The sequence below is a fragment of the Bradyrhizobium sp. UFLA05-109 genome (genome assembly GCF_054185165.1).
Genome location: NZ_JBBIAR010000021.1, coordinates 1 through 110,964 on the forward strand (window position 1 = coordinate 1; position 110,964 = coordinate 110,964).

The window sequence follows — 110,964 nt, forward strand, 5'->3', positions numbered from 1 at the left end:
TGGATCTGCGCATCGACTACCAGAAGCCGGCCACGCCCGGCCTCGACATCAGAGCGCATTCGATCTGCTATCGCACCACGCGCTCGATCGCCTTCGTGCGCTCGACGGCCTACCAGGAGTCGGAGGACGACCCGGTCGCAACCGCCACCGCCTGCTTCATGATTGGCGCCAACCACACCAACATGCTGGCCGATCGCGCGACGGACCAGCGCAGCATCCCGACGCTGGATGCGCCGGAGGATCCGGCTGGTCCCTTCGCCAACAGCCCGTTTGCGCGCTGCCTCGGCATCCGCATCCAGGATGACGACACGCTGATGATGCCGTTCTCGCCAAAGATCATCGGCAACCCGATCCTGCCCGCGATCCATGGCGGCATGACCGGCGCGTTCCTGGAGACCACCGCCATCGTCGGCGTGACACGCGAGCTCGGCATTGCCGCGCCGCCAAAGCCGATCGGGCTGACGATCAACTATTTGCGCTCCGGCCGCGCACGCGACAGCTTTGCCAACGTCTCGATCGTCAAGCAGGGCCGGCGCATCGTCGCGTTCGAGGCAAAAGCCTGGCAGGACGACCCGGACAAGCCGATCGCATCCGCCTTCGGCCATTTCATGCTGCGGCCGACGCCTCGAAACGAAGAAGAATAGGCGCATTGGGGCTTGACGGCCGGCATAAGCGCCACAACGATAACGCGGATTCCACCAGAGGAACCGCAGTGCGGCACCCGATCGACATCATCGCCATGTTCGCCGCCATATGGCTGTTGGCGTCGATGGTGCTGGACGCGCTGACGCCGAAAGAGCTGACCGCGGTCATGATCGGCGTCGCGATCGGGCCAGCGGTGATCATCACCGCGATCTTCTACTACCTGCGCTTTCCGCGCACCGACTTTGCCGTGCTATTCGCCGCGCTGTGGCTGATCTCGGACATCGCCATCGAGTTCATTTCGCCGCTGCCGCTACCGAACTTCCTGATCATACTCGGCTTCGTGCCTGCGCTCCTGGTCGGTGCGGTGCTGCACTGGCAGCGCTTTGCGCGCCGGCATGAACGGCTGGTGTGGCCCTCGGCAAGACGAAGCTGACCCTCCGCCCTCATGCGCTTTGAATCGCGAGATCGTAGGCCGCAATCGTCGCCCTGGCGCGCGCAGCGACATCGGCCGCGGTCATGCCCGGCTTGTAGAGGCTGCTGCCGAGGCCAAAGGCGCGAACGCCGCTTTTGACGTACTCGGCAAAATTCTGCTCGGAGACCCCGCCGACGGCAGCGATCATTGCGTTTGCCGGCAACACGGCGCGGATCGCGGCAATGCCCGCGGCGCCCAGCACGCTGGCCGGAAAGAATTTCAGGCTCGATGCGCCGGCGCGTGCCGCAAGCAACGCTTCCGTCGGCGAGAACACGCCGGGCATGGTCACCATGCCGTGCTCATGCGCGCGCGCAATCACCTGCGTGTCGACATTTGGGGCGACCAGCAGCTTGCCGCCGGCCTCATTCAGCCGGTCGACATCGGCGCTCGTGAGCACCGTACCGGCGCCGACGAGAACGCCCGCGGGTGCACGCTTGACCGCAATCTCGATCGAGCGGAACGGATCGGGCGAGTTCAGGGGAATCTCGACCGCGGTCATGCCGGCCTCGACCAGCACGCTGACGATAGCGTCGGTCTCGTCGGGCTTCACGCCGCGCAGGATGGCGACCAGCGGACGCTTCATCGTCGGGAATGGCACGGTCATGCAAAAAATCCTTCTATCTCGTCCAGATGGTTCGCGCCGCCATCGCAAGGCCGCGGCGTACCGCCTCGTCGGCGTCGATCGGCTCGACCGCCAGCGCGAGTGTTTCAAACGCCAGCCGATACAGCATCTGAAGCCGCCCCGATGCAACCAGTCTGATGGGGCTCTGCGGCCGGCCATGCGCAAGCCCCGCCGCGAGTTCGATCCCGATCAGAGTGCCCGAGATGGTTTCGCGCGCGGCGGCCGGCGTGCCGCCGAACAGGAGCTGCCGCGACCGCACCTGGAACAGGAGGTTGGCTGCGGATGCCGGGGTCCTGAACCCAGCCGCAACCGCTGCCCTGAACGCCTCACGGTCTTCCGCGTCATCGGCTCCCGTGACCGCGTGCGAGAGGATCGTCTCGCGCGAGACGACACTGAAGAGCTCACCCGTCATGAAGGTGGCAAAACGCGCGACTGTTCCACCGCTGACACTGACCCATTTCGAATGCGTGCCGGGCATGCAGACCAGCGCCTCGCCGGCTGCGTCGAGACCCAGCACGCCGAGCAGCTGGGTCTCCTCGCCCCGCATCACATCCGGCGCACCGGCGTCACGCTGCGCAATTCCGGGGAGAATGCGGATGTCGCGCGACTGCCCGGCGACCGGTACCGCGCGCGCGAGGATCGCAGCGAGCGGCGCCGGGGTATCGACATAGCCGGCTTCGACCCAGCCCTGACGGGCGCCGGCCATGCCACAGATCAGCACTGGAAGCTCGCTTCCCGCACCGACCGCATCCAGATGCGATTGCAGCACGGCGGCAAAACCGGTCTTGGCCGCCGCCGTCATGCCTTCGCTGCTGCGGCGCTCAGCCAGAACCTGGCCGTCGCGGTCGATCAGCCAAAGCCGGAAGCTCGTCGTGCCCCAATCCACCGCGACATAGGCAGCTTCCGTCATGACAAAACACGTCCTCTGATTCGATCGTCCGATCCTGACATGACCGTCGCTGAGGCGGGGATGTCAATCGGGAACCGGCACGCTGCCGTTGCTACGCCCGCTCACCATGCGTCGATGCAGGGGCGCTTCTTGGTCGTGCGCTCGGCCGGCTTCGGCACGGAGCGCAGGCCCGCCATGATCCAGCGCCGCGTCTCGGCGGGATCGATGACGTTGTCGATCTCGAACACCGAAGCGATCGAAACCGCCTTGCCGTTGGTGTAGAGCTCGGCGACCTTGTTGCGATAATAGGTCTCGCGCTCGACCGGGTCGGCGATCGCCTCCATCTCCTTGCGGAAGCCGAGCCGCACATAGCCTTCGAGGCCCATGCCGCCGAATTCGCCGGTCGGCCAGGCCGCGGTGAAGAAGGAGGCATGGAAGCCGCCGCCGATCATCGACTGTGCGCCGAGGCCATATCCCTTGCGCAGCACGATACCGAACAGCGGCACGGTGAGACTCGCGCCGGTGACGAACATGCGCGACACGTGGCGCACGATCGCGGTTTTCTCGGCCTCCGGACCGACCATGAAACCGGGCGTGTCGCAGAGCGACACGACGGGTAAGTCGAAGGCGTCGCAGAGCTGGAGGAAGCGCGCCGCCTTGTCGCCGGCATCCGCATCGATTGCGCCGCCGAGATGGCGGGGATTGTTGGCGATCAGGCCGAACGGCTTGCCTTCGATACGGATGAAGGCGGTGATCATGCCGACGCCGTAGTCGCGGCGGAGCTCGAGAACGGAGCCCGTGTCTGCGATGAGATCGATCACGCTGCGGATGTCGTAGACGCGCAACCGGTTCTCGGGGATCGCGCGGCGCAGGAGGCGCTGATCGGCCGCCTGCCACTCGCTCACTGCACCCTGGAAATAGGACAGATATTTCTGCGCAACCCGCGTCGCCTCCTCCTCGTCTTCGACGAGGATATCGATGACGCCGTTCGGGGACTGGAACGAGACCGGACCAACCTCGGCGGGATGATAGACGCCAAGACCGCCGCCTTCGATCATGGCCGGACCGCCCATGCCGATCGAAGCATTCTTGGTCGCGATGATGACGTCGCAGCAGCCGAGCATCGCCGCATTGCCGGCAAAGCAATAGCCCGAGACGATACCGACCACCGGCACGAGGCCGGAGAGCTTTGCGAATTGCAGGAACGACGGGCCGTCGAGACCGGTCATGCCGAGACGATCAGTGTCGCCGGGCCGGCCGCCGCCGCCTTCGGCATAAAACACCAACGGCATGCGCCATTGCTCGGCGAGCGTCAGCATGCGGTCGATCTTCTTGTGGTTCATATGGCCCTGCGTGCCCGCAAGCACGGTGTAGTCATAGGCGACCACCATGCAGCGCGCGCCGTCCGATCCGAACTTGTCCGCATTCACAGTGCCGACACCGGTGATGAGACCATCCGCCGGCGTGTTCTTGATGAGATCGTCGAGCTTGCGGCGGCGGCGCTGCGCGGCGATCGCGAGGCTGCCATATTCCATGAAGGAGCCGTCGTCGACGAGCTGCGCAACGTTCTCGCGCGCCGTGCGCTGGTTGGTGTTGCGGCGGCGCTCGACGGACGCCGGGCGATTTTCGTCGCGCGTGTTGGCCTGGCGCGAAAACATCTCGGCGAGATCGGGACGGACGTGATCGAGATCGATCTCGGCTTCCTTGGCCGCGCTGTCGGTCGCGACATCGAGCGGCTCGAGATAAAGGATCGGCTCGCCATGCAGCAGCGTGACGCCGTCACCGGCGACGAGTTTTGTCACCCGGCCGCCCTGCTCGGCCATCACCAGGTGCTCCATCTTCATGGATTCGATCACGGCGAGCTGTTGGCCGGGCCGCACGATCTCGCCCTCCCCGACCTGGATCGCGACCACGGTGCCCTGTAGAGGTGCCGCGACCATCACCGTTCCCTCCGGCACCTCCTGCGCCACGTGGTTTTGCGCCGCGTGATCGCCCGACTTGTCAGTCGCGGCGAAGAACAGCGGCCGCGCCGCGCCGTCGGCGGCCTCCACGAGCTTGGCGATGTTGCGATCGATGAAGTCGGTCGCGATGCGATTGGTTTTGAAGTCGGGATGGGCGAGCACCGCCTGCAGGAAGGGGATGTTGGTGACGACGCCATCGATGCGGAACTCGCGCAAGGCGCGCGAGGCCTTGGCGACCACGTCGTGCCAGGCCTCGCCCGGCGTATGGACTATAACCTTGGCAAGCAGCGAGTCGAAAGCGGCGCTGGTCTTGTAGCCGGCATAGCCAAAGCTGTCGACGCGCACGCCGGGACCAGATGGCGGCTCGAACACGGCGAGCACGCCGCCGGTCGGGTGCGTCGCGCCAGTCTCGTCCAGCGTCTCCATGTTGACGCGGAGCTGCATGGCATGACCGCGCGGCTTCGGGATCGAAGCCTGGTCGAGCCCCAGCGAAGCGAGCGAGGCGCCCGAGGCGACCGCGAGCTGGGCGCGGACGAGATCGACGCCGAGCACCTGCTCCGTCACGGTGTGCTCGACCTGAAGCCGCGGATTGGCCTCGATGAAGGCGAAGCTGTCTTCAGTGGCGCCATCGACCAGGAACTCGAAGGTGCCGAGATTGTCGTAGGCCGCATGCGTGGCGAGCTGCTTCGCCGCCTCGATGATGCGGCCGCGCAAGCCGTCGCTGAGCGAGGGGCTGGGCGCCACCTCGATCAACTTCTGGTGCCGGCGCTGGACGGTGCATTCGCGCTCCCAGAGATGGCTGATCGCGCCATGATGGTCGCCGATGATCTGCACCTCGATGTGGCGCGCCTTGCGGATCAGGCGCTCGGCATAGACGCCGTCAAGGCCGAAGGCCGCTTTCGCCTCCGACTGGCAGCGCGCATAGGCTTCCGCCAGATCCGCCGCCTTCTCCACGACACGCATGCCGCGGCCACCGCCGCCGGCCACCGCCTTGATCACGATCGCGGCGGACTTGCCGAGCGAGTCGAAGAACGCCTGGATCTCGCCGAGCGAGGATGGCCCGCTGGTGCCGGCGATGATCGGCACGCCGCAGCGCTTGGCCAACTGGCGCGCCGCAACCTTGTCGCCGAACAGCTCGAGCGCGGTCACCTTCGGCCCGACGAAGGCGATGCCATCAGTCGCGCAGGCCTTGGCGAAGTCCGCGTTCTCGCTGAGGAAGCCATAGCCGGGATGCACCGCGTCGCAGCCTGCCGCCTTCGCCGTCTTCACCACGCTTTCGATGTCGAGATAGGCCCGCGCGCCGCGGCCGGGAATTTCGATCGCCTCGTCGGCGACACGGCCATGCAGCGACAGCGCATCATCGGCAGGAAAGATCGCCACCGTCGCCATGCCGGCATCCGCAGCGGCCCGCGCGATGCGGATGGCGATCTCGCCGCGATTGGCGATCAGGAGCTTTCGGAACGACATTGAGCGGGTCTCCGTGCACCGCCTGTTTGCAGCGGGCATCGGGGGACGTCAACGACAAGCGGGGGTGGAGTCAAGGGTGGGGCGGCGCCGGTGCCGCGACGCGGAATAAATCGCTCTCTCCTCACCTCTACGTGCATCTCACACCGTCATCCTGGCGACTTGTGAGGTTTTTCTTGTCATTCCGGGGCGCGACGAAGTCGCGAGCTATGATGCGCAATTGCGCATCTGAGAATCCATCGGGCCGCAGAGACGGCCGCGCAATGGATTCCGGGCTCGCGCTGACGCGCGCCCCGGAATGACGAAGGGAGAGAGCCCGCTTAAGCCCTTATCCTGAGAGCTTGTGAAGCTTTCGGGTGACGGTGAGGGGTGGAGTCCTACGCCGCCCTTACGCCGGCGACGAAGGCCGTCACCTCGTGCTGCAGCGCCTGCAGCTTCTGCGTCAGCCGGCCGCTCGATTGCAGCACCTGGCCTGCGGCATGACCGGTCTCGGAGGTTGCCTCCGTCACGCCGGAGATGTTTTGCGAGACCTGGTTGGTGCCGGAGGCTGCGTCCTGCACGCTGCGGGCGATGGCTTGCGTCGCGGCGCCCTGCTCTTCCACGGCCGCCGCGATCGAGGAGGAGATCTCGTTGACCTCCATGATGGTGGCGCGGATGCTCTGGATGTTACCGACCACCTGATCGGTCTCGGCCTGGATCGCCGAAATCTGCGCACCGATCTCGTCAGTTGCCTTCGCGGTCTGGCTTGCCAGCGACTTCACCTCGCTTGCGACCACTGCAAAGCCCCTGCCGGCTTCGCCGGCGCGCGCCGCCTCGATGGTGGCGTTGAGCGCGAGCAGGTTCGTCTGCGAGGCGATCTGGTGGATGAGGTCGATGACCTCGCCGATCTTGTGGGCTGCCTGAGCCAGCCCCTGCACGGTCTCGTTGGTGCGCTGGCCGTCGGTCGCAGCCTTGTCGGCGACCTGTGCCGCTTGTGCGACACGCTGGCTGATCTCCGTGATCGACGCCGACAGTTCGCCGGCGGCGGAGGCCACCGTCTGCACGTTGCTCGAAGCCTGCTGGCAGGCGTCGGCGACGACGCTCGCGCGCGCGCTCGCCTTGTCGGCGGTTTCCGACATGCCTTGCGCGGCCTGCTGCATCTGTTGCGCCTCGGTGAAGACGTCGCGGACCACGGCCTGGACACTGGCCTCGAACTTGCCGGCAAGGTCGACCATCACTTTCCGCTTCTCGGCGTCCGTCTTCTGCTTCAGCTCCTGCTGCTCGGCATGCAGCTGGTGCACCGCCGCGGCATTGTCCTTGAACACGGCAAGCGCCTTGGCCAATCCACCGACCTCACCACGGCGGCTCGTATAGGGCACGTCGAACGCGCTGTCGCCGGAGGCGAGCCGCTCCGTGAGCGCGGTGATGTTCGCGAGCGGCCTGGTGACGCTGCGACCGATCAGGAAGGAGGCGAGGAGAACCAGGGCGAAGACGGCAAGACACACCCATGCGAACGTCATCGCGGTCTGGCGGAACACAGCGTCGACGTCGTCGAGATAGATTCCGGTGCCGATGATCCAGCCCCATGGCGCAAAGCCCTTCACATAGGAGATTTTCGCCACCGGCTGCTCGAAGCCGGGTTTGGGCCAGAGATAGCTGTAGAAGCCCGCGCCCTGCCCCTTCACGACGTTGACGAAACCCATGAACAGCGCATTGCCCGCAGGATCCTTCATGCCGGAGAGATCCTTGCCGTCGAGCTCGGGCTTGATCGGATGCATGACCATCTTCGGGGTCATGTCGTTGATCCAGAAATACTCGACCTTGTCGTAGCGCAGGCTCTTGATCTCGGCCTGAGCGGCGGCCTGGGCTTGCTCGCGCGTCAGCTTCCCTTCGCTCTCGAGCTTCTGGTAGTGCGACAGAATGCCATAGCCGACATCGACCATCTGCTGTGTCTTGGCCTGGCGGTCGGCGACCATCTGCGCACGCATGGTGTTGAGCGCGATCGGCGCCAGCACGATCATGCCGAGGAGGCTGATGGCGACGATCAGGACAAGCTTGAAACTGATGCGGGAAAACATCTTGGTGCTCGCAAAAATTGGCAGAATGCTCGAATGCCAAACTATCCCGAACCGCTTAGCAAAGATTTAAGCATTCGGGTTCCATCGCACCCGCGTCACCAAAGCGCGCGTCGCGCTTCAAGCCGTTGTCTGAGCATGATCTCCGCACAAACGCGCTCCGCCTTTGGCGCGAGGGAGAACCGCTGCACACTTCACCGGATTTGCTCTACGTCGCCGGTACCCCGTGCAGCAGGCGGTTGCGATATTCGCCGGGTGAAGCCTTGAACCAGCGCCGACAGGCCCGGAAAAAGCTGCTCTGGTCGGCAAAGCCGAGCAGATAGGCAGCCTGCCCGAGCGACAGATGCAGCCGGCCAAGATACTGGTCCGCCAGTTCACGCCGCGTATCGTCCAGAAGCTGCACGAACGAGGTCGCTTCCTCTTCCAGCCGCCGCTGGAGGGTGCGCTCGCTCATGCAGAGCTCGACGGCGACCTCGTCCCGCCTCGGCTCGCCGTCGGGAAGCCGTCGCACGATCGCCTCGCGCACCCGAAAGCTCGTCAGCGCGTGATCGAAGTGACGCAGATATTCGCCGGCATAACGCTCGTGCAGCTCGCCGAGTTGCGGATTGAAGGTCGGCAGCGCCAGGTCCATGTCGCTGCGCGCGAACATCACGCTGTTGCGCTCGGCGTTGAACGTGACCGGGCAGCGAAAGGCGGCGTGATAGGGCGAGACATCCGCGGGCGAGGGATAGGTGAGCGCGATGGCGCGCGGATTGACGTCACTGCGCGCGATCCAGCGGCAGAAGCCGATCACCGTGACGAAGATGAACTCGATGCGCTGACGCGGGATTGGCCGGTTGCCGCCGAACAGCACGAAATCGATGCGATAGCAATCATCCTCCTCAGTCATGCTCATGGTCAACGCGTCGCTGAGGATGAGGAGGTACCGGTTCAACCGCTCGAAGGCACCGCGCAGATCTGCGCACGACATCATGGTGTAACCGACCACATCGAACGCCGCCGGCCGCGCCATCTGATATTGCGCGAGCGACAAAGCGGGATTTTTCGAACGCTCGACCGCGAGCTCCCCTCGACCGCGAGCTCCCAGAGATGGCTGATCTTCTCGTTGGCGAGCCGCGCGCTCGGGCCTTCCAGCTCCTGCGGATCGATGCCGGCGGCCGCAAACAGGCTCGCGACATCCAGCCCCTCGGCGGCAAGCAATTCAGCGATGCTCCGCACCCAGACCGCGGCCGTCGTCCGCTTCGACATCCCCCAACGCTCCTCCAGCGCTTGTTGATTGATTGGCCCTGCAACTGCCGACGCGCACCTGCCGCTGGAATATGACACGAAACGGCTGGCCGTGCCACCAAGGCAACGTTTCGCGCGATCGAACCAGACGCGAGCAGCACGCTGTTATCGCTCGGTCTCGACATTGTCATCCCGGTGGGCTCTTATCGCCGCAAGACGCCATCTTGATGTGAGCATGGAGCCCGCCGTCGGCGGCCGTATCGGAGATCGTCATGGCGGATCCGGAAAGCAGCGAGGGCTTGCCCTGGCCGCTCGGCTGCGCCCGCAACGAGGCGGACCAAAGCTGCAACTTCGCGCTCTATTCCAAGCATGCGACTGCGGTCACACTCCTGCTCTATCGTGATGGTGTGTTCGCGACACCTCTTCGCGCCCTCCCCTTCTCGTTTCCTGCCAACAAGACCGGCCGCGTCTGGCACATGCGGGTGTCATCTGATGTGATCGCGGACGCAAAATATTACGCATATCGGGTCGACGGGCCTTTCGACCCTGGCAACGGGCAGCGCTTCGACCGCGACAAGGTGCTGCTCGATCCCTATGCGAAAGGCGTGCTCTTCCCGCCCGCTTTCAGCCGCGATGCGGCGATGGCGGCCGGATCGAATGAGGGCAAGGCGCCGCTCGGCCTGCTCGCTGATGGCGCGACAAGCCCGCCCCCGGATCGGCCGTCGGCGCCGCGCCATGACCACGAGCTGATCATCTACGAGATGCATGTGCGCGGCTTCACGCGGCGGGCCAATTCGAATGTCGCTGAGGAGCAGCGCGGCACCTTTGCCGGCGTCGTCGCAAAAATCCCGCATCTGAGGGAGCTCGGCATCACCGCCGTCGAGCTGATGCCCGTGCACCAGTTCGAGCCTGGGACGAACAATTACTGGGGCTACATGACGCTCAACTTCTTCTCGCCGCACGCGCCTTACAGCGTGGCTGGCACGCCGGAGGGTGCGCTTCGTGAATTCCGCCTGATGGTCGACGAGCTGCACAGGGCCGGCATCGAGGTGCTGCTCGACGTCGTCTACAATCACACCGCGGAGATGGGCGACGGCGGCCCGACCTATTGCTTCCGCGGCATCGACAACACCACCTACTACGCGCTGTCGCCAACCGACTTCTCCAGCTACGTCAATTTCAGCGGATGCGGCAACGACCTGCGCACGGCGCATCCCGCGCCGCGGCTGATGGTCGTCGACAGCCTCAGATACTGGGCGACGTCGATCGGCGTCGACGGCTTCCGCTTCGACCTCGCCTCGATCTTCGCCCGCAACGAAGACGGCTCGCTCAATTCCGACGATCCGCCGATCGTCGTGGAAATCTCCGGCGATCATGATCTCGCGGATGTCAGGCTGATCGCGGAACCGTGGGACGCGGGCGGCGGCTATCAGATGGGCCGTGCGTTTCCGGGCAGGTCCTGGTGCCAATGGAACGATCATTTCCGCAGCACCGTTCGCGGCTTCGTCAAGGGCGATGGCGGCCTGGTCGCCGATCTCATGACCCGCCTCTACGGCAGCACGGACCTGTTTCCGGACACGCTGACTGACGCCGACCGGCGCACGCAGAGCATCAACTTCGTCGATTGCCATGACGGGCTCAATCTCTGCGATCTCGTGAGCTACACCAACGACGACCAGCGCAGCTGGGGCTGCGGTCACGAAGGCAACAATAACGTGCCCGCCGAGGTCGTGGCGCTGAGGAAGCGGCAGGTCAAGAACTTCTGCTGCCTGCTGATGCTGTCGAACGGCGTGCCGATGTTCGTTGCGGGTGACGAGTTCATGCACAGCCAGAACGGCAATCCAAACGTCTACGACCAGGACAACGAAACCACATGGCTCGACTGGGACCTCGCTGAAACCAACGCCGACGTGTTGCGCTTCTTCCGCACGATGATCGGCTTCCGCAAGGCCCATCCGGTGATCGCAAGGAGCACCGGGTGGGGCACCGACTGCACGTGGCACGGCACCGACGGCGATCCCGATCTCGGCGGCGGCTCGCACTCGCTGGCGTTCCACCTAAGGGGCGCGTCGACGAGCGGAGTCGACATTTTCGTGATGTTCAATGCATATTGGGACGCGCTAAGCTTCAATCTCCCGGCGTCATCGCCCTGGAAGCGCGTGGTGGACACGTCGCTGGACACTCCGAACGATATCGCCGAGGAGGCGGACGCACCGCCGTACGTCTCCAACTCGTACAGCGTTGGCCCGCGATCGGTCGCGGTCCTCATTTCTTCGCCACCGCGGACATGACGACCTCCCGCCATCATCGGTGCTGGCCCTCGGGAACGCCGAGCTTCGTTTCGAAGTGAGACCGGCTTAATCGCTGGCGAAGCAGGCACGCATTCGCCGGCTCCAGAAGTAGCCGGATGGACAGGGTCGCCGGGGGTGCGCCCCGGCGGGGCATTCGTTCCAGACGCGCGCGCCGCTTCCCCATCCATCGACGACGCACGCCCCGGAGATGGTGGCGTGGCAACCGGGGCCACATCCGTCAGCGGCACGGGCAAGTCCAACGCCGGCAACGATCGCGGTGACCAAAGCAGTGACGAAGAGCGCTTTCATGATTTCCCCCTTCTGGTTGTCGCCGGCTCCTGCCACCGGCAGGAGCCACGGGAACCCGTCAATGACGCGCGGACAGCGGGTTTGGTTCCCGGCGATCAGCGATCACTCCCGTGGCCGCGATGGTAGGTATTCGGCAACGGCCACTTCCAGGTGCCCAGTGTCGTCCGGTCCGGCTCGAAAATCTCGATCTTGAGTGGATGGCAGGCCGCGACGTCGCTGGAATGCGTCGCGCTGCAATCGCCGCCCGGGCAGGCCGACAGCGCGCCGAGCAGATCGATCTCCGCGAAGAGCTCGATGAAGTCACCGGGACGGACCGGACTGGCCTTCATGAAATACTGGTGCGTATCCCCGGTGAAGCCGGTGCACATGAAAACATTGAGCACGTCGTGGACGTGATGCTCGACGGCACGGGCGTCCGTCTTCAATTCGGCGGCCAGCGCGCGCGACAGGTTGGAGTGGCAGCAGAAATCGTAGGACGTGCCGCCCAGCAGCAGGTTCGTGTAGGGATCGCAGCGCGTGCCGATGACGTCGTGGATGCCGGCGCCATCCGTGTCGAAACCGTACCAGCCGAGCGTGTCATGGCTGATGGTCGCCATCGGCCTCAGATGCGGCATGGTGCTCCACAGCCGGTCGCCGGCGCCGACATGCGTCGCATGCAGCGCGCGCGTCTTGCCGCTGAAGAAGCGCTCGGAGAGGTCGTGGGCGTTCCAGAGATTGAGGTCGCCGACTTGCGGGCCCTCGATGCTGACGATGCGGAAGAACTGGCCACGCGAGACGCGAAACGCGCGGGCGTCGCGCGGCGGCACCACGATCTCCTGTGTCTTGACCATCGTCCGCCGCGCGGATTCCAGGGCGGCCATATCCGGCCTTGGCATTGAACCGGCGGGATAGACGACAGTCGGCTTGGCCGCCCGGCGTGAGGCTGCGTCGGCAGGCGCAGGTGGGATTCTGGAAGACATGATTGACCTCGAGGTGAGCGCAGAGTGCGATCGCACTTGCAGATCATGCCGCAAGCGCTTGCGCCGTAAAAGATCAGGACTGCCGCAACGCGCGGTAGATCCCGTGCTCGAACTGGCGATAGGCGTTCAGCGCTTCGCGGTCCGCGAAGGGCAGTATCTGCATCATGATGACGCCCGCGAGGCGCTTCGCCGGGTCGATCCAGTAGTAGGTGTTGAACAGGCCGGCCCAGGTCAAGCTGCCGGCGCTCCGGCCATCCGGGACGGGATCGAGGTTGATCATATTGCCCAGCCCCCATCGCAGATGGGCGCCTGGAAAGAAGTCCACGTCGTTCGAGAGCGCCGGATTGGTCGTCTTGAGGATGCCGGCCTCGAGATTGCCGATCTGGTTTTCGGACATCAACGCAACCGTCGCAGGCTGCAGGATGCGGTTGCCGCGCAGGCTTCCTCCGCCCAGCAGGGCCTGGAGCAAGACCAGGTAGTCGGACGCGGTGGAATAGATGCCGCCTCCGCCCAGAAACGCCTTGCTGCCATCCGGCTTTTCCAGCGGCTGCACCAGAAGCTTGCCCCGGGCATCCCGCACGAACAGGCTGGCCTCTCTCGCGCGCTGCTTGTCATCGAGCGCGACGACGGTGTCGTTCATGCCGAGCGGACCCGTGATGCGGTCGCGGAAATAGCGCTCGAGCGGCTCGCCACTAGCGATCTCCACCATGCGGCCGACGCGGTCGAGACTGCCGCCATAGGCCCATCTTGCGCCAGGCTCGAACATCAGCGGCATGCGCGGCAGCTTCGGCTTGCCGCGCGCGACCTTGAGATAGCGGGCGACCTTCGGATCCCAGAGCAAATAGCTGAAGCCGGAGGTGTGCGACAACAGATGGCGCAACGTCAGCGGCCTCTCCGGAGGATGCAGTTGCGGGGCACCCTTCGCATCGAAACCGGCGAGCACCTGAACCGCAGCCAGCGCCGGATCGATATTCGCGGCCGGCTCGTCCAGATGCAGCCTGCCCTGCTCCACGAGTTGCAGCGCCGCGACCGATGTCAGCAACTTGACCATCGAGGCGATGCGGAAGATCGTATCAGTCGACATGCGGGAGGCCGCATCGCCGTTGCGCAGGCCGAAGGCGCCCTCATAGAGCACCGACTGTTCGTTCGCGGCCATCGCCACCACGCCGGGTATCTTTTGCGCGCTGACGCTGGCCGACAATGCACCGTCGACCTCCCGGCAGCGCGGCGGCGCCAGCGACGATGCCGCCCGGCCGGACATGGGAATGGTGGTGGCCATGCTCGCGGCCGCAAGCCCCACGGTTTGCAGGAGCGCATCACGCCGGCTGAGCGGACCCCACATGCGGTTTCCTGGAAGCTGATCCGGAATCTGATCTAGTATAGCCCAGACAACCCCGGGTCGCATGCCCCGAGGTGATATCACGGGCCTGATCAGCGCATCAGCCAGGGGGAACCAGGATGCAAGTCGCCGGCCTCGTCCTTCCCGTATTTGCCATCATCGTCACCGGCTGGCTCGCCGGTTGGCTCGGCTACATCTCGCGGTCGCTGGCCGACGGTCTCGTGCATTTCGCCTACAACGTGGCGATGCCGGCGCTCCTGGTCGTCACCATCGCGCAGGAGCCGGCGAGCAATCTCCTGGAATGGCGCTTCCTGTTCGCCTTCGGCGGCGGATCGATGCTGTGCTTCGCGCTGGTCTTTCTCGTCGTACGCATGGCCTTCGGCCGCGACCTCGCCTCCAGCACGATGCAGGGCATGACCGCAGCGATGACCAATACCGGTTTCGTGGCGCTGCCGGTGCTGCATTCGATCTACGGACAGCCGGCCGTGCTGCCCGCGGCCATCGCGACCGTGTTCGTCGCGGCGGTGATGTTCCCGGTGACCGTCATCCTCCTGGAGAGCAGCGGCCGCGGCGCGCCGGGCGCGGCAGCCCCCTCTACGCTCGTGAAGCAGATCCTGCTCAACCCGATGGTGCTCTCGACGGTTATCGGTCTTGCCTGGGCGATCACGGGCCTGCCGATTCCTGCTCCGCTCAAAGCCTACCTGAACATTTTTGCGGCCGCGCTCACGCCATGTGCCCTTTTCGCCATCGGGCTCGGCCTCTCGATCGAAGGCGTGCGCGCGAACCTCAAGGCCTCGCTCGTGCTCGCGGCTGTCAAGCTCGTGCTCATGCCGCTGCTGGTGTACGGGCTGTGCGTGGCCTCTAACCTCAATCCGTTCTACACGATCGCCGCCGTCATCTGCGCCGCCGTGCCGACGGCGAAAACGGCGTATATCCTGGCCGGCGCCTACAAGGTGGACCATTCGCTGGTCGCATCCACGGTCTCGATCACCACACTGCTGTCGGTCGCAACCCTGCTGGGCTGGCTCTATGCACTGCAAGGATTGGCGGCCAAAGCCGGCTAGGATGAGAATGAGGAGACCATAATGGCCGCGTTTAGGGGAAGCTGCCTCTGCGGCGAAGTGGCCTTCGAGATCGAGGGCCCGTTCGATCGCTTCCTGAACTGCCACTGCTCGCGCTGCCGCAAGGCAACCGGGTCAGCGCATTCCAGCGAAGTCATCGTAAAGGCCTCCAGCCTGCGATGGCTGCGCGGCGAAGCATCCGTCGCGCGTTACGACCTGCCGACGGCGCGAAGCTTTGCGACCGCCTTCTGCAAGATCTGCGGCAGCCCCATGCCGCATCTCACCCGCAGCGGACGCGAAGCGATCATCCACGCCGGCGCATTCGACGAGCCACTCGGCACAACGCCGGACCGGCATGTGCAGTGGGCGTCACGGGCCGAGTGGTACGTGCATGGGGAGGGGCTGGAGGTGGACGAGTAGTTCGTTGGCGCCCTTCGGTAATCGCGCTGGAGTTGCATCTGGGCACAGAACAAGGTACAGGGACGCACCGCAACTTCATTGCAGGAGGCGACCATGTTTACGATTGTGCGCTTCCCGGGTTCGCTGCGCGATAATTAGCGCAAGCTCCGGGATTTTAGTCCCGGTGAGATCTCAAAACACCCAACTCGTCGAATCTGCCTGCTGACGCCTTGCGTCTGCGCTCGCGGAAACCATCGTCATGACCTCGTCCCTTATCCTGGTCCCACGCCGGGGGGCCGGGCGTTCGAACATGCTCGAACGTCGACTCCGGAGATACCATCCCCGCTTTCAGGAAGCGGTGCGCGCCATGGCCACGCGCCATCCGCGCATTGCGGACCTCGCAGCGAGCTTTCCTGCGCTGCTCTTTGCGCTGACCGTCCCGCGCGCCGGGCTCGATCCTGCGCACGCGCTCGCGCGCGCGATCGATGGCATCGCCTTGGCGGACGTTGCGGCGGCGGCCGGCGTGCCGATGTGGCTGCGAAGGCTGCCACCGGAGGCGTTCGTGCATCCAATCAAAGGGCTCCCCGACGGTGAGCTGTTTCGCCGGCAAATCGCGAACCACATTCCGCGTTCACCCAAGCTCGCGCCGATGTGGCTCCAGGCCGTCACGGACGTCGCCGAGCTCGCGCATGAGGCGGCGGCGGTGTGGATTGCGCGCGAATGCATCCGCGAGCCGCGGCGCATCAAGCCCGCGCGGTTGCGGCTCGTCAGTCTGTGGTCGTGGTTTTCCGTCGAGCCGGCAACGTTCGGACACGCGCTGATCGATCGGCCGTGGATGCCGAACATGCACATTGGTCCGGCGCTTGCTGCCGCAAATGACTGGCGGACGAAAATCGCGTTGCATGCGAACCTCGGTCCCCAGCCGATCGGCGACATGTGGCTCGAGTCGGGTCACGTGGCGGGATACGATTTCGTTCCCTTGAACTCGATCTCCTCGATCTCCGACGAGGCTGTCGCCATGAGGAACTGCCTTCGCACCTATGGCCACAACCTCGCCCACAATCGCTCGCGGCTCTGGAGCGTCAGGCGGAATGGCGAGCGTGTCGCGACGTTGCAGGTCGCCTGCCGTTATCGCGATCCGCTTCCCAACATCGTCGAGCTCAAGGGCGTTGGTAACAAAGATGTGTCACGCGAGCTGTGGTGGGCGGCGCGCCGGTGGCTGCACACGCATGACCTGTCGAAGATCGACATGGCGCAACGCAAATGGGGCACGGCGCCGCTCGATCGCGACACCTGGCTGTCGCTCTGGCGGCCGTATTGGCTCGCCAAGCGCCGTATCCCGACCTGGCTGCCGGTTTTGCCGTCGCGCGATGCTCTGGAGGCGTTGTGAGTACGGCTCGTTTCCGCGGCCGGTCGATCGTGTACGATAAAAGATCGGCGTTCGCTGCTCGCTCAGCCGACCACAACGGTTGTTCGGATACCTCGAGCTCCGTCAGCGCCTTCGGCGCGGCTTAGATCTTGACTTGGGCCACCGGGCTTGCAGTTATTCCAAGCATTTTTTGAAATCAACTCGGGAGCAACCGATGAAAGAGAACAACCTCTTGATTTCCCTCCTTTCTCTGCAGTCGCTCTTGCAGTCGCACGTTTGAAGCGATGCGACGGGCCCGGCGGATCGCAGCGAACGAGAAGACATCACACCTAGCGTGTGACCACGAGCTCGATCGCCGCACGCCGCTGACGCTCCTCCTGATATCCCTGAGCGCCATCGCCGCGGTGTGGTGGTGGCTGGGCATACCAGTCAGCTTGCCCCGCGCGCCGATCGATCCGAACGACAAGGTGCAATGCATATCATATTCCCCGTTCCGCAGCAGTCAGACCTCACTTTCGTCGGCGACGCAGGTGTCGCGGGAACAGATCGCGGAAGATCTCGCCCAGCTTGCGAAGATATCCGACTGCATCCGTACCTATGCGACCGATCTTGGTCTCGATCAAATTCCCGAACTTGCGGCCAAGGCCGGCCTGAAGGTCATTCAGGGCATTTTTCTTGATCGGGACCGGCAGAAGAATTTGACGCAGATAGCAACGGCGATACGTCTCGCCAAGGAATATCCAGGGACCATCATCGCGATCGTGGTCGGTAACGAGACTTTGTTGCGTCATGACATAACGGTTTCCGACCTCGTCGCCACGATCCGCTCGGTCAAGGCACAGGTTAGCGTCCCCGTCACCTATGCCGACGTCTGGGAGTTCTGGCTGAGCAATCGCGAACTTTACGATGCAGTCGATTTCGTCACGGTTCATATCCTGCCATACTGGGAAAATGTTCCGATCCGAGCTGAATTTGCTGCCGCTCACGTCGATACGATCCGCCGTCAGATAGCGTCGGCTTTTCCGGGCAAGGAAATCCTCATCGGAGAAATAGGTTGGCCGAGCGAGGGGCGGATGCGTGAATCGGCGCTGCCGTCGCGCGTCAATCAGGCCCGTGTGGTCTCCGAGATTCTCGACCTTGCCCGGCGCGAAAATTTCCGCGTCAATCTGTTCGAGGCCTACGATGAATCGTGGAAGCAGGAGATCGAGGGGACGGTCGGCGGATCCTGGGGCCTGTTCGATTCCGTGCAGCGCACGCCGAAATATCCGCCCGGCATCCCGATCAGCAATTATCCGCTCTGGAAGCTGCAAATGTCCAGCGGAATGGCGCTGGCGACCCTGATATTCGGCGCGGCATGGCTGACCTTGCGTCGCAAGCCCAGGGAGCGCGGGCTCGTCTCATGGCTTGCGGTTGGAATTTCGGCGACCACTGCCGGAATCCTGTTTGGGGTGGCCGCGCAAAGAATGTTCTATGAAAGTTACGGAGCGGGTGGCTGGCTTTTGTGGGGCTCGCTTCTGGTGGCGGCAACTGCGTCGCCGGTGTGTGGCGCCAACGTCCTTATGTCGGGTCGCGCATCGCCCAGTTTTCTGGAATTGCTGGGTCCGAGGAGCTACCGGACTGAAATGCCGCCGATCATGTACGGATTGGCCCTGATCGTAACGATCGTGATCGGCACCATGACCGCACTCGGCCTTGTACTTGACCCGCGCTTCATTGATTTTCCTTTTGCGCCTCTCACCATGGCGGCGGTGCCTTTTGCGGCTGTTGCACTGCTCAATCCCCCCAAGAAAGGCATTCGCCCTGTGGCGGAATCGATATTTTCCTGCATTTTCCTGGCAGCGGCGATCTACGTAGGCTTCAACGAAGGGCCGGCAAACTGGCAGTCACTGTGGACTTGCGCTGCCTACATATTGCTCGCGGTTACACTGGGAAGGGTGCGCGTGCCTGACGACGGCGAAGCGGGCATGGTATCCTTCGACTAGCAGTATCAGCGGAACGGCGATGCACTAGCGGGATCGTGCATTGCCAAGCGCCTGGAACAGCGTCTGCTGCCACCACTCGCTTTCGATTTGATCAAGCACGGCCAGATCGAGCATCGGCCGCAACGCGCTGCCTTTCGGCAGCACGGTCGCATAGCTTTCGCTGTTGAAGCTGGTGTCGACGACCCGGACGGATGCTGGGAAGTCCTTTCGAACCATCCAGGCGATCAGCGGCTTGTCATGCACGAAGGCGTCGATCGATCCGCTACTCAATGCGGACAGGCCGGCTTGGACGTCTGGAAATGCCCGGAAGGAAAGCTGCTGGCGAGTGAGGTAGTCGCTTGTCGCAGAGTCTGCGACGGCGCCGACGCGCACGGATCGCAAGTCGTTGAAGCTGTGGACCGCGCCTTGGAGCTCTCTGCGCGTGAGAGTGGAGGTGATACCGGCGGTGAACACCGCTATGGCGATGACGGACGCGATCATCCAGCCGATCGCGACGATTCGCCCCGGGAGGGTTGCCGGAGCGTTGTGAGCGGCTCCCGCCTGTGTCATTGCGATAGCCGACCACCAGAAGCTCGAGCCAAGCCCCTTGGCGCCTCGTTGTTGACGGAGCGCCGAACTTTGTGTGCTCGTCTGAACGGGGCTCGGAAGCGGACGTACCGCACGGTCGTCGCATCAGAAGGCTCGATGCTGATCCTTGTCGCGTCCGTCGTTTAGAAGATTTCAACGGCGCCGGGGACCGCGGCTCTCATTCACCGGTGGACTTCGGGAGCGTCAACGAGATCCGGGTCATCCGGAGGTTGGCCAATCACATTGACGACCGGCAGGTTAAGCGCAAACCCGACGTCGCGTGCGAATTGCTCAGCTGGCTTCGGCTCGGAAAAAGACCCCAATTCGATGGGGCGCACATTCTTGGAGCCACACAGGGCTATGTCATAGGTGTAAACATAGCTTTTGTCGTAAACCTTGTTTTGGTACTCGATGTAATTCTCGGCAACACTGATCTTGTCGAACCTCGCGAGCGGCTGGCCTCTGCGAAAGGCCAGGGGGCCGATCTGTCGCACGATCGTTACTTGCCGTTGCGTTTCGTCGATGCTGACCCAATATCTGAAGAGAGCCACGACGAGTCCGAGACCGCCGATCACCAGCCCGACCCCCGCGAATACCAGCATGGCCGTCAAATCATCGTGCCAATCTCGACGACCGATCATAGCTTCTCTGATTGCAAAGCCGACGTAGTAAAAGAGGTAACCGCTGCCCGCGAGCAACGGCAGCGCCGCCAGAAGCCGGACCGCGCGAGAATTGGGCCAGTCGATGCGGAGCCTGTCGCCATCTCGGCTGATTGTGTTCGGCATGATCCGGATTCCATGTGCTGTGGTACTACGCAGGTTGTAAGCGCGCGCTACAGAGCGATGAGCTTCGACCAAGCTTCGCGCGATTCACCTGCGCATGCCTAAAGCGCGATGAGATTTGGATGAATCGTCCTCGCGCTTAGGTCATTGTTCGCGCATGATCTTTTCGGAAAACCGCTTCGCACTTTTCCGGATCGTGCTTTAGAATTCATAATTGAGCCAGGCACTCACTATTTGAAGAGTCAGGTTTCCGGCCCTTGTGAAGGGCGCAGTTGTTACGATCATTCTCTGCAATCTCGAGGAGACCTTGAGAATTTTCGTTTGAAGGCCTGGTTGAAGTAAGAGATGTCGTTGAAGCCACACGCATAAGCGATGTCGCTGATCCGCCTGTGCCGCAATGAGCGATCCTCCAGCATTCGTTTCGCCTTTTCGAGTCGAAGGCGCAGAATGAGCTGTCCTGATGTCTCGCTTCTTTCCTCCAATAGTTTGGAAACATAACGGGTGCTGATCCCGTGATGCTCGGCCACCATTTGGGCATTCAGATTCGGATTGGAGATGTTGGATTCGACATATTGAAGAATTTCCATGAGCCGACCGGCGCGAAATCCGCGCGCATCTGCGACTTCAGCCGCCTCCCTGGAGGGACCGGAGAGCAAGGCGATCAGGTCGATCAGATGGTCGCCGATTGATTTTATCGTCGCGAAATCGCCGATGATATCCTGATCGCGGACAAGCTTCTCGGTGTACCACACCAGGTATTTGAACGCAGGATGCTCCCAATTCAGCTGCTTGCCAATATTCTGCTCAGCCTTCGGCGCCGCGGACAACAGCATGTTTCGGGGTATCAGGTAGTTGTAGGATTCGACCTGCGTGTCGCCGAAATGGGCCAAGCGTTCAAGCGGCCGGCCGAAATCCATCATCGTGATTCGAGGGGCCGTCTCGGTGGAAGATGAGCCGCATTGGGATAGATCAATTGCGCCCCGGCGGTTGACCACGAAGGCGAAGTGATCGTTGCTGTCGGCAATATGTTTGCGGCTCCGAGAAAAGCATCTTGGCGTTCCCGCACATCGCAACAAGGAAACGTTGTCAAAGTGCAGCATAGCGTCGGTCGAGCGAAAGGTGCCTTTTTTCAGGGTTGTCGAGGCGGACAACGTCGGCCATCGAGCCCACGAAATCCTCGCGCCAGCGGTCGAAGCGCTCGGCGTCAGGATAATCTTCGGCGTTAAACCGAATCATCGGCATGCACCCAAGCTCCGAAGTGTGGCCGCCGCGACGCGGCCGCATCATTCCGTTACGGCACGGATTTGGTCGGTTCCCACCGAGAGTGGTTCAAGCCGTCCGCAAATAATGATCGGCCGCGGCGACCCCACGAGATGAGCTCGTTGGTCTTCGCCGTGGCGATGCAAGTTCGACAAGCGCCCCCGACGCCGGCTCTCGCTACCAGCTCGCGCGCAGCGCCCCCATGCCGGCATAGCTCTGGCCGGCGCCGGAGAATTCGCCGGTGAACTGCCCGGACAATTCCCACGTGCGGTTCAGCGTAAGGCGCGATCCGAGCTCCAGGCGCCCGGCGTCGGCAGCCGCGCGCGCACCTTCGACCGTGAAGGCCGGCAGGGCGAAGGTGGTCAGCGACGCCGTGACCGCGCGCGTCGGCTCGAACTCGTGCACCCAGGCGGCCTGCGCAAACGGTGTCCACACCATGCCGTTGCCGAAATAGAACCGACTGTCGAATTTGGCGCCGAGGAACGTCGGCAGGGACGAGATGTCGCGCGAAGCATAGCTCAAGGCGAGCACGCCGGGCGCGCCGCCTGCGGTGCTGGTTTCGGTATAGGCCGCCTGCCACAACCGCGCGGCCTGCACCGCCGCGAACGGCGTCACCGTAAACGAATTGAGGGCGTAGGAGTGGCCGATCTCGAACCGCGCGCCCAACTGATTGCTGCCGAACGCGCCCTTGGCGGTCTCGTCCGGACCGACGCCACTAATCGTGCGCGTCGTCGTGTTGTCGAAATGGCTGTAGGCGATTTGCCCCGACACATAGCTCGCGCCGAATTTCTGCATCGCATAGCCACCGACATGCGCGCCGTCGAGACGGCCCGACGTGGCGCGGTCACTGGCTGAGAACGTCGCGCTCGAACCGCCGGCGGCGACACCGACGAGGAGGTCCGGGTTGAACAGACGATCGACGCCGATCGCGCCGCCCGCGACCCGATCGCTGAAGCCGGCACTGCCGGTCGTCGCATCACCCGACAAGGATTGTCCCGCACCAAATCCCGCACCCCAGGCATGCCATTCCGGCTGCGCCATCACAGGCGCCTTCACCGCGTTGAAGGCCGACATCGGTCCATTCGGCCGTTGCTCGGCGTAACCGAGCGCCATGCCGACGGTCGCGTCGCCGCGATTGCCGGCGCGCCAAGCCGCCATCTGGCCGTCCATGGTCTGGCCGAACATCGAACCCGCAGCGAACGCGGTGTTCTGGGTCCCGCTGGTGCCCTCGCCTGAGAGCTGGTCGAGCACGCGGACAGAAGCCGCCTGCAGCAGGCGGGTATAGAACGTCGCCGCGCCGCCCGTCAGCGCGGTCGAATAGCCCGCTTCAAGCGCGTTGCCGACGGCGCGCTGGTTGGCGGTCTCGCCGGCGACGGCGCCGAAGCCCAGGCGGGTCAGCGTCAGGTCGACGGTGTTGGCGTTGTACGTCGCCACGGCGTCGAAGAATGCCGACGACGAGGTCGCATTCGAGAACTGGCCAGCGATGGCCGTTTGGCTCACGAGCACAGTCGTATAGGTGGTCGTCCGCTGATACAGCCCCGGCTGCAGCACGGCACGTAGCGTGCCATTGAGATTGACACTATCCGCAGCCAGCCCGTCATGGTTGCCGGCATTGTCGACGCGCAGTGCCAGCGTGCCCTGCGCCGTCTGGGTGAATGTGCCGCTGATAGCGAGGTTCGATGGATTCAGCGCCGTCGCCGGATCGGTGATGGTGAGCAGGCCAGCATTGGTCAATGCAGTGTTTGATCCGATCAAGAACAACTTGCCGTCCAACGTGCCACTGTTGTTGATGGTGGTCCCCGTCGTCGAATTGAAGGGGGTAAGCAGCGCAAAGCCGTTGGAACCGCCCCTGATCGTGCCGCCGTTGATGATGGTATTGCCGTTACCGAACAAACCGACGCCGACGCTACCGAACAAACCGACGCCGCCAATCGCCGAAATCGTGCCGGTATTGGTGAGCTTGTCGTTGTTGTTCAGCATCACGCCCCAGCCTAGGTTACTAGCGCTGCTGCCGACGGTGATGACGCCGGAATTTTGGATGGTGTTGCCGGCGCCGTTACTGACGATGCCGGCATCGAGGCCGGTGGCGGAGGCTGAACCGGTCAGGGTGATCGTGCCGGTATTGATGGCGGTGTTGCCGTCACCGTTAAGGACGATGCCGATAGCATTCGCCGTCGAAGTTATCGTGCCGGCGTTGGTGAAGGTGTTGTTGGCAAACCCCTGGATACCAGCGCCACCGTTTCCAGCGCTAATCGTGCCGCTGTTGAGCACGGTGTTGCCACTGTCGACATAGAACCCGTTCTGCGTAGCACCGACGGTGATCGAGGCACCCGGCTGAACCGCTATCGCAAGGTTGTCTTCCACGCCCGTGCCGAAGCCGGCGCTGGTCGCACCGCTGCAGGTCACGACATTGCCTGCCTGCACGCAGTCGGCGGCCGCAGGCCCCGTCGGAATCACGGCAGCGGCGGCCGACAGCATCAGCGGCGCCGCAAGCGCCAGGGATCGCTCGGGCCGCCCCTTGGGAGCCCCCTTCAGCGCACGCACCGTCGTCATCCGCGCCGCGCCAACAGTCACTTTCATCATTTACCCCGAATCCTCACAGGCCGAAGCCGCAATCGTCAGACAAATTGACCCGACTATCGGCCGGTGTCTTGGGCTGGACAGCACGCTGCATTGAGCCCTAAGGAACCAGCGCCGGTTCGTGAGCGGATGTGGCGCTGCGGCCACCATTCGGAGCACGGGGGTTTCGACCTGCTCCCAAAGCCGCTCAAGGCCATCTAGGGCTTTCCGGCTGTCGTCGATGGCGCCTTCTGGCTTGCACTCGATGCCGGCGATTTGCCGGCGGCAGGCGGTGGCGCGGCGGGAGGATCTGGTGCTGCGGGCACTGCCGACCCGATCTTCACCGAGATGCCGAACAGGCGCCATTGACCGTTCACCGGCGCATAGAGCAGGTCGAAGCTGAGCTGCTGCGGCACGGAGGGAAAGAAGCCGGCCATGCGCATCAGGCCGTTGGCCTCGATCTGCGGCAGCAGCGTGAGCTGCGGTTCAATCGCGGCGACGCCCGAGAGATCGAGATGGTCGCTGCGCTCCTTCGCAAAAATCTCCGCGAGCTTCTCGGCGCTGTTGACCTGGAAGGCGGGCGCGCCGAGCTCGCGCAGCACAGTGTAGTTGCCGGTCTTGTTGGCCTGGTCGAGCGCGATCAATGCGGTGCGGATCAGGATCAGCACGCCATTGCGGTCAATTTGCGCAGGCCTCGGCGGCGCCTCGGCGCGCGCACCAGCGCAGCCGCCTAACGCGACCAGGACGGCCAGCACAGCAACATAAAGAGCAGTGAGTGTAGGGAGAGGCCGCCTCACCACGCGAACGTGACGCCTGCCCTGCTGCCGATGCCGCCCTGATCAAAGCCGGCGCCGACGCCGACGTTCACCACCGCATAATCCGTCAGGCGCATTTGCGCGACGACGCTGCCGGCGTTCTGGCCGCGAAAATTGCCCCAGTTGGTGGAGATGGCAAATCGCTTGTCGGCCGGCAGCGCGGTGCCGCCCATCGAAATCGCGATCGCGGTGCCCTCGAACGACTGCCGCATCTGATGTTGCAGGACGTTGACGCTGGACTGCAGTCCGGAAATGTCCGGCATCGTGATGGTCGTCGCCGCCAGATGCCCCGCCACGTCCGTCGTCACCAGCGAAACCGGCCCGCTTTGCGCTGCAAGGCTCGCCGCCGAGGTGAGGCCGGAGAGCTTGTAGGTGTTCGACGCGGTGCCGATGGCGACCTGGTTGGCCGCAGTCGCGGTCGCGCCCGCGCCAAAGGCCGCCGAATTGCTGTACGCCGCGGTCGCTCCAGAACCAACCGCCGTGGCGCTGTTGCCAGACGCCGTGCTGTTGGTGCCGTTCGCGGTGCTATAGTCGCCAATCGCGCTGCTATTGTAGCCGCTCGCGGTGCTTCCTGTGCCACTCGCGGTGCTGCCGGTGCCGCTGGCGGTGCTATAGTCGCCGCTGGCCTGACTGTTGCTGCCTACAGCCGCGCCGGCAATGCCGCTCGCCATGGCCCCGCCGATAGCGGTGCTAAAGTCGCCGCTGGCGGTGCTGGTGTAGCCTACAGCCGTGCTTACGCTTCCGCTCGCCATGCTGGCGGGGCCAACCGCCACGCTATCCAGCTTGCTCGCGGAGCTGGAGGCACCGATCGCTACGCTACCTTCCCCGGTGGCGCTGCTTCTTCGACCATATGCCGAACTGGAGAGACCAGTCGCTACAGCAGAATCCCCGCAGACAGTACTGTACTGACTGCCACCGTCATTCCCCGCCGGATTTGTCCCGGCCCCACCATTGCTGCATTCGACCGCTCGTGCTGCCGAGGGCAGGAGCAGTGGGACGGCCAGCAGAGCACATGTGACCGTGAGAGGGATGAGCCGCTTGTGCCGGGAACCTGGCGCATTGCCGGCGGGTGATGTGCGGCCTTCAGAGACAATTCGTCTGTGCGCCCGGCGTGCGTCGAAGACGATACGCGCGCTGACCGCGCATACCCAGAGCGACAATCTCATTGCTTAACCCTTCCCCGCAAGCGACATATCGCCAGGCAAATTGCCCCGAGGACCGGTCATTGTCTTGGGCTACACAGCACCACGTATTGAGCCCTGCGGAACTAACGCGAAATCATGAGCTGCTGTGGCGCTGCGGCCACCATTCGGAGGACGGGGTGTCTCTTCGCGTTGTCGCGCCGGCAGCAGACTGACCAATCCTTGGTCATCGCGCAGGCGTGTGAGCCTGACTTTTGGCCTGCCAACTTGACACGGCAAGCGTGCGTTCAACTTTGCCACGACCTTGCTTAGCTGGTGACGATGAAGTCCGAGATCGCGCCGTTGGAAAGCTCGCTCAACCTGCATCTTTCGTCCAAGCGCCGGAGCATCTTCTTCGGCCACAACCTTGCCGCCCCGCAATATCGTCCACCGCGTGGATGCGGCGGACCTGCTCGTTTAAATGGCTTACACTCTCTTGCGTACTTAGAACTTCCAGTTGAAGTTGGCGCGGACGGACTGGTCGGAGACGCTGGAGGCGAACTGCCCGCTATAGGACACGCCGAGCGTGGCGCTGGGCGCGATGGCGAAATCGAGACCTGCTTCCACCACGGCCGAGTTCTTCGCGATCGGCACGCCAGCGATCGTGAATGGCGCACCGCCTGCGAGGGCAACGGTCGAGAGCGGCGTCACGTCGCCGAAAGCGTGCCGCCAGCCGAGCGTGCCCCTCGCCGTGGCGTTGACACCGCCCAGCATGAAGCTGGTCGAGGTGCGCAGACCCAGCGTCGAGAAGGTCGCATCGGACGAACCGCCGTTGTTGGATAGCGCCGCCGCGTGCCCCGTCTCGCGGAAGCCGTCAGTGTGAAGGTCCACATAGGCCAGATTGGCGAAGGGCTCGAAGCCGAACGTGCCGGCGCGCATCCCGTAGGCCAGTTCGCCGAAGGCCTGCACGGTGCCGGCGTCGTATTTGCCTGCCAGGCTGTCGGAGAAGCCGGGGAAGGTGACGAAGCGGCTGGTGGAGAGATTGTGCCATGTATAGGCAGCACCCGTGCGGAAGGCGAGATTGCCCCACTCCGTACCGCCATAGAGGCCGAGGTGGTAGTTGTCGCTCGTCCCGGATGAAGCCCGGTCGCGAACGTTGAAGTTGGTCTGGCTGTAGCCGCCGAGCAGGCCGAGGCGCCAGGTATCGAGGACCCGACCATCGCCGCCGACGAAAATGCCGCCGGTCGAGCGGTTCAGCCGCGCCGCATTGCCGTCACTCTCGGTATGGCCCCATGATCCGAAGGCACGTCCCCACAGGGCAAAGCGGTCGGTGGTGGCGGGAACATATTCCGGACCGCCCGACGCGTAGCTCATCACTGGCGTGCTCACCGCGCCGACCGCATCGAAGGCGGAGCGCAGGCGGTCGTTCATCGCATCGCGCACGAAGCGGCTGTCCTCGACCAGCGCCGTCTTCGCCGAGGCATGGATCTCGCCGGAAAGCTGGTCGAAGGCGTGTTGTGCCGCGCCATCGGTCGGAAGCCAGGCGATGGCGGTGTAGATCGGATTGCCCGTGCCGAGGCTTTCGGCACCAGCGCCCGCAGCCTTCTGGTTTGGGGTCAGGCCGATCGAAGCGAACGATTTGGTCTGCACCACGTCGAGATAGACGTGCGTGGGGTCGTAGTGATCGACCAAGCCGATGAAGGTGGAGAGCTTCGTGTCGCCGGTCAGCGTATAGGTGCCGCTGACGCCGCCATTAGCCTGTAGCACGGTGTAATGCGTGCCGATCACATAGGGAGCGGCGTCGAGCTTCACGACATTGAGCGTCGCACCATTGGCGATTGTGGCTGTGCCCGTGGCATTGATCCGGTCATTCTGGCCCGTCGAGGTCAGTTCAACCTGATAGATCGAGCCTGATGCCTGCGAGAGGTTGCCGTTGATCGTCAGTGTGCCGATCGAGTTGCCCGGCGCGATGATGCCGCCGGCGCTGGCCACAACACTGCCGACCGTGCCGTTGCCGCCGAGAATGCCGCCGTTCGACACCGTGACCAGCGAATTGGCGATCGAGCCGTTCACGGCCAGCCGGCCGCCGGTGATGTTGGTTGGACCGGTGAAGCCGCTGGAATCGGCGGTCAGGATCGTGTTGCCGGCAAGCTGATTGAGCGTGCCGAACCCCTGAATGGTCGAGGCAAACGTGTAGGCGGGATCGGTATGGTTGAAGTTGATCATCCCGGTGCCGGCCCCGAAGGTGACGAGCGGCGCATTGAGCGTGCCCGCGCCCGTCGGAGCCTGACCGGCGGCCGCGCCGATGTTCAGCGTTCCGGTCGAGCCGGCGCCATTCGCGATAGACATGGTTCCGCCAGCATTGACGGTGCCGCCGTTGGAGATGGTCAGGGTGCCGGTGCCGTCATTGCCGACGGCGAGATTGCTGGAGGTCCAGGACGAGCCAAGGCCATCAACTGTCGCGAAACCGGTCGAGCCGGAATTGTTGCCTATCAAGCCGAGGTTGCTGATCACCGCGCCGCCGTTGCCGACCATCAGCGTGCCGGTCCCGGTTTGGCCGACTGCGAGATTGCTGGAACTGGTCCAGGTCGAGCCAGCGCCGGTGACGCTTACATTGTTTGGGCCTGCCGAGTTCCAGCCGATAATGCCTTGGACATCGGTCACCGTGCCTCCGTTACTGATCGTCAGCGTCCCCTTACCGGTACTGTTATAGCCGACAAAGAGATTGCCGGAATCTGTCCAGGACGAGCCATCGACCGTCGCGCTCCCGGTCGAGTTGTAGCCGATCGCGGCGCTGCGGCTGGTGACTGTGCCGCCGTTCTTGATCGTCAGCGCGCCGGTGCCGGAAACGCCGACAAAGAGATAACCGGAATTGGTCCAGGACGAGCCGGTGCCATCGACGGTCACGCTGCCGGTCGAGCCGGCATTGTAGCCGATGTAGGCGCCGGTGCTGGTGGCTGTTGCGCTGGTGACTGTACCGCCATTGCTGATCCGCAGCGTGCCGGCACCGGAATAGCCGACAGCGAAATTGCCGGAACTGGTCCAGGACGAGCCGGTGCCATCGACGGTTGCGGTGCCGGTCGCGCCGGTATTGTAGCCAATCGCGGCGTCGACGTTGGTGACTGTGCCGCCGTTGCTGATTGTCAACGTGCCGCCGCTCTGGGACGGCGTGCCGGTGGCGGAGTTGCCAACTATGAGAGCGTTATTAATCGTCCAGGACGAATGGGTAGCACCAGACGAGCCGGTGACCGTCACCGTGCCGATCGAGTTGGCATTGTAGCCGATGAAGTTCCAAGCGGTGCTGCTGCTGCTCACCAATGTGCCGTTGCCTGAGATTGTCAGCATGCCGCTGCCGTTAACGCCGACCGCGACACTGTTCACAGCCGCGCCAGCTATAGTAATCGCGGTCGGATTGGGAGTGATAGTATCGATATTCGCGTCCGTCGTTCCGTTCGGGACAGCGTTGTTGTCCCAGTTGCCAGCAGTATTCCAGTCAGTGGTTCCGGCAGCACCAGTCCAGTTTTGAGCCCGAGATGAAGTCGTCGTCAGCGCCAATCCAAGCGCGGCGATCAATGTGGTGATGAGCAGATCGCCGCGGAGCGATCCGCGCTGGCCGGTGTGACAAGCGAGCGCCTGATGCCGGCTGTGCGATACCTGTGAGGGCTCGGCTCGGCGCTCAGCATCGCCCGCTCGCTCAACGATTTGCATCCCGTTCTGTTTCCTGTCTCTGCGATTGCCGAGCAAGTCGCAACTTGCCGTTTTCGGGGCTCGAACAGATGGCAGCCCTAGAATCCGTCTTGCTTCGCCGACCAGATAACCCAGGGGCGGCAGATCCGCTTGGACTGGGGCGAACAACGTTTGGACCCCCGCGATCATTCAGCCGTCTTTTTTCGGTGCGATGCAGTCCGGCAACATCGGCGAGAGGCTTTGCCGGGATACAAGTTCGCGAGCTGACTCCACGCTTGCAAATTGGATGAACCGCTGAACCTTGGAGCGGCCTGCTGCGAATACAGTCGCTGCCCATTGCAACGCGGCAAACGGCGGTCGGTATCCGAAACCCTTCACGGAAGAGGTTGATCGCTATACCAACGCAGTGCGGATCGAGCGATCGCGAGGCTTAAATGAGCAACGTTTGGACTTTCTTTGGCGTCGTACATCCAGAAAGAATACCCATCACCTTGCCCAACGAGATTGTCGGGGAAAGCGAAGAGTGGGGCGGTGGGCGACTATGAGTTCGCAGTGCGAATTCATGCGGGCCAAATCGTTATCGATTTGAGCGTTGAGAATGAGGGAGTTGACGTTGATGCGCTGCGGAACGTCGCGACCTCTCAAGCAGAAATCCTCACTAACCTCATTGGCTACGACCGCGCTTACAGAGATCAAATCCGCAGTCTGTCAAAGCGATCGAGCTTGGAGGGTGTTTGGCATCGACATTCCGGCATTGAGTAGGGACCGAGAAGCCACGCCTCCAGCGATCGACACCTCGATTCTGTTAGCCGTCGGGGCAAACCCCGAAGCACAACTGGTGCTAGCTGATTTCACCAACGCGATGCGGTTTCCGGTCGGCACGGGCTTTTATTGTTACCGCGCCATCGAAGCGATGATGCAATTCGTAAAGGACACCGACGACGAAAACGACAAGGTAGCGTGGCCAAAACTTCGAGAGAGGCTGCGTGTTAGTCGCGAAGCGATCGACGCGGTTAAGGCGCATGCTGATCTTCCTCGTCACGGGAAGCCGAGCGCGATGACCGATTCCGAGCGCGTGTTGGTGTTTAAGATCGCCGACGAAATGACTCGTCGATTTCTCGTGTATCTCCAGAGGAACGACCAAAAACCGTTAGGGGGCTGGAGAGTTCAGCGAGCAGGGCCGAAACCAGAACAGTGACCGTCCCACCTTGAAGTGGGTGGGACAAAAAGGACAAATTCCGATGCAACGACAATGATGAATTCTGGAAATGGCGCTCCCTAGGGGAGACGAAGGGCAACTCAGGAGACTACTGAAAACAAGCACAAATCAGCTTCGCTGCTGATTGATTGCTACCACCATTTGCTACCACCCGCAACGCAGCGCCTGTGGGGCCGCGCCGCTCAGTTTCGGCCTTGATAAACTAGCTTATTTGCTCGCCAGGATCGGTCTTTGCAGCATCTTTTGTACGAGTGAAGCTCGGACACTCAGCGGCTAAAGTCGAAACCAAGGCAAGGTGAGATAGACGCACGCAGTCATCGAGAGGACCGGAACCAGCCACACCCAACCTGACCAGCCAAGCGTTTGGTTCCAGCGCACCGGAAACATTGCGGTAACAAGGGCGAGCACGAGGGCTCCAAGTGCGGCCGACGCGGCCCAGCCGTACCAGTACATCGCAGGAGCAAGAAAGCCCATCGCGGGATCGGCGATGTCTCGCGTGTGATGCGTACCCAGGAGCACTATACCCAGCGACGGAAAAACGGTGAACAACGCGAGGTCCTTGGCGATTGCTATCACGTAGAGGACAGCGAACGACATGCCGAACGCAAATGCAAAACGGCGCAACGCGACCGATGATGTCACGAGCCGAAACCTTTGATGTTGTTCACGACGTGGCCGGTAAGGAAGCCCCACCAGACGATGAAGGCAAGGAGCGAGGTGAGCATGGTACGCGTCTGGGTGGGCTCGTTGTCGTTCGGGCGTCGCCAGCAAACCCAATAGGCGGGCAGCAACGCCAACCCAATAGCGGCGAAATGTTCCTTGAGGTCGAAGAAGCCAAGGACGTGCCAATGACCGGCGCGTTCTAACTCAGGCCTAACTTCAACACGAAAGTACAGATACACAATTCCACCCAGCAGAGTGGAGACCGCAAAAAGAACGACCACGGCGTTAGCGAAGGAGCTTGAACGCACCGAACGAAAGCGGCCAAAAAATGAACTGGGCCGAGCGCCAGCGGTTGCCCACGTCGCCAAGGTCTGGTGTGTAATTGCACCAAGCAACGCGACGGCGACCAAGCCGTGGATGATCAGAAGTGCGGTAGGCAAGACCGCGCTCCCGCAATCGGTCCTGACGGCTTCACTGGAAAAGCTCCTCCGTCCCGAATGGCTCTGCCGACCACGGCCGGAACCGATTGAGGGTGAATTTCGTCGTCTGGCCGGGTTGGACATCGACAAGCACGTAATTGTACTCCTCTTTTGGAGACTGTCCCTTCCAGTAGAGGTCCGGCGGATAGTCAGCGGGCACCTTGATGCTCGTGCGACCGGGAAGGATCGGGTCTTGTTCCGCGCCCCCACCACCGAGCATCAGATACTTCACCCCATCTACATTATAGATTTCCGTGGTGTGGACGTGCCCGTTCAGCACGACCACCTCCATGTCTTTGGCATACGACGCAATCACCTTGTGCGGGTTATCGGGAGCCGGGATAGGTCCGAGGCCCGAGCGCGCAAAGACCGGATAATGGAAGATGATAAAGACTTTCCGAACTCCATTCGTCTTCGCCTCGTCCATCCACGTCTTAAGTTGCGTCATCTGCTCGGCATACTTCGGCCGATCAGCGTCCCATAGCGAGGGCGACCGATAGTCGTACTTGCCGCTCCACAGATAGATGAACCGGGTGCCCTTAAAGTCGAATTTGTAGATGAGGTTTTCCGGCGTGACACCGAGCTTCTTTAGATAGGGCACCGCCGAAAGAACGCCCTCGATTTTCGGATCGGCCCATACCTCATGATTGCCCACGCTCATGAAAAATCGCCCATCCAACCCGGCCGCACGCATCTCATCATCTGGTGGGGGCAGCTTCTTCAACATCGTATCGTTCACACGCTTCCAATATGGGCTGTCACTGACGGTTAAGCCCTGATTGCCCCACCATACGGCGTCACCGCTATTGACCACGAATTTGGCTCGACCGGATTGAACGTCCTTCACGATTTCACGGGTAACCCATTCACCGCCCTGAAGCCGGAACATGGTCCGGTGCACGCCAGGCAGCAGCTTCAAGTCTTCAACGGACGCCTCAGTTACCCAACCGTTATCCACCGTCAGGGTCATGACCTCCGTTTTGGACGCGAACGGCATGACCACCTTGATCAATTCCTTTGTGACGGGATCGAAGATCATTTTCACATCCCTCGCCACCACGGCCTCTGCAACCTTTTCCGGCATGACCAGCCCAAACATCTCAACAAAGAACTTGTTGAGGTCCGGCTGCCCTTCTTTCAACGGGAGGTACATCATCGGTCGGGTATCACCGACGGCAGCGAACGAAAACCCCGCCCCTTCGGCAGACTGTGCTTGCGCGGTCGTTGCTTGCGCCAGCACATCTTGAGCGAGCGGCACAGAGAGTACCGGCAGGGTTGCGAGAGCGCCGAGCACAAGGCGACGATTTGGATCGTTAGGCAGGAGGGATGGCATGGCGATAACCCAATGATCGAGGGAAGGAGTGCACCACTGCACTATTCGCGGCCTCGTAAGAGGTATCGGCGAACTACCGAGCTCTCTTGATGCATATCAAGCCCTCTTGGGCCAGCCATTTGGCCTTGTATAATACCTAAACGGACAATAAGGTTCTTTACAGCCTTGATCTGGAGGGCCTCGGCCATGCACGGCACACCGCTTATCACCTACATCCGCGTATCCACGTCAGCTCAGGGCCGCTCGGGTCTCGGCATTGAGGCCCAACGCCACGCCCTCGCCCACTTCGCGGCTGCCGAGGGGTACGAAGTAGTCCGCGAGTTTGTGGAGGTGGAGACCGGCAAGGGCTCCGATGCGCTAGATCGCAGGCCGCAGCTCAAGGCCGCGCTCGCGGCAGCACGGAAACTCCGGTGTCACGTCGGGGTCGCGAAGCTCGACCGCCTCAGCCGCGATGTTCACTTCATCTCCGGCCTGATGGCTCACAAGGTGCCCTTCCTGGTTGCCGAACTTGGGCCTGACGTAGACCCATTCGTGCTGCACCTCTTCGCCGCGTTAGCCGAGAAGGAACGCGCCCTCATCTCTACGCGCACCCGGCAAGCACTCTCAGCCGCTAAGGCCCGTGGTGCCACTCTGGGCAACCCGAAGCTCCACGTGGCCCGCAGGAGCGCGTTGGAAGCCGTGAAGTCCGGGGCTGACCGATACGCTGCGAATGTCCTCCCTATTATCCGTGAGGCACAAAAGGCTGGCGCAAGCACGCTGCGGCAGATTGCTGACGCGTTGAACGCCCGAGGGATACCAACGGCTCGCGGCGGGCATTGGTATGCACAGTCAGTAGCTAACATCCTCGAACGAGCCTGAGAGACCCGAGGGCCCCCGGCACCCCGCTGAATTCCTACGGGTCCCCTATCGCTCACCGGGCCCCTATTTGGACGACCCCCACCCCTCGACTTCAAATGCTCGACTTAAAGGCTGCTGCCGCCTCCGCCGAGCTTACGGCTGCAGTATTCTCACGGGCCACACAAAATGATGCCGCCGAGCACACGCCCCGATTTCAAATGCTCGACTTAAAGGGTTGCGCCGCCGCCGAGGTTCACAGGGCCGCGTGTTCGCCACAGGGAACGAGGCGATGCACTGGGTTCATTCGGGCAACCCTGCTTTCCGAAGACCCTCGGTCATCAACTTCGCATTTGATCGCCCGCCGCGAGCGATCCACGAAGATATTGTAAAGGCGGGATTGACCTCAAGCAGACGCGCCGCCGCTTCACGCGTCTCGTCGTCACGTCCGAGATGGGCGAAGGCGGATGCGAGAACGCAGCAAGCTCCCGGATGAGAGCGGTTCAGACGCAGGGCTTTTTTCCCCGCGGCGATGGCCTCGTCAAAGCGGCGAAGCTCAATAGAGGCGTACCCTATCCCAGCAAACGAATACTGTAGCCACGGGTCTACCGGGCTTACGCGCACGGCGCGCTCAAAGCTTGGGACCGCTTCCTCCAGCAGCCCCGCGACCCTATAGACATGGCCTCTGCAGTTCCATGCGTGAAATGAATTGGGGTTGAGTGCGACCGCCCGGTCGGCCATCTCGATCTCACTCTCACTATCTCCGACCGTGAACGCCGAGACTATGGCAGCCCATGCCAAGATGTCTGGGTCACTGTCGTCGACGCTCAATGCCAGGCGAAAAAGCCGAACTGCTTCCTTGCGCTCGAATTGAAGATCGACGGCATAGCCGAGTTGGATGTTGAGATGGTGACAACCCGCTGCCAGCGCCGCGACCAACCCGAACCGAGGGTCCAGCTCCAAGGCGCGATGAGCCAGCCTTAGCGCCTCGGCCAATGGTTCGGGGGTAGCTAAGGAGAACTGCTGCATAGCCCGGAGATAATAGTCATAGGAAGTCAGGTTCTCCGGTCGCCGCCGCGCCGCCATTGCCATTTCCGTTTGAAGCAATTTTGGCTGAATGGCCGAGACAACGGCGAGCGTGACTTCGTCCTGCAGAGCGAAAACATCCGTCAGGTCACGCTCGAACCTGTCCACCCAAATGTGCGCGCCTGTTACCGCATCAATCAGCTGCCCGGTGATCCGGACTTTACCGGCCGCCTTGCGCACAGAACCCTCAAGGACGTAGCGCACGCCAAGCCTGCGCCCGACTTCCTTGATATCGACGGCTCTGCCCTTGAAGGTGAAGCTCGAGTTACGCGCGATTACGAACAGCCAATGAAACCGGCTGAGCGCCGTAATGATTTCCTCAACCATCCCGTCCGCAAAGTACTCCTGCTCGGGATCACCGGACATGTTTTCAAACGGCAGCACGGCAATGGAAGGCTTGTCGGGTAGCGGAAGTGGTCTATCCTCGGCAACTGCAGCACTGCGAATGGCTTCGGCAAGCTCGCGAGCGGCGTAGGCCCTGATCGGGTCTTCGATATTCTTGACCTGCTGCAGGCCCATGTCAGTGAAGGCAACCGGCAAAACCTTCCTGACCTGCTCATAGGTCGTCCCACAAACGCAAACGCCACCCGGCTGCGCCAGGGCCTGCAAGCGCGCCGCGATGTTCACTCCGTCTCCGAACAGATCACCCGCGCGCACCATCACGTCACCGACGTGGATACCAATGCGGAAGCTGATGCGCTTGTCTGCCGGGAGACTGGAGTTCGCCTCCCCGAGAGCAGCCTGCGCCTCCACCGCGCAATGCACTGCTTCCACAGCACTCCCGAACTCCGCAAGGACACTATCGCCCGCCGTGTTCGCTATACGACCCCCATGTTCCCCAATGAGCCTGTCGAGGATCGCGCGACGTTCGGTCAGGCCCTTGAGCGTGCCGATCTCATCGATGCCCATGAGACGGCTGTAGCCCTCGACATCCGCTGCGAAGACTGCGACGAGGCGTCGGCTGACCGCGATAGGGTCTGACATGCGTGCCTAATCCCTAAGCCCTCACCCTTCCGGCACCCCCGCTAGCCGCAGGCCCTCATAGACGCGCTCGCGTCCCGCGAGATATACGGGGTGGTTGCTTGGGCTGTTGGTGCGATAGCGGCGGATACTGAAACTCGGATTGAGCGCAAGGCCCGCCTGCGCGGTAGCCCGAGCCTCATCCAGCTCACCGACAAGCGCCAAGGCGGCCGCGAGATAGAAATGCGCCATAGGATAATTGCGGTTGGCCTCAAGGCTGCGGCGCAGCCAAACACGCGCTTCGGCGTCGGCGCCCTGCCAAAATTTGGCGAGGCCGATAAACAAACTCCAGATATAGACGCCTGTATCTCGTGGAGAGAGACGGAGCGCTTGCTCCATATGGGCTTCGGTTTCCCCGCCCCGACCGAGAAAAAACTTCGCAGTCCCGATGTTCGCGTGCGCTCGGGCCAAATTCCGATCCAGCGCCAACGCCCGCTCGCATTCTGCGATGCCTTGAGCCGCGCGGTTCGTATAAATTTGCACGGCGCCCAGGACGAAATGAGCTATGGGATGGTTCGGTGCCAAGGACAGCGCCTTTGTGACGGTCGCCTCGGCTGCGGCAACACGTTCTATCCGATCGTCGGGGAACAAGTTGGTGCCAATTGCAAAATTAACCCACGCTGTGCCGACCAGCGCCTCAACATTTCCCGGTTCGAGTGCCAAAGCCCGTTCATAGAAGCCGCGCGCTTGCGCCATGATTTCGATTGCTCGGCCCATGTTGAGCCAAGCGGCGCCTTGGAAACACAAGTCAGTCGCGTCGGGATGCGGTGAATGCTCCGCTCGCCGCGCTTCGACCGCAATCAATTGCGAGTTCAGCGTATTGGCGAGCCGCGATACAATTTCGTCCTGCATATCGAAGAGGTCGGCGACGGGCTTGTCGAAGCGCTCGGCCCAAAGGTGATTTCCAGTCTCGGCAGCGATCAGCTGCACATTCACCCGAAGCCGGTTACCACCACGTTGCATCGAACCTTCAAGAACGTACCGGACGTTCAACTCGCGCCCGATTTGCTTCACGTCAACGGCCTTGCCCTTGAAGGTGAGCGCCGTGCTGTGAGCAATGACGAACGAGCCGCTGATACGCGACAAGTCCGTGGTCAGGCTCTCGGTCACACCGTCAACGAAATAGTCTTGCTCGGGATCGCCGCCGATATTTGCGAAAGGCAGCACCACTATGGACAAGCGCGGGGCGGAAGATAGCGGCGGTACAATTCGGTCAAAATGCGCGCCCACACCAACCGCATAGGCGTGTATCGGAAGGGCGATGTTCTTGAGCTTCTGCTCACCAAGCTCGGCGAACTCGACTGCGACCTTGCCGCGCACCTGATCGTAGGCTGAAGATGAGAGGCAGATGCCCCCCGGCTCAGCGATACCCTCAAGCCTCGCAGCGATGTTGACGCCGTCCCCGAGAATGTCTTCGCCCTCGATCAGGATGTCTCCGAGGTTAATCCCGATCCGAAACAGCATCCGCCGATCCTGCGGGATACCTTGGTTGCGCTCGGCCATCAGGGCCTGCACCGCCACGGCGCATTCGACTGCATCGACCACCGAGGGGAACTCTAGCAGCACCCCATCCCCCGTGGTCTTCACGAGACGACCCCCGTGTTTTGCCACGAGAGCGTCGGTAACCTTGCGGTGTTCACGAAGCGTCCGAGCGGTGCCGACCTCGTCGAGGCCCATGAGCCGCGAGTAGCCCGCCACGTCGGCTGCGACTATGGCTGCTAACCTGCGTCCGACCCGAGGAGGTGGTTGTGCTGGCTTCATGGTCAAGCCTGCTCCTAACGCGGCATCTTGTACGAAGGTGGAGCCGGGGGGCAAGGGTTCTCGCGGTCCACAGATGCCCATGACCGCTGCGGTGCTTGAGGCGGTGGCATTCTGGGCATCGGACACGGCCCCCACGCGGGGAAGCCTTGGGGCCGTCAAAGATGAGCCTCTCCGCGCCCACTGGACCCCTGCGAGCGCGACCACGCCCCTCGGCTTCAAATGGTCGACCTAAAGGAGGCGGCCGCAGCCGAGGTTACGGCAGCATGGTGTTACTACACACCGGAGCGTTGATCGACGCCCGCAGTCGCGACCAACTCCCCTTCGCAACGAAGTGTCGCGATGGCCCAGAAGCTGACCTCATTCGATCACCTCGGTAGCCCGGACGAGCAACGAGGGCGGCACGGTGAGACCGAGCGCTTTGGCAGTCTTCATGTTGATCACTAGGTCGAACTTGCCGCTGGCGCTCCCTAGGGGAATCGAACCCCTGTTTCAGCCTTGAGAGGGCCGCGTCCTAACCGCTAGACGAAGGGAGCGTGAGGGACAGGACATAGCCGCGAATTCCGCCGGCGGCAAGCCTCGATCGGTACGGATCGACAGTGCTCATTTGTCGGGTCGTCTTTGTCGGGTCGTCATGGCGAACGCCCATTGCCCCGAATGGTGATTGTTGAGGCAAATTCGGGGCAACGATCTGGCTTAACCAATTCAATCCTGGGGCTATGGGTCCCGAGCTCGCGCGTCGCGCGCCCCGGGACGACGATCTGGGGATGAGGTCGCTTCTGAGCCCGCCTTAGACGGAAATGCCGCGAGCCCCCCCTTACGGCTCGTTGGCAAATTTCAGCCGTCCTGCCGGCTTCAGCGTGTGTGCGTCGAAGGTGCGGATTTCGGTGACCCCGCCGACATCGAGCGTCACCAGCACGCGGTCGCCGGCGACCGCGGTCGAGATGATCTTCGCGCCCTTCGGCAGGGTGGCGGTGACGTCGCTCAGCGCCTCGACCGCCCTTCCCTCGGACTTGAAAAGGCGGTAGCCCACCGCGATCAGGACGGCGCAGATCGCCAGCGCCGTGGTCAACCCCGCGATCAGCATCATCCGCCGCACCCGCGCGAACAGCGCGGCTTGCTCGGAGGTCGGTTCGGGAACAGCGGTTTCGGTCGTCATGCAGGGCTCTGGGTCAGCGCAAAGGATGGAGGTTGTCGTCACCGGCGACGAGGGTTCGGCCCGGCTCGACCGGGTGCTCGCCGCGCGCCTGCCGGACCTGTCGCGATCAAGGCTGAAAACCCTGATTCTGGCGGGCGCGGTGAGCCTGAAGTCCGCCGCGGTCCGCGACCCCGCTTACCACGTCGCATCAGGCGATACGATCATAATCGACGTGCCGGAGGCTGCCCCCGCCGAGCCCATGGCTGAGGATATCGCGCTCGATATCGTGTTCGAGGACGACGACATCATCGTCATCATCAAGCCGGCGGGCCTCGTCGTGCACCCGGCCGCCGGCCACGAGACAGGCACGCTGGTGAACGCGCTGATCGCCCATTGCGGTACCTCGCTGTCCGGTATCGGCGGGGTACGCCGGCCAGGCATCGTGCACCGGCTGGACAAGGACACGACCGGCCTGATGGTGGTCGCCAAGAACGACCTCGCCCACCAGTCACTGTCGGCGCAATTCGCCGACCACGGCCGCACCGGCGAGATGCGGCGCGGCTATCTCGCCTTTGCCTGGGGCGTGCCGAACCGGCAGCGCGGTACGGTCGATGCGCCGATCGACCGTCACCCGCATGCGCGGGAGAAGATGGCCGTGAGGCAGAGCGGCCGCACGGCGGTGACGCATTGGGAAATCATGGAGAGCTTTGCCGGGCGCGACGGCGAGCCTGTGGCCTCGCTGCTCGCCTGCGAGCTCGAGACCGGGCGCACCCACCAGATCCGCGTCCACCTGTCCCATATCGGTCACCCGCTGCTGGGGGATGCCGTCTACGGCCCCCACTTCAAGACCAAGGCGAACCAGCTCGGGCCAGAATCGCAAGGCGCCCTCGCCGCCCTTGGCCGGCAGGCCCTGCACGCTTATCTGCTGGTAATCGAGCACCCGCGAAGCGGAGAACTCCTCCACTGGGAACAGCCTTTGCCGGAGGATTTGCTTCTCCTGGAGGGGAGACTAAAAGCGGCGCTATGACGCAGGCCACTTAGGAAAAGCTTTACATTACAAAAAGTTATGGCAGCCACACGGGGACGTGACGTCAACAATCCTTCCCTAAATGACCCCCCATGGGGTATATTGCGCCTGCGTTGAAAGATCGACGCGGAACATCGCAGCCCGGCCGGCTTTAACCAAGCGGTCGTCTGCCTGGCCCGCCGCTATCGGGGGCCTGAACCTTTGGAGGGCGCAAGTATGGCCCGCGCAGCCACGTTGCCGGTTCTGAATGGAGAGTCCGGCCTTTCCCGTTACCTCGCCGAGATCCGCAAATTTCCCATGCTGGAACCCCAGCAGGAGTACATGCTCGCCAAGCGTTGGCGCGAGCATGACGATCGGGACGCGGCGCATCAACTCGTCACCAGCCACCTCCGCCTCGTGGCCAAGATCGCCATGGGCTACCGCGGCTACGGCCTGCCGATCTCCGAGGTCGTCTCGGAAGGCAATGTCGGCCTGATGCAGGCTGTGAAGCGATTCGAGCCCGAGAAGGGCTTCCGTCTCGCCACCTACGCCATGTGGTGGATCAAGGCGTCGATTCAAGAGTACATCCTGCGTTCGTGGTCGCTCGTGAAGATGGGCACCACCGCGAACCAGAAGAAGCTGTTCTTCAACCTGCGCAAGGCGAAGAGCAAGATTTCAGCACTGGACGAGGGTGATCTGCATCCCGACCAGGTGAAGCTGATCGCAAGCCGCCTCGGCGTCACCGATCAGGACGTCATCGACATGAACCGCCGTCTCGGCGGCGACGCGTCGCTGAACGCACCGATCCGCGACGACGGCGAGGCCGGCGAATGGCAGGACTGGCTGGTCGATACCTCGCCCAACCAGGAAGCCTTGATGGCCGAGCACGAGGAATACGATCATCGCCGTGACGCCCTGCATGGCGCCATGGGCGTGCTCAACCCGCGTGAACGTCGCATCTTCGAGGCGCGGCGCCTTGCGGACGAGCCGATGACGCTGGAAGACCTCGCAGCCGAGTTCGGCGTGTCGCGCGAGCGCGTCCGCCAGATCGAGGTCCGCGCCTTCGAGAAGGTGCAGGCCGCGGTCAAAGGCACGATCGCGAAGCAGGAACAAGCAGCGCTGGAAGCCGCGCACTAAGCGCGAGATTTTCCAGCGCCAACAATTGGCGGATCGAAGAGACTGAAAAGCCGGCGGCAACGCCGGCTTTTTTGTTTGCCGGAACGCAACCAGCCTCGCGGTGTCATGCCCCGGCTTGACCGGGGCATCAGTACGCCGCGGCTTGTCGATTGGACCACGACCGTCTCGGCGTACTGGAATCGCCCGGTCAAGCCGGGCGATGACAGCGGTGATTGCGATCAATAAGACGCGCGAAACTATTGCGCGAGCGTGTCCGCAATTCGAGCAAACGCTCCGGAGCTCGACGAGAATCGAGAACGGCGATAGTCGAGCGAGGAGACGTCGAGAGCGTGATGAACGCTCTCCAGTCAATCATTCCCAATCAACCACGCTTGTCGCAGGACGTTTGCTGGTGTATGTGCTGCGGCCCCCGGCGCGATATCGCGCCCTTTTTGTTCAAAGCTCTCAAGGGAGGCGGCATGAAATGTAGATCGACACGTTCTGACCACCGCCGCCCATTGGTGATCGGCAATCGGTCATGAGCTGAACGCCGCTTCGCGGCTGTTCTTTCATTCATCTTTCCGGCTACGAGGGGCGTGACGCAACACGGCGTCGCGCCGTGTTGTCATGTATTTGCGGTTCGTTACACCGCTCATCCACCCGCACAGCCGCGTGGAGAGCGGCTTCTTTCGTGCGTCCTGGTATATCCACCGGAACAACTGTCCCGATTGGATTCGGCAGGAGCTGTCGGATCAGTTCACCTGGTTCGCACAGCATCTGCCGATCCCCGGGCGCATCGCGCGGCACTTCAAGCGGCGCGATTCGATTTGGGGCATTTGCTGGTTCGATCCTCAAGCCCGCGAGGCCGTCAGCCGCGCGCGTTACTGCGCTTGGCTGCTTGAGGAGGGTGGCCTGCCGGTGCGCACGATCACAACCTTGCGCCAGCGCGAAGTGATCTGGCGCGATGCGCACCAGATCGTCACGAAGCCTTCCGCCGATCTTCCCAAGGCATTCCCCTGAGCATGGGAAGCCCGGTGGGCTTAGGATGACGATGAAAATCGATAGCGGTCGCTCTTGATTGGCGATCCGGCCCCGGCGGTTTCGGCCGCCGGTTGTCCGGACGCGCCTGGTGCGGAGGAATCCGATGCGCCCTACTCGCCCCACTCCCTTGCGAGGGTCGCGAGCCAGCAGCCTTCGCAATAGCGGGCGTCCTTGAAGTCGATCCAGTTGTGCGCATAGACGTGGTCGAGCGGGATGGCGTAGCGCGCCCGAAGGACGGCAACGAGGATGCGCCACGCCGCAACCTGCGCATCGGTCGGCCCCGTCGTCACATCCGGAAAATTGCCGGCGAACTCGACACCGATCGAATTGTCGCGCACGACCTGATGATAAGTCGCGGAGTTGTCGATGAAGGCGTTGTCGTTGCGATTGGCGCCGTCGCCATGGGTCGGTACGAGGTTCTCGGGGACGGCCCAATAGATCGTGCCGTCGGTCTCGACCCAGACCGTGACACCGCGCCGCGTCGGGTTCTTCGATTGTGCCAGCGCCCCCATGCGGGCCGATCCCGCCGGCCCCTCGGTCTGGTGCACGATGATGTTGTGCCAGGCATGGGCCGCAGTGACGTCGCCCCAGGGCGCGAGCCAGACCATGTTCAGACCGGGAATCGTCGGCGTGCCCGACGCGCGCGCCAGTCTGGCGAGGTCGGGATCGGTTGCCGCGGCCGGGGCGAGGAGTGCAAACGCGGCGAGCAGCGCCGCGAGAAGGCGGTAATGCATGAGGTGGAATGGTCCGTTACACCTCCGCCTTAACATAGGTCAGGCGAACTTGCGTGCCACTTCGGTCGGCAGGTGCGGCAGGTCCGGCTGTAGCGGTGGCGCGCCATCGTAGATAGCGAAATCGTTCTTGCCGCTTTTCTTGGCGGCATAGAGCGCATGGTCGGCGTTTGCCATCAGGCGGTCGGGAAATTGACCGATGCCGCGCTCCCACTGCGCGATACCGATCGAGACCGCGATCGGAATGTCGCCTCCTGAGCAGGTTTGTGCATCCCTGCGGCAGACGTCCAGCACGCGGCGGGCAATCAGCGCGCCCTCGGTCTGGGTCGACGACGGCAGCACGATGCAGAACTCGTCGCCGCCGGTGCGGGCGAGCATGTCGCCGGGTCTGAGGCGCGTCTGCGCCATCAGGGTGAAATGCTGCAGGCAGGCATCGCCCGCCGCATGTCCATGGGTATCATTGATGGCCTTGAAGCCGTCGAGATCGATGATCAGCAGCGAGAACGGCTTGCCGCTCCGCTCCGAGCGGGCGCACTCCTCGGTGAGGCGCTGCAACAGGTGCCGACGGTTGGCGACGCCCGTGAGGTCGTCGAGCAGCGCGAGATCGGCGACCTCATTGCGCAGGCGCTCGATCGCCATCAACAGGCAGCCGAAATTCCAGGCCATCGCCAGAAACACCAGCACGAGGATCAGGGCTGCCTGCAATCCGTTGAAATTGATCGCGGTGATGGCTCCGCCAAAGCCGAGCAGCGCGGCGACGGAGCGGATCAGATGCGCAGACAGCAGCATGAAGGCGACGATCGCGGCGAGACGCGCGCCGGGATTCTCCCGGCCGTCCTGCTTGCCGAGGAGGAGCGGCAGCACCATCACGATCGGCGTCGATTGTCCCAGCGAATAAATGAGGACGCGCGCGGGCATGTAGTCGATCACGACCAGGAACCCGGCGAGGCCGACCGTGGTCAGCAGCGAGACGGCAATTCCCGTACTCCAGGATAACGGCTTGTTGTAGAACCGCGTCACGCCCATGCAAGCGAGCCAGGACGAGAAGATCATCAGCCCGCCGCCGGCAATCAGCGGAAAGCGCGGATCCATCACGCCGCGTAGCATGGTGATGCCGGCACCGACCGCTGCCAGCACCGCAGACGCCGTCCAGAACCGTGCCGCCTCGAACTTGGGATAGGCGTTGGCGACGTAAGCCCAGATCAGGCCCAGCGCCAGGAAGTTGATGACGATGACGATCCAGAGTGTCGACACGCTCAGCATGGCGACCGCGCGACGTGCATCGTCGCGCCCTCTCCGTTTGGCAACCGTCCGTCCATGACCATCCCCGTCTTGTTACGGAGGACAATGCGCGTGGCGCGCTTAACGGAGTCTCACCGCGATCTGCGAAAGCGCGCCTTTGGTTTTGGATTGATGAACGCCGCGCGCGCGTTGCCGGATCGTTAGCCATGTCGTGCGGGCGCCTGGCAGACACCGGCAAGGCGGATTCGCGGACGGAATCACCCATACAAGCGTTTGATCTGTGGATAACGCAATGACAGCGGCGTGACAGCGCAGGGCAGGCGCCCGCGAATCTGCTGAGTTTAGTGTCGAGGATGTTGCGAGGCTGGCCCTCCGCCGAGCATCCCTCGTGTCGCGTTCCACCATTAACCCTTGAGAGGATACTATGGCTAAGAAAGCGAAGAAGGCGAAGAAGGCGAAGAAGGCCAAGAAGGCGAAGAAGAAGTAACGTTACTTCTTGTTCTGCCCGGGTGGAGCCTCGCTCCGCCCGGGCATCAGGTCCGGACGAGACGAAAAACGGCGGGCACAAGGCCCGCTTTTTTGTTGGCTAAGCGTCGACGGCCTCACTTTCTCTCCTCGCAAGCAAGGAGAGGTGAAGAGCCTACCGCTCCGCAAACGCCAGCCTCGCGCCGAGCACGGCAAAACCGGCGGCAAAGCTGCGGCGCAGCCAGGCCATGACGCGAGGGCGGGAAATGACGCGCTCGCGAACGGAGGCGGCAAACAGGCCGTAGACCACGAATACGGCAAATGTCATCGCCATGAAGACGCCGCTCAATTCCAGCATCCGCGCCAGCACATTGGCCTCATCGGCGGCAATGAACTGCGGCAGGAAGGCGAGGAAGAAGATCGAGAGCTTTGGATTGAGGATGTTGATCAAAAATCCTGTGACGATCACCCGCCAGCTCGAACGCTCCTTAATCCGCCCCTCCACCGCCAGCGCCCCGGTCTCGCGCAATGCCTGCCAGGACATGTAGAGCAGATACACCACCCCGCACCATTTCAGCGCCGCGAAGGCGAGCGCGCTGGTGTGGAGCACGGCCGCGAGCCCAAGCATCGCCGCCGTCATATGCGGCACGATGCCGAGCGTGCAGCCAAAGGCGGCAGCAACGCTCGCCCGCGAACCGCGTGTCAGGGCCGCAGCCAGCGTGTAGAGCACGCCGGTGCCAGGCGAAGCGATCACGATCAGGGATGTGAGCAGGAAGGGCCAGGTCATTGCCCGAGCTTATCACCGCGGCTGACGGCGACAATACGACGCCCGAACGGCCGTCAGGAGAGCTGAGCGATCTCGGCCTCGCGCAGCACGTCAAGGGGTGCCCAGGGTTTGGCCCAGAATTTTGCACCATGAGGCAAAGGCTGCGTCAGCGGCCGCCCCGAGGTGACGACGACGTCAAGTCCTGGGTTACGCTCCTTCGCGAGGCGGGCGACTTCAACCCCGTCGGTGCGGCCGGCGAGCTGCACGTCGGTCATCAGGAAACACAGCGTGCCCGCGGCCACGTCGAGTACGTGCCGAGCATCCTCGCCGTTTGCGCACTGAATGACGTGATAGCCGCTCTCCTCCAAGAGAAGGCTGAGCATCTCGCGCTGCATGGCGTCATCCTCGACAATCAGCGCGACCGCACGAAATGGCCGGGCCTGTCCCATAGGCTGCTCCTGATATTGCTGGTCATGGGTCTCAACTATCGTAGGTTAAAAAAGGAACCGCGAATTGGTTCGGCTCCGGACCAAATATTGTAAGCAGGTTCCCTTCTTTGAACCCATGGAGTCACACATGACTGCGATCCGCGGCGCCGCCGCCATCACGGGAGCTGCGAGCGGCATCGGCCGCGCGCTGGCGATCGAGTTCTGCGAGCGCGGCTGCGATCTCGCGCTCGCCGACCGCGACGAGGCCGGACTGACGACGCTGGCGGCCGAGATCGGCGGCAGAAGCAGGGTCAGCGTGCATCGCGTCGATGTCGCAGAGCCGAGCGAGATCGCGCGGTTCGCAGCCGAGGCGGTTGCCGCGCACCCCGATCTCAACATCCTCGTCAACAATGCCGGCGTCGCGCTGCTGGGCTCGTTCGAGGAGATCGACCAGGCGCAGATGGAGTGGCTGTTCAACATCAATTTCTGGGGCGTGGTGCATGGCACGCGCGCCTTCCTGCCGCATCTGAAAACGCGGGACGCGGCGCATATCGTCAACATTTCCTCCAGCTTCGGCATCATCGCCCCGCCGGGGCAATCCGCCTACGCGGCGTCGAAGTTCGCGGTGCGCGGCTTTTCGGAGAGCCTGCGTCATGAGCTTCAGGTCGCCGGAGGTCCGGTGAAGCTGTCGGTGGTGCACCCCGGTGGCATCGCCACCAATATCGTCCGCAATTCGCGCACCGGTGTCGGCGTCACCGACAACGCCCGCCGCGTGCAGTCGATCGAGTGGTTCGAGAATGCAGCGAAGACGACGCCAAGAGCCGCGGCCCTGCGCATCATCAAGGGCATCGAGCGCAACGAGCCGCGCATCCTGATCGGCAACGACGCCCGCTTCATGGATCTCCTCCAGCGCTTTCGGCCGGCGACGTATTGGAAGCCGTTGCAGCGAAGGCTGGAGAAGATGGCGCAGGGGAAGTGAGGATGATGGGCGCTACATAGTGCCACATATGTATCGCTGTCATTCCCCGCGAAAGCGGGGAATCCGGTACGCCGCGACCTCTCCGTATCCCCTCACCGCCTCTGGAATACTGGATCACCCGCTTTCGCGGGTGATGACAGTTGGGCGTGTGGATGGCACTTGCGACAAGCTCGTCATTGCGAGGAGCGAAGCGACGAAGCAATCCAGATCATCTCCGTGGAAAGATTCTGGATTGCTTCGCTGCGCTCGCAACGACGGTGGTCGAGGCGTTCTCCACTCCCCTCACTGCCCCATCAGCCGATCGGCAAAATAACCGATGGTCTTGCGATAAATCAGTGCCCTGTTCCACTCCCGCATGGCTTCGAAATTGGCGGTGCCTTCGCCATAGGGCTGGCCCATCTTGAAGCCGTTGGTGTGCAAGAGGTTCGCAGTCGAGGCGAGCACGTCGGCGGCGCTGTGGCGCAGGTCGACGCGGCCGTCGCCGTCGAAATCGACGCCGTACTTGATGTAGGAGGACGGCAGGAACTGCGTCTGCCCGATCTCGCCGGCATAGGCGCCGATCAGGTCGCGCAGCGGCAGGTCGCCACGCTGCACGATCTTCAAGGCGGCGAGCAGCTCGCCCTGGAACAGCTCGGTGCGGCGGCAGTCGTGGGCCAGCGTCGCGAGCGTTCGGATCACCGGCAGCTTGCCCATGTCGCCCTTGCCGAAATCGCTCTCCAGCCCCCAGATCGCGACAAGGATCTGCCTGGGCACGCCGAATTGCTGCTCGATGCGCGAGAGCAGCGCGGCGTGGCGCTGGAGCAGCGCGCGGCCGCCATTGATGCGGCCGGGACCGACGCGGGTCGAGACATACTGCTCGAACGTCTTGTTGAAGGTGTAGCGCTGGCGCCGGTCGAAGGCGAGCACCGCGCCGTCCTGGGTCAGCCCACTGAACGCCGCGCTGGTCACGCTCGGCGAAACTCCGGCCGCCTGCGCTTCCGACGCCATACTGGCGACGAACGAATTAAAGTCGCCGCCGCAACGGGCGGCCTCGGCCGAACCGCTCGCCAAAAGACCGACGAACGCGACGGCCAGACCCAATCTCAGCATGTCAGAAATCCCTCAAAATCTCGCGCGGAGCACGCGAGCGATCATGCCCGGGAACGCCACCACCGTCAAAGTGGTGCGGCTGACCAACAGAACCGGCGAGGCAGCAGGCGAGACTAATGTCCTGCGTCCCTGTTTTCTCCCAACCGAAAGAGAGTGCCGATGCCCGCGCCGCGCCACATCCTCGGATCGCTTGCCCTTGCCGTCCTCCTCTCGTTTCACGCGTTCACCGAGGCTTCAGCACAGACACGCGACGTCGCAAGTGCCCGGGACTATCCCGGCATCGGGCGGTTCGCCGGCAGCGTGATCACGGGATATGTGACCAAGGATTTCGACGCGACGCGGATGCAGGCCGCGGCCTTCAGGGACGGCCAGCCCACCGACGCGCGGCGCCTGGAAGGCCGCATCGTCCGCATCGCCTATCGCACCAATCCCGGCCCCTCAATCCTGGAAGTGTCCCGAAATTTCGAGACGCAACTTGCAAAGGCCGGCTTCGAGACCCTGCTCGCCTGCGATACGGATGCCTGCGGCGCCATTCCATTTACGGAAAGCATCGACACGCTGCCCGTCCCGCAGATGTGGGTCGACGGCTTCAACTACCACTACTATGCGGGACGCAAGACCGATGGCGGCCATCAGACCTATGCCAGCGTCATCGTCAGCCAGAACAACCAGGAGATCTATGCACAGCTCATCGTTGCCGAGCTCGGCGCAATCGAGAACAAGATGGTGGATGCCGCCGCGATGGCGAAAGGCCTCGGCGAAACCGGACACATCGCGCTCTACGGCATCTATTTCGATACCGACAAGGCCGTGCTCAAGCCGGAGAGCCGGCCGACGCTGGAGCAGATCGCAAAGCTGCTGACAAGCCAGCCGCAGCTCAACGTCTTCATTGTCGGCCATACCGACAGCCAGGGTGCCTACGACTACAATCTCGATCTGTCACGCCGCCGCGCCGAAGCGGTCGCGGCCGAGCTCGCGAAGAGTTTTCGCATCGCGCAGACCCGCCTGCGGACAGCCGGCGTCGGACTACTTGCGCCGGTCGGCTCCAACGCAACGGACGCCGGCCGCACCCTCAATCGCCGCGTGGAGCTCGTGGCGCCGTGATGACCGACCAATTTTCTCGTCGCTCCGGGACGGCCCGAAGGGCCGAGCCCAGAATCCATCCGACCGCAGAATCGGCAGCGATATGGATTCCGGGCTCGCGCTGACGCGCGCCCCGGAACGACGAGATACGGGACTGTGCCCGTTGCGGGATTGAAGCCTCGCGCACTGGTGCTATCTTCGATCCACTGCTGCGTGCGAAGGTACGTCATGCCCAACGATCAGCAACATCCTCAACCAAAGCGCCTCACGCTCCTGCGTGTTCCCCTGTTCCGCCTGCTCGCCATCAACCTCGCGATCGGCGCCTGTGCCGCGACGCTGCTCGTCGGCGGGCTGTTGCTCATCAATCCCGCGCACTTGCGCGATCTCATCTTCGCCGACAGTTCGCCGGTCGTCGCAATTTTCCTCCTGCTCGGCTCCTTCCTCGTCACGTTCGGCTCGGCGGCGATGGGCAGCGCCATCATGGCGCAGGAACGCAAGGAAAATGACGGCGGAGGCGGCGGTGGAAAGCTGCACCTGGCGCCGCAGAAGTTGATCGACGAGCCGCGTTAGCGCGCACGCGTCGTCGAATGGGCCAGTGACGTGCGATGGAACCGATGCAGTTCGCTGCTACCGCGTACAAATGCAGCGAGTTCCAATCGCGGCGCCGTGATCGGTATAGTTCGACCGGCCAAGCAAATCGTTCGAATCTCAAACGTAATGTGCGACAGCGATTAACTTATGTGTGTTGGCACGCTGCGACATCGCCCTGTCATAATTTTATCTTGCCAACACATCGATCAAGCGATAGAATTCTATCTTAAGTTGTCGTCCCTGCCAGCCCCGGGCGACGGTGAAGACCAAAAATAAACGGCGGGCTTTTCGGCCCGCCGTTTATTTGAGGGAGGGGTCGCACTAAAGGGCGCATGGGACCTTGCGAAGCGCCTTCCATCCTGCAAATAGATTTCGTCGATCGATTGCGCAACCGGTCCCGCGGCCACAAGCCTTGCCACCAAGGCCCCGCGCTGACCACCGGCAAATCGCAAAGCCATTTGACTATGGCGTCTTGATCGACGACAAGCCGCTCATGGCCAAAAAACCTGGAACCAATCCCAAAGGCGAATTCGCCTTCTTCAACGTCGTCTACGAAGACGATTCCCAACGCTCCAACCGCCGCGTGCCTGCCGAATTGCTCAGCGGCCTCGACGGCGACGATCCCGCACGCGGCTTCATCCTGGAGCAGGACCGCGAGATCGCCGAAAAGTCCGGCCGGCCGGCACTCGAGATCAAGCGGATCGAGCGCGTCGGCGCGAAGAAGAAGTAGATCCACATAGGCAGGCGCTCACCAGCGCCCGCTCCGCTTGTTCCAGGAAAACAGCAGATCGGCAAAACGGTCATAGAAGAACCGCGTGAATGGCAGCGCCACGCGATTGCCGAACAACGCCGCAAGCCACCTCTCACCTGGCGTCAGCCTCCACAGAGCGATCGCCACATCAGCACCGACGATGAGCCGGCCTGCCTCATCGGTCGCATGCAGGCGGCGCCTGATGTCATCGAGCGAGGCACCGAATTGCGCCAGCGCGTCAGGCTGCTCGTTGATGTCTCTGAATTCGACCGTGCCCGTGCGCACCAGCACCAGCAGCTTGTTGCGCTGCCAGTCGATGCCGGCGTCACAGACGGGGCAGCGGGTGTTGTACCAGACGGTGAGGTGAGGTCTCGGCATGAGCGGTTATAGCGAAGCAGAATTCAAAACTTAAATCGAGCGCATCAAACAAACTCGCGGCGCGCGGACAGTAGCGTTCACCAGAGGTGGTGCTGATTTTTGATACGTTGTTATTAACCTGGACTGCGTTCTCTTTTTGTTCTAAGGTGGATGGATGGCTGCCTCGACCCAGATTGAGTGGACTGACGCCACGTGGAATCCGGTCACTGGATGCACGAAGATTACTCGCGGCTGCGACCTCTGTTACGCGGAACGCTTTTCAGAACGGTTTAGAGGCGTGCCCGGTCATCCATTCGAATCCGGCTTTGATCTTCAGTTGCGTCCAGAACGACTAGAGCAACCACTCACTTGGCGACAGCCGCGCCGCATCTTCGTCAACTCCATGAGTGACCTCTTTCACAAGGAAATACCGAAGCCGTTCATCGATTCCGTCTTCAAGACGATGGAGGCCGCCGATTGGCATACATATCAGGTACTGACGAAACGTAGTTCGCTCATGACGCGCTATCTCCTAAACCGATACCCCACGGGGAAAGCTCCTCCCCATATTTGGTTAGGTGTGTCCATCGAGGATGCGCAGAATGCTGTTCGACTAAAGCATCTCCGGGCCGCGCGTGCGTCAACGAAGTTCGTTTCATTCGAACCTTTGCTTGGTCCTGTCGGCAAACTTGACCTCAAAGGGATCGATTGGGTGATTGTGGGTGGTGAAAGCGGTCCACGCGCACGTCCAATGGCGGAGGAGTGGGCAATCGAGATTCGAGATCAATGCCGGACCGCGAAAGCCGCCTTCTTCTTCAAACAATGGGGCGGCACTCGACCGAAGTCTGGCGGGCGACTCCTGCGGGGCCGTGAATGGAATCAATACCCTCGAATTTCTCGAACCAGACTATTAGAGTCAGCAGAATAGAGAGGTTTAGTTGTGACCGACCCTTACTTCGGTCGCGAGCAGAGCAAGGCTAAGCATTTTATTTTGAAGAGCTACCTTCAGGCGCTCGCGTTTAAGGTATTGAATTTTTCTGACGTCACGTATGTCGACGGCTTTTCAGGTCCGTGGGAATCCCAGACCGAAGACTTTAGCGACTCGTCCTTCATGATTGCGATCCACGTTTTGAAGGACGCTCAAAGTCAAGTGCTGGCGCGAACCGGAAAAAGACGGCGGATTAGATGCTTCTTTTCCGAGAAGAATGCAAAGGCGTATTCTCTGCTAGAGAGCGCCGTTGCCAAATTTCATAAACCTGAGGACGGGTTTGAAATTAAGACTTACGAAGGAAAATTCGAGGATGCGGTTGACATCATTCGATCTTTCGTGGGCACATCCTTTCCTTTGATATTCATCGACCCCACTGGGTGGACTGGCTATCCATTCGACAAGATCAGACCTTTATTTGCACGAGCCAAGTGCGAGGTGTTGATCAACTTCATGTACGACTTTATCAATCGATTTGCATATAGTGCGGACCGAGAAATCATTGACTCACTGGCTCCCATTCTGGGCGGGCCTGATTGGCCAAATCGTCTCGATCAAGATATTCCCCGCGGCCTCGCTGTTGAAAAGCTATTCCGCGACACGCTCGAAAACGCAGGAAATTTCGAATTTGTCGTATCCACGAAGATCGACAAGGCGACAGCCGAGCGCCCTCATTTCTTCATCGCATACGGAACCAAGAGCGCTGAAGGACTGAAGACGTTCCGTGACATTGAATACGACGCACTGCGAAGACACGCTAAAGATCGGGCGAATGCAATAGAAGCGAGAAGAGAAGAACGACTAAACGTTGCCGACTTGTTTGCCGGTCATCGAGCCGAATTGAGTGAAGCGACAGTGGAGGAGATTGTCGCCGAACAAAAGCGGTTAGCCGCCGCCCGCATATTGGAGTTGCTTGCCCAACAAGGGGCGCTCAAATTTTCGCAAGTCGTCCCCGCCCTTCTCCAGCCGTTCATGTTGCGGAAACGTGAAGGACATTTGTGTCGACCTTGCCAAGGCCGGCCGAATTGAAAATGTATGGGGCAGCGGCAATCGAAAACCGCACGATGAAGATGTTATCCGGCTAAGCTCGCAGTAGTGACCCAAACAAGAAACGGCGGGCTTTCGCCCGCCGTTCTGGATGCCAAGAGTGGCCTTCCGATCAGTTATCCAGGAAGCTCCGCAGCTTGCGGCTCCTTGACGGATGCTTCAGCTTGCGCAGCGCCTTGGCTTCGATCTGGCGAATGCGTTCGCGGGTGACCGAGAATTGCTGACCGACTTCTTCCAGCGTGTGGTCGGTGTTCATGCCGATACCGAAGCGCATGCGCAGCACGCGCTCTTCGCGCGGGGTGAGCGAGGCGAGCACGCGCGTGGTGGTCTCGCGCAGGTTCGACTGGATCGCGGCGTCGATGGGGAGGATCGCGTTCTTGTCCTCGATGAAATCGCCGAGGTGTGAATCCTCTTCGTCACCGACGGGCGTTTCGAGCGACAAGGGCTCCTTGGCGATCTTGAGAACCTTGCGCACCTTCTCCAGCGGCATGCCGAGCTTCTCGGCGAGCTCTTCCGGGGTCGGCTCGCGGCCGATCTCGTTGAGCATCTGGCGCGAGGTGCGCACGATCTTGTTGATCGTCTCGATCATGTGCACGGGGATGCGGATGGTGCGCGCCTGGTCGGCGATCGAGCGGGTGATCGCCTGCCGGATCCACCACGTCGCATAGGTCGAGAACTTGTAGCCGCGGCGATACTCGAACTTGTCGACCGCCTTCATCAGGCCGATGTTGCCTTCCTGGATCAGGTCGAGGAACTGAAGGCCGCGGTTGGTGTACTTCTTGGCGATCGAGATCACGAGACGCAGGTTGGCTTCCACCATCTCCTTCTTGGCCTGGCGGGCTTCGCGCTCGCCCTTCTGCACGGAGTGCACGATCTTGCGGAATTCGACGATCTCGAGACCCGTGAGCGCAGCGAGCTGATGCACCTCGTGGCGGAGGTCCTTGATGCGGTCCTTCTCGTGATGAACGAAGTTCTTCCAGCCCTTGGCCGAAAGCTTCGAGACCCGGTTGAGCCAACGCGGATCGAGCTCCGAGCCGGTGTAGTTGCGCAGGAAGTCCTCGCGCGCGACGCCGTGGCTGTCGGCAAGGCGCATCAGGCGGCCCTCGTGCGAGACGAGGCGCTTGTTGATGTCGTAGAGCTGCTCGACGAGGCTGTCGATACGCGCCTGGTTCAGGCGCAGCGACTTCACCTCGACGATGATCTCGTCCTTGAGCTTGCGATATTTGCGCTCCTGGTGCGGCGAGAGCGAGGGGCCATGCGAGGTGCTCTCGAGCTGGTTCTGGATGTCCTGCTCCTGAAGCTTGCGCAGCTTCTTGTAGCTCTCGGCGATCTTGTCGAATATCTCGACGACCTTCGGCTTGAGCTCGGCCTCGATCGCCGCGAGCGACATCTGGTTCTCGAACTCATCGTCCTCGTCCATGTCGGCTTCGGCGGCGGCCTCGCCCGGATCCTTCTCGGCCTCGGTGCCATTGCCGCCGGCAGGCGCGGCACGGAACGGGGTCGGCGACGGCGGCGCGGCGGGTGGCGCGACGTGCGCAGGCGCTGCCGCGTTGGCTTCACCGCCCTCGGCGGGAGCTTCGCCGTTCTCCCCGGTGGGGCCGCCGATCATCGCGGTGTTCATGCCACCCTTGGCATCCGGACCGGCATAGGTCGCTTCGAGATCGATGATGTCGCGGAGGAAAATCTTGCCTTCGTTGAGCTCGTCGCGCCAGATGATGATGGCCTGGAAGGTAAGCGGGCTTTCGCAGAGGCCCGCGATCATCGCCTCACGGCCGGCCTCGATGCGCTTGGCGATCGCGATTTCACCTTCGCGGGACAGGAGCTCGACCGTGCCCATCTCGCGCAGATACATGCGCACGGGATCGTCGGTGCGCTCGCCGGGCTCGCTCTTCTTGACCTCGGTGACGGCCTTCTGGGTGACCTCGACGAGCTCGTTGTCGGTCTCGTCCTCGCCGCCCTCGTCCTTGTCGTCCTCGCCTTCGCTGTCGTCGGCTTCGGTGACGTTGATGCCCATGTCCGAGAGCATGGACATGATGTCCTCGATCTGCTCGGGCGAGGTCTGGTCGGACGGCAGGACTTCGTTGAGCTGATCAAAGGTCACGAAGCCGCGCTTCTTGGCCTGCTTGATCATCTTCTTCACTGCCGCATCGGACAGGTCGAGCAACGGCGAGGGCGCGTCCTGGGAATCCTTCTCCGGAGCGTCCGCTGCCTTGTCGTCCTTTTCCTTGTCCTTCGCCTGCAGCGTCTTTGCCTTGGTGGCCATCCATTGCTCCTAAACGCGCTTCATACAGGCGGCTCGCACGGCGCCTGCCTGAATTCACTGAACCTGTTTCGACGCTCTCGCTTCGTCAGCTCTCGACACGGAAAGGGCGGCGCAAACCTCTCTCGCCACCCCGGAACTTCTCTCGCCGGATTTGCCTAACGCTTCGTGAGCACCTTTGTCGCCGGCGAATGCAGGTAGAGTGCCAAACAGCGAATGCGCGGATTTATTCCTGACGCGTCTGTTATGCCTGCGGCCGCCTGTTGGCCAAAGTGCTACAAGACAGTTAAGCCTCGATTAACCCTGTTTTTGCCGCCAAACCATGGATTTGGCGAGTCTTTTTGCGGTTCCGGCCCCGGCCGTCCGCATGATTCTTTCATCACACGCTCTTCTGAAACCGGCCCGACAGCTCGCCAAAACCCTCAATCAGGGCCTCGGTACCGTCGACCTCGGCCATCCGAGCCTTGACGTCACGCAGCCACGCCAAATTGGCCTCGCTGGGGTCTTCCCCCAAGGCCAGCTCGGCGTCTTTCAGCTCCCTAAGTAGTGAATGCCACTGCCGATGCAAGGCGACGAGCTGATTCCAGGTCGCAAGAACGTCATCGCGCGCTGCGCCCTCGCGCGCCCCGAACACGGCCTGGGTCGTGATGGCGCGTTCAACCCTTTGAAGTAGAATAGAAAATCCGCCTCGATCGAGGTCGGCGCGCATCTTCTCGGCCTGCTCGGAGGGGTCCGGGCTGTGATGATGGTCATTGGCGAAGGCGGCGATAATACCGGCACGGAGCTTGTGGGCCTCCGGGTGAGCGAGCTCCAGCGCCGCCACCTCCTCCAGATGGTCGTGCAGGAGCCAGGGGTGGTTGATAAGGCTTTGCAGGATCAGCGCTTCCCGGCGGGAGATGGCGCTGCGCTGTCCTCGCATGATCGGGCTTGCCGCGAGTTGCGGGCTCGCCGCCTGGTACGGGCCGGAGGGGAGCGAGGTGGGAATCGGGCCGCCGCGACGCCCCTGGCTGGCGAATCGATTCGCGCCGCCCCCGCCGCGGGGCTGGAAGGAGCGACCGGGTTGCGAGCGGAAATTGCCACGGCCGGCGAAGCTGCCGCGGCCGCCCCCTTCAGGTGCAAAGGTGCGCTGCAGGCGCTCGGCGAGATCCTGGCGGTAGTAGCGGCGCACGACCTCGTCGCGGATGCCGTTGCTGAGTTCGTTGATGCGTGCTTCCAGCGCGGCGCGACGCTCGGGCGTGACAAAGCTGCCGCCTTCGAGCTCGCGCGACCAGATCACGTCCGCAAGCGGCCGCGCCGCCGCGATGACTTCCTCGACCGCGCCGCGGTCGCCGGAGCGCACGAGATCGTCGGGATCCTGCCCCTCCGGCAGCAGCGCGAAACGCAGGCTCTTTCCGGGCGCCAGGAACGGCAAGGCAAGGTCCGCAGCACGATAAGCCGCCTTCTGCCCAGCCTTGTCGCCGTCAAAGCAGAGGATCGGCTCGTCCGCCATCTTCCAGAGCAGCGCGAGCTGGCTTTCGGTCAGCGCGGTGCCGAGCGGCGCCACCGCGCCGGCAAAGCCCGCGGTGACCATGGCGATGACGTCGACATAGCCTTCGACCACGATCAGCGCCGCGCCGTCATGCGCAGCTTTCCGCGCGGTGGCGTGGTTGTAGAGATTGTCACCCTTGTGGAAGAGCGGCGTCTCCGGCGAGTTCAGGTATTTTGCCGGAACGTCCTTCTCGAGCGCCCGCCCGCCGAACGCTATGACGCGGCCACGCAAGTCCGTGATCGGAAACATCACGCGGTCGCGGAAGCGGTCGTAGGGCACGGGAATGTCGTTGCCCGCGACCAACAGGCCGGTCTCGATCATGTCTTCGACCGAGACGCCCTGCTTGCCGAGATGCTCTTTCAGCGCGAAGCGCTCGGGTGGCGGCGGCGCATAGCCGAGGCGGAACTGCAACTGCGTCGCAGGCGAGATGGCGCGATCAGCGAGGTAGCCCCGCGCCTTGGCGCCCAGGCGCGAGGCCAGCGTCTCGGCAAAGAACTTTGCGGCGAGCTCCATCACGTCATGCAGCGTGCGCCGACGCTGCTCGTGACGCGCCGCATCCGGGGTTGCCGCCGGCAGCGGCAGGCCCGCCATGTTGGCGAGCCGCTCGACGGCCTCGGCAAACGGCAGACCGTCAGTCTCCATCACGAAGTCGATGATGTCGCCATGCTTGCCCGAGGAGAAGTCGTGGTAAAAGCCCTTCTGGTCGTTGACGTAGAAGGACGGTGTCTTCTCCTGCTGGAACGGCGAGAGCCCCTTCCACTCCCGCCCCGCCTTCTTCAGCTTCACGCGCTTGCCCACGACTTCGGAGACCGAAAGCCGGGCACGCAGCTCGTCGAGGAATTGGGGCGTGAATCGCATAAGGTGATTCTAGGCGTGAGTCGGGGCCTTGTGCCAGTCGGCTAGGCATATAGGGCTGGCTCACGGAAATACGCCGGTCGTAGGGTTTCTCCCGGTTATTCACAGGGGCTCTTCCATCACGTCGCGCTTGAACCCAGCGGGGTTCCGCGCTTCCATGCCCCCCATGTTCACGACGTTTCGAGGCGGCCACAGCGGGGGTTGGCGCGTCACCTCGATCTCACCCGTGAAGGGTGATCCCCTGCCGTTCATGCCGGCGCTGTCGGTGGTCGACAGCGAGGCGGCTGCACTGCCACTTGTGCCGTCGCGCAATTCGTGGCGGCTGGTCGGCGTCGCAAGCTATCTCCGCTACACCGAGCGCGCCGAGAAAGAGCAGCTCGTCGCGGCGCAGGCCGGTCTCGGCCGCAGCGAGGCGACCAGCGCGGCGCTGATCCCGATCCGCAAATCGACCGCCTGGTGGGACCTCACGGCCGAAGAGCGGCGCAGGATCTTCGAGGACAAGTCGCACCATATCGCCAGCAGCCTGCGCTTCTTGCCGGCGATTGCGCGGCAGCTCTACCACTGCCGCGATCTCGGCGAGCCCTTCGACTTCCTGACCTGGTTCGAATATGCGCCGGCGCACGCCTCGCTGTTCGAGGAGCTGGTCGCGATGCTGCGCACGACCGAGGAGTGGTCCTACGTCGAACGCGAGGTCGACGTGCGCGTGGTGCGCGAAGTGCTTGCGGCCTAGTGCTCCAGAAATCTGCCGGACGCGATCTGCGGCAGGTCTGTGACCGGCCAGTTGTAGACGTAGGTCCAGGCCTTCTCGGTCGCGCCATCCGCAAGCGTGACGTCGATCAGCGCGCGCAGATATTCGGTCGGCTCGGGAAAGCCCTCGCCGCAGGCCTCGTACATGTCGAGCTCACGCAGGAGTTCGTCGGGCGCGCGCAGGCGGAAGAGTTCGCCATGCACGAGGTCGGACGCTGCCTCCGAGAGCAGGAGCCCCGGATAATGCTTCACAAGAACGAGCCGGCCGCGGCAGGCCGCTTCCCCAAGGAAATCCGCATGCGCCGCGAGCAGCCGCGCCATCGGATGGTCAAAGCCGCGCATCAAGGTGCCGTAGACGAAGAGACGATCGGTGGTCATGGGGGTTGTTCGTCGTTCCGGGATGGTGCGTCAGCACCAGACCCGGAACCTCGAGATTCCGGGTTCGATGCTGCGCATCGCCCCGGAATGACGAATTGCGGAGGCATTTTCAAGCCGCCTTCACCACTTCATCGCTGACGACCTCGAACTTCTTCAACTCCATTCGCCCGAAGCTCGTCGACAGCGCGACGTCAGCGGCGTCGCGGCCTGTGGCCATCAGGATACGGCCGATGCGCGGAACATTGTGGCGGGCATCGAAGGTGAGCCACTTGCCGGAGAGGTAGACCTGAAACCAACCGGAAAAATCCATCGGGAACGGTTCGGGCGGAATGCCGATGTCGCCCATGTAGCCGGTGCAGTAGCGCGCCGGAATACCCATGCAGCGGCAGAAGGCGACCGCGAGATGCGCGAAGTCACGGCAGACGCCGGAACGGCTTTCATAGACGTCGTGCGCGGACTTCATGTGATGGGCGTGCTCGTAGCCGAAGGTGACGTGTTTGTGCACGAACTCGGTGATCGCGCAGACGCGCTTCCAGCCAGGTTCGGTCTTGGCGAACAGCGGCCAGGCGATGTCGGTAAGCTTGTCGGTCTCGCAATAGCGGCTCGGCATCAGATAAAGCAGAAGCTCGTTTGGCAACTGCTCGATCGGCAATTGCTGCGCGGTCGGCATCACCTCGTCCGGCAGGCCGGAGTCGCGCACCAGCGCGCTGCCCTTCAGCGTGACGCCGCCCGCTGGCGCGACGAGGCGGCCGCAGATATTGTTAAAGCTGTCGTGATAGAAGCGGATCGGCACGTCCGGCTCGGCGATCACCATCTCCTTGCCAACGATGTCGGCCTGGCGCGAGGGGTGGATGTTGAGCATGATTACCATCGGCGTCGGCTGTGGCGCAGCGTAAGCAATCTCGAAGCCGACGTTGATGTCCATCTACAATACCTCTGCCTCCAGCTCTTCGTCGCTCTCTTGGTCGTCCGAGACCACCTTGATGTTCACCTCCATGGCCTCGAACGCCTCGGCCGAGCCGAGATAGACCCCATGCAGCGGGATCGCCTGGCGGGGATCGCGGGCCACTGCGACGCGGATCAGGTCGCGCGTGCCGACGATGCCGTTGGTCGGATCGAACTCGATCCAACCCGCGCTCGGCAGATACACCTGCACCCAGGCGTGGGTCGAGCCGCCGCCGACATGGCGCGTCTCGAGATCCTCCGGCACGAAGATGTAGCCGGAGACGAATCGCGCGGCGATGCCGAGCCGGCGCAGCGCCTCGATCATGATCAGCGCATAGTCGCGGCAGGTACCGGTGCCCCTTTGCAGCGTGTCGAGCGGATGCTGCGTGCCCTGCTCGTGACGCTTGCGATATCTGAAGGCCTTGCGGATGCCGTGCGTCATGCCGCTCAGGATCTTGAACGTCGGCGTCGGCGCCTCCTCGTCGAGGAAACTGCGCGCCCATTCCGACAGCTCGCCGTCGGGATCGGCATATTGCGGCGTGATGTAGTGCACGAGATCCGGAAATTCCTCGTCGTCATAGACGAAGGGGTAGAAATAGGCCGGATCGTCCGGCGTCAGCGCGTACTCCTCGACCGGATTGTGCTCGACGGTGACGTGCCAATCGAACGTCAGGACGTCCGCGCGCTCGTCGAAATTCGCGATCGCAACCGAATTGCCGAACACGTCATGGATCCAGTGCAGCGACATCGGCTGGGGCGAAATATGAAGCCGGCTGGCGAGCACGCGCAGATCGTGGCTGTCGCGCGGACGCAGCATGATGCGATGCTCGCCGAACGCCACCGGGCGATTGTAGCGATATTCGGTCTTGTGATGAATCGTGAGCAGCGGCATCGTTAGGCAATCATGGTGATTTTGGACCGGCTAATCTATAGCGTTGGCTGCCCAATTTTAAGAGCAGAGTGCATTTTCCATAGGCAATCAGGATGGTTTTAGAGGCGGCCGGCACGACGAATCAACTTCTCGGCGAAGGCGACATTCCGCCGGTGCATGAGACGAATGCGGCAGGAGGTGCCCCCTTCCTGCTCACCTGCGATCATTACGGGCGGACGCTGCCTCACGCGCTCGGCGATCTCGGCGTCGCCGAAACCGAGCTGACACGGCACATCGCCTGGGACATCGGGATTGCCGGCGTCGCGGAGCGGCTGGCTGGGATGCTGGATGCGCATCTGATCGTGCAGCGCTACTCGCGGCTCGTGATCGACTGCAACCGCCCGCCGGGCGTCGCAAGCTCCATCCCCGTGATCTCGGAGGCCACGGTGATCTCGCGCAATGAGGGGATTTCCGCCGACGAACGCGACGCGCGGCGCCGCGAGATTTTCGATCCCTATCACGGCCGCATCAATGCGGTGATCGACGCGCGCGTTCATGCCAGGCGCCCGACCGTGCTGGTCGCGCTGCACAGCTTCACGCCGGTCTATGCCGGCGTCGCGCGGCCCTGGCACATCGGCACGCTCTATCACCGCGACACCGTGCTGCCGCAGCTCTTGCTGAAACATCTGCGCGGCGAAAGCGATCTCGTGGTCGGCGACAACGAGCCCTATGCGGTGAGCGACCTCACCGACTACACCATCCCCGTCCACGGCGAGGCGCGCGGCCTCTTCAACACCGGCATCGAGATCCGCCAGGATCTGATCACCGACCAATCCGGCCAGCAGCAATGGGCGGAACGGCTGGCGAGGATTTTTGCGGAGATCGAAAAAGAGCTGAGGGCGGAGGGGTTGGTGTAGCCGCTGCTGGGCGCAAGCCGCGGCTCATCTCTTCAACCCATCAGATCATGTCGCAACAGGACACGCCGCGAGGGGCTATTTGGCCCGGGTCAGCGCCAGCCAGATACCGCCGCCGATCATGAAGCCGCCGGAGACGCGCGACATCATCCGCGTCCGGCGTGCCGAGAAGAATTTTCGGGCGCGGCCGGCGGCGGTTGCGTAGAGCGCGTCCGTCATCGCGGCCGTCACCATGAAGGTGGCGCCCAGCAGCGCGACCTGCGGGAAGTGGTCGCGGTTCATGTCCATGAACTGCGGGATGAAGGCGCCGAAGAACACCAGCACCTTCGGGTTCGACAGCAGCACCAGAAAGCCTTGCAGGAAGAAGCCGCCGCGTGGCGGTGCCGGCGGTTCATCGACCTTGACGCCCTCGACCGGCGACCAGATCAGCTTGATGCCGAGCCAGATCAGATAGGCGGCCCCGGCAAAGCGCACCCAGTCGAACCAGTAGCCCATGGTCGCCATCAGCGAGGTCAGTCCGATCGCGACGATGCCGATCACGATCGCAAGGCCAGCCTGTGCGCCCGCGACGTTGGTCAGCGCCGCCCGGGTTCCATGCCTGAGGCCATTGGCGATGACGAGCGTGACGATCGGACCCGGCAACAGCGCCAGCGCGATGCAGGCGGCGACGAAGGCGAGATAGGCTTGCAAGGACATCATGGGGAGACTCGCTGAGGGAGTTGCGGCTCATTAATGCATGTTTGGCGCAGGGGCGAAAGCTCGACGTGTATCGCACGCACGGGCCACGGACACCGTCGTCATACCCCGCGAAAGCGAAGGCGGGTGATGACGGCGGTGTGGGCGGCGCGATCGTACGTGCCTTACCGTCCATCCAGCGCAGCGACCATCCATGTTTTCATCTCCTGCGTTTCCAGGAACTCAATCGCAGCGTGCTGCATCGCGCGCGCCTTATCCGCACTTTGCACAACTGCAACCAGGAGATCGCAGCGACGCGACAGGGCGATACCGGTGGCCGCGTGGCGCGTGCCGTCGGACATGTCGAGATCGTAGCGTCTGGCGCGACCATGCAGCTCGCCGACGCGCAACCGATCGCCCGGAGCGGCCGCCGCGAAACGCGGGCTGATCAAATCGAGATCGGTGACGCGATCGACCTCGTCGTCATCGGCAACGCCGCGGTCGCAATTGCAGAAGCCGAGCTTGGCGCGGACGTAGAGCTCGGCACCCGCGCAGCCACCTTCGCAGCGGAAGGCACGGCCGGCCGGCCAGCCGTCGCGCGGAAACGGCCAGGCGATCTCGCGCCAATGTGAAGACGTCTCCGCCGGCACCGGCGCGAGTTGATACGCGCCGACACCGGACGCGCCGAGCGCGATTGCGGAGGCCAATAGGGTCGCCGCGCGCCGCATCATCAGTTCTTCGGCAGGCCGGCGACGGCGCGCGCAGGTCCAGTCAGCTCCAGAATGTGCATCCCGGTATTGGCGCGATCGACGATATAGATATAGCCGCGGTCATCGGTCTCGACATTGTTGGTCTGGATCGCGACCTTGCAGCGCTCGCCACCTTCGACGGGGATGCAGCGCTTGTCAGTCGCCGCCGTGATCGCCGGGATGAAGTAGCCGACCTCCTTGGGGTGATAGGGATCGCGGATATCGAGCGCACGTACGCCGGCATTGAAGAAGGCGATGAAGGCCATCCTCTTGTAATAGACCGGCGCCATGCTCTCATTCGACGAATGCGAGCCGAACCGGCCGCCGCGCTGACAGAACTGCCCGCTCGCCTCGGGCACCGTATAGCTCGAGATCATCATCGGCCGCGCCTCGGTGGTGACGTCGGCGAACCACACCATCTGCCGCGCTTCGCCGCATTCGTTCAAAATCGCCTCGTCGACGATCATCACGATGTCGCGGGTCTTGCCGTCCCTGTCTTCGGCGAACTCGGCGACGGGCATGTCGAGCATCGGAAACGTCGTATGCGCGCCGTTGAAGGCGGACATCGGCAGGCGCGCGATCTCGGGATAACGCAGGTTCTCCGGCGTCGGCTCCTTGCCGCCGTTCAAGAGCTTCTCGCGATCGACGATCTGCAAGATGCCGCCCTTGTTGGTGCCGTAGCCGAAATAGACGCGGTTGCCCGTCGGCCCCGTCGAAATCGGCCCGTGCAATTCGGTCGGCACCGCGCCGGTCGCACCGGGCTCCTGCCCGGGCAGGCCGAAATCCCTGATTTTCTGCGGATGCGCGGGATCGCCGAGATCATAGACCTGCGTCATACGGCGCGTGCGCCAGTCCGGCGCGCCCGAGACGAGATAGGCGATGCCGGTGTCGCATTCCCACCAGCTCTTGTGCGTGTCCTTCAAACCGCCAATGCGGCTGATGAGCACGGGATTGCCGGGATCGGCGACGTTCCAGATCTCATGCGCCTCGCTGCCGAAGGTGCGCAGCATGTAGACGGCGTTGGCATCGCCCTTCGGCAGCGATTTGCCATCGCAGACCCGCACCATCTGCGCGCCGCCGGATTCATACTTGCCCTCCTGCCCCGGCAGGTGGCGCAGATATTTGGGATGCGCGGCGTCCGTGACGTCGACGATCGAGGTGCCGTTCGGCTCGGCTTGCCCCGTCAAGGGATTGACGGGACTGGGCACGTCGTCGGTGCCGCCATGATGGCCGATATAGGCGATCCAGCGATCGCCCTGATGATGAATGGTCGGCTGATAGGCGCTGCGAGCCTGAAGGTCGCTATATCCGACCAGCTTCATGTTGGAGGCTTCGGGCGGCGCGCCGATCACCTGCTGCTTCTGGGCGTGGACGCTGGCGCCGCATGCAAGATAGACCAGGCAGCAAGCAAGTTGGACGCGACGAAACATGTTTCCTCCCGGAACCAATCTCCGTTGGCTGAGATACGCTAACACAGGGACCGCGCCGAAAACATGATCTCGAGATCAAGGCAGTCATTCCGGAAACCGCGCAGCGGTGATCCGGAATCTCGAGATTCCGGGTTCATCGCTGCGCGATGCCCCGGAATAACGGACATGCTTGACATGCAACCATTTGGTTGCCTATTATCATCTGCATGGATGAGGTCTTCAAAGCGCTGGCCGACGCCTCGAGACGGTCGCTCTTGGACAGGCTTCACGCCAAAAACGGCCAGACGCTGAACGAGCTCTGCGAGGGCCTGGAGATGACGCGACAGGCCGTCACCAAGCACCTTGCCATTCTCGAAGAGGCCAACCTGGTCACCCCCTTCAGGCATGGCCGCGAGAAGCTGCACTACCTCAACCCCGTGCCGATCCATCAGATCGGCGAACGCTGGATCAGGAAGTTCGAGCGCGGGAAACTCGCCGCGCTCAGCGAGTTGAAACGTCAACTGGAGAAGCGCGATGAGTAAGCCGAGCTATGTCTACGTGACCTATATCGAGACCTCGCCCGAGGCGCTGTGGCAGGCGCTGACTGACGGCGATTTCACCGAACGCTACTGGTTCGGCCATCGCATCGCCTCCGACTGGACGCAGGGCGCGCCCTATCGTTTCACCAACAATGGCAATCCGACGGTAGAGGGCGAGGTCATCGCCTTCGAGCCGACGCGGCGGCTCGCCTATAGCTGGCACAATCGCAAGCCCGAAGCCGCGGGCGAAGGGATCTCGCGCGTCACCTTCGATCTCGAACCGCGCGGCAAGGTCGTCAAGCTGACGGTCACGCATGACGAGCTCGGCGAGGACGGCAAGACCCTGCGCGACATTTCGGGCGGCTGGCCGATGGTGCTGTCGAACCTGAAGAGCCTGCTCGAGACCGGCCACACCATCGACATCGTGCCGCCGAGTTATTCAAAGAAGGACGCCGCGTGATGTCTCGGCCCGAATTCGTCTATGTCACCTATATCGAGACCACACTGGAAAAACTCTGGAACGCGCTGACCGACAGCGAGTTCACCCGGCAATACTGGTTCGACACCGAGGTCAGATCCGACTGGAAGGTGGGCTCGTCCCTCGCACTCGTCATGAGCGGCAAGACCACCGACACCGGCGAGATCCTGGAAATCGATCCACCGCGCCGGCTATCTTATACGTTCAAGCATGAAGTCGACGAGGCGATGCGGAATGAACCGCCAAGCAAGGTCATCTTTACACTCGAGCCGTGGGGTAATCTCGTGAAGCTGACGGTGACCCACGAGGGCTTCGCCCACGGCAGCAAGCTGCTCGACGGCATCTCCAAGGGATGGCCGGCAATCCTCTCCGGGCTCAAGAGCCTGCTGGAAACCGGCAAAGCGCCTACGATCCCGCCGGCCGCGCTGGCCATCGAAGGATTTGAATGATGAATCTCGCGCAGTTCAAGCCGCTCACGGTCTACACCATCTACATCGCCTCCACGCCGGAAAAGGTGTGGGAGGCGCTGACCTCGGCCGAGTTCAGCCGGACGTATTTCTTCGGCAATGCCGTCGAGGTCGAGCCGCGGCTCGGAGGTGTATTTACCGTGCACACGCCGGACGGCGCGTTGCATATCAGCGGCGAGGTCCTCGCCTACGACCCGCCGCGAAAGCTCTCGGTCACCTTCAACGTCAACTGGCCCGAGTTGATCGAGAAGCTCGGGCCGACGCTCGTCACCTACGAGATTGAAAAGATTGGCGACGCGGTCCGGCTCACCATGAGCGAAGGCCACGACCGGCCGCTCAGCGACGACATTCTTGCCGGCGGACGGCAGGGCTGGCCCGCGATCCTGTCGAGCCTCAAGAGCGTGCTCGAGACCGGCAAGCCTCTGGTGGTCAAGATGGGCCCGCCGCAACGCATGCTGGACGCGCTCAAGGCGATGGGCATCAAGACGCCATAGCGCCTGCAATCTCCGCCGTCGTCCTGGACAAGCGAAGCAAAGCGGAGCGCTGATCCAGGACCCATTACCCCAGGGAGATGTTTGGCGAAGCCTCGTGGTTACGATCTCGCGCCACGACTGCTTTCTGGGGTAATGGGTCCTGGCTTTCGCCATGACGACTAGGGAAGGGGCACCACAAGCCGCCGATAGAGATGCCACGTCGCATGCCCGAGCACCGGCAGCGTCACGATCAGCCCGAGAAAGTACGGCAGCGCCGAGACGATCAGCAGCATCACGATGACCGCGGCCCAGCCGATCATCGGCAACGGGCTGGTGACGACGGCACGCACGCTCGTCACCATCGCGGTAACGAAATCGACATCGCGATCGAGCAGCAGCGGGAACGACACCACCGTCAGCGAGAACAGGATCAGAGACAACGCAGCACCGACCGCATTGCCGATGGCCAGGAACAACAGGCCCTCATTGGTGGTGAGCACCACGGTCATGAATTCCTGCAGGCTCGAGAACGAGGCGTGCAGGCCGAGCAGCAGCGCGATCAACAGCCGCACCTGATACATCCAGACCACGAACACGAACAGCGTGACGAAGGCCATCCAGCCGATCTCGCTGCGCGACCGTATCGTCGACCAGATCCCGCCGAAGGAAACTGGCTCACCTCGCTCGCGGCGCCGGCTGACCTCGTAGAGGCCGATGGCGACGAACGGCCCGATCAGCGCAAAGCCCGCCGCGAGAGGATAGACGAGATAGATCAGGCCGAAGGCGGTAAGGCAGAGCATGATGGCGATGCCGCCGGCGGCATAGAGCACGCCGAAGCAAAGCCCGTACAGCGGCAGCGCCTGGAAATCCCGAAGGCCTTCGGCCAGCGCCTCCGCGATGTCGGTCGCGGCCACAGTGCGCACCACCGGATCGACTTTGCCCGAGATGGACATTGGCTTCCTCCGCGAATTCCTCTCGCGCGATCTTCACCGCGCGCGGTACCCTTGGCGCCAATGATAGTCCGCTCTCGCAGGGCTTGCACGGGAGAGTTGAGCGGTCAGCTGATACCGCGATGGTCTTTCAATGCTGCACCACTCTCCCGCTCGTCAGGAGTGCGACGCGAACAGAAGCGCCACACCGAGATTGGCCACGAACAGCGCCGCGTCGATGACGAAGATCCTGAGCATCGGCCCCTTCAACACGGGCCAGTAGGCCACCCCAACGCGTCCGCCGCGCATCAGGACCGGAAGATTATAGGCGAACTGGCTGAAGTGGCAGGCGGCGAAGAACAGGAAGAAGACCAGCTGCGCTTCGATGGGCTGGAAGAAGTGTGGCCGAACGGCGAGAAGATAGAGCGAAAGAATTCCGATCGGCAGATTGATCCCGCCAAGGAACGCCACGCTGGCCGACACGGTCGGCGCAATCGGATTGCTGCGCTCTTCCCGCGGCACGAGAATCTTCAGCGTATTGCGCTGGGCGATGCTGAACTGGATGAAGGCGCCGCCGAACCAGAGCGTGTTGAGCAGCAGGACGAAATCTGAAAGATGCATTGCTATTTTCCGTAGAAGGCCTCGCTACGCACGACACGACCGGCATCATCGAAGTCCATGAACTCGCTGGCGCGCTTGTCGCCCAATTGCCACCACACCGTCAGGCGCGCGATCGCGTCGTCCCAGCTCCAATTCAGGATCTTCAGGTCAGCACTTTCGATGCTGCCATAGGCTTGCCGCCAATAGTCCCGGATGTTTTCCGCGCCCGCGACGATGGCAGAATTGGTCAGCTTCAGTGCGAGAGGGCTGCGCATCTCTGCGTCTTCGGCAAAGTGCGCGACGACCGCGTCGATATCGACCCTGCACCAGCTCGCGCACCACGCTTCAACAAACCGTCCTGCGGCTGCGCGATCCATTTTCTGTCCGCTCATGGCGCTGGCCCTCCCCTGGCTCGCCACCAGAAGAGTGACAAAACCAGCCTCTCATGTCAACTTTGTTGACCTCAGAGCTAATTGTTGTCGGCAATCGCTTCCATGACGGCCATCCATGTGGCCGCGCCGCGCGCGCCGACGCGATCGAACGCCTGGCGCAGGACCTTGCGCTCGTAGTCCGATGCCTTCTCCTCGATGCGTTGCCCCGCTTGCGTCAGGCGCAGCAGTTTGGAGCGATGCTGCTCGGGCGACCGCTTCGAGGTCAGAAGCTTGCGCTCCAGCAACAGATTGAGCGGCCGATTCAAGGCCTGCTTGGAAATGCCGAGTGTCTCGATCAGCGAGCCGATTGCGATATCGGGTCGGCGGGCCACCACATAGAGGACACGATGATGCGGACGCGACAGACCCTGCTTCGCAAGATACTCGTCGGCCAGGAGCGTCATTCCGCGCCAGCCGTAATACATGAGCTCCAGCGCCGCATCCAGATCGTGCAGCTTCTCGAGTGAGGCACGGTGAAGACCCGCGGCACGAGACGTCTTTGGCATCATCTGACTGCGTCGAATTGAAAAGAATTTATACCCGCGCCCGCACCGTCGCAAAAAACTTTCGCACGTCGCGCACGAACAGCTCCGGCTGCTCGAAGGCGGCGAAGTGGCCGCCCTTCTCCATCTCGCTCCAATGCGTGATGTTATGAAAATTGGGCTCCATCCAGCGCCGCACCGGCGTGATGATCTCCTTGGGGAACACCGCAACGCCGGTCGGCACCTTGACGACCGGCGTCGTGCGGCGCTTGCCAAAGCTCTCCCAATAGAGCCGCGCAGAGGAGGTCGCCGTCTCCGTCGCCCAATAGAGCATGACGTTGTCAAGCAGCTCGTCCCGGGTGAAGATGTTTTCGGGGTGGCCGTTGCAATCGGTCCAGGCCCAGAACTTTTCCAGGATCCAGGCCGCCTGCCCGCTCGGCGAATCCGTCAAGCCGTAGCCGAGCGTCTGCGGACGCGTCGATTGCTGCTTTGAATAACCGGAGTCGAGATCGACATAGTGCTTCAGCCCGGCGAGCGCCCGCTTGTCCTCAGCCGTCGGCTCGCCCTCGACCCTTGGTGCCGAAGTGAAGGCCAGCGTGATGTGAATGCCGGCGCAATGTTCGAAGTCCTGCGCGCCGAGCGAGGTCGTCACCGCCGAGCCCCAATCGCCGCCCTGCGCGCCGTAGCTGACGTAGCCGAGGCGATCCATCAGCTTGGCCCAGGTCGCGGCGATGCGGTCGACGCCCCAACCGGTCACTTTTGGTTTCGCGGAGAAGCCGAAGCCCGGCAGCGACGGGCACACCACGTGGAAAGCATCAGCCGGATTGCCGCCGTGCGCGGCGGGATCAACTAGCGGCGCGATCACCTTCTGAAATTCGACGATCGATCCGGGCCAGCCATGGGTGATGATCAGCGGCAGCGCGGCAGGCTCTTTCGAGCGCGCATGGATGAAGTGGATATCGAGCCCGTCGATCTCGGTCGTGAACTGATCGAAGCGATTGAGCTTTGCCTCGCGCGCCCGCCAGTCATACTCGTTGGCCCAATAGCCGCAGATCTCCTTGATCCATGTCAGCGGCGCCCCCTGGCTCCAGTCGTCGACCAGCTCCGCCTCCGGCCAGCGCGTACGCACAAGGCGCGATTTGAGGTCGGTGAGGATGTCGTCGCTGACATTGATGCGGAACGGCTTGATCGCGCTGGTCATCGGCTGCCTCCCGATCTGTCTGTCGAGGAGACTAGACCGAATGGTCGCCACATCAAAGGTACCCCTTGTGGGAGAAGGTGGCGCGAAGCGCCGGATGAGGGGTTCTATCCGCAGAGAAAAATACGAGAAGCTCAAGCGCCGAGAGAGACCCCTCACCCGGCTTCGCTTCGCGAAGCCACCCTCTCCCACAACAAGGGGAGAGGGAAAGAAAGCATTAGCCTGTCAACGCAGCCTTCACCAAAGCACTGGCCTTCGCGAAATCCATCTGCCCGGTGTACTTCGCCTTTAATGCGGCGATCACCTTGCCCATGTCCTTCATGCCCGCCGCGCCCGTCTCAGTGATCGCGTCCGAAATCGCCTTCTTCACGTCATCATCCGACATCTGCTTGGGCAGATAGGCCGAGATGACGGCGATCTCCTCGCGCTCCTGGGCGGCGAGCTCGGCGCGGCCGCCCTTCTCGTAAAGTTCGACCGCCTCCTGACGCTGCTTGATCATCTTCTGGAGCACGCCGAGCAGCTCGGCATCGCTAAGCGGCGGCTTGCCGTTGCCACGCGCCTCGATGTCGGCGTTCTTGATGGTCGAATTGACCATGCGCAGCGTGCCGAGCTTGCGCTCGTCCTTGGCCTTCATGGCCTCTTTCACCGCAGCGTTGATGTCGTCACGCATCATGGTCCTGATCCTTTCGATGTATTGTGCCTGATCTAGGCCGTTCGCAGCCGGGAGGCCATAGCGTACCCGCGCCGGTCCGGGTCCATTATTTCCCCATCAGCCGTCCAAATTGCCCAAAATTGCCAATTTCAGCCAAAGTGCGTTCGAAGGTCTGTCAAATATGCAAAAACGCATGTGAATCCGCACTTCTCCGCTTTGACGGCAGCGCCGCGCCGGACTATGTAGCGGGCTCATGACACAATCCGCAAACGATCACGCTTGGCCGGACCATAAACCGACCGCGCTCTTGGTGCTTGCCGATGGCACGGTGCTCGAAGGCTTTGGCCTCGGCGCGGAAGGCCACGCCGTCGGCGAGGTCTGCTTCAACACCGCGATGACCGGCTATGAGGAGATCCTGACCGATCCGTCCTATGCCGGGCAGCTCATCACCTTCACCTTCCCGCATATCGGCAATGTCGGGACCAACGAGGAAGACATCGAGACGGTGAACATGGCCGCAACGCCCGGCGCGCGCGGAGTGATCCTGCGCACCGCCATCACCGATCCCTCGAACTACCGCGCCACCCGCCATCTCGACCAGTGGCTGAAGGCACGCGGCATCATCGGCCTGTCCGGCATCGATACGCGCGCGCTGACCGCGCTGATCCGCACCAAGGGCATGCCGAACGCCGTGATCGCTCACGCGAAGAACGGCGAGTTCGACCTGCACGGCCTGAAGGAAGAGGCGCGCGAATGGCCCGGCCTCGAGGGCATGGACCTCGTGCCCATGGTCACCTCGGGTCAGCGCTTCACCTGGGACGAGACGCCCTGGGAATGGAATCAGGGTTTCGGCCGCCTGGACAATCCTGCGTACAACGTTGTCGCCATCGACTACGGCATCAAGCGCAACATTCTGCGCCTGCTCGCTGGCGTCGGCTGCAAGGTGACGGTGGTGCCGGCGACGACATCGGCCGAGGACATTTTGGCGATGAAGCCGGATGGCGTGTTCCTGTCGAACGGCCCGGGCGATCCGGCCGCGACCGGCAAATATGCCGTGCCGGTGATCAAGGAAGTGATCAAGTCGGGCACGCCGACGTTCGGCATCTGCCTCGGCCACCAGATGCTCGGCCTCGCCGTCGGTGCCAAGACCAGGAAGATGCATCAGGGCCATCACGGTGCCAACCATCCCGTGAAGGACGAGACCACCGGCAAGGTCGAGATCACCTCGATGAACCACGGCTTTGCCGTGGACGAGAAGACGCTGCCGAAGGGCGCAACCCAGACCCATGTGTCGCTGTTCGACGGCTCCAATTGCGGCATCCAGCTCGACGGCAAGCCGGTGTTTTCGGTGCAGTATCACCCCGAGGCTTCGCCCGGCCCGCGCGACTCGCACTATCTGTTCCAGCGCTTTGCCGATCTGATGCGCGAGAGGAAGCGGGCGTAAGCTTTCGCGATCCTACTTTTCGAATTCGTCATGCCCGGGGCCTCGTCCCGGGCATTTTTATTCGTCATTCCGGGGCGCGCGAAGCGCGAGCCCGGAATCCATTGCGCAACGAGCTCCGTGGGACGATGGATTCCGGGTTCGACGCTGACGCGTCGCCCCGGAATGGCGAGGGAACGTTGACTGACGCCCTTCGTTGAACCCTGCTAGTCTGCGTCCGGAGCCCGCCATGGCCGTCGTCCACGACAATGCCGAGCCGCTTGCGATCGTCTTCGAAGACGATGGCGTCGTGCCGAACAACATCATGCCGTTCCTGGTCTATCAGGGCACCGTCAAGCTCGATCCGAAACGTCCCGAGGAAACCATCGAAGGCCTGTTCGCCGAGAACGGCTGGGGCGGCACGTGGCGCAACGGCGTCTACGATTATCTCCACTATCATTCGACCGTGCATGAGGTGCTCGGCGTCGCGCGCGGCCACGCCCGCGTGCGCTTCGGCGGCGATCACGGTCAGGAGCTCGACATCAAGGCGGGCGACGTTGCGATCCTCCCCGCTGGCACCGGACATCAGCGTATCAGCGCAAGCGACGATTTCTGCGTGATCGGCGCCTATCCGCCCGGATCGAAGATGGAAGTCACGCGCCCAACGCCAGGGAACCACGTCAAAGCGCTGAAGACCATACCGGCGGTGAAACTGCCACCGAGCGATCCCGTAATGGGCAAGCAGGGGCCGTTGATGCGGCTGTGGCGAGGTCCCTAGCGCTATTTCGGCAGCATACTCCGGCGCAGTGCAGCCGATAGAGCGTCTGCAGCACTTCACCAGCTCGAGCGCGCATCTTGCCGAGATGCTGCGACAATGCGGCCGAGGACAGCCCGACAAGGCCCGCGAGCTCGCCGACCGACCGCTCCCCGTCGAGAAGGTTTCGAATATAATGAGCAACTATGTTTTTCTCTGAGGAGCATCCTCATGCCGACCACGTTCACACCGCTGGCCTCGCTTGCGGGCGGGGTCCTGATCGGGCTTTCCGCGGTGATGCTGATGGCTGTCAGCGGCCGGATCGCCGGCGTCAGCGGCATCGCCGCGCGTCTGCTGCCGCCCTTCGGCGATAACGCTACCGCGGGCCGCTTCGCCTTCATCGCCGGGCTCATCGCTGCGCCCGCGCTTGCGCGCCTCGTCACCGGCGAGTTTCCACCGCAAGCGATCGAGACCGGCGGCGTGCTTCTGGCCGTCGCCGGCGTGCTGGTCGGCTTCGGCTCGGTGTGGGGCAACGGCTGCACCTCCGGGCACGGCGTCTGCGGAATATCGCGCCTGTCGATCCGCTCGATTGTAGCCACCCTGATCTTCATGACCACCGGCTTCGTAACGACGTTCGTCGTCCGGCATCTCGTGTGAGGCCTGCCATGTCTGTCCTGATACAGTTTGCCATCGGCCTGATATTCGGAGCCGGGCTCTTGATCTCCGGCATGTCGAATCCCGCGAAGGTTCTCAATTTCCTCGATCTCGCCGCCATTCGCACGGGATCGTGGGACCCGAGCCTGATGTTCGTGATGCTGGGTGCCGTCGCCACCGCTTTCATCGGCTTCCGAATGGTACTGAAGCGACAACGGCCGCTGCTCGGCGACACCTTCCATCTGCCGGCCAGGAACGATCTCGATCCACGCATCATTGTCGGGCCGGCGATTTTCGGCGTCGGCTGGGGTCTCGCCGGCTTCTGTCCGGGCCCGGCCTTTGTGGCCTTCGGCTACGGCACTTTGGCTTCGGTCCTGTTCGCGATCGCGATGATGGTCGGGATGGCCGCTGCCCGCGCGCTCACGGAGCGGCAACCGACGCTGGCGATGCCATCTTACGAGTAACGGAAGGCCGCAGGAGGCCCGGCGAGCTGCGCTCTACGCAGCCGCGGGGCTAACACCAACCTGCTGCAGTTGCGCCCTTACGCCGCGTTGCTGCCTTCCTGACGCGAGGCCTCGAACAGGAACCAGGTCCGCCGCTCGGTCTCGTCGATGAAGGTTTCCAAAAGGCTCGCGCTCGCGACATCGCCGGCTTCGTCGCAGACCTCGTGCGCTTTGCGCATGGCGGCTGCGACGTGCTTGTTGTCCTGCATCAATTCGCGCAACATCTCGCGTGGCGGGACGTAATCCTCGTCATTGTCCTTGATGGTCTTGAGCTTGGCGACCTGGCCGATCGACTTCAGCGTGGCGCCGCCGATCTTGCGGACGCGCTCGGCGAGCTGGTCGGTGGTGGCGAAGATCGCTTCCGACTGCTCGTCCAGCAGCAGGTGGTAGTCGCGAAAGTGCCGGCCGCTGATGTGCCAGTGGAAATTCTTGGTCTTCAGGTACAGCGCAAAGGCATCGGCAAGCAACACGTTGAGCGCTTCCGAAACCTTGTCGACCGAGGCGGATGCCAAATCGGTCGGGGTGTCGAGATCGGATGAGATCTTGTGGTTATCTGGCTTTTTGCTCACGGGAGACCTTCCTGTTAGGACGCGGACATTGACGGCGTGCCGTCGCACCCCTAACGCAGGCGAGCAGCACCGGTTCCTGACCCGGAACCGCTTTGCCGGGACCCTCGAAGACCATGGACGATTGGATCGACTATTACGACTCCACGCACACGATCTATGTCAGCAAGCTGCATCGCGATTTGCACTTCCAGATCATCGCGCGGGACATCATCGGCTACATCTCCTCGCCCGACGCGACGGTGCTGGACTATGCCTGCGGCGAGGCGCTGTCCGCGAGCGAGGTGGCGAATGCCTGCGGGAAGCTGATCCTAGCGGAGCCCGCACCGGGCGTGCGTGGCCGGCTGATCGCGCGCTTTGCGCCGAACACCAGGATCCGTGTCCGCTCGCTTGAAGACGTGCGCAAGATGGCCGAGCAATCCATCGACCTCGTGGTGATGAACTCGGTCATTCAGTATATGACGTCGGCGGAGCTGGACTCCGCGCTCTCTGTGATCCGCCGGCTCCTGAAACCTTCAGGCAAGCTGGTGCTCGGCGACATCCTCCAGCCCGAGGTCGGCATGTTCAGGGACGTGATGGCGCTGCTCAGCTTTGGCGCACGTCACGGCTTTCTAAAGGATGCGCTGGTCGGACTGGTCTCGACCGCGCTGTCCGACTACCGCCACCTGCGCTCGCGCATCGGACTCCAGCGCTACAGCGAGGACGAGATCACCGCCAAGCTCGCGGCGGCGGGGTTTTCGGTGCAGCGCGCGCACACCAATATCGGACATAACCGCTGGCGCATGACCTTCATCGCGCGCCCGCCCTTTGCACGCGGTTAGGGTTAACGAGGAGTGGAAGTGGCCTGCCCGATCGCGATCGGTCATGATCCGGTTGGCCCGGTGGCGGAAGCGTCAACGCGAGGGCAGTGCATCGCTCTTTATCCTGGTTCAAATCCAGGCCGGGTCTCCACGCTTCGCCCCTGCGGGGCTACGCGTGGCGCAGCCACGCAAGGCCCGCAGGGGCGAAGCGTGTCCGGTGTAGCTGGAGCGGAGCGAAAGCGAAGACGGACTGCCCGTCCAAAACCTCACTCCCCTTCAACGACTTCACACTCGGACAGAAGCTGAAGCCGATCGGCATCCTTGGCGGCCGAGCTGATCACGGCATCGAGCAGGCCCGGGAAACGCGCTTGCAAATCCTCGCGGCGCAGCCGCATGAATCGGCTGGTCCCCACCACTCGGGTCTGCATTAGCCCGCATTCGCGCAGTTTGGCGAAGTGATAGGCGAGGTTCGACTTAGCCCCGAGGCCGCTGAAGTCGCCACAGCGCAGTTCGCTGCTGACACGTTCCTGCTGGGCGAGTTGGTAGACGATCGCCAGCCGGATCGGATCGCTGAGGCAATCCAGAACCATTGGCAGCTCGATCTGCTCGCGGGTGGGGTGCAAGGGCGTGCGGCTCATAGGCCGGATTATAACCATGCGGCCGCTATGTTCAATAGTTCTTGAACTAATTGACAACGGAACCAGGGCAGCGAATAGTTCAATAAACATTGAACTTAAAAGGAAGGCCTGGACATGAGCATCTTCTGGCTGGCGCTTGCCGCTTTTGCGATCGGGACGGAAGCCTTTGTCATTGCGGGTCTTTTGCCGACCATCGCGACGGACCTGTCGATCTCGGTATCGGCCGCCGGGCAGTTGGTCACTGTGTACGCCCTCACCTATGCCGTGGGATCGCCGATCCTGGCGGTGACGCTGAACAATATCGACCGCCGCACCGTGCTGACGGTGGCACTCGCGACCTTCATTGCCGGCAATCTGGTGGCGGTGGTCGCCGCCGGCTTCCCGCTGCTGCTGGCCTCGCGGATGCTGATGGCGTTCGGCGCCGGCCTTTGCATGCCTACCGCGCTCGGCGTTTCTGTCGCGGTTGCCTCTCCTGAGCGGCGCGGACGCGCGGTCGCGCTGGTCACCTCCGGCCTCACGGTTGCAACCGTGGTCGGTGTTCCCCTGGGTAATTTCATCGGCAGCCTGTACGGCTGGCGTTCGACCTTTGCCATGGTCGCCCTGCTCGGGGCCGTCGCGCTCGCGGGCCTGCTGTTCGGCCTGCCCCGTGGCCTGCCGCGCAACGCAGCCTCGCTGGCAGAACGGCTGGCGGTGGCCCGTCACAGCAATGTCCTGATCGCGCTTCTCATCACGACCCTGTGGGCGCTCGGCGGCTTCACCGTCTTCACCTATTTCGCGGTCCCGCTGAAAAGCCTCGGTTTCGACGCCTCCAGGATCAGCCTTGCGCTGCTGGTCTTCGGCGGAGCGGCCGCGATCGGGAATATGCTCGGCGGCGTCCTCGCTGACCGGCTCGGGACGCTGGCCACAGCGGCGCTCGGCCTCGCCGGCATGGCTAGCGCGCTGATCCTGCATTCGCTGGTCCTGAAGCTGTTGCCCGGCCAAGCCCAATACGCCGTGCTGGGCGCGATCTTCCTCTGGGGCATTTCGGGCTGGGCGTTCTATCCGGCGCAGGTTGCCAGCATCATCCGGATTGAGCCGCAAGCCTCGATGATCGCGCTTTCGCTCAACGCCTCCGCCATGTATCTCGGCTTCGCTATCGGTGGCGCCTTGGGCGGCGCGGTGCTGGCGGCGCTCTCGCCGACCGATCTCGGCTGGGTCGGCGGATCGAGCGTTGCGACCTCGCTTCTGGTGCATCTTGCCCGTGGCTGGCAGGCTCGGCCGAAACCCTTAAAAATTGCCGGTTGATGGGCGTTTTTCGGGGTTTCGCTGCCTCGGAATCTGGTCTAAGACCCACCCGCGCGCGAGGGAGACCCCCGCGCTGGCGCATGATCCGCCAAAGTGTGGGCGGTTTGGCGTGAAGATCATGCGCTTTTTTTAGAGTTGAAGCGCGATCGGACGCAAAACCGGCTACCACTTTTGCTGATCGCGCTTCGGCTTCAGGGGACGCGCGGCAAGCGCGCCCTTTTTTTGTGCCCAAATTCCAGTTCGCGAGTCTTATGCCCAAACGAACAGACATCTCGACCATCCTGATCATCGGCGCCGGTCCCATCGTGATCGGCCAGGCCTGCGAATTCGACTATTCCGGCACCCAGGCCTGCAAGACGCTGAAGGACGAGGGTTATCGCATCGTCCTCGTCAATTCCAACCCGGCCACCATCATGACCGATCCGGAATTGGCCGATGCGACCTATATCGAGCCGATCACGCCCGAGATCGTCGCCAAGATCATCGAGAAGGAACGTCACGTCATTCCCGGCGGCTTCGCGCTGCTGCCGACCATGGGCGGCCAGACTGCGCTCAACTGCGCGCTGTCGCTGCGCCGGCAAGGCACGCTGGAAAAGTTCGACGTCGAGATGATCGGCGCGACCGCTGACGCCATCGACAAGGCCGAGGATCGCCAGCTTTTCCGCAACGCCATGGAGAAGATCGGGCTCCAGACACCGAAGTCGCGGCTTGCCAATGCCTCAGAACTGAAGAAGTCCTTCCGTGACAAATACCACGCCGAACGCGAGAAGCTGTCCGGCGAAGCGCTGGAAAAACTCGACCAGCAGTGGGTGCTCGGCGAGAACGAACGTCGCAAACGCTACCAGGAATATGCGCTGGGCCAGGCGATGATGGCGCTGTCTGAGATCGGCCTGCCCGCGATCATCCGGCCGTCCTTTACGCTCGGCGGTACCGGCGGCGGCATCGCCTACAACAAGGAAGAGTTCCTCGACATCATCGAGCGCGGCCTCGATGCATCCCCCACCAACGAGGTCCTCATCGAGGAATCCGTTCTCGGCTGGAAAGAGTTCGAGATGGAGGTGGTGCGCGACAAGAAGGACAATTGCATCATCGTCTGCTCGATCGAGAATTTCGATCCGATGGGCGTGCACACCGGCGACTCCATCACGGTGGCGCCCGCGCTGACGCTGACCGACAAGGAATACCAGATCATGCGCGACGCCTCGCTGGCGGTGCTGCGCGAGATCGGGGTCGAGACCGGCGGCTCGAACGTGCAGTTCGGCATCAACCCGGCCGACGGCCGCATGGTCGTGATCGAGATGAACCCGCGTGTTTCTCGTTCGTCGGCTTTGGCGTCGAAGGCGACGGGCTTCCCGATCGCCAAGGTCGCAGCCAAGCTCGCGATCGGCTACACGCTGGACGAGATCGCCAACGACATCACCGGCGGCGCGACGCCGGCCTCGTTCGAGCCGACCATCGACTACGTGGTGACCAAGATCCCGCGTTTCGCTTTCGAGAAATTCCCCGGCGCCTCCCACACGCTGACGACCTCGATGAAGTCGGTCGGCGAGGTCATGGCGATCGGCCGCACCTTCCAGGAAAGCCTGCAAAAGGCGCTGCGCGGGCTCGAGACCGGGCTGACCGGTCTCGACGAGATCGAGATCGAGGGCTTGGGCCAGGGCGACGACAAGAACGCGCTCCGCGCCGCGCTCGGCACGCCGACGCCGAACCGGCTGCTCCAGGTGGCGCAGGCGATGCGGCTCGGCTGGTCCAACGACGAGATCTTCAACTCCTGCAAGATCGACCCCTGGTTCCTCGCCGAGATGCGCTGCATCGTCGACATGGAGGACAAGGTCCGCAAGAACGGCCTGCCGCAAAATGCCTTCGGCATGCGCACGCTGAAAGCCATGGGCTTTTCGGACGCGCGACTCGCGGTGCTGTCGGAGAGCACGGAAGGCGATGTGACGGCAAAGCGCCACGCGCTCGGCGTCCGCCCCGTATTCAAGCGCATCGACACCTGCGCCGCCGAGTTCGCCTCGCCCACCGCCTATATGTATTCGACCTATGAGGCGCCGTTCGCAGGCGCAGTTGCGGACGAGAGCGAACCGTCGGACCGGAAGAAGGTCATCATCCTCGGCGGCGGCCCGAACCGCATCGGCCAGGGCATCGAGTTCGACTATTGCTGCTGTCACGCCTGCTTCGCGCTGCATGACGCCGGCTACGAGTCCATCATGGTCAACTGCAACCCGGAGACGGTGTCGACCGACTACGACACCGCCGACCGGCTGTATTTCGAGCCGCTCACGGCCGAGGACGTGCTCGAGATCATCGCGACCGAGCGCAGCAAGGGCACGCTGCATGGCGTGATCGTGCAGTTCGGCGGCCAGACCCCGCTGAAGCTCGCGCGTGCGCTGGAAGCTGCCGAAGTGCCGATCCTCGGCACCTCGCCCGACGCCATCGATCTCGCCGAAGACCGCGACCGCTTCAAGCGCGTGCTCGACAAGCTTCGTCTCAAGCAGCCGAAGAACGGCATTGCCTATTCGGTCGAGCAGGCGCGGCTCGTCTCCGCCGATCTCGGGCTGCCGTTGGTGGTGCGTCCGTCCTACGTGCTCGGCGGCCGCGCGATGCAGATCATCCGCGAGGAGAACCAGCTCAACGACTATCTGCTCGGCACGCTGCCGGAGCTCGTGCCCGCCGACGTCAAGGCGCGCTACCCCAACGACAAGACCGGGCAGATCAACACCGTGCTCGGCAAGAACCCACTGCTGTTCGATCGCTATCTCTCTGACGCCACCGAGGTCGACGTCGACTGCCTCTGCGACGGCAAGGACGTCTTCATCGTCGGTATCATGGAGCACATCGAGGAAGCCGGCATACACTCCGGCGACTCCGCCTGCTCGCTCCCGCCCTACTCGCTCGATGCCCAGATGATCGAGGAGCTGGAGCGGCAGACCCGCGAGCTCGCGCTCGGGCTCGACGTCGTCGGCCTGATGAACGTGCAATACGCCATCAAGGACGGCGAGATCTACGTGCTCGAGGTCAATCCGCGCGCCTCGCGCACGGTGCCGTTCGTCGCCAAGGTGATCGGCACGCCGGTCGCCAAGATTGCCGCCCGCATCATGGCCGGCGAGAAGCTCGCCGACTTCAAGCTGAAGAAGGCCCGGCTCAAGCATGTCGGCGTCAAGGAATCGGTGTTCCCCTTCGCCCGCTTCCCCGGCGTCGACACGGTGCTCGGTCCGGAGATGCGCTCGACCGGCGAGGTCATGGGCATCGACCGCTCCTTCGAGGTCGCGTTCGCCAAGAGCCAGCTCGGCGGCGGCACCCGCGTGCCACGCAAGGGCACGGTGTTCGTCTCGGTGCGCGACAGCGACAAGAACCGCATCGCGGACGCGGTGCGGTTGTTGCAATCCGTCGGCTTCAAGGTGCTGGCGACCTCGGGCACCCAGCGCTTCCTGGCCGACCAGGGCATTCCTACCGAGAAGGTGAACAAGGTGCTGGAGGGCCGGCCGCACATCGTCGACGCCATTACCAATGGCGACATCCAGCTCGTCTTCAACACCACGGAAGGCCCGCAGGCGCTTGCCGACAGCCGTTCGCTGCGGCGCGCAGCCCTCTTGCATAAAGTGCCGTATTACACCACTCTTTCCGGGGCCGTGGCGGCCGCGCAGGGCATCCGCGCTTATCTGGGCGGGGACCTTGAGGTTCGCACCCTGCAGAGCTACTTTTCGGAAACCTGATCGTTAGCGGGGGCCAAGCCCGCGCTAAGTGATTGGCAATGAAGCTACAATGGCCGGAGGAACTGTCCGGCCATGTGGTTGTTCTGTTCCGGCGCCAGCCCCACATAACGTTCCGGTGGCCGTGTGTTCAGCCCCGGGATCACCGACGAATCAAGGTTGCTGCGCCCTCCGTTTTTGTGGGCGCGGGGCCGAAGGACGAGAGAAGAGATGGAAAAGGTTCCGATGACTTCGGCCGGATTTGCCGCGCTCGGAGAAGAATTGAAGCATCGCCAGTCCGTGGATCGTCCGCGGATCATCGAGCATATCGCCGAGGCGCGCTCACACGGAGACCTGTCGGAGAACGCGGAATATCATGCCGCGAAGGAAGAGCAGTCCCACAATGAGGGCCGGATCGCCGAGCTCGAGGACAAGCTCGCGCGCGCCGACATCATCGACATCTCGAAACTGTCCGGCGACACCATCAAGTTCGGCGCCACCGTGACGCTGGTCGACGAGGACACCGAGAAGAAGACGGTGTGGCAGATCGTCGGCGAGGTCGAGGCCGACGCCAAGAAGGGCCGCATCTCCATCACCTCGCCGCTCGCCCGCGCGCTGATCGGCAAGAAGAAGGGCGCCTCCGTCGAGGTCAACACGCCCGGCGGCGCCAAGGCGTACGAGATCACCAAGGTCGAGTGGCGGTAATCCGTGCCGCGGTACCGAAGGGAAAAGCCGCGCGACCAGCGCGGCTTTTTTGTCTCTCGGTCGTTGCACGATTGTAAACGGCCGCGATTGTGAACCATGACATCCTCGGCCATGCTCTCTTGGCTGCATCAAGGGAGGACACGATGGACGTCGATCGTATCGCCGCGCAGAGCCAGCCCTATCTGCTCAGCTTGTTCCGCTTCATCACCGGACTTCTGCTGTTCCAGTTCGGCGTGGCAAAACTGTTCAAGTTTCCGCCGGTCGAGATGTTCGCGGACGTCACGCCGCTGTCGCTTTGGGGCATCGCCGGCATGATCGAGCTGGTGTTCGGCGGCCTGTTGATGCTGGGCCTGTTCACACGCCTCGTCGCCTTCATCCTGTCGGGCGAGATGGCGTTCGCCTATTTCATCGAGCATCTGCCGAACAGTTTCTTCCCGCTCGTCAACGAGGGGACGCTGGCGATCCTGTTCTGCTTTGCCTGCCTTTATCTTGCCTCCGCCGGCGGCGGTCCGATCAGCGTGGACGCCATGCGGCAAGGATGAGTCTTGCTTCAGCGCCGCCCCTTTACCTCGAGCGGCACGGCGGCTTCGTATTTCGAATTGTGCAGCACCAGCGAGGTCCGCACGTTGCGCACGTGCGGCGCGGCGGTCAGATGCGTGACGAAATCCTGGAACGTCGCCATGTCCGGCGCGACGCATTTCAGGATGAAATCGACCTCGCCCGACAGCATCCAGCATTCGCGCACCAGCGGTTCGGCGCGCACGAACTGCTCGAAGGCGCGCAAATCCGCCTCCGCCTGGCTCGACAAATGGACGGCGGCGAACACCGTGACGTCGAAGCCGAGCTTTCGCGAATCGAGCAGCCCGCGATAGCCGTGGATGAAACCTTCCTCCTCGAGCGCCCGAACACGGCGCAGGCAGGGCGGCGGCGAAATGCCGACGCGCTTGGCCAGCTCGACATTGGTGATTCGTCCGTCAGCCTGGATCTCGGCGAGAATTTTGAGATCGATCTCGTCTAGGTTCCGCGACACGTGATTGGAACTCCTGGCTTTAGGGCGGTATCGGGTGGTTTCGTCGCAATCCTCATAACCAGTCCCGCCAAGATGCGCAATTTTATTGCGCGTGCAGCGCAACGGTCTTTTGTTCCCGGGGGGAAAAATCCGCCGACATGGGCTGCAATTCTTGCATAGCTCGCCAGATGGCTTAAATTAGCAACTGACATTTCAGCGCCTCCGCGGCGCCTTCCCAGGCACTATCCGCGCCCGCGCTGCAACTCCCCCAAGAGAGAGGCACCGGTCCACATGCGCGCGCCCATCCATGCCAAGGTCGTCATCATCGGCTCCGGCCCCGCCGGCTACACCGCGGCGATCTATGCCGCGCGTGCGATGCTCGAGCCGATCTTGATCCAGGGCATCCAGCCGGGCGGCCAGCTCACCATCACCACCGACGTCGAGAACTATCCGGGCTTTGCCGACGTGATCCAGGGTCCCTGGCTCATGGAGCAGATGGAGAAGCAGGCGGTCCATGTCGGTACCAAGATCGTCACCGACCTCGTCACCAAGCTGGAGACCGCGCAGCGGCCGTTCCGCCTCACCTGCGACAGCGGCGACGTCTATCTCGCCGACACCGTGATCCTCGCCACAGGCGCGCAAGCGCGCTGGCTCGGGTTGCCGTCCGAAGGGAAATTCCAGGGCGGTGGCGTGTCGGCCTGCGCCACCTGCGACGGCTTCTTCTACCGTGGCAAGGAAGTCGTGGTGGTCGGCGGCGGCAATACCGCGGTCGAGGAAGCGCTGTACCTGACCAACCATGCCTCGCAGGTCACCATCGTGCATCGGCGCGATCACTTCCGCGCCGAGCGCATCCTGCAGGAGCGTCTGTTCAAGCACCCGAAGATCAAGGTGATCTGGGATTCAGCCGTCGACGAGATCTGCGGCACCGAGAACCCGAACAAGGTCACCCATGTGCGACTGAAGAACGTCAAGACCGGCACGCTCACCGAAGTGAAGGCCGACGGCGTCTTCATCGCCATCGGGCACGCGCCGGCGACCGAGCTCGTGAAGGGCCAAGTGAAACTCAAACCGTCGGGCTATGTCGAGGTCGCCCCGAACTCGACCGCCACCTCGGTGCCCGGCCTGTTCGCGGCCGGCGACGTCGCCGATGAAACCTATCGCCAGGCCGTGACGGCCGCAGGCCTCGGCTGTATGGCCGCACTCGAAGCCGAACGTTTCTTGGCCTTGCGCGCCAGCGAGCGCGCGGCAGCGGAATAGCGATCATGCCTCGAACACGCGACGGATTTACCGATATGGACTGGGACAAGCTGAAGGTGTTTCACGCGGCGGCGGAAGCGGGCAGCTTCACGCATGCGGGCGAGCAACTCGGCCTGTCGCAGTCGGCCGTGTCACGCCAGGTCTCGGCGCTGGAGCAGGAGCTCTCGGTCTCGCTCTTCCACCGCCATGCCCGCGGCCTGATCCTCACCGAGCAGGGCGACCTCTTGTTCCGCACCGCGCATGACGTGTTCATGCAGCTCCAGGCCGCGCGCGCCAAATTGACCGATAGCCGCGAGCGGCCGAGCGGCGACCTCAAGATCACGACCACGCCCGGCGTCGGCATCAACTGGCTGATCCCGCGGCTCGGCGAGTTCACGGCACTGTACCCGGAGATCCGCATTTCGCTGATCGTGACCGACGAGGAGCTCGACCTCTCGATGCGCGAAGCGGATGTTGCGATCCGCACCCGCAAGCCGACGCAGCCGGATCTCATCCAGCGCAAGCTCTTCGCGATGGGCTTCCATGCCTATTGCTCGCCGGAATACATCAAGCGTTTCGGCACGCCGCGCACGCTCGAGGAGCTCGATGCTCACCGCATCATCACGCTCGCCGACGGCAACTTCGCGCCGCATTTGCAGAACCGCAACTGGCTGGTCGAAGCGGCGCGCAATGGCTCGGGCCCGCGCGAGGCTTACTTCAAGGTCAACAACATCCTCGGTCTCGTGCGCGCCTGTCAGCAGGGCCTTGGGATTGCGGCGCTGCCGGATTACCTCGTCGAAGAAAACAGCCGCCTCGTGCAACTGTTCGGTGAATCGGACTCGATTCAACTCGACACCTATTTCGTCTATCCCGAGGAGTTGAAGACGGTCGCGCGCGTGCAGGTGTTCCGCGATTTCGTGGTGAGCAAGGCGCAACGCTGGCCTTCCTGATTTCCGCATGACTGACATGCGACCTCGGCTGTTGCTGCAGGGCTCTAGCCGAGCCCATACTCTCTCCACGCTGAGCCTTCGCGTTGCGCATTTGTCCCCCTCCTCCAGTGGCGCGGGAGTTCAGTAATCCCTCTTGGAAGGTGATTGTGTCGGCCTCACGTGGCCAATACCTAAGCCGGGCCCTTCGGGTCCGGCTTTTTTTCTTCCAATTCGGCCTTCGCTTTCCGCGTGTATTGACAGTTCCACATATCCCCCGCATCATTTGCACACCATGATCACGAATTCGTGCGCAATTCTCTCGAAGGCGATCGCCTCGAAAAAAGCCCCCCATCCGGGGCTCAGGGATGTTTGCGCGCGCTAGACCTTCGTCATCGTCGCGATCCCGAAAACCCCGCCGTCTGGACGGGGTTTTTTCATGTGCCCTCCGTCTCAGACCTCAACTGAAAAGGAGATGGAACATGACCGATCTGAGACAACAATTGCAGGGCCTCTGGCTGCCTCTGGTGACACCGTTTCGCGACGGCCGTCTCGACGAGCGCTCGCTGCGGCAGCTCACGCGGCACTATGCGCGCGAGGCGGTCGACGGCTTTATCCTGGGCGCGACCTCCGGCGAGGGCATGACGCTGAAGGGCGCCGAGCTCGAGCGCCTCGTCGCAACCGTGCGCGAGGAGCTCGCCGCGCACCGCCGCAGCGTTCCCATCGTTCTTGGCCTCTCCGGCGCGGACACCGCGCGGCTGAAGGAAAGCCTGGATGAGACCGCAGACTGGCCGATCGACGGTTATCTGATCGCGAGCCCCTACTACCTGCGGCCATCGCAGCGCGGCCTCTTGGCGCATTTCGAGGCGCTCGCCGATCACGCCGCCTGGCCGATCGTGCTCTACAACATTCCCTATCGCACCGGCATCAATCTCACGAACCAGACGCTGCTCCGCCTCGCCGACCATCCCAACATCGTCGGCCTGAAGGATTGCAGCGCGAACCGCGAGCAATCCGTCGCGCTGCTCCGCGACAAGCCGGATCACTTTCGTGTGCTGACCGGCGAGGACGCGCACACCCATGAGGCGCTGAGTGACGGCGCCGACGGCGCCATCCTGCTCTCCGCCCACATCGAGACCGCAACCTTTGCTGCGATCCAAACCGAGCTGAAGCGCGGCAATGCCGACACCGCGCTCGCGCGCTGGCAGCAGGTTTCGGAGCTGACGCGGCTGTTGTTCGCCGAGCCGAGCCCGGCGCCGGCGAAGTATTGGCTATGGCGAACAGGCCTCATCGAAAGTCCCGAGGTGCGCCTGCCGATGGTCGAGATCGGAAGCGAGCTCGCCGCTGCGCTCGATCGCGAGATCGCGCGGAGGTCGGAAAAATCGGCCTATGGGGAATCGTCGGTGGCTCCACGCCCTGACGGCGGCATGGCAACGCCTTTCATGCAGACCTGAGTGGGGCCGAGTCGAGACGTATCCGATGTCCGATTGGCTGCGCCGCGATATCGGCCTGACCGAAGACGTCATGACATCGGCATTGGAGCGGATTGACGACATCAGGCGGAGGCACGGCGAGTGGCTCTAGCGGCTGCGAGATCGTGAAGAAGATAAGTCGCTTTGCCTCTCCCCGCTTGCGGGGAGAGGCAGTGAAGCAGCCGCGCCTGTGGTTAACCGCGCCTCAACGGCCTTCGCAGGCGCCGCATGGCGCATCCACGGCTCGTTTACGCATCGCGCCCTATCGTTTCTCTCAAGGACCAATCCATAGGGGGAAACCATGGGACATCGTATCCGGCCGACGGCCGCGGAACACTTCGCGCCCGCCGATCTCATGCAAGGACTTCTGGTAATCTCGTCGTTCGGCTTCTGGGCCCTGATGCTCGGCCTGATGCCGGTGCTGCTGTTTCGCGTCTGGCTCGCGGGCTGACGCGAGGATAGTTAATCGGCGGTAGCGTCCGTGCTCGAATTGTCCGGGAACCAGCGAGGCGGATGTTAAAACGTTTCTAGTATCACTCGAGCCCGCAAGCGAAGAACTCGCGGGGGCGTTTAGTGAATACTCGAAATGACATGGCGCCTGGCTACCAGGCCGCCGAGCAGCAGGGCTTTACCACCGAGGACATCCTTTGGGCCGCCGGCATCTGGTCGGTCATCCTGACGCTGTCACCGGTGATCGTGTTCTACATGCTGATGGTGGCGTAGAGCATGATCCGGAAAAGTGGATACCGGTTTTCCGATCAGATCATGCTTACCTAAAGAGCTTCCACCGGCACCTGAAACGCAAAACGCGCGGGCCAACCGCGCGTTTTTCGTACCTGGAAAATGAATAATGAAAACTACGCGGCCTGCTTGTGCATTGCGCCGGATGCCGACGCCGTGCCTCGGATTGCCTTGACTGAACGCTCGATCGCAGCCCACAGCCTCGCGATCTCCTGCGCGGCGCGGCTCTCGGCCTGATATTCCCGTGCGCCCTCGCCGTGGCTCAGCGCCATCAGCAGGTCCGAGCGGTTGGTGATCTGGCCGCCCCAGACCGGCGCGCGAAACTTGGCGAGCGCCTCGCGGGCGATGGTGACGATCGGGCTTTCGGCTTCGTCGCGACGGGCGGGAGCGCCGTTGAGCACGACCGCGTAGGGCTTGCGCGCCGCGCGGCACATCTGGATGGTTTCCTGCACCGCGTTGACGTCGAACACGCCAGGCCGCGCCGGGATGACCACCATGGTTGCGTTCTTGATCGCGTCGTCGACGACGGCCGACAGGTTCGGCGGTGTGTCGATCAACACCCATTCATAGCCGTCGCGCTTGGCAGCGGAGACGATGCCGCTGACCGAGTTGACGGCAGCCTTGATCGGCGGTTCGTTGGTGCCACGCAACTTGTGCCACAGCGTGAGCGAGCCCTGCGGATCCGCATCGACGAGCAGAACTTGTTTACTCGCCTTGATCTGCGCGGCGAGATGAGCAGCAAGGGTACTCTTGCCCGAGCCGCCTTTACGCGATGCAAAAACAATAACGTTCATACCCTTGGCCTCCAGATTGACCCCAGGTCGCGAAAATGAATCAGCACGCTGATTCGTGAAAGAAAAATTTACCGGGAGTTGCGTTGAAGCCACGAAATAAAAGGCGTGTTGGCTTTTGAGTCACACTGCACGCGGGGTCACGGACATGAATTGCCATGAATGACCGTTCGCGACGGCAAATCGTGCATTTTTCGAGCAATCGTTCGGGAAACGGCGGCACGCAACCTGCCCGAGCAAATCGATTCCCGACTCTTTGCAGTCGGGCGAGGGCAAATTGCTGCAACGAGTTCGCGGAGTGACGCGAACAAAAGGAGTCCTTCAGCTGACATCACACATCATCACTGAGTGATTTTTACTCAGAGGTGTAAGCCGTAGTCTCGGTAACCTCCCCCGCTTGCGGGGGAGCATATGCCGCCCTTGGCGGCCGTCTCTAAAGAACGCCGAAGCGAAGCTTCGGCTATGGCGCTCGAAGCGCGGCGGGTGAGTGCTCTTTCCTCTCGGGGGTTCTCGATTGTGGAGACACCCTCTCCCCACCCCTCTCCCGCAAGCGGGAGAGGGAGCGCAGCTTGCCTGATGCTGGAGTTCTTTCGCGAGGCGCTAGGTATCGTCGGCTTTCGGCTTCTTCTTGCCGGACTTGCTGCTCGCCGTGGTCTTCTTCGCCGCCGGCCTGCTCGAGGTCTTCTTCCTCGCCACCGGCTTGATGTTGACGGGCTGACCGGTTGCCTCGCCCGGTTCCGGCCCCTGGCGGAAGAACACCGCGCACTGCGGCGAGAGCTGCGACTTCTTCTGGATCATGCAGGCGGTGATGGCGTCGACGTTCGGAACGAACTCGCCGCACAGCCGCATCGCGTCGGGCGAGCAGGCCTGCTGCTGCTCCGGCGTATAGGCGAGGCTTGCACGAGGCTGGACGATGACGGCCAGGGCGATCGCGGAGATCGCCGCGACCAGGAACTCCTCGAAACGAAACGCCAGCATGATCCCCCCCTATCTTTCCAAGTCGGAGGGAATAGTGGGTGAAGCCTTCCGCGTTGGCAACCGCGCCGCGAAACGAAAACCGAAAGCTGTGCGCTCCGGGCAACAGGCATCGAGAGTGCAGCGGGATTAGCCTCGATTATTGCCACGAGGGAGGTGGGGCTCCCTCCCCCGCTTGCGGGAGAGGGAGCGCCGCCTCCTCAAACAAAAAGCTCGAAAACAACCCCATGCAAAGTAGACGGCGCGACCGGCGCAGGAATTTTACGGATTTTACGAAATCAATTTGACACGTCGGGCAAATCAGCGGCAATATGCCAGCATCGAGGGTGTGTGGGGTGGTCAGCGAATATCCCCTCAAGGTGAGGGCCGCATGGCTACCGTGTTGATCGTCGCGCCGGTGTTTGCCTTGATCGCGGCCGGCTATGCGGCGGTGCTGTTTCGCTTCGTCTCCGAGAGCGCACACAAGGGCATCTCCGAATTCGCCTTCAGCATCGCGATTCCCGCGCTGATGTTCCGCACCATCGTCGTGTCGGAATTCCCTCAGCTCAGCGCCTTTCGGATGTGGGGCGCCTATTACGGCGCGCTGGCCATCACCTGGATCGCGGCGCTCGCGCTGTCGGCCCTGCTGCGCGAGCGCCGCGACGACCGCGCGGACGGCGTCGTGTTCGCGATCGGCTCGGTCTACGGCAATATCGTGATGCTCGGCATTCCCCTGACGCTCTCGGCGCTGGGCAACGAGGCCGCGGGGCCGATGGCCCTGATCCTGTCGGTGAACACGCCGCTGCTGTGGCTCTGCGGCACGCTGCAGATGGAGCTCGTCGACCGCAAGCAGAAGGGCTCGGCCCTGTCGATCATCCTGCCGGTGATTCTGGATCTGGCGCGCAACCCGATCATGCTGGCCATCGGCTTTGGCCTGATCTGGCGTTTCACCGGGCTCGGCCTTCATCCCGTCGTCGACAGGACGATCGAGCTGCTCGCACAGGCGGGATCGCCGGCTGCGCTGATCGCGCTCGGCATCAACCTGTTCCGCTTCGAGGTCAAGGGCGAGAAACTCAGCATCGTCGTGATGAGCGCGCTCAAGCTGCTGGCGATGCCGGCGGCCGCGTTCGTGCTGGCAAAGCTGCTCAACCTGCCGCCGCTGGCGGCCGGCGTGGTCGTGCTGTTCGCGGCGATGCCGACCGGCGCGAATGCGTACATCTTTGCGGTTCAGTATCAGCGGCTGGTGAACCCGGTATCGGGGGCTGTTGCGCTGGGGACGGTGCTGGCTGCGGTGACGCTGCCGGCCGTCGTGTTACTCGTCGCGCATCTGCAGTAGCGGTCCGAGCAAATTCCGCAAAAATCGAACGCTACAGATCCAGTGTGAGATAAGTCACGCCCGTCAAGGTTGCCGGAGATTATGCTGCGCCGAACCTCATAGCAGAGTGCGGCTTATGCAAATGCTCTTACTGGATCATCTCACACAGAACTGGCCCATGCTGGCCGAGCTATCCCCAACGCAGGAGCAGCAGTGGGCCGCTCTTTTTATGGCGCTGGTCTCCTGGCTAGGGGCATCGGGCGCCGCGGCCTCCATAACGACATTCCTGACCAAGTTCCAACACCTGGATCAGCACTTGGCTCCGATGCTGTTTGTGGGCATTCTTCTCGTTGCGTTCTCCGTTGGATTGATGATTGTCGAAAACCGAAGTCTTGGTCTCCATGCGGCGAACGCAAAAGTCTCGAAGCTGGTCTCCCTGAGATTCCGTAGTCTGGCTTCGGCATGCATGATTACCGGGCTGCTGATATTGCTGATGGCGTTCATCACGTGGACGTACATTTTGATGCATCAGCCAATGCCACCGCATTGAACCAGCGCCAGAGGTTAGCAAGTCAGCGCCAGACCAGCCAGAGCAGCGGCGCCAGGATGCAGAGGCTCAAGCCCACGCCGAGCGACAGCCGGCCGAACCTGTGCAGCATCGACAATTGCGAGGGATCGATATTGGGCTGCAAATCCAGCCAGCGCCGAAAGCGCTCAAACAGCCAGCCGATCAGGTGAACGAGCGCTTCGACCAGCCGGAAAACGAGTTCAAGGAGAAGTTCGAAGATGGGGCCCGCCAGATCATCGAGGATGAGGTCGAACAGGATCTTCATGCACATTCACCGAGCTGTCGGCCCATCCACCGGTCGCTGCTCGAACTTGACGTGGGGGTCGGAGGCGCAGGCCGATAGAAGGTAGCGCTTCACCTTCCCGGGATTGGCCCGTGATGTCGGGGCTAAGCTGGCATCAATCAAATTTACGCCCAGCGTTATAGATTTTTGCCTTTGCACGCGAAGGTAGCTACCCTGCGATGAGGCGTGTTGCAGGAGGCGGATATGGGACATCGCGAAGACATGCTCGAAGTCATTAGAAGCGCTTACGCGGCGCGCGGTAGCGGCGACGTGGAGGGCCTCGTGGGAGCTTTTCATCCCGAAGGTGTGTTCACTCTGGTCGGCGACAACAGCGCGCTCGAACTGACCGGGAGTGCTCAGGGCCACCCGACCTTGCGAGGGGCCTTCGGCCAGTTCATTGCCAATTTCGACTTCATAGAGCGCGAAATCCTGAGCGAGTTGGTCGAAGGGCAAAGTGCTGCGGTGCACTGCCGCATCGTCGTCCGATATCGCCCCACCGGGAAAACCTTCAGCACCGAGGTCATGGACCTGTTCAAATTTCAGGACGGCAAGATCGTCGAGCTGATTGAGTTTGCGGACACCGCGCAGATCAAAGCCGTGATCTCCTAGGGTGGCGAGTGATGTGCGCGCTGCTGGCGATGCCGGCGGTCGCCTTTTCTGCTCGCAGGCACTGCTAACGGTAGATCAACGGCAACGGATATTTTCACCTCGGGCTAGATCTAAGACCCGCGCGGTTTGATCGATCAATTCATTCCGGATACATTTTGAGAAAGCATGATCTATGCAAAATCGACATGGGTTGAGCCGCAATATTCCAGCTGATGTGAAGCGAGCAGTAAGGCAGCGCGACGGCTTCGGCTGCGTAGTGTGCGGCAAAGCCATTTACGAATATGAGCACTTCGATCCCGAGTTTGCCGATGCGACGAAACACGACCCCGCAGGCATTATTTTGCTTTGCATTTCTTGCCACGGCAAAAAAACTCGCGGATTTCTATCTGAGCAAACAATCTCCGCCGCACGGCAAAATCCCAAATGTACGGAGAAGGGATTCTCTTTTGAGGAATTCGATATTGGAACTACAGCGCCAGAAATTTCGGTCGGAGCCTTCACTGGGACTGACGTTGATACGCTAATTGAAATATTCGGAACCAGAATACTTTCAATTTCGGCCCCGGCCGAAGCCCACTTGCCCTTCGCCATCAACGCTCTTCTGACTGATCGCGACGGCAACACCATTCTCAGGATCGTAGAAAATGAATGGCAAAGCTCAATCGAGAATTGGGACGTCGAAACAGGTGGCGGGAAAATAACCATCCGACGCGGCCCAGGCGACATCATATTGGCGATTCGCACTGAGCCACCCAGCAAGTTGATTATCGAGCGACTCGACATGTACCATCGAGGCGCTTCTATTAAGTGTCGAGAAGGTCAACCAATTTCGATAACGATGCCAAATGGAACGACCATAGCAGGGACCGGCGTAACTGCTCGTGGATGCAAAGTTGGAATCAAAATTGACGGCCAAGGATTGTCTTATGGGATAGGCGGTGGATCCCTCCATGTAGAGCGCTTATCATTTGGGCCCCGCATCGGCCGGCGAATGAACTCAGCCGGAACATTAAGCCGAAATTCGTTGTGCACTTGCGGAAGTGGCAAGAGATACAAGCACTGTTGCGGACGTTACTAACGGCATGATTGCAATGATGGAAACCTTCATGGCCAAAGTGCGCTCCAAGCACGGCCAACCTTGGGCTAAAGGGCGCTCGGGATCGAAAGCTACGCACTGGGTTGAAGGTCGAGGGCAGAAAGTCCATTGGCGAGCACCGGCCCGAGACAATTGAGCTTGCTCGCAGGGTGGCCCGTGAGCGTCCCAAATGCGGCAAGCGGTCTCTCAGGGAAATCGCTGCAGCCCTTGCTGAGGCTGGGTACACCACGAAGTGGGGCAAGCCATACGCTCCAACGGCAATTAACCTGATGCTCGCGAGGGCTGCAGTGAGCAGCGCACCGAAAGGCGAATGCCATTGATCCCCGCCGCCCGCTTCACCTTCTTGTGGTCTTATTCGAGGCCCCTGTGCCGCTGTGGTGTTCGGAGCGGCAGCTTTCTAGCTCGTAGGGCACAGCGGGTAACATCACCGACGAGGCCCCCTCTGAGGCTCCCCTAACGAGCCTCTCCGACAACAACTGGATCCTAATTTCAGCCGACCTACCATCCCGACTTCGCACCGCGATGCTTAAAGGGACGATCGCCGCCGAGGTCAAAGCCGCACCGCATGTAGCGGCGACGCACGTGCAGGCCTGTAAACTACCCCGATGGACCAAGCACACAATTGCGAGTTGCAGCTCTGATAGGGTATGTGTTTGGCTTAATGCGGTGGGGGACAGCGATGGCAATGAAGGCCGATCAGCGTGAGCATGTATTGAACTACTGTGACGCGCACGTTGCTCAAGAGAGTGGTTTGATCGGCAATTTGACTTTATTGAGAATAAAGCGCTGGCGGCTCGCTTGGCCCTGGAATTTTACTCCGCTCGTTACATCTACAAGCTCGGCGAAGCCTTGGCTGTCGATGGCGAGCGTATGCATGCACATAACAAATTCCAAATTACGCAATACGCATCCCTTTACGAGGCGATCATAACTCATCTGTTGTGGGGCAAATACGCCGCCGAGGAGGCGGTCCTAAAAATCTCGACACATCTAGCGTACAAGCCAATAGATGACTTGCCAGCAAATGTTAGGATCATAACCTCGCCAGATGAAAAACTATCCCTTTGCGTTCACCGGAAGGAAGCAACTTCGTCACATTCAATCAAGTTTGACGACAAGGTGGCTGCTGCCGTTGAAATCGGGTTTGTGCATCGAAAGCTGGGCGGTGAGATTAGCGAATTCTTCCGCCTTCGGAACGGCATGAACATCGAGAATGCTGTCAGCCGGCAAATCCAATACGAGTTAGAACAAACAAGGCTGGCCTACCGACGCATGGAGCCATTCATCAATGGGGTTCGAGAATTTCTTAGGACCGGGAAAAAGCCAACACTCACTTGATCGTTTCGTGGGACATGCTGTTCTACGATTTCGGCTGCCCACAAAGGCGGAAATCACCAGAACGCTGTAGGTAGGCCCACGAGAAACCTTTGCACGTAAACATCACTCACGACTGCGGTTCTATTCTGAAATTGTAGCCGTGCTTGTCGAGCAGCGCCAAAAGGTTGGGGCCGTCGATCAAGGTGAGGGGTTTGTTCGCTGCCCATTCGTGCGCATCCCGCCAAAAGTGACTTGTGGTGACGAGGATACCTCGGTTAGCCCCTTCGTACAGCACGGTGCCCATAAAATTCTCTCACAGCGGCTACGTCCACCTTGTTGGAATAGCGCTTCGCCTGCACCACAAACTTTCCACCGTGCAACTGGCGTCCTGTTCCTCGGCTCCACGTGGTAGACTTAAAGAGGCGCGGCCGCGTCAAGTTGACAGCAGCGAGAGTTTCGCCAGGCGCGTCGCGGTAGTCTACGTCGCGCAAACCAGGTTAAGCGACTGCCGTCAACCTGCTGTCCGCATCGGTGCTTGTGAAGAGTAGCCGCCTGCGGATGGCTTCCTCGACCAGCGCCAGTGTCTGCTTTGCTTCGCGGGCATCAGCCTCGGCCGCCTGTGCGCGAAACTCGATTGCCGTCAACTGATCTTGCTGAGCTTCGATGCGCTTCTGAGCTTCCTCGAGCGCCATCGAGGCTTCTCTTAGCTTGCGCTCTGTCGTGGCTATGAGTTCGCGTTGCGCCCGCTCAGCGGCCTCAGCTCGCGCCTCCGTCTCGCGAACACTCTCCTCCATGCTGCGGAATAAATCCGCTGCCTGATACACAAGCCCGAGAGCCCGAGCACCCGTGTTGGGCGAGGAGGACCTTGCAAGCCCAAGGACGTTCTCCCCATCCGGTATTGATCTGCTGAAACCGCGCTGCGCCATCCAAATCAGCTCCACCGCGAATAAAGTAAGGGGAGCACGATGACGCACTTATAGTAAACGCGCGGTTAAGGGAGCCGCTGTCTGGCGCGGCCGCCGTCGAGATTCACAGGGCTATGCGTTCGCTACAGGGAACGAGGCGGGACACCAGGCTCATTCGGGCAACCCCGCTTTCCGAAGGCCCTCGATCTGCAGCTTTGCGTTTGATTGTCCACCCCGAGCGATCCATGCAGATATTGTAAAGCCGGGATCGACCTCAAGCAGACGCGCCGCCGCCTCACGCGCCTCAGCGTCACGTCCGAGATGGGCGAAAGCGGACGCAAGACAGCGATAAGCTGGCCCAAAAAAGGGGCTCTGACGTTGGGCTTTCTTCCCCGCCGCGATGGCCTCGTCAAAGCGACCAAGCTCAATCAAGGCAAGCCCCATCCCAGCAAACGTATGACGTAGCCGCGGGTCTACCGGGCTCACGCGCATGGCGCGTTCAAAGCTCCGGACCGCTTCCTCCGGCCGCCCCGCAATTCTATTGACATGGCCTCTGCTGCTCCATGCGGCAAATGAATTCGGGTTGAGCGCGACCGCCCGGTCAGCCATTTCGATCTCACTTTCACAATCGCCGATCATGAACGCCGAGATTAAGCAAGCGTATGCCAACGTTTCCGGATCACCATCGTCGACGCTTAAAGCCAAACGAAAGAGCCGGACTGCTTCCTTGCGCTCGAATTGAGCATCGGCCGCATAGCCAAAAAGGACCCTTTGCATGTGACCGAGACCTGCCAGAGCCGCGACGAAGCCGAACCGAGGGTCAAGCTCCAAAGCGCGAAGAGCCAGCCTGATCGCCTCGGCCAAACCTTCGGCGGTGGTTAGGTAAAACTGCGGCAAGGCCCGGAGATAGAAATCATAGGCGGTAAGGTTCTCTGGCCGCCGCCGCATCGCCATTGCAATTTCCGTTTGAAGCAACTTTGGCCGAATGGCTGAGACAACGGCGACCGTGACTTCATCCTGGAGAGCGAAAACGTCCGTTAAGTCACGCTCGAACCTGTCCGCCCATAGATGTGCTCCCGTCACCGCATCAATCAACTGTCCTGTGATCCGAACCTTCCCCGATGCCTTGCGCACGGCCCCCTCAAGGACATAGCGCACGCCGAGCCTGCGTCCGACCTCCTTTATATCGACGGCTTTGCCTTTGAAGGTGAAGCTCGAATTGCGAGCGATCACGAACAACCATCTGAACCGCGAGAGCGCGGTAGTGATTTCCTCAACCATCCCATCCGCGAAGTATTCCTGTTCGGGGTCGCCGCTCATGTTCTCAAACGGCAGAACCGCAATGGAAGGCTTGTCGGGTAGCGGAGGCGGGCTCTCAGTCTCAGCAACACGCGCGGAAGCAGCCTCTCGCATTTCCCTCAGCGCACCCACCTGATAGGCCCTGATTGGCTCTTGGATGTTCTTCACCTGCTGAACACCAAGGTCCACAAAGGTCACCGGCAAGACCTTGCGCACCTGATCGTGCGTCACAGCGGAAATACACACGCCTCCCGGCTTCGCAATCGACTGTAGCCGCGCGGCAATGTTCACACCGTCGCCGAAGAGGTCCCCAGCGCGTATCATTACGTCACCGATGTGGATACCGATGCGGAAAAGTATGCAGCGATCAGGCGCGAGACTGGAGTTCGCTTCGGTCAAAGCAGTCTGTGCCTCCACCGCGCACTGCACGGCGTCCACGGCGCTTCCGAACTCCGCAAGGACACTGTCGCCCGCCGTGTTGGCTATGCGGCCCCTGTGTTCCCCAATGAGCCTGTCGAGGATTGCTCTCCGTTCGGTCAGGCCTTTGAGCGTGCCTACCTCGTCAGCGCCCATGAGGCGGCTGTAGCCTTCGACATCCGCTGCGAAGACTGCGACGAGCTTGCGGCTGACCTCGCCACGGTCTGACATTGCTGTCCCGAGGAAGCCTGAGTTAAGCCAGTTATCATTCCGCAACCGGGATAATGCGGCAAGGTTGTACGGCGATTGGGGAGCGGGGGCAATTTGGATGGCGCTGGTACAGTTGGTGGATACCACAAGCCAGCCAGCTTCATCATTGATAAACCTAGGCTTTTCGCCCGCGTAGGGGCGGCGTTTGTATTGGCATTTTGTATAAGCACAAAGCCAGGTTTCCCGTTCGTCGCCGGTCGGTTCTCCTTTGGCTGCAGTGTCGCGCCGCTACGCCAACGGACGCGTGTTCGCCACAGAGAACGAGGAGAAGCACCGGTTTCATTCGGACACCTGTTTTCCGAAGACGCGGTCACACAAGAGCGCGTTCATCGACGCCCGCCATAGGCTGCAGCGTTGGACGAAAAGTGTTCTGATCCGCCCGAACCTTTGCATGTTTTTCCCGACTTATAGTGAACAGGTTCACATAGCGCGTTTTTGACTACGGCTAAGGTGCGTATGGAATTCGTGGTGGGAATATCTCCAATCGAACAGGGGGAACCCCATGAAGAGGCAGTTCTTGATTGTGACCGCCGTCGCCGCCATCGGACTCGTGGCGACCAATCATGCGAATGCGTGCGCATTGCATCTTCCAACCTTTGAACTTACGGGCTTCCCGATCTCGCGGCATCAAGTGGCAGTGCTGGGTGCAGCCCAAGTGGAGGAGAGTTCGGTTACGCCAAACCTAATGTTGGCTGGTATGCCGGCTTCTCCCCATCAGATCGATGTTCTGAAGCCACGGGCGAACAGACTGAAAATAGCTCAGGCTGCGGATCATCCCAGTCTAGTCACCGTTGGCCTGGCGAGCCCCAGCTCGCAGCAAACCACTATTCAGGCGCCGTGCGCCTCCGAGTGATTCTTCTGAATGGGCTACGCGTGCCGTTTGCCGAGGCTGGCGAAGTACCCGGGCCGTTCGTTGTGCCAGTGGACTGATCCGGCGATATCTCCTCCCTTGACCTGCGCCGATTTGTTGTCTGACGATTTGGATTAACGTTGATGTTCCGTATTCTGTTCGCCGTCACGCTGATGGTATGGACCGGCGCCGTGCTCGCGCACGATCACAATCGGACTGATCTGTCGAAGTGGTTTGAGACGCTTCACGACCGAAAAGGGGATCTGTGCTGCGATGGTAGCGAAGCGATGCATTTGTCCGAGATAGATTGGGAGATTAGTGGCAACCGTTACCGCGTCCGCGTGCCGACAACGTCTGGGGGCTACCAGCGTGCGAAGGCCGGCGCCACCAACGTGGAAACCGAATGGGTTCACGTGCCCCACGATGCCGTGATCGACGAGCCGAACAGGGCTAGCGTGACGCTGGTCTGGCCGCTGTACGGCCCGATGGGTGTGAGTGTTCGCTGCTTCTTGCCGGGAACGATGATATGAAGCGCGCGGTTTGTGTTGCGACTAGATGGCGCTGGTACAGTTGGGTGGGCTCGAACCACCGACCTCCTGTTCCACAGTCAGAATATGGGCTCCGACAGGGCTACGCCTTTCCCGCCGATAGTACGAAAATGGCAATTTTATCAACGACTAGATCCGCCGCACCCCACCTTGTCTGCGCTGCAATTGGCGCTATGGTGGTAGCTACGTGGTAGCTACCGAGGCGATAGATGGCCCTTTCGAGTGTAACGATCCGCGCAGTGCAAGCGCTCAAGCGGGGCGAGACTATTTGGGACGCCGACCACCGCGAAGCGGTGCGAGGTTTTGGCGTTCGGCGCCAACGCGACCAAGCGACCTACGTTCTCAAGTACCGCGTATTCGGTCGACAGCGCTTCGTCACTATCGGTCCCCACGGCGCCCCTTGGACACCTGTGCTAGCACGCAAGGAAGCCAAGCGGCTTTTGGGCTTGGTTGCCAATGGCAAAGACCCGGCGGACCAGAAAACCAAGGCCCGCCTGCAGGCTGCAGACACACTCCTGGCAATCGCGGATCAGTATCTCCGGAACGCTAAACAAAGGCTCAAGCCCAAGACCTATTCGGAGATAGAACGCTACTTGTTGGTCAGTTGGAAGCCGTTGCATAAGCTCTCGGTTTTCCAGATCACCCGACGCCATATCTCGGCTCGTATTGCTGATATCGCGCCAGCTCATGGAATGGTCTCAGCAGCCCGCGCCCGTGCAGCGCTGTCCTCAATGTTCAACTGGGCAATACGGGAGGGTCTTGAGATTTCCGCGAACCCGGTTCTCGGCACTAATCGACCCACGCAGCCGGGAAGCCGCGAACGGGTTCTCACGGAGACGGAGCTATCAGTGATCTGGCGGTCCAGTGGCGATGACGATTACGGACGCATTGTGCGTTTGTTGCTGCTCACAGCCCAACGCCGTGATGAAGTAGGCAGCATGCAATGGGCCGAACTTGATATTGTTTCGGGGCTATGGACGCTGCCCGGCGCCCGGACCAAGAACCATCGCGAGCACTCGCTACCATTGGTTCCCGCCGCCTTGGCGTTACTCCCACCGCGCCGAGACGGCCGAGACTTCCTGTTTGGCGACGGCCCCCGACGCAGCGGTGATCCGCATCGTGGGTTCTCGGGGTGGTCAAAGTCGAAGGCGGCGATTGATGCACGAATCGCGAAAGCGATTGGCGCCCCCCTGCCCCATTGGACAGTTCACGATCTTCGGAGATCGGCATCCACGGTAATGGCCGACCGGCTTGGCGTTTTGCCGCATATCGTGGAGGCGATCCTAAACCACGTCAGCGGCCACCGGGCTGGTGTCGCCGGCGTATATAACCGCGCTCGGTACGCGACGGAGATCCGCAAGGCACTTGAACGCTGGGCAGAACACGTTGCGACCTTGCCTGCCCAGACGCGGAAAGCCGTTCGTCCTGGCGCGTAGATCAAGCGTAACGGACTTGCCGATTCAAGCAACGATCGCGACCACCCGGCGAAAGCTTGAATTCAGCGGGCAGGCCGATGTTGCGTTGGCGGACGCCGCCTCTCTCATCCTGGTGTGCCGCTCGAGACTGTCGGGGTCCACTTCAGCTTAAGGAGAGCTGGCCTGCGAGTGGTTCAGGCGAATGAGTCAGGAGAGCACCACCAGCCCTTCGCAATATTTTTCTCCGGCGGTCCGCCTGAAGTCTCCGATCGGGCGAAAGGTTCAGATCGGGGAGGCGCAACACCCTAATGCGGCGAAATGGCGTCCGGAAGGCGAACGGCGCCCTTTGGCTGAGCTGGGGATTGGCGTCGAGCTCAGGACGACCCCTCCCAGACGGCCTGAGGCGATCCGGCGGTTCGTCGAGATCGGGCTAAAAGCAAAAGGCAAATAGCCATTATGCCGAGGGATGGTGCTGTCCTAATTAGGACACCCGCAGAGGGGAATTAGGACACTGGTTTATCGACCAGCTGGACAACTTTGCCTTTCGATCCCCGCCGTTTTTCGCGTGCTGCCTCGTACCGCCTTTTGACCTCAGGTTCCGCTTTCAAACGCTCGGCGATGAAAAACTGGATCGCCTCAGCTAACACGCGTACTTCGGGTGCACCGAAATAGCCCTCCCGAAAATCCGTGAAGTCATCCACTAATTCGGCATCCATGCCCATTTGGATCAGCCGCGATCCAGATCCCGGTTTTCCCTTGCCCATATTTTAATATACATCATCATACAAAAATGTATATTCACACAAATCCACAGCGACACTGATTCGCTGACGCGCTAAAGAAAAACCGGGCACCCGCAAGGATGCCCGGCCTGTAGTGAAGTTGGAGAGCCCGGAGGGATTCAAACCCCCGACCTACCGCTACGAAACGGCTGCTCTATTCAGCTGAGCTACGGGCCCCGAAAGCCGCCGCAAACGGCCTTCAGCATTCGCCCCGCCCTTAACAAGGCGGGGCGAATCGCATTACAGAGTGCATTGTCACAATAGCGGATTTGTTGATTCCTTCCGAATCGACGGCGCGATTATTTTGTGCATGTCCACTATCAATCCTCGTCTTTCCCTCCTTGAATTACGCGAAAGTTTCGGCTTACGTGCACAGGACGATTCGGCTCCAGCGGCAGCACCGCATCAATCAAATCCTCAATCGTCCAGACGCGATCCACACAATGCCGAGCGCGAGGGCTGGCTCGCCTAGTCCGCAGCGCCACATGGAAGCGGCAGAGATTGTAGTGGGCGACGTACAGACTAACCGCCGCAGCGAGGTGGTGAGTTTCTTTGAGAAGCCATTAGTGAGGCCAGCGAATCGATGCTGCGTCATGCGCAGCGTCAGGTTCTGGCGCTCCACGTAGATGGTCGAGATATAGGCCGGAATGCCGCTTACTACTTCGCGCTCTACGGCTGCCACTTCGGGCGGGTTGTAGCGGCGGGCAGCGTCTTTTACAGCCAGGTTCACTACGCTGTAGGTCTTACGATCACGCCATGCGAGGCCCGGCCGTTGAAGGCATCGCGGATCGCGTTCTTGTGTCCACCACGTCCTCACGAAGAATCTTTTGGGTGTCACCAAGTTCAAACAGCGACGAGAGGGCCGCTCTCACGATCTGTGGCTTATAATCCAGCGCCGTTCCGTGACTTTTTAAGACCGTACAATCGGGACCGATACGAATACGCTAACTCGCCTGCATGGTCGATGAGATCGCGGGAAGTTTCCGCACTGATCGCTTCGGTTGTATCCAATTCGGGACCTTCCCCCAGCGCTGCGGATACAGATGTGGCTCCATCGTGATTCACTATTTCGCGAGCATGACAAGGGGAGACCCGCACCGCGCCGACAAAGAGTCGCCCAGCCTGATCGGCTCGGCGACTGCAGCCTGCCCGTCGCGATTGGCTGACCCCGCGTTCACCATTAGAAGCACGCCAGCCGGCCCCGCAGGCTACAACACCGAGAAAGCCCGCCCGGCCGATCAGGCTGAGTGGGGGCTTCATCTTTGACGCTTGTAGAACGCTCCATCCGGGTTCGCTCACAGACTTGGCTGCTCTCTTCGCGGCGGGCATGTCCTCGGTGCCTTCTCGCGAAAACTCACGTGCCCGTTTGGCTATAGCATCGGCCTGCGGTCTCACTACTTCGTTGAGCTGCTTGCGCGCGGCCTTCTCGTCTCTCGGTGTCGCTTCGAACTTATCCTTATATTTGGTCACCACTGTGGATCGATCCTTCGTTGACGTCACGCGAGCACTATATGCGAGCCAGCCGCCCCACTCAACGTTGGGAGTTGTTGTCGTATACGCGTATACGCCCCACTCATCTCCACGAATGTCCGAATGTCCCTAGGTCGCGCCGCCTCGATCGCGCTCAGCCCGATCGAATATTGCAACCTCAGAAACACGTCCGCGCCCGCTTCGTCCGTCTGGACGATGTAGCCTTGCGGATGGTCGACGGTGCAGAGCGAACCGTCTGCACGCCTGTGCAGTTCGTCCGTCACGTCGCCGAGGCCGTCACGGTAGTTATGTTTTGCGATGATCATTGTGGGGCGTACCTTCGTTCGTTGTGGCTGGGACACCCCATCTAAGTGTTTCGGCCAATCTCAAACACTTTCTGCTGTTCCGGGTCTGCACGATCAAACCAGGCACCGGGAGGATGCGCTTGATACGCTTCGCAAAGAACGACTGCGGCTCCCAATCTCGCCCCTGGGGCTTCTCGAATATGATGATTCCGTCATGGGTGAAGTATCGAGGCCCCGGAATGTTGCAGTTGACGGAAATCTGAACGCGCCAAGGTCGCCTTTAGTCATCTGCTTCTCGTCAACCTTCGGCAAGTAATCCATTCCAACCGGATCGCCGATAGTGCAAGGGCCGCGTCTGAGAAGATCGCCAAGCTTGCCCTGTCCGGCGACATGAAACTGAAGTTGCCGGGGTCGTGCAGAAAGCGGAGGTTCGCGCCCTTTTCGTCGTTTGTTGCTTCGTCGGCGATCAGCGAGAGCGAACGCCTGCCAGCCCAATTCCATCGGCTTTGCATACGCGGGCTCAACTGTGATCGCTCCATTGGCCGCGACTTCCCAAGATCGTATATTCGTCGTCGGCTTTATCTTACACGTTGTTTGACCTACTAAAAGAACACGAGTTCGCCCGTGTCGATCTTTTGACGAAGCTCCCACCCTCTCGGGATGAAGTGCGCTACCTTCAATACCTTAGCGATAATTTGTCGGCTGTATCACCGGTCTACGCTCGCCAGGTGCTCTTAACCATTGTGATGCTGGCACTGTCGTCCGCGCGCGCTGCTGTGCTGGTTAACAGTACAGCCACGGCCAAAGTGATTATCTGCCGCATCTACCCCAACGCTTTACTTCATCAGCCAGGCCACAAGACCGATCACGCTCATAGCTCCGGCAGCTATCCATCCCTGAAGCTCGGTATTCGACGAGGAATTGCTTAGGATGGGTGAGCCGAGGCCAGCCTTGAGATAATTCGCGAGCGCTCCTGCGGCTGTTACAGGCTTGTTTTTCGGCAGGTTCGCCTCCGCTCGGATGCTCTCCGCTTTCTTCAACGCGAGATCATACGTCGGCTGGATGCTCAGCCAAATTGGCCAGCTATTGCCGCTGCGGTGTACTCCCACTTTGTACCCGCCCGACATCATCGGCAGGTATTTATTCGGCAAGTCTCCGCGGAAATCGACGACGACATCATCCGCTGTCCGTAAAATCTCTATTCGTCTCTCATCATTTGCAGCAAGCGCCAACGACAGACATTGCACCACGGCCTCATCTACAAAATTATAAAAGAAGCCAATCTCGCTATCAACGAACTCCGACCAATCGTCTTGGGACCACTCTGGCATGAGATAGCGAGGCAGTCGCACGGGTAGAGTGATGATGCCGTGGTCCCGAGAGGCGTCGGCATCCAGGCTCAACTCCCGGCAGTGCTCGCCGGGTTCAGCCGGAGCCGGGCCCGTCCTCGCTCTCATATGCTCTGGGGCGTCAAAACGCGCCACGAGTCCTTTGCCATTCGGGCTAAAGCGGACGTTGAAGACTCTCTCGTCCCAGTTCTGATTCGAAATCCGCGCCATTACACTCCCCTGTTATCCCTTTGGACTATCGGGCGGCAATTTCTCAATACAGGTCGTCGCTGCGAAGCTCATCCGGTTCTGCCCTGTCGGGAAAATGTATCCGATAGGCTTCGCGTCGATTTACGAACCTGTTTGTTGAGATGACGAATCCTTGGTCTTTCCCGCGAGGCTGTTCGCCCTCATACCCGTCCAACGCTTGAAGCGCACGGACGGCGTCATTGTGCCGATGGCCTCTGACCACCTTTCCGTCGGAGGCGCGAACAGCAGCGCAAATAATTACTTCAGCCCGAGTGGGGCGCGGATTTCTGACACCCATCGCGAGACCCGTTCTACTTGTAGCTTCAGACGCCCTTATACGGATGAGCGAGCCTGTCAAGCTCCTCCGGCTGATCGCCGCCTTCGCGCCGCAACGATAAGGCGGGATGCGTGACCCCGGCAGAGCTGTGAGCTTTCGGGCTGGGGAACCCAAGTTTGGTCGGGATTTGCGCACATCATTTTAGATGACCGGCGCATTCGCCCGGTATGGCTGCTTTTCTTGATGGAAAAGAATATGTCGACGGTATCAATACTTTTTTTTCCGAAAGCGTCTGGCGGTGGCCTACGCGACCGACCCGAACGTCGTCTCTGCCGAATGGACTTACTTCAGAACGATTCGACGCGCTGAGCAAACGATCCTTCAAGGTAGCGAAGCCAAGAAACTGATGGCCGGGCTCGCAAGGGATGGTTTCCACGTCCCATCGGCATCCGCGCTCTGAGCAGTCCCGCTTCGAACATTAGGTTGGCCGATTGCTCGGCGGCACGCGTCTTCCGGGCTTCGAGGTGACGAGTAGCTGCGCAGCCTGTCGGCGAGGCGCCTGCGCTCGAAGGCGCTCACCATCTCGTTGATCAACCCGCGCGCGCGGCATAGCGCGCGTCGCGGACGAACTAGCGCAACTGCGCGTCGATCCAATCGCCGGCGGCGCGGCCGCGCCGCAAGGGCAGTCCGGGCAGATCGACCGGGGGCGCGACGATCAACTGCAGCAGTTGACGGTACTTGCGATGCCATCCCGGCAGGTCCTGCGCGCGGATCCCCATGAGGCTGAAGACGAGCTTGAGCATCAGGTCGCTGGTTTCGCGCAGAATGGTTACGTCGCCGCGGTCGCACCATGCCTGTAGCCGATGCGCTCGAGGATACACTATGGCGCAGCCAAGCGATGCTAACCAGCGCTTCGGTCCCGCGCATTGTCTCGATAAGGCGTGATTATCAAAAGTTAGGCCGTCCGCGCTGGTATCGGAAGGGCGTCTACAGTAGGGTTCGATACTCAATCACCGGCGCGGCTACGCTGCTTCTGCGCGACGATCGTCTGCTCAGGAGATCGTCTTGATGCGAAAGGCGGAACACTGCAATTAGGAGCGAAAACTATGATTATCCAGAACTCGCTGATTATCATTAACAAGGCGTCGGCTGTTCGTATGCGGGTCGACGAGTTGAAGAACTTCCGCGGCAACGTCGTTGTGAACCGCGACGCCGTCTCCGCTGAAGCTTTCGAGGACCTTGTTCGGATGAAATCATCCAATGAAGATTCCGCCGCGGCCGATCTTGGCCGGACCACGATGCAGCCGGAACTCGTCGGCTAAACTCTCTGCGACAAGTCCACCGTCTGCGGTGTGGACATTGACGGTCACAAGGCAGATTCTGTTTTCGACCCTAAAGCCGAAGAGAGTTCGACCAGTCTGATCCTCAACCAGGCTGTAGCCGCTTCCATCCTCGCGCGGATGCTTGCTCCATCCGGCGGGGGCCGGAGCCTTCGGGAAATTGTCCACTATCGTCCCGTGATTGCTTTGGCCTGGTAGAAAAAGCCGACCATTAAATACGATACTGCTCCTTCGAGCCAGTGGCCTTGGCCAGCCCGCTCACCCAACTCGAACCAGTCGCAAAGATTGGTTGCGACCGAAAACGCCGGATCGTCCGGCCTGACGTTGATCCGGTTGCCCTTCATCGAAATTGCCACGTCGGTATGCCTCCTTTATGGGTCACCACTGCCGCTCAGCGTATTCGTCTTCAGTTTCGGGGTCCTGCCGGCACTCCCTGCGCGATCTGTCGCGATGACGCCAGACCTGCCCGTGACCTGCGGTCCAATCGCCATCAATTGGTTCGGCGCGGAAATATGGGGTTGCACTTCTCTGAAGGTGCGTCTGATTTTTGTGGAATAATCCTCACCCCGAGAACTGGATCAGTAGCAGAATCGCCGCGCACGAAAGGCGCGAGTTCTGTACGGAACGTACAGCCCGCACCGAAAGAACAAGGCCAACGCGCCGGAAGTCTGCGGGCGGTCCCCACCCTCAGGGAGAATTGCCCGCTAGCTTCCGGGGAAGGATGGGATGCACGTTGAGCGTCTCGTTTAGGGCTCCCATTGCGTACGCGCGATCATTTTGCGCGTTGAAGCCGTCGCGTCAGCAGTTTTCCTGCGCGATCGCAATTAATTCGCTCAGGAGGGCCGGCACGTTGAGGTGTTGATCGTAATTTCTTGAGCCGCAGAGCGACAGCGCGTTCGCTTCGCTCGAGCAGGTTTGAAATTCTTTTCGGCGGCTCCTTGTTTGAAGCGAGATCGAGAAGGCGTCCGTCGTCTTCTTTGCACCATCGTCGAGACCGGCTCCGAAGCATGCTGCACTCGCTCGGCTTTTCAGCCGAGTGATCTAAGCCCGAGCCGGCCTAAGCAGTTCCAGTCGTGGCATCAGGTATGATGTCGCACATGCGTGGCAGGCGCGAACACGTGGCGATAACGTCCGATTATCGAATGCTTGGATTGCTCTCGGCATGAAGCAGATCGCCTGTCCTTGTCGTTGCCGAAGGGCCAGGAACAGATGTTCGCGTTTTCACATTAGAGGGGACAACAAATCTCGACGCAAAAGATGACGCAAGCACCCTGCCGTTCACTCAACCTCAAAGCGCCACGATCTGCACGGCGTAACCGCCGGCATCGAGTATTCCCTTCAACGCAGCGGCGCGGCTCTTAGGGGCAGCTATCGCCAACAGCCGCTCGGCGCGGGATGCGGCGACGTAGACTTTCCGGGCTTCTTCGACCGGCTTGGTGGCACCTTCTACGCCGGTCAGGACGTTCAGGATGTCCCCCGATGTTTTCACGGTGAGCACGACACACACCGCCGGAAACTCCAGTCCTTTGACTGCATGGATCGCCTTGGCCGGGAGAGCCGTCGGCGACGCTTCCGCGAGCACGGCTGCCAGCTTGTTATTGGATCGCAACCGCTGGCCAATGCTGGCAGTGCCGACAAGATTTGAATCCAGCAGAGCTCGAGCACGCTTGAGCCAGTCCTCGGCACTTTCCCCTGTAAGAAGCTTCAGCGCCTGACCAACAGCAATGATCTCGGGACGCCAACGCCCATCATCCAGGCCGCTATTCGTCATGTGAGTGGAGTAGGCGCCGGCGTTGGAGATTTTACCCCGCACTTGGAGTATCACTCGATGCAGGCGGGCTAGCGCTTCCCGGCGATTGCCGGCCGCGAAGGCGAAGTGGAAACCCATGACGGCCTCGGCAAGCAGAAGCGTCTTGTCGTTGCCTGGGTCAGGCATGGCCCGCCCGACGGCGTTTCCCGCGCTTGCCCAAGTTGCTGCGAGCACCGGTGCCTGCTCCGGCGGAATGCCAAGAGCCGCCGCCAGCCTTTGAAACTGAGCACCGATCGCGGCTGGGACGCCTGCGCCTCCGTAGGCCAGAATGTAGACTGGGGTAGTTTCGTTCTTATACCGCCCCACCGGTTCGTCGACTGCGCCGCGCGACGTGGGCGGGCGCAACTGGGAGATGGCGGCGCAGATCGCTGGAGACGAGCGGAAATTGCCACTCATCGGCAACTGATCTATGTCGGCGAACGTATCCGCAAACCTCAGAAGCTCATCTGTGAGGCCTCCCCGGAAAGCGTAGATCGCTTGGTTGGGATCGCAGACGACCTTGACCTTGATACCCGATGTGCGGAGCCATTCGACAATCTTCAGGTCCGTGGGATTGCAGTCCTGAGCCTCGTCGATGACGATTTCCTGGAATCGGCCAGAGAGAGCCGCGCCAAGCGGAGCCGAGAAGGCCGGGTCAGCAAGTCGCTTACCGACGCACTCGCGGACATCCTCGAAATCTAGGAATCCGTTGGATAATGCGTGCGCGATCATATTCCTCGCTCTTGTTTCCCACGCGCCAGGACCATTCTTGGCTGCAAATCCCGTCTCCACCTTCTTGTCGGCGAGCAACGTGCCCGTCGCCCTGTCGAAATGCTTCAGCTTGAGCGCCTGCGCCGCCTCGAAAGGTTTGACTTCCCAATCGGGTTTGTCGGGCACAAGCCTCGGGGCCTGGCTGCATCCCTCCACACCGAATGGGGCGATGAAAAACTGCCAGAGGAACCGATCGAACGTGCCGACAAAGCTTGGAAATAGCGACGACGGTAGGATGCCGAAATTGCGCAATCGCGCCTCCAACTCATCGATCGCGGCGTTCGTGAATGACAGGAATGCAACGCCGCGCCGGTCGGACGGGCTCGATAGAAGATGTCGAGCTCGCTCGACCATAGTTCGGGTCTTCCCGGCGCCAGGACAGGCCCTCACAAATGCATGGCCCTCGTGTCCGATGATTGCCATCTGCTCGCTGGTCGGCAGGTAGGCGTCGGCGATCACGCTACGACCTCGCGGATAGTCTTTTCGATGTAGGCCGGCACAACGAAGGCGTGCCTCTTCTTTTCGATCAGGTCCGCCAACGTCTGGGCAAAATCGCCTTTGCGGGCATTCTTGAAGATTGCCCCTATAGCCCTTGCCCGCTCATCGCCCACCAGCGCCGCGGCCTTGTCCCACTTCTTGCCGGATCGGGGGTGCAAGCTGACGTAGGCGGCGCGGAGGATCGCGCCATTGCCGGCTTCCATTAGTTCGCTTTCAAGAGAGTAGCGCGAGGTAATCGCGGCCAAGATCGAGGATGCGCCATTAGCCTTTGCTAACGCATCCAGCGCGCGCTTCCGTCGCTCGCCGGGGATGATCACTTCCTCGTTCGTCATCGAGGCCGCATTGCTCGCCGACTGGTTTTCGTCTGCACCGGCACGGTGATCTTCGTCCTCGTCGTCCTGGCTAACCCCATGGTCACCGTCGGTCATGACGACGACCCGCTCAGCGATGCGCGCCTCGTTAATTTCCCGGGTCAGGAGATCGGCGTATGGAGTGAAGTCGACACCATCAATCGGAACGAATACGGTCGACCGGAAGAGGCGAAGCTTCTCCGGCTCCTGCTTGAGGGTGAAGTGTTCCGCGATCACTGGGAGCAGCAAGGCTTCGGCGATGCCCTCTACGAGGAGGACACGGCCGCCGAACAGCAAAGCGGCCTTTGTCACGTCGAGATAACGGTCGATTTTGCGTCGTTCGAAATCGTTCAGGTCGATTTGGGCGAGCGAGATACAGCGGGTTGATCTACGAAGCGCGGCTGCGGCGGCAGTCGTCACTAGCGCTTCGACAGGGTCGGCCGGATCGCCAGTGCCCTCGGCGATCGCGGTCTCGATGACTGCTGCATCTGCGGCGGCCGGCGACCCTGCCTCGCCGGGACTGTCGGATTTCGCAGGCGGCGCAGGGAAGAGCGATTTGAAGACCACCAACTGCTTGCTGCTGACCCAGGCGGACAAGTTAGGCGAATGGCTGGCGACGATAACCTGCACCTGGCCTGCCGGACCATTCTCGGACTTGTCGACCCCCGACTGAACAGCCTGGTCTTTCAGGAACGCCAGGACCGCCGCTTGAAGCTGCGGGTGCAGGTGCGCTTCAGGCTCCTCCACCAGAAAGAGGGTCAGGTCTGAATTGCGCACTTTCTCGAGCTCGACGGCGATAGTGGCCATAAACAGAAGATTGGCGTAGCCATGGCCCGAGTACTGCAGGTCCTCCGGGTGAACGCCGTGGTCAGCAAGCTTGAATCTTAGATCGCGCGCGATATCGACCAGAGTTTCTTGCGAAGCAAAGCCTAGGGCGGCCGCCTGGGGCCGCACGCCGGCGGTCAGGGCTGTGAGGCCTTTGCCTACGGCCTGATCCACCTTGGAAAGAACCGCATGATCGGCCTGCCGAGCTAGGTCGCGCGCAAGGTCCGACGCTGAAACATCCCCAAGAAAGTGATTGAGGAGAGCGGTGATCCGGGTGGGGTTTCCGGAGGCCAGCGCGCGTTTGGCGTCGCGGAGAGGCGGCAAATAAACATGCCGAATCATGTCGTGGCAGCCCTGCTCGGGTTGGTTGCCCGGTTTGCCTGCCCAAAGGCCCGGCCGATCGCCGGGGCCGCCGTTGTAGCGTAGGCCGAATCTGGCTTCGGACAGCGACGCGTCCGTGCTCGCCGAAATCAGCCGCCCCTGCTGGCCTACACTGAGATCGGTGAAAACACCCTCGAGCTCAAAGCCCGCAGTCTGGCTTTGAAAGCGTACATCGGTGGGCTCGCAGTAGATTTCACGCCGTCCTCCCAGCGGCTGGGTCAGAAGTCGGATACCGTCAATGGTGTTGCTCTTGCCGCCATTGTTTTCGCCGACAAATACTGTGAGGTCCTTCTGAAGCTCGACCTCGCCCGTATCAAACGAGCGAAAATTCCGCAGCGCGATCGTTCTCAAATACATGGAATCTCATAGCCCCAAGGCATTATCTGCCGCGGACCGCGGTTTTGCAACTTGGAAGCGAGGCGGCCGCTAACGGCGCTTTTCTGATTTCGCCGGAATGTCGGCTGAGACATGATCTGCCCAGCCCTGAAGACCCACGTCGCCGGGGCCGCAACAGGTCATTATGCGACTGTGCGAACTTTGCCGTGCCTGGGAGCAAAGCGGACTAGCCTGCGGTAATGCCTAATTATCGAAACCAGGGCGACGCCGATGACCGTCCCGCAATCACTCCAGAACCTCATACTCGAACGCCACTCCCTCGGAGGCATTTTCATCGAATTATCTTTCTGCGGCATCAACCGTGGCAAACACCTTGATGTGGTCTGTTTCTCCGACTTTCTTTGCTGGTGTTGACGTAGACAAAGACTGTCATCGGACCACCCTATAAGCCTTGGCTTTCTTGCGCCGTGGCCCAGAATCTGGAGGCGACTTGCCGCGGTTCAAGGCGCGCATGATGCCGATCCGGGCAAACATCTGGGGCCACCTTGCTCGGCCACCAGGATCAGCGCTTCCATGGCGGCTTGCCACACCGGTGCATCGTG

At 62.0% G+C, this 110,964-nt stretch carries 108 protein-coding genes, 3 tRNA genes and 4 pseudogenes (1 of these 115 only partly in view); 48 read left to right on the forward strand and 67 right to left on the reverse strand.

What is annotated here, in order from left to right; all coding sequences use genetic code 11:
• On the forward strand, positions 1 to 644 hold a 644-nt coding region (locus Q3C01_RS16985), incomplete at its 5' end, for a PaaI family thioesterase (RefSeq protein ID WP_458146469.1).
• Between the two features lie 68 nt (positions 645 to 712).
• Positions 713 to 1,078, forward strand: coding sequence for a hypothetical protein (locus Q3C01_RS16990; RefSeq protein ID WP_027527752.1), 366 nt, complete (start codon positions 713 to 715; stop codon positions 1,076 to 1,078).
• A 10-nt stretch (positions 1,079 to 1,088) separates the two neighbouring features.
• Here the strand turns inward: Q3C01_RS16990 and Q3C01_RS16995 are convergent, their stop codons facing one another.
• From Q3C01_RS16995 to Q3C01_RS17020, 6 genes are all read right to left on the reverse strand, one after another.
• Positions 1,089 to 1,721, reverse strand: coding sequence for a 2-dehydro-3-deoxy-6-phosphogalactonate aldolase (locus Q3C01_RS16995; RefSeq protein WP_458146470.1), 633 nt, complete (start codon positions 1,719 to 1,721; stop codon positions 1,089 to 1,091).
• A 13-nt stretch (positions 1,722 to 1,734) separates the two neighbouring features.
• A complete protein-coding gene (locus tag Q3C01_RS17000; protein WP_458146472.1) occupies positions 1,735 to 2,649 on the reverse strand; it encodes a 2-dehydro-3-deoxygalactonokinase in 915 nt (304 codons plus the stop codon).
• Between the two features lie 101 nt (positions 2,650 to 2,750).
• Positions 2,751 to 6,056, reverse strand: a complete 3,306-nt coding sequence (locus Q3C01_RS17005; RefSeq protein ID WP_458146473.1) for an acetyl-CoA carboxylase family protein — start codon at positions 6,054 to 6,056, stop codon at positions 2,751 to 2,753.
• A gap of 374 nt (positions 6,057 to 6,430) precedes the next feature.
• The gene (locus Q3C01_RS17010) at positions 6,431 to 8,110 is read right to left on the reverse strand and encodes a methyl-accepting chemotaxis protein (RefSeq protein ID WP_458146474.1); all 1,680 of its coding nucleotides are present in this window, start codon (positions 8,108 to 8,110) and stop codon (positions 6,431 to 6,433) included.
• Between the two features lie 205 nt (positions 8,111 to 8,315).
• Entirely contained in the window at positions 8,316 to 9,119 is an 804-nt protein-coding gene (locus Q3C01_RS17015; protein ID WP_458146475.1) for an AraC family transcriptional regulator, read from the reverse strand.
• A complete protein-coding gene (locus Q3C01_RS17020; RefSeq protein ID WP_458146476.1) occupies positions 9,077 to 9,355 on the reverse strand; it encodes an AraC family transcriptional regulator ligand-binding domain-containing protein in 279 nt (92 codons plus the stop codon). The genes Q3C01_RS17015 and Q3C01_RS17020 overlap by 43 nt, the downstream gene beginning before the upstream one ends.
• Before the next feature lie 251 nt (positions 9,356 to 9,606).
• Here Q3C01_RS17020 and Q3C01_RS17025 point away from each other — a divergent pair, with 251 nt between their 5' ends.
• Complete coding sequence (locus Q3C01_RS17025) at positions 9,607 to 11,625, forward strand: glycogen debranching protein (RefSeq protein WP_458146477.1); 2,019 nt, start codon at positions 9,607 to 9,609, stop codon at positions 11,623 to 11,625.
• 66 nt (positions 11,626 to 11,691) lie between these two features.
• Here the strand turns inward: Q3C01_RS17025 and Q3C01_RS17030 are convergent, their stop codons facing one another.
• The 3 genes from Q3C01_RS17030 to Q3C01_RS17040 form a co-directional block, all read right to left on the reverse strand.
• A complete protein-coding gene (locus Q3C01_RS17030; protein ID WP_458146478.1) occupies positions 11,692 to 11,934 on the reverse strand; it encodes a GCG_CRPN prefix-to-repeats domain-containing protein in 243 nt (80 codons plus the stop codon).
• Between the two features lie 95 nt (positions 11,935 to 12,029).
• Positions 12,030 to 12,893: an urea carboxylase-associated family protein gene (locus Q3C01_RS17035; RefSeq protein ID WP_458146479.1), complete on the reverse strand. Its 864-nt coding sequence runs from the start codon at positions 12,891 to 12,893 to the stop codon at positions 12,030 to 12,032.
• 73 nt (positions 12,894 to 12,966) lie between these two features.
• Positions 12,967 to 14,235 (reverse strand): serine hydrolase domain-containing protein, encoded by a 1,269-nt coding sequence (locus Q3C01_RS17040; protein ID WP_458146480.1) that lies wholly within the window; start codon positions 14,233 to 14,235, stop codon positions 12,967 to 12,969.
• 116 nt (positions 14,236 to 14,351) lie between these two features.
• Between Q3C01_RS17040 and Q3C01_RS17045 the strand changes: the two genes are divergently transcribed.
• The 4 genes from Q3C01_RS17045 to Q3C01_RS17060 all read left to right on the forward strand — a co-directional run bounded on the left by Q3C01_RS17045 (position 14,352) and on the right by Q3C01_RS17060 (position 19,043).
• Positions 14,352 to 15,296, forward strand: a complete 945-nt coding sequence (locus tag Q3C01_RS17045; RefSeq protein ID WP_458146481.1) for an AEC family transporter — start codon at positions 14,352 to 14,354, stop codon at positions 15,294 to 15,296.
• 21 nt (positions 15,297 to 15,317) lie between these two features.
• Entirely contained in the window at positions 15,318 to 15,713 is a 396-nt protein-coding gene (locus Q3C01_RS17050; RefSeq protein ID WP_458146482.1) for a GFA family protein, read from the forward strand.
• Positions 15,714 to 16,059: 346 nt separating this feature from the next.
• Entirely contained in the window at positions 16,060 to 17,082 is a 1,023-nt protein-coding gene (locus Q3C01_RS17055; protein ID WP_458146483.1) for a hypothetical protein, read from the forward strand.
• A gap of 365 nt (positions 17,083 to 17,447) precedes the next feature.
• Positions 17,448 to 19,043: a glycoside hydrolase family 17 protein gene (locus Q3C01_RS17060; RefSeq protein WP_458146581.1), complete on the forward strand. Its 1,596-nt coding sequence runs from the start codon at positions 17,448 to 17,450 to the stop codon at positions 19,041 to 19,043.
• A gap of 24 nt (positions 19,044 to 19,067) precedes the next feature.
• Here the strand turns inward: Q3C01_RS17060 and Q3C01_RS17065 are convergent.
• The 9 genes and pseudogenes from Q3C01_RS17065 to Q3C01_RS17105 all read right to left on the reverse strand — a co-directional run.
• Positions 19,068 to 19,634: pseudogene (locus Q3C01_RS17065) on the reverse strand (substrate-binding periplasmic protein); the annotation flags it as partial.
• 158 nt (positions 19,635 to 19,792) lie between these two features.
• Positions 19,793 to 20,395 carry a hypothetical protein gene (locus Q3C01_RS17070; protein ID WP_458146484.1) on the reverse strand — a complete coding sequence of 201 codons (603 nt, stop codon included), beginning with the start codon at positions 20,393 to 20,395 and terminating at the stop codon, positions 19,793 to 19,795.
• Between the two features lie 278 nt (positions 20,396 to 20,673).
• On the reverse strand, positions 20,674 to 21,492 hold the full coding sequence (locus tag Q3C01_RS17075; RefSeq protein WP_458146485.1) for a helix-turn-helix domain-containing protein: 819 nt from the start codon (positions 21,490 to 21,492) through the stop codon (positions 20,674 to 20,676).
• The gene (locus tag Q3C01_RS17080) at positions 21,479 to 21,634 is read right to left on the reverse strand and encodes a hypothetical protein (protein WP_458146486.1); all 156 of its coding nucleotides are present in this window, start codon (positions 21,632 to 21,634) and stop codon (positions 21,479 to 21,481) included. The genes Q3C01_RS17075 and Q3C01_RS17080 overlap by 14 nt, the downstream gene beginning before the upstream one ends.
• 195 nt (positions 21,635 to 21,829) lie before the next feature.
• Positions 21,830 to 24,235: an autotransporter outer membrane beta-barrel domain-containing protein gene (locus Q3C01_RS17085; protein WP_458146487.1), complete on the reverse strand. Its 2,406-nt coding sequence runs from the start codon at positions 24,233 to 24,235 to the stop codon at positions 21,830 to 21,832.
• A gap of 194 nt (positions 24,236 to 24,429) precedes the next feature.
• Entirely contained in the window at positions 24,430 to 25,008 is a 579-nt protein-coding gene (locus Q3C01_RS17090) for a hypothetical protein (protein WP_458146488.1), read from the reverse strand.
• Complete coding sequence (locus Q3C01_RS17095; RefSeq protein WP_458146582.1) at positions 25,005 to 25,697, reverse strand: YadA-like family protein; 693 nt, start codon at positions 25,695 to 25,697, stop codon at positions 25,005 to 25,007. Before Q3C01_RS17095 ends, Q3C01_RS17090 begins: the two co-directional genes overlap by 4 nt.
• A 15-nt stretch (positions 25,698 to 25,712) precedes the next feature.
• Positions 25,713 to 26,192, reverse strand: a pseudogene (locus Q3C01_RS17100) (hypothetical protein); the annotation flags it as partial.
• A 459-nt stretch (positions 26,193 to 26,651) separates the two neighbouring features.
• Positions 26,652 to 29,855, reverse strand: a complete 3,204-nt coding sequence (locus Q3C01_RS17105) for an autotransporter outer membrane beta-barrel domain-containing protein (protein WP_458146489.1) — start codon at positions 29,853 to 29,855, stop codon at positions 26,652 to 26,654.
• A 709-nt stretch (positions 29,856 to 30,564) separates the two neighbouring features.
• On the opposite strand from Q3C01_RS17105, the gene Q3C01_RS17110 reads away from it, so the two are divergent.
• The gene (locus tag Q3C01_RS17110; RefSeq protein WP_458146490.1) at positions 30,565 to 31,032 is read left to right on the forward strand and encodes a DUF8168 domain-containing protein; all 468 of its coding nucleotides are present in this window, start codon (positions 30,565 to 30,567) and stop codon (positions 31,030 to 31,032) included.
• A gap of 294 nt (positions 31,033 to 31,326) precedes the next feature.
• On the opposite strand, the gene Q3C01_RS17115 is transcribed toward Q3C01_RS17110, so the two are convergent.
• Genes Q3C01_RS17115 through Q3C01_RS17125 form a run of 3 tightly spaced genes read right to left on the reverse strand, consistent with a single transcriptional unit; the run spans position 31,327 to position 33,528 of the window.
• Positions 31,327 to 31,650, reverse strand: coding sequence for a hypothetical protein (locus Q3C01_RS17115; protein WP_458146491.1), 324 nt, complete (start codon positions 31,648 to 31,650; stop codon positions 31,327 to 31,329).
• Positions 31,651 to 31,691: 41 nt separating this feature from the next.
• The gene (locus Q3C01_RS17120) at positions 31,692 to 32,156 is read right to left on the reverse strand and encodes a hypothetical protein (RefSeq protein ID WP_458146492.1); all 465 of its coding nucleotides are present in this window, start codon (positions 32,154 to 32,156) and stop codon (positions 31,692 to 31,694) included.
• A gap of 31 nt (positions 32,157 to 32,187) precedes the next feature.
• Positions 32,188 to 33,528, reverse strand: coding sequence for a metallophosphoesterase family protein (locus Q3C01_RS17125; protein WP_458146493.1), 1,341 nt, complete (start codon positions 33,526 to 33,528; stop codon positions 32,188 to 32,190).
• Positions 33,529 to 33,714: 186 nt separating this feature from the next.
• On the opposite strand from Q3C01_RS17125, the gene Q3C01_RS17130 reads away from it, so the two are divergent.
• Positions 33,715 to 34,386, forward strand: a complete 672-nt coding sequence (locus tag Q3C01_RS17130; RefSeq protein ID WP_458146494.1) for a recombinase family protein — start codon at positions 33,715 to 33,717, stop codon at positions 34,384 to 34,386.
• Positions 34,387 to 34,665: 279 nt separating this feature from the next.
• Here the strand turns inward: Q3C01_RS17130 and Q3C01_RS17135 are convergent, their stop codons facing one another.
• From Q3C01_RS17135 to Q3C01_RS17150, 4 genes are all read right to left on the reverse strand, one after another.
• Complete coding sequence (locus Q3C01_RS17135; RefSeq protein WP_458146495.1) at positions 34,666 to 36,432, reverse strand: adenylate/guanylate cyclase domain-containing protein; 1,767 nt, start codon at positions 36,430 to 36,432, stop codon at positions 34,666 to 34,668.
• A gap of 21 nt (positions 36,433 to 36,453) precedes the next feature.
• A complete protein-coding gene (locus Q3C01_RS17140) occupies positions 36,454 to 38,229 on the reverse strand; it encodes an adenylate/guanylate cyclase domain-containing protein (RefSeq protein ID WP_458146496.1) in 1,776 nt (591 codons plus the stop codon).
• 458 nt (positions 38,230 to 38,687) lie between these two features.
• Positions 38,688 to 38,762 (reverse strand) — tRNA-Glu (locus Q3C01_RS17145).
• 281 nt (positions 38,763 to 39,043) lie between these two features.
• Positions 39,044 to 39,385: a hypothetical protein gene (locus Q3C01_RS17150; protein ID WP_458146497.1), complete on the reverse strand. Its 342-nt coding sequence runs from the start codon at positions 39,383 to 39,385 to the stop codon at positions 39,044 to 39,046.
• On the opposite strand from Q3C01_RS17150, the gene Q3C01_RS17155 reads away from it, so the two are divergent.
• The 3 genes from Q3C01_RS17155 to Q3C01_RS17165 all read left to right on the forward strand — a co-directional run bounded on the left by Q3C01_RS17155 (position 39,384) and on the right by Q3C01_RS17165 (position 42,506).
• Positions 39,384 to 40,391 (forward strand): RluA family pseudouridine synthase, encoded by a 1,008-nt coding sequence (locus Q3C01_RS17155; RefSeq protein WP_458146498.1) that lies wholly within the window; start codon positions 39,384 to 39,386, stop codon positions 40,389 to 40,391. The two genes, Q3C01_RS17150 and Q3C01_RS17155, sit on opposite strands and share 2 nt — an antisense overlap.
• Positions 40,392 to 40,607: 216 nt before the next feature.
• Positions 40,608 to 41,507 carry an RNA polymerase sigma factor RpoH gene (rpoH, locus tag Q3C01_RS17160; RefSeq protein WP_458146499.1) on the forward strand — a complete coding sequence of 300 codons (900 nt, stop codon included), beginning with the start codon at positions 40,608 to 40,610 and terminating at the stop codon, positions 41,505 to 41,507.
• Positions 41,508 to 42,158: 651 nt separating this feature from the next.
• On the forward strand, positions 42,159 to 42,506 hold the full coding sequence (locus Q3C01_RS17165; RefSeq protein ID WP_458146500.1) for a hypothetical protein: 348 nt from the start codon (positions 42,159 to 42,161) through the stop codon (positions 42,504 to 42,506).
• Positions 42,507 to 42,637: 131 nt separating this feature from the next.
• On the opposite strand, the gene Q3C01_RS17170 is transcribed toward Q3C01_RS17165, so the two are convergent.
• From Q3C01_RS17170 to Q3C01_RS17185, 4 genes are all read right to left on the reverse strand, one after another.
• Positions 42,638 to 43,261, reverse strand: a complete 624-nt coding sequence (locus Q3C01_RS17170; RefSeq protein ID WP_458146501.1) for a peptidoglycan recognition protein family protein — start codon at positions 43,259 to 43,261, stop codon at positions 42,638 to 42,640.
• Positions 43,262 to 43,300: 39 nt separating this feature from the next.
• Complete coding sequence (locus tag Q3C01_RS17175; RefSeq protein ID WP_458146502.1) at positions 43,301 to 44,521, reverse strand: GGDEF domain-containing protein; 1,221 nt, start codon at positions 44,519 to 44,521, stop codon at positions 43,301 to 43,303.
• A 619-nt stretch (positions 44,522 to 45,140) separates the two neighbouring features.
• Positions 45,141 to 45,752: a LysE family translocator gene (locus Q3C01_RS17180; RefSeq protein WP_458146503.1), complete on the reverse strand. Its 612-nt coding sequence runs from the start codon at positions 45,750 to 45,752 to the stop codon at positions 45,141 to 45,143.
• A 53-nt stretch (positions 45,753 to 45,805) separates the two neighbouring features.
• The gene (locus tag Q3C01_RS17185; protein WP_458146504.1) at positions 45,806 to 46,180 is read right to left on the reverse strand and encodes a response regulator; all 375 of its coding nucleotides are present in this window, start codon (positions 46,178 to 46,180) and stop codon (positions 45,806 to 45,808) included.
• Between the two features lie 127 nt (positions 46,181 to 46,307).
• On the opposite strand from Q3C01_RS17185, the gene Q3C01_RS17190 reads away from it, so the two are divergent.
• Positions 46,308 to 47,138 (forward strand): SDR family NAD(P)-dependent oxidoreductase, encoded by an 831-nt coding sequence (locus Q3C01_RS17190; RefSeq protein WP_458146505.1) that lies wholly within the window; start codon positions 46,308 to 46,310, stop codon positions 47,136 to 47,138.
• A 282-nt stretch (positions 47,139 to 47,420) separates the two neighbouring features.
• Here the strand turns inward: Q3C01_RS17190 and Q3C01_RS17195 are convergent, their stop codons facing one another.
• Entirely contained in the window at positions 47,421 to 48,227 is an 807-nt protein-coding gene (locus tag Q3C01_RS17195) for a lytic murein transglycosylase (RefSeq protein ID WP_458146506.1), read from the reverse strand.
• A gap of 159 nt (positions 48,228 to 48,386) precedes the next feature.
• Here Q3C01_RS17195 and Q3C01_RS17200 point away from each other — a divergent pair, with 159 nt between their 5' ends.
• The 3 genes from Q3C01_RS17200 to Q3C01_RS17210 all read left to right on the forward strand — a co-directional run bounded on the left by Q3C01_RS17200 (position 48,387) and on the right by Q3C01_RS17210 (position 50,631).
• Positions 48,387 to 49,331, forward strand: a complete 945-nt coding sequence (locus Q3C01_RS17200; protein ID WP_458146507.1) for an OmpA family protein — start codon at positions 48,387 to 48,389, stop codon at positions 49,329 to 49,331.
• Between the two features lie 207 nt (positions 49,332 to 49,538).
• The gene (locus Q3C01_RS17205; RefSeq protein WP_458146508.1) at positions 49,539 to 49,880 is read left to right on the forward strand and encodes a hypothetical protein; all 342 of its coding nucleotides are present in this window, start codon (positions 49,539 to 49,541) and stop codon (positions 49,878 to 49,880) included.
• 514 nt (positions 49,881 to 50,394) lie between these two features.
• Entirely contained in the window at positions 50,395 to 50,631 is a 237-nt protein-coding gene (locus Q3C01_RS17210) for a hypothetical protein (protein ID WP_458146509.1), read from the forward strand.
• An 18-nt stretch (positions 50,632 to 50,649) separates the two neighbouring features.
• Here Q3C01_RS17210 and Q3C01_RS17215 read toward each other — a convergent pair whose 3' ends face one another.
• Positions 50,650 to 51,030, reverse strand: coding sequence for a thiol-disulfide oxidoreductase DCC family protein (locus Q3C01_RS17215; protein WP_458146510.1), 381 nt, complete (start codon positions 51,028 to 51,030; stop codon positions 50,650 to 50,652).
• A 154-nt stretch (positions 51,031 to 51,184) separates the two neighbouring features.
• Between Q3C01_RS17215 and Q3C01_RS17220 the strand changes: the two genes are divergently transcribed.
• Together Q3C01_RS17220 and tcmP are read left to right on the forward strand one after the other, a co-directional pair.
• Positions 51,185 to 51,937, forward strand: coding sequence for a DUF5131 family protein (locus Q3C01_RS17220; protein ID WP_458146511.1), 753 nt, complete (start codon positions 51,185 to 51,187; stop codon positions 51,935 to 51,937).
• A gap of 12 nt (positions 51,938 to 51,949) precedes the next feature.
• Positions 51,950 to 53,026 (forward strand): three-Cys-motif partner protein TcmP, encoded by a 1,077-nt coding sequence (gene tcmP / locus Q3C01_RS17225; RefSeq protein ID WP_458146512.1) that lies wholly within the window; start codon positions 51,950 to 51,952, stop codon positions 53,024 to 53,026.
• Between the two features lie 130 nt (positions 53,027 to 53,156).
• On the opposite strand, the gene rpoD is transcribed toward tcmP, so the two are convergent.
• Complete coding sequence (gene rpoD / locus Q3C01_RS17230; RefSeq protein ID WP_458146513.1) at positions 53,157 to 55,307, reverse strand: RNA polymerase sigma factor RpoD; 2,151 nt, start codon at positions 55,305 to 55,307, stop codon at positions 53,157 to 53,159.
• Positions 55,308 to 55,683: 376 nt separating this feature from the next.
• The gene (dnaG, locus tag Q3C01_RS17235) at positions 55,684 to 57,690 is read right to left on the reverse strand and encodes a DNA primase (protein WP_458146514.1); all 2,007 of its coding nucleotides are present in this window, start codon (positions 57,688 to 57,690) and stop codon (positions 55,684 to 55,686) included.
• Between the two features lie 163 nt (positions 57,691 to 57,853).
• Here dnaG and Q3C01_RS17240 point away from each other — a divergent pair, with 163 nt between their 5' ends.
• Positions 57,854 to 58,417 (forward strand): chlorite dismutase family protein, encoded by a 564-nt coding sequence (locus Q3C01_RS17240; protein WP_458146583.1) that lies wholly within the window; start codon positions 57,854 to 57,856, stop codon positions 58,415 to 58,417.
• Here the strand turns inward: Q3C01_RS17240 and Q3C01_RS17245 are convergent.
• The 3 genes from Q3C01_RS17245 to Q3C01_RS17255 form a co-directional block, all read right to left on the reverse strand.
• Positions 58,414 to 58,812 (reverse strand): gamma-glutamylcyclotransferase family protein, encoded by a 399-nt coding sequence (locus Q3C01_RS17245; protein ID WP_458146515.1) that lies wholly within the window; start codon positions 58,810 to 58,812, stop codon positions 58,414 to 58,416. The genes Q3C01_RS17240 and Q3C01_RS17245 overlap by 4 nt on opposite strands.
• Before the next feature lie 109 nt (positions 58,813 to 58,921).
• A complete protein-coding gene (locus Q3C01_RS17250; RefSeq protein ID WP_458146516.1) occupies positions 58,922 to 59,737 on the reverse strand; it encodes a transglutaminase-like domain-containing protein in 816 nt (271 codons plus the stop codon).
• Positions 59,738 to 60,649 (reverse strand): transglutaminase family protein, encoded by a 912-nt coding sequence (locus Q3C01_RS17255; protein ID WP_458146517.1) that lies wholly within the window; start codon positions 60,647 to 60,649, stop codon positions 59,738 to 59,740.
• Positions 60,650 to 60,741: 92 nt separating this feature from the next.
• On the opposite strand from Q3C01_RS17255, the gene Q3C01_RS17260 reads away from it, so the two are divergent.
• A complete protein-coding gene (locus Q3C01_RS17260) occupies positions 60,742 to 61,545 on the forward strand; it encodes an N-formylglutamate amidohydrolase (RefSeq protein ID WP_458146518.1) in 804 nt (267 codons plus the stop codon).
• A 75-nt stretch (positions 61,546 to 61,620) separates the two neighbouring features.
• Here Q3C01_RS17260 and Q3C01_RS17265 read toward each other — a convergent pair whose 3' ends face one another.
• The 3 genes from Q3C01_RS17265 to Q3C01_RS17275 form a co-directional block, all read right to left on the reverse strand.
• Positions 61,621 to 62,241 carry a LysE family translocator gene (locus Q3C01_RS17265; RefSeq protein WP_458146519.1) on the reverse strand — a complete coding sequence of 207 codons (621 nt, stop codon included), beginning with the start codon at positions 62,239 to 62,241 and terminating at the stop codon, positions 61,621 to 61,623.
• A 161-nt stretch (positions 62,242 to 62,402) separates the two neighbouring features.
• Positions 62,403 to 62,948 carry a hypothetical protein gene (locus Q3C01_RS17270; protein ID WP_458146520.1) on the reverse strand — a complete coding sequence of 182 codons (546 nt, stop codon included), beginning with the start codon at positions 62,946 to 62,948 and terminating at the stop codon, positions 62,403 to 62,405.
• Positions 62,948 to 64,396, reverse strand: a complete 1,449-nt coding sequence (locus tag Q3C01_RS17275) for an LVIVD repeat-containing protein (RefSeq protein ID WP_458146521.1) — start codon at positions 64,394 to 64,396, stop codon at positions 62,948 to 62,950. Before Q3C01_RS17275 ends, Q3C01_RS17270 begins: the two co-directional genes overlap by 1 nt.
• Positions 64,397 to 64,602: 206 nt before the next feature.
• On the opposite strand from Q3C01_RS17275, the gene Q3C01_RS17280 reads away from it, so the two are divergent.
• Genes Q3C01_RS17280 through Q3C01_RS17295 form a run of 4 tightly spaced genes read left to right on the forward strand, consistent with a single transcriptional unit; the run spans position 64,603 to position 66,353 of the window.
• Complete coding sequence (locus tag Q3C01_RS17280; protein WP_458146584.1) at positions 64,603 to 64,917, forward strand: ArsR/SmtB family transcription factor; 315 nt, start codon at positions 64,603 to 64,605, stop codon at positions 64,915 to 64,917.
• Entirely contained in the window at positions 64,910 to 65,374 is a 465-nt protein-coding gene (locus Q3C01_RS17285; RefSeq protein WP_458146522.1) for an SRPBCC family protein, read from the forward strand. Before Q3C01_RS17280 ends, Q3C01_RS17285 begins: the two co-directional genes overlap by 8 nt.
• Entirely contained in the window at positions 65,374 to 65,841 is a 468-nt protein-coding gene (locus Q3C01_RS17290) for an SRPBCC family protein (protein WP_458146523.1), read from the forward strand. The genes Q3C01_RS17285 and Q3C01_RS17290 overlap by 1 nt, the downstream gene beginning before the upstream one ends.
• A complete protein-coding gene (locus Q3C01_RS17295) occupies positions 65,841 to 66,353 on the forward strand; it encodes an SRPBCC family protein (RefSeq protein WP_458146585.1) in 513 nt (170 codons plus the stop codon). Before Q3C01_RS17290 ends, Q3C01_RS17295 begins: the two co-directional genes overlap by 1 nt.
• Positions 66,354 to 66,511: 158 nt before the next feature.
• Here the strand turns inward: Q3C01_RS17295 and Q3C01_RS17300 are convergent, their stop codons facing one another.
• The 6 genes from Q3C01_RS17300 to Q3C01_RS17325 form a co-directional block, all read right to left on the reverse strand.
• Positions 66,512 to 67,285 (reverse strand): DUF2189 domain-containing protein, encoded by a 774-nt coding sequence (locus Q3C01_RS17300; protein WP_458146524.1) that lies wholly within the window; start codon positions 67,283 to 67,285, stop codon positions 66,512 to 66,514.
• A gap of 153 nt (positions 67,286 to 67,438) precedes the next feature.
• A complete protein-coding gene (locus tag Q3C01_RS17305; protein WP_458146525.1) occupies positions 67,439 to 67,882 on the reverse strand; it encodes a hypothetical protein in 444 nt (147 codons plus the stop codon).
• Positions 67,883 to 67,884: 2 nt separating this feature from the next.
• Positions 67,885 to 68,253: a nuclear transport factor 2 family protein gene (locus tag Q3C01_RS17310; protein WP_458146526.1), complete on the reverse strand. Its 369-nt coding sequence runs from the start codon at positions 68,251 to 68,253 to the stop codon at positions 67,885 to 67,887.
• Between the two features lie 77 nt (positions 68,254 to 68,330).
• Positions 68,331 to 68,798 carry a MarR family winged helix-turn-helix transcriptional regulator gene (locus tag Q3C01_RS17315; protein WP_458146527.1) on the reverse strand — a complete coding sequence of 156 codons (468 nt, stop codon included), beginning with the start codon at positions 68,796 to 68,798 and terminating at the stop codon, positions 68,331 to 68,333.
• A 28-nt stretch (positions 68,799 to 68,826) separates the two neighbouring features.
• The gene (locus Q3C01_RS17320) at positions 68,827 to 69,975 is read right to left on the reverse strand and encodes an epoxide hydrolase family protein (RefSeq protein ID WP_458146528.1); all 1,149 of its coding nucleotides are present in this window, start codon (positions 69,973 to 69,975) and stop codon (positions 68,827 to 68,829) included.
• A gap of 214 nt (positions 69,976 to 70,189) precedes the next feature.
• On the reverse strand, positions 70,190 to 70,645 hold the full coding sequence (locus Q3C01_RS17325; protein WP_458146529.1) for a GatB/YqeY domain-containing protein: 456 nt from the start codon (positions 70,643 to 70,645) through the stop codon (positions 70,190 to 70,192).
• A 232-nt stretch (positions 70,646 to 70,877) separates the two neighbouring features.
• Here Q3C01_RS17325 and carA point away from each other — a divergent pair, with 232 nt between their 5' ends.
• Together carA and Q3C01_RS17335 are read left to right on the forward strand one after the other, a co-directional pair.
• On the forward strand, positions 70,878 to 72,068 hold the full coding sequence (gene carA, locus Q3C01_RS17330; RefSeq protein WP_458146530.1) for a glutamine-hydrolyzing carbamoyl-phosphate synthase small subunit: 1,191 nt from the start codon (positions 70,878 to 70,880) through the stop codon (positions 72,066 to 72,068).
• A 226-nt stretch (positions 72,069 to 72,294) separates the two neighbouring features.
• The gene (locus tag Q3C01_RS17335; protein ID WP_458146531.1) at positions 72,295 to 72,822 is read left to right on the forward strand and encodes a hypothetical protein; all 528 of its coding nucleotides are present in this window, start codon (positions 72,295 to 72,297) and stop codon (positions 72,820 to 72,822) included.
• On the opposite strand, the gene Q3C01_RS17340 is transcribed toward Q3C01_RS17335, so the two are convergent.
• Positions 72,725 to 73,006, reverse strand: coding sequence for a helix-turn-helix domain-containing protein (locus Q3C01_RS17340; protein WP_458146586.1), 282 nt, complete (start codon positions 73,004 to 73,006; stop codon positions 72,725 to 72,727). The two genes, Q3C01_RS17335 and Q3C01_RS17340, sit on opposite strands and share 98 nt — an antisense overlap.
• A gap of 23 nt (positions 73,007 to 73,029) precedes the next feature.
• Between Q3C01_RS17340 and Q3C01_RS17345 the strand changes: the two genes are divergently transcribed.
• Both Q3C01_RS17345 and Q3C01_RS17350 read left to right on the forward strand, forming a co-directional pair.
• On the forward strand, positions 73,030 to 73,455 hold the full coding sequence (locus Q3C01_RS17345; RefSeq protein ID WP_458146532.1) for a YeeE/YedE family protein: 426 nt from the start codon (positions 73,030 to 73,032) through the stop codon (positions 73,453 to 73,455).
• Between the two features lie 8 nt (positions 73,456 to 73,463).
• A complete protein-coding gene (locus tag Q3C01_RS17350) occupies positions 73,464 to 73,916 on the forward strand; it encodes a DUF6691 family protein (RefSeq protein ID WP_458146533.1) in 453 nt (150 codons plus the stop codon).
• A 77-nt stretch (positions 73,917 to 73,993) separates the two neighbouring features.
• Here Q3C01_RS17350 and Q3C01_RS17355 read toward each other — a convergent pair whose 3' ends face one another.
• Entirely contained in the window at positions 73,994 to 74,524 is a 531-nt protein-coding gene (locus tag Q3C01_RS17355; RefSeq protein WP_458146534.1) for a Dps family protein, read from the reverse strand.
• Positions 74,525 to 74,637: 113 nt separating this feature from the next.
• Here Q3C01_RS17355 and Q3C01_RS17360 point away from each other — a divergent pair, with 113 nt between their 5' ends.
• Complete coding sequence (locus tag Q3C01_RS17360) at positions 74,638 to 75,342, forward strand: class I SAM-dependent methyltransferase (RefSeq protein ID WP_458146535.1); 705 nt, start codon at positions 74,638 to 74,640, stop codon at positions 75,340 to 75,342.
• 54 nt (positions 75,343 to 75,396) lie between these two features.
• Positions 75,397 to 75,472, forward strand: a tRNA-Ala gene (locus tag Q3C01_RS17365).
• Positions 75,473 to 75,587: 115 nt separating this feature from the next.
• On the opposite strand, the gene Q3C01_RS17370 is transcribed toward Q3C01_RS17365, so the two are convergent.
• The gene (locus Q3C01_RS17370) at positions 75,588 to 75,959 is read right to left on the reverse strand and encodes an ArsR/SmtB family transcription factor (protein ID WP_458146536.1); all 372 of its coding nucleotides are present in this window, start codon (positions 75,957 to 75,959) and stop codon (positions 75,588 to 75,590) included.
• A gap of 114 nt (positions 75,960 to 76,073) precedes the next feature.
• Between Q3C01_RS17370 and Q3C01_RS17375 the strand changes: the two genes are divergently transcribed.
• The 4 genes from Q3C01_RS17375 to Q3C01_RS17390 all read left to right on the forward strand — a co-directional run bounded on the left by Q3C01_RS17375 (position 76,074) and on the right by Q3C01_RS17390 (position 82,182).
• The gene (locus tag Q3C01_RS17375) at positions 76,074 to 77,243 is read left to right on the forward strand and encodes an MFS transporter (protein WP_458146537.1); all 1,170 of its coding nucleotides are present in this window, start codon (positions 76,074 to 76,076) and stop codon (positions 77,241 to 77,243) included.
• 251 nt (positions 77,244 to 77,494) lie between these two features.
• Entirely contained in the window at positions 77,495 to 80,959 is a 3,465-nt protein-coding gene (gene carB, locus Q3C01_RS17380) for a carbamoyl-phosphate synthase large subunit (protein WP_458146538.1), read from the forward strand.
• A gap of 207 nt (positions 80,960 to 81,166) precedes the next feature.
• The gene (greA, locus tag Q3C01_RS17385) at positions 81,167 to 81,640 is read left to right on the forward strand and encodes a transcription elongation factor GreA (protein WP_027525218.1); all 474 of its coding nucleotides are present in this window, start codon (positions 81,167 to 81,169) and stop codon (positions 81,638 to 81,640) included.
• A 143-nt stretch (positions 81,641 to 81,783) separates the two neighbouring features.
• Positions 81,784 to 82,182, forward strand: coding sequence for a DoxX family protein (locus Q3C01_RS17390; protein WP_458146539.1), 399 nt, complete (start codon positions 81,784 to 81,786; stop codon positions 82,180 to 82,182).
• Between the two features lie 8 nt (positions 82,183 to 82,190).
• Here the strand turns inward: Q3C01_RS17390 and Q3C01_RS17395 are convergent, their stop codons facing one another.
• On the reverse strand, positions 82,191 to 82,670 hold the full coding sequence (locus Q3C01_RS17395; protein ID WP_458146540.1) for an Lrp/AsnC family transcriptional regulator: 480 nt from the start codon (positions 82,668 to 82,670) through the stop codon (positions 82,191 to 82,193).
• 270 nt (positions 82,671 to 82,940) lie between these two features.
• On the opposite strand from Q3C01_RS17395, the gene trxB reads away from it, so the two are divergent.
• The 5 genes and pseudogenes from trxB to Q3C01_RS17420 form a co-directional block, all read left to right on the forward strand.
• Positions 82,941 to 83,906: a thioredoxin-disulfide reductase gene (gene trxB / locus Q3C01_RS17400; protein ID WP_458146541.1), complete on the forward strand. Its 966-nt coding sequence runs from the start codon at positions 82,941 to 82,943 to the stop codon at positions 83,904 to 83,906.
• A 5-nt stretch (positions 83,907 to 83,911) separates the two neighbouring features.
• Positions 83,912 to 84,835: a LysR family transcriptional regulator gene (locus Q3C01_RS17405; protein WP_027525214.1), complete on the forward strand. Its 924-nt coding sequence runs from the start codon at positions 83,912 to 83,914 to the stop codon at positions 84,833 to 84,835.
• Between the two features lie 458 nt (positions 84,836 to 85,293).
• Positions 85,294 to 86,265 carry a 4-hydroxy-tetrahydrodipicolinate synthase gene (gene dapA, locus Q3C01_RS17410; RefSeq protein WP_458146542.1) on the forward strand — a complete coding sequence of 324 codons (972 nt, stop codon included), beginning with the start codon at positions 85,294 to 85,296 and terminating at the stop codon, positions 86,263 to 86,265.
• A 319-nt stretch (positions 86,266 to 86,584) separates the two neighbouring features.
• Positions 86,585 to 86,734: a hypothetical protein gene (locus Q3C01_RS17415; RefSeq protein ID WP_458146543.1), complete on the forward strand. Its 150-nt coding sequence runs from the start codon at positions 86,585 to 86,587 to the stop codon at positions 86,732 to 86,734.
• A gap of 91 nt (positions 86,735 to 86,825) precedes the next feature.
• A pseudogene (locus Q3C01_RS17420) lies at positions 86,826 to 87,006 on the forward strand (hypothetical protein); the annotation flags it as partial.
• Between the two features lie 134 nt (positions 87,007 to 87,140).
• Here the strand turns inward: Q3C01_RS17420 and Q3C01_RS17425 are convergent.
• A complete protein-coding gene (locus tag Q3C01_RS17425; protein WP_449376819.1) occupies positions 87,141 to 87,818 on the reverse strand; it encodes an AAA family ATPase in 678 nt (225 codons plus the stop codon).
• Positions 87,819 to 88,415: 597 nt separating this feature from the next.
• Positions 88,416 to 88,793 carry a hypothetical protein gene (locus Q3C01_RS17430; protein WP_458146544.1) on the reverse strand — a complete coding sequence of 126 codons (378 nt, stop codon included), beginning with the start codon at positions 88,791 to 88,793 and terminating at the stop codon, positions 88,416 to 88,418.
• Positions 88,794 to 89,160: 367 nt separating this feature from the next.
• On the opposite strand from Q3C01_RS17430, the gene Q3C01_RS17435 reads away from it, so the two are divergent.
• Both Q3C01_RS17435 and Q3C01_RS17440 read left to right on the forward strand, forming a co-directional pair.
• Positions 89,161 to 90,105 carry an AEC family transporter gene (locus Q3C01_RS17435; RefSeq protein WP_458146545.1) on the forward strand — a complete coding sequence of 315 codons (945 nt, stop codon included), beginning with the start codon at positions 89,161 to 89,163 and terminating at the stop codon, positions 90,103 to 90,105.
• Between the two features lie 157 nt (positions 90,106 to 90,262).
• The gene (locus tag Q3C01_RS17440) at positions 90,263 to 90,634 is read left to right on the forward strand and encodes a hypothetical protein (RefSeq protein ID WP_458146546.1); all 372 of its coding nucleotides are present in this window, start codon (positions 90,263 to 90,265) and stop codon (positions 90,632 to 90,634) included.
• 22 nt (positions 90,635 to 90,656) lie between these two features.
• Here the strand turns inward: Q3C01_RS17440 and Q3C01_RS17445 are convergent, their stop codons facing one another.
• Positions 90,657 to 90,917 carry a hypothetical protein gene (locus Q3C01_RS17445; RefSeq protein ID WP_458146547.1) on the reverse strand — a complete coding sequence of 87 codons (261 nt, stop codon included), beginning with the start codon at positions 90,915 to 90,917 and terminating at the stop codon, positions 90,657 to 90,659.
• Between the two features lie 222 nt (positions 90,918 to 91,139).
• On the opposite strand from Q3C01_RS17445, the gene Q3C01_RS17450 reads away from it, so the two are divergent.
• The 3 genes from Q3C01_RS17450 (at position 91,140) to Q3C01_RS17460 (ending at position 93,978) form a co-directional block, all read left to right on the forward strand.
• Positions 91,140 to 91,544: a nuclear transport factor 2 family protein gene (locus Q3C01_RS17450; protein WP_458146548.1), complete on the forward strand. Its 405-nt coding sequence runs from the start codon at positions 91,140 to 91,142 to the stop codon at positions 91,542 to 91,544.
• 190 nt (positions 91,545 to 91,734) lie between these two features.
• Entirely contained in the window at positions 91,735 to 92,622 is an 888-nt protein-coding gene (locus Q3C01_RS17455; RefSeq protein ID WP_458146549.1) for an HNH endonuclease, read from the forward strand.
• Between the two features lie 816 nt (positions 92,623 to 93,438).
• Positions 93,439 to 93,978 carry a hypothetical protein gene (locus Q3C01_RS17460; protein ID WP_458146550.1) on the forward strand — a complete coding sequence of 180 codons (540 nt, stop codon included), beginning with the start codon at positions 93,439 to 93,441 and terminating at the stop codon, positions 93,976 to 93,978.
• A 106-nt stretch (positions 93,979 to 94,084) separates the two neighbouring features.
• On the opposite strand, the gene Q3C01_RS17465 is transcribed toward Q3C01_RS17460, so the two are convergent.
• The 4 genes from Q3C01_RS17465 to Q3C01_RS17480 form a co-directional block, all read right to left on the reverse strand.
• Entirely contained in the window at positions 94,085 to 94,261 is a 177-nt protein-coding gene (locus tag Q3C01_RS17465) for a restriction endonuclease (RefSeq protein ID WP_458146551.1), read from the reverse strand.
• Positions 94,233 to 94,319 (reverse strand): restriction endonuclease, encoded by an 87-nt coding sequence (locus Q3C01_RS17470; RefSeq protein ID WP_458146587.1) that lies wholly within the window; start codon positions 94,317 to 94,319, stop codon positions 94,233 to 94,235. The genes Q3C01_RS17465 and Q3C01_RS17470 overlap by 29 nt, the downstream gene beginning before the upstream one ends.
• 135 nt (positions 94,320 to 94,454) lie before the next feature.
• The gene (locus Q3C01_RS17475) at positions 94,455 to 94,649 is read right to left on the reverse strand and encodes a hypothetical protein (RefSeq protein ID WP_458146552.1); all 195 of its coding nucleotides are present in this window, start codon (positions 94,647 to 94,649) and stop codon (positions 94,455 to 94,457) included.
• 384 nt (positions 94,650 to 95,033) lie between these two features.
• Positions 95,034 to 96,809 (reverse strand): adenylate/guanylate cyclase domain-containing protein, encoded by a 1,776-nt coding sequence (locus Q3C01_RS17480; RefSeq protein ID WP_458146553.1) that lies wholly within the window; start codon positions 96,807 to 96,809, stop codon positions 95,034 to 95,036.
• Positions 96,810 to 97,350: 541 nt separating this feature from the next.
• On the opposite strand from Q3C01_RS17480, the gene Q3C01_RS17485 reads away from it, so the two are divergent.
• The 3 genes from Q3C01_RS17485 (at position 97,351) to Q3C01_RS17495 (ending at position 99,682) form a co-directional block, all read left to right on the forward strand.
• Complete coding sequence (locus Q3C01_RS17485) at positions 97,351 to 97,701, forward strand: hypothetical protein (RefSeq protein WP_458146554.1); 351 nt, start codon at positions 97,351 to 97,353, stop codon at positions 97,699 to 97,701.
• 140 nt (positions 97,702 to 97,841) lie between these two features.
• A complete protein-coding gene (locus Q3C01_RS17490) occupies positions 97,842 to 98,228 on the forward strand; it encodes a hypothetical protein (protein ID WP_458146555.1) in 387 nt (128 codons plus the stop codon).
• A gap of 227 nt (positions 98,229 to 98,455) precedes the next feature.
• Positions 98,456 to 99,682, forward strand: coding sequence for a tyrosine-type recombinase/integrase (locus Q3C01_RS17495; RefSeq protein WP_458146556.1), 1,227 nt, complete (start codon positions 98,456 to 98,458; stop codon positions 99,680 to 99,682).
• A gap of 482 nt (positions 99,683 to 100,164) precedes the next feature.
• On the opposite strand, the gene Q3C01_RS17500 is transcribed toward Q3C01_RS17495, so the two are convergent.
• From Q3C01_RS17500 to Q3C01_RS17525, 7 genes and pseudogenes are all read right to left on the reverse strand, one after another.
• The gene (locus Q3C01_RS17500) at positions 100,165 to 100,425 is read right to left on the reverse strand and encodes a hypothetical protein (protein ID WP_458146557.1); all 261 of its coding nucleotides are present in this window, start codon (positions 100,423 to 100,425) and stop codon (positions 100,165 to 100,167) included.
• Between the two features lie 119 nt (positions 100,426 to 100,544).
• A tRNA-OTHER gene (locus Q3C01_RS17505) sits at positions 100,545 to 100,620 on the reverse strand.
• 232 nt (positions 100,621 to 100,852) lie between these two features.
• Positions 100,853 to 101,173 carry a hypothetical protein gene (locus tag Q3C01_RS17510; protein ID WP_458146558.1) on the reverse strand — a complete coding sequence of 107 codons (321 nt, stop codon included), beginning with the start codon at positions 101,171 to 101,173 and terminating at the stop codon, positions 100,853 to 100,855.
• A 766-nt stretch (positions 101,174 to 101,939) separates the two neighbouring features.
• The gene (locus Q3C01_RS17515) at positions 101,940 to 102,239 is read right to left on the reverse strand and encodes a hypothetical protein (RefSeq protein WP_458146559.1); all 300 of its coding nucleotides are present in this window, start codon (positions 102,237 to 102,239) and stop codon (positions 101,940 to 101,942) included.
• 815 nt (positions 102,240 to 103,054) lie between these two features.
• Positions 103,055 to 103,777, reverse strand: a complete 723-nt coding sequence (locus Q3C01_RS17520) for a hypothetical protein (RefSeq protein WP_458146560.1) — start codon at positions 103,775 to 103,777, stop codon at positions 103,055 to 103,057.
• Positions 103,778 to 103,820: 43 nt separating this feature from the next.
• Entirely contained in the window at positions 103,821 to 104,093 is a 273-nt protein-coding gene (locus tag Q3C01_RS44960) for a Y16D family protein (protein ID WP_479684013.1), read from the reverse strand.
• A 540-nt stretch (positions 104,094 to 104,633) separates the two neighbouring features.
• Positions 104,634 to 104,935: pseudogene (locus tag Q3C01_RS17525) on the reverse strand (cytochrome P450); the annotation flags it as partial.
• 243 nt (positions 104,936 to 105,178) lie between these two features.
• On the opposite strand from Q3C01_RS17525, the gene Q3C01_RS17530 reads away from it, so the two are divergent.
• The gene (locus Q3C01_RS17530) at positions 105,179 to 105,394 is read left to right on the forward strand and encodes a hypothetical protein (protein ID WP_458146561.1); all 216 of its coding nucleotides are present in this window, start codon (positions 105,179 to 105,181) and stop codon (positions 105,392 to 105,394) included.
• Positions 105,395 to 105,579: 185 nt separating this feature from the next.
• On the opposite strand, the gene Q3C01_RS17535 is transcribed toward Q3C01_RS17530, so the two are convergent.
• The 4 genes from Q3C01_RS17535 to Q3C01_RS17550 form a co-directional block, all read right to left on the reverse strand.
• Entirely contained in the window at positions 105,580 to 105,768 is a 189-nt protein-coding gene (locus tag Q3C01_RS17535) for a hypothetical protein (RefSeq protein WP_458146562.1), read from the reverse strand.
• Between the two features lie 932 nt (positions 105,769 to 106,700).
• Positions 106,701 to 108,431 (reverse strand): UvrD-helicase domain-containing protein, encoded by a 1,731-nt coding sequence (locus Q3C01_RS17540; RefSeq protein WP_458146563.1) that lies wholly within the window; start codon positions 108,429 to 108,431, stop codon positions 106,701 to 106,703.
• Positions 108,428 to 110,383, reverse strand: a complete 1,956-nt coding sequence (locus Q3C01_RS17545; protein ID WP_458146564.1) for an ATP-dependent nuclease — start codon at positions 110,381 to 110,383, stop codon at positions 108,428 to 108,430. The genes Q3C01_RS17540 and Q3C01_RS17545 overlap by 4 nt, the downstream gene beginning before the upstream one ends.
• Positions 110,384 to 110,862: 479 nt before the next feature.
• Positions 110,863 to 110,964, reverse strand: partial view of a hypothetical protein gene (locus Q3C01_RS17550; protein WP_458146565.1) — the 3' portion only. It continues 51 nt past the right edge of the window; 102 of the gene's 153 nt are visible here — the last part of the coding sequence; the start codon falls outside the window, past its right edge; the stop codon is at positions 110,863 to 110,865.

What these genes read in the sequence shown, in the direction of transcription:
- Q3C01_RS16995 (WP_458146470.1), bottom strand. Translation starts at nt 1,721, where the DNA reads ATGACCGTGCCATTCCCGACGATGAAGCGTCCGCTGGTCGCCATCCTG.
- Q3C01_RS17000 (WP_458146472.1), bottom strand. Translation starts at nt 2,649, where the DNA reads ATGACGGAAGCTGCCTATGTCGCGGTGGATTGGGGCACGACGAGCTTC.
- Q3C01_RS17005 (WP_458146473.1), bottom strand. Translation starts at nt 6,056, where the DNA reads ATGTCGTTCCGAAAGCTCCTGATCGCCAATCGCGGCGAGATCGCCATC.
- Q3C01_RS17010 (WP_458146474.1), bottom strand. Translation starts at nt 8,110, where the DNA reads ATGTTTTCCCGCATCAGTTTCAAGCTTGTCCTGATCGTCGCCATCAGC.
- Q3C01_RS17015 (WP_458146475.1), bottom strand. Translation starts at nt 9,119, where the DNA reads ATGGCGCGGCCGGCGGCGTTCGATGTGGTCGGTTACACCATGATGTCG.
- Q3C01_RS17020 (WP_458146476.1), bottom strand. Translation starts at nt 9,355, where the DNA reads ATGTCGAAGCGGACGACGGCCGCGGTCTGGGTGCGGAGCATCGCTGAA.
- Q3C01_RS17025 (WP_458146477.1), top strand. Translation starts at nt 9,607, where the DNA reads ATGGCGGATCCGGAAAGCAGCGAGGGCTTGCCCTGGCCGCTCGGCTGC.
- Q3C01_RS17030 (WP_458146478.1), bottom strand. Translation starts at nt 11,934, where the DNA reads ATGAAAGCGCTCTTCGTCACTGCTTTGGTCACCGCGATCGTTGCCGGC.
- Q3C01_RS17035 (WP_458146479.1), bottom strand. Translation starts at nt 12,893, where the DNA reads ATGTCTTCCAGAATCCCACCTGCGCCTGCCGACGCAGCCTCACGCCGG.
- Q3C01_RS17040 (WP_458146480.1), bottom strand. Translation starts at nt 14,235, where the DNA reads ATGTGGGGTCCGCTCAGCCGGCGTGATGCGCTCCTGCAAACCGTGGGG.
- Q3C01_RS17045 (WP_458146481.1), top strand. Translation starts at nt 14,352, where the DNA reads ATGCAAGTCGCCGGCCTCGTCCTTCCCGTATTTGCCATCATCGTCACC.
- Q3C01_RS17050 (WP_458146482.1), top strand. Translation starts at nt 15,318, where the DNA reads ATGGCCGCGTTTAGGGGAAGCTGCCTCTGCGGCGAAGTGGCCTTCGAG.
- Q3C01_RS17055 (WP_458146483.1), top strand. Translation starts at nt 16,060, where the DNA reads ATGGCCACGCGCCATCCGCGCATTGCGGACCTCGCAGCGAGCTTTCCT.
- Q3C01_RS17070 (WP_458146484.1), bottom strand. Translation starts at nt 20,395, where the DNA reads ATGCCGAACACAATCAGCCGAGATGGCGACAGGCTCCGCATCGACTGG.
- Q3C01_RS17075 (WP_458146485.1), bottom strand. Translation starts at nt 21,492, where the DNA reads ATGCTGCACTTTGACAACGTTTCCTTGTTGCGATGTGCGGGAACGCCA.
- Q3C01_RS17080 (WP_458146486.1), bottom strand. Translation starts at nt 21,634, where the DNA reads ATGCCGATGATTCGGTTTAACGCCGAAGATTATCCTGACGCCGAGCGC.
- Q3C01_RS17085 (WP_458146487.1), bottom strand. Translation starts at nt 24,235, where the DNA reads ATGATGAAAGTGACTGTTGGCGCGGCGCGGATGACGACGGTGCGTGCG.
- Q3C01_RS17095 (WP_458146582.1), bottom strand. Translation starts at nt 25,697, where the DNA reads ATGGCGAGCGGCATTGCCGGCGCGGCTGTAGGCAGCAACAGTCAGGCC.
- Q3C01_RS17105 (WP_458146489.1), bottom strand. Translation starts at nt 29,855, where the DNA reads ATGCAAATCGTTGAGCGAGCGGGCGATGCTGAGCGCCGAGCCGAGCCC.
- Q3C01_RS17115 (WP_458146491.1), bottom strand. Translation starts at nt 31,650, where the DNA reads ATGTCGTTCGCTGTCCTCTACGTGATAGCAATCGCCAAGGACCTCGCG.
- Q3C01_RS17125 (WP_458146493.1), bottom strand. Translation starts at nt 33,528, where the DNA reads ATGCCATCCCTCCTGCCTAACGATCCAAATCGTCGCCTTGTGCTCGGC.
- Q3C01_RS17130 (WP_458146494.1), top strand. Translation starts at nt 33,715, where the DNA reads ATGCACGGCACACCGCTTATCACCTACATCCGCGTATCCACGTCAGCT.
- Q3C01_RS17135 (WP_458146495.1), bottom strand. Translation starts at nt 36,432, where the DNA reads ATGTCAGACCCTATCGCGGTCAGCCGACGCCTCGTCGCAGTCTTCGCA.
- Q3C01_RS17140 (WP_458146496.1), bottom strand. Translation starts at nt 38,229, where the DNA reads ATGAAGCCAGCACAACCACCTCCTCGGGTCGGACGCAGGTTAGCAGCC.
- Q3C01_RS17155 (WP_458146498.1), top strand. Translation starts at nt 39,384, where the DNA reads ATGCAGGGCTCTGGGTCAGCGCAAAGGATGGAGGTTGTCGTCACCGGC.
- Q3C01_RS17150 (WP_458146497.1), bottom strand. Translation starts at nt 39,385, where the DNA reads ATGACGACCGAAACCGCTGTTCCCGAACCGACCTCCGAGCAAGCCGCG.
- rpoH (WP_458146499.1), top strand. Translation starts at nt 40,608, where the DNA reads ATGGCCCGCGCAGCCACGTTGCCGGTTCTGAATGGAGAGTCCGGCCTT.
- Q3C01_RS17170 (WP_458146501.1), bottom strand. Translation starts at nt 43,261, where the DNA reads ATGCATTACCGCCTTCTCGCGGCGCTGCTCGCCGCGTTTGCACTCCTC.
- Q3C01_RS17175 (WP_458146502.1), bottom strand. Translation starts at nt 44,521, where the DNA reads ATGCTGAGCGTGTCGACACTCTGGATCGTCATCGTCATCAACTTCCTG.
- Q3C01_RS17180 (WP_458146503.1), bottom strand. Translation starts at nt 45,752, where the DNA reads ATGACCTGGCCCTTCCTGCTCACATCCCTGATCGTGATCGCTTCGCCT.
- Q3C01_RS17185 (WP_458146504.1), bottom strand. Translation starts at nt 46,180, where the DNA reads ATGGGACAGGCCCGGCCATTTCGTGCGGTCGCGCTGATTGTCGAGGAT.
- Q3C01_RS17190 (WP_458146505.1), top strand. Translation starts at nt 46,308, where the DNA reads ATGACTGCGATCCGCGGCGCCGCCGCCATCACGGGAGCTGCGAGCGGC.
- Q3C01_RS17195 (WP_458146506.1), bottom strand. Translation starts at nt 48,227, where the DNA reads ATGCTGAGATTGGGTCTGGCCGTCGCGTTCGTCGGTCTTTTGGCGAGC.
- Q3C01_RS17200 (WP_458146507.1), top strand. Translation starts at nt 48,387, where the DNA reads ATGCCCGCGCCGCGCCACATCCTCGGATCGCTTGCCCTTGCCGTCCTC.
- Q3C01_RS17205 (WP_458146508.1), top strand. Translation starts at nt 49,539, where the DNA reads ATGCCCAACGATCAGCAACATCCTCAACCAAAGCGCCTCACGCTCCTG.
- Q3C01_RS17210 (WP_458146509.1), top strand. Translation starts at nt 50,395, where the DNA reads ATGGCCAAAAAACCTGGAACCAATCCCAAAGGCGAATTCGCCTTCTTC.
- Q3C01_RS17215 (WP_458146510.1), bottom strand. Translation starts at nt 51,030, where the DNA reads ATGCCGAGACCTCACCTCACCGTCTGGTACAACACCCGCTGCCCCGTC.
- Q3C01_RS17220 (WP_458146511.1), top strand. Translation starts at nt 51,185, where the DNA reads ATGGCTGCCTCGACCCAGATTGAGTGGACTGACGCCACGTGGAATCCG.
- rpoD (WP_458146513.1), bottom strand. Translation starts at nt 55,307, where the DNA reads ATGGCCACCAAGGCAAAGACGCTGCAGGCGAAGGACAAGGAAAAGGAC.
- dnaG (WP_458146514.1), bottom strand. Translation starts at nt 57,690, where the DNA reads ATGCGATTCACGCCCCAATTCCTCGACGAGCTGCGTGCCCGGCTTTCG.
- Q3C01_RS17240 (WP_458146583.1), top strand. Translation starts at nt 57,854, where the DNA reads ATGTTCACGACGTTTCGAGGCGGCCACAGCGGGGGTTGGCGCGTCACC.
- Q3C01_RS17245 (WP_458146515.1), bottom strand. Translation starts at nt 58,812, where the DNA reads ATGACCACCGATCGTCTCTTCGTCTACGGCACCTTGATGCGCGGCTTT.
- Q3C01_RS17250 (WP_458146516.1), bottom strand. Translation starts at nt 59,737, where the DNA reads ATGGACATCAACGTCGGCTTCGAGATTGCTTACGCTGCGCCACAGCCG.
- Q3C01_RS17255 (WP_458146517.1), bottom strand. Translation starts at nt 60,649, where the DNA reads ATGCCGCTGCTCACGATTCATCACAAGACCGAATATCGCTACAATCGC.
- Q3C01_RS17260 (WP_458146518.1), top strand. Translation starts at nt 60,742, where the DNA reads ATGGTTTTAGAGGCGGCCGGCACGACGAATCAACTTCTCGGCGAAGGC.
- Q3C01_RS17265 (WP_458146519.1), bottom strand. Translation starts at nt 62,241, where the DNA reads ATGATGTCCTTGCAAGCCTATCTCGCCTTCGTCGCCGCCTGCATCGCG.
- Q3C01_RS17270 (WP_458146520.1), bottom strand. Translation starts at nt 62,948, where the DNA reads ATGATGCGGCGCGCGGCGACCCTATTGGCCTCCGCAATCGCGCTCGGC.
- Q3C01_RS17275 (WP_458146521.1), bottom strand. Translation starts at nt 64,396, where the DNA reads ATGTTTCGTCGCGTCCAACTTGCTTGCTGCCTGGTCTATCTTGCATGC.
- Q3C01_RS17280 (WP_458146584.1), top strand. Translation starts at nt 64,603, where the DNA reads ATGGATGAGGTCTTCAAAGCGCTGGCCGACGCCTCGAGACGGTCGCTC.
- Q3C01_RS17285 (WP_458146522.1), top strand. Translation starts at nt 64,910, where the DNA reads ATGAGTAAGCCGAGCTATGTCTACGTGACCTATATCGAGACCTCGCCC.
- Q3C01_RS17290 (WP_458146523.1), top strand. Translation starts at nt 65,374, where the DNA reads ATGTCTCGGCCCGAATTCGTCTATGTCACCTATATCGAGACCACACTG.
- Q3C01_RS17295 (WP_458146585.1), top strand. Translation starts at nt 65,841, where the DNA reads ATGAATCTCGCGCAGTTCAAGCCGCTCACGGTCTACACCATCTACATC.
- Q3C01_RS17300 (WP_458146524.1), bottom strand. Translation starts at nt 67,285, where the DNA reads ATGTCCATCTCGGGCAAAGTCGATCCGGTGGTGCGCACTGTGGCCGCG.
- Q3C01_RS17305 (WP_458146525.1), bottom strand. Translation starts at nt 67,882, where the DNA reads ATGCATCTTTCAGATTTCGTCCTGCTGCTCAACACGCTCTGGTTCGGC.
- Q3C01_RS17310 (WP_458146526.1), bottom strand. Translation starts at nt 68,253, where the DNA reads ATGAGCGGACAGAAAATGGATCGCGCAGCCGCAGGACGGTTTGTTGAA.
- Q3C01_RS17315 (WP_458146527.1), bottom strand. Translation starts at nt 68,798, where the DNA reads ATGCCAAAGACGTCTCGTGCCGCGGGTCTTCACCGTGCCTCACTCGAG.
- Q3C01_RS17320 (WP_458146528.1), bottom strand. Translation starts at nt 69,975, where the DNA reads ATGACCAGCGCGATCAAGCCGTTCCGCATCAATGTCAGCGACGACATC.
- Q3C01_RS17325 (WP_458146529.1), bottom strand. Translation starts at nt 70,645, where the DNA reads ATGATGCGTGACGACATCAACGCTGCGGTGAAAGAGGCCATGAAGGCC.
- carA (WP_458146530.1), top strand. Translation starts at nt 70,878, where the DNA reads ATGACACAATCCGCAAACGATCACGCTTGGCCGGACCATAAACCGACC.
- Q3C01_RS17335 (WP_458146531.1), top strand. Translation starts at nt 72,295, where the DNA reads ATGGCCGTCGTCCACGACAATGCCGAGCCGCTTGCGATCGTCTTCGAA.
- Q3C01_RS17345 (WP_458146532.1), top strand. Translation starts at nt 73,030, where the DNA reads ATGCCGACCACGTTCACACCGCTGGCCTCGCTTGCGGGCGGGGTCCTG.
- Q3C01_RS17350 (WP_458146533.1), top strand. Translation starts at nt 73,464, where the DNA reads ATGTCTGTCCTGATACAGTTTGCCATCGGCCTGATATTCGGAGCCGGG.
- Q3C01_RS17360 (WP_458146535.1), top strand. Translation starts at nt 74,638, where the DNA reads ATGGACGATTGGATCGACTATTACGACTCCACGCACACGATCTATGTC.
- Q3C01_RS17370 (WP_458146536.1), bottom strand. Translation starts at nt 75,959, where the DNA reads ATGAGCCGCACGCCCTTGCACCCCACCCGCGAGCAGATCGAGCTGCCA.
- Q3C01_RS17375 (WP_458146537.1), top strand. Translation starts at nt 76,074, where the DNA reads ATGAGCATCTTCTGGCTGGCGCTTGCCGCTTTTGCGATCGGGACGGAA.
- carB (WP_458146538.1), top strand. Translation starts at nt 77,495, where the DNA reads ATGCCCAAACGAACAGACATCTCGACCATCCTGATCATCGGCGCCGGT.
- greA (WP_027525218.1), top strand. Translation starts at nt 81,167, where the DNA reads ATGGAAAAGGTTCCGATGACTTCGGCCGGATTTGCCGCGCTCGGAGAA.
- Q3C01_RS17390 (WP_458146539.1), top strand. Translation starts at nt 81,784, where the DNA reads ATGGACGTCGATCGTATCGCCGCGCAGAGCCAGCCCTATCTGCTCAGC.
- trxB (WP_458146541.1), top strand. Translation starts at nt 82,941, where the DNA reads ATGCGCGCGCCCATCCATGCCAAGGTCGTCATCATCGGCTCCGGCCCC.
- Q3C01_RS17405 (WP_027525214.1), top strand. Translation starts at nt 83,912, where the DNA reads ATGCCTCGAACACGCGACGGATTTACCGATATGGACTGGGACAAGCTG.
- dapA (WP_458146542.1), top strand. Translation starts at nt 85,294, where the DNA reads ATGACCGATCTGAGACAACAATTGCAGGGCCTCTGGCTGCCTCTGGTG.
- Q3C01_RS17415 (WP_458146543.1), top strand. Translation starts at nt 86,585, where the DNA reads ATGGGACATCGTATCCGGCCGACGGCCGCGGAACACTTCGCGCCCGCC.
- Q3C01_RS17425 (WP_449376819.1), bottom strand. Translation starts at nt 87,818, where the DNA reads ATGAACGTTATTGTTTTTGCATCGCGTAAAGGCGGCTCGGGCAAGAGT.
- Q3C01_RS17430 (WP_458146544.1), bottom strand. Translation starts at nt 88,793, where the DNA reads ATGCTGGCGTTTCGTTTCGAGGAGTTCCTGGTCGCGGCGATCTCCGCG.
- Q3C01_RS17435 (WP_458146545.1), top strand. Translation starts at nt 89,161, where the DNA reads ATGGCTACCGTGTTGATCGTCGCGCCGGTGTTTGCCTTGATCGCGGCC.
- Q3C01_RS17440 (WP_458146546.1), top strand. Translation starts at nt 90,263, where the DNA reads ATGCTGGCCGAGCTATCCCCAACGCAGGAGCAGCAGTGGGCCGCTCTT.
- Q3C01_RS17445 (WP_458146547.1), bottom strand. Translation starts at nt 90,917, where the DNA reads ATGAAGATCCTGTTCGACCTCATCCTCGATGATCTGGCGGGCCCCATC.
- Q3C01_RS17450 (WP_458146548.1), top strand. Translation starts at nt 91,140, where the DNA reads ATGGGACATCGCGAAGACATGCTCGAAGTCATTAGAAGCGCTTACGCG.
- Q3C01_RS17465 (WP_458146551.1), bottom strand. Translation starts at nt 94,261, where the DNA reads ATGGGCACCGTGCTGTACGAAGGGGCTAACCGAGGTATCCTCGTCACC.
- Q3C01_RS17475 (WP_458146552.1), bottom strand. Translation starts at nt 94,649, where the DNA reads ATGGCGCTCGAGGAAGCTCAGAAGCGCATCGAAGCTCAGCAAGATCAG.
- Q3C01_RS17480 (WP_458146553.1), bottom strand. Translation starts at nt 96,809, where the DNA reads ATGTCAGACCGTGGCGAGGTCAGCCGCAAGCTCGTCGCAGTCTTCGCA.
- Q3C01_RS17485 (WP_458146554.1), top strand. Translation starts at nt 97,351, where the DNA reads ATGAAGAGGCAGTTCTTGATTGTGACCGCCGTCGCCGCCATCGGACTC.
- Q3C01_RS17490 (WP_458146555.1), top strand. Translation starts at nt 97,842, where the DNA reads ATGTTCCGTATTCTGTTCGCCGTCACGCTGATGGTATGGACCGGCGCC.
- Q3C01_RS17495 (WP_458146556.1), top strand. Translation starts at nt 98,456, where the DNA reads ATGGCCCTTTCGAGTGTAACGATCCGCGCAGTGCAAGCGCTCAAGCGG.
- Q3C01_RS17500 (WP_458146557.1), bottom strand. Translation starts at nt 100,425, where the DNA reads ATGGGCAAGGGAAAACCGGGATCTGGATCGCGGCTGATCCAAATGGGC.
- Q3C01_RS17515 (WP_458146559.1), bottom strand. Translation starts at nt 102,239, where the DNA reads ATGATCATCGCAAAACATAACTACCGTGACGGCCTCGGCGACGTGACG.
- Q3C01_RS17520 (WP_458146560.1), bottom strand. Translation starts at nt 103,777, where the DNA reads ATGGCGCGGATTTCGAATCAGAACTGGGACGAGAGAGTCTTCAACGTC.
- Q3C01_RS44960 (WP_479684013.1), bottom strand. Translation starts at nt 104,093, where the DNA reads ATGGGTGTCAGAAATCCGCGCCCCACTCGGGCTGAAGTAATTATTTGC.
- Q3C01_RS17530 (WP_458146561.1), top strand. Translation starts at nt 105,179, where the DNA reads ATGATTATCCAGAACTCGCTGATTATCATTAACAAGGCGTCGGCTGTT.
- Q3C01_RS17545 (WP_458146564.1), bottom strand. Translation starts at nt 110,383, where the DNA reads ATGTATTTGAGAACGATCGCGCTGCGGAATTTTCGCTCGTTTGATACG.